Origin of the sequence: Sinorhizobium americanum, from assembly GCF_001651855.1 — a bacterium.
GTDB lineage: Bacteria > Pseudomonadota > Alphaproteobacteria > Rhizobiales > Rhizobiaceae > Sinorhizobium > Sinorhizobium americanum.
In genome coordinates, this window is sequence record NZ_LNQC01000076.1 from 114,353 (window position 1) to 225,694 (window position 111,342).

General features: G+C 62.4%; 107 protein-coding genes and 1 riboswitch (2 of these 108 only partly in view). Of the genes, 46 read left to right on the top strand and 61 right to left on the bottom strand.

Going from position 1 to position 111,342, the window contains the following annotated elements:
- The 3 genes from ATC00_RS24620 to ATC00_RS33080 all read left to right on the top strand — a co-directional run.
- On the top strand, window positions 1-823 hold the 3' portion of the coding sequence (locus tag ATC00_RS24620; RefSeq protein WP_064254768.1) for a hemolysin family protein. The gene continues 506 nt to the left of window position 1, outside the view; the window shows 823 of its 1,329 coding nt (coding positions 507-1,329); the start codon falls outside the window, past its left edge; its stop codon occupies window positions 821-823.
- A 146-nt stretch (window positions 824-969) separates the two neighbouring features.
- Window positions 970-1,158, top strand: coding sequence for a DUF3008 family protein (locus ATC00_RS24625; RefSeq protein WP_037380535.1), 189 nt, complete (start codon window positions 970-972; stop codon window positions 1,156-1,158).
- A 201-nt stretch (window positions 1,159-1,359) separates the two neighbouring features.
- A complete protein-coding gene (locus ATC00_RS33080; protein WP_082912547.1) occupies window positions 1,360-1,518 on the top strand; it encodes a hypothetical protein in 159 nt (52 codons plus the stop codon).
- A 22-nt stretch (window positions 1,519-1,540) separates the two neighbouring features.
- Here ATC00_RS33080 and ATC00_RS24630 read toward each other — a convergent pair whose 3' ends face one another.
- Window positions 1,541-2,062: a sigma-70 family RNA polymerase sigma factor gene (locus ATC00_RS24630; protein WP_037380532.1), complete on the bottom strand. Its 522-nt coding sequence runs from the start codon at window positions 2,060-2,062 to the stop codon at window positions 1,541-1,543.
- Window positions 2,063-2,349: 287 nt separating this feature from the next.
- Between ATC00_RS24630 and ATC00_RS24635 the strand changes: the two genes are divergently transcribed.
- The 4 genes from ATC00_RS24635 to ATC00_RS24650 all read left to right on the top strand — a co-directional run bounded on the left by ATC00_RS24635 (window position 2,350) and on the right by ATC00_RS24650 (window position 4,031).
- Window positions 2,350-2,628 (top strand): DUF1236 domain-containing protein, encoded by a 279-nt coding sequence (locus ATC00_RS24635; RefSeq protein ID WP_064254769.1) that lies wholly within the window; start codon window positions 2,350-2,352, stop codon window positions 2,626-2,628.
- Window positions 2,629-2,697: 69 nt separating this feature from the next.
- Complete coding sequence (locus ATC00_RS24640; protein WP_064254770.1) at window positions 2,698-2,964, top strand: hypothetical protein; 267 nt, start codon at window positions 2,698-2,700, stop codon at window positions 2,962-2,964.
- A gap of 300 nt (window positions 2,965-3,264) precedes the next feature.
- A complete protein-coding gene (locus ATC00_RS24645) occupies window positions 3,265-3,762 on the top strand; it encodes a CBS domain-containing protein (RefSeq protein WP_037380524.1) in 498 nt (165 codons plus the stop codon).
- Window positions 3,750-4,031 carry a DUF982 domain-containing protein gene (locus ATC00_RS24650; protein WP_064254771.1) on the top strand — a complete coding sequence of 94 codons (282 nt, stop codon included), beginning with the start codon at window positions 3,750-3,752 and terminating at the stop codon, window positions 4,029-4,031. The genes ATC00_RS24645 and ATC00_RS24650 overlap by 13 nt, the downstream gene beginning before the upstream one ends.
- A gap of 42 nt (window positions 4,032-4,073) precedes the next feature.
- On the opposite strand, the gene ATC00_RS24655 is transcribed toward ATC00_RS24650, so the two are convergent.
- The 6 genes from ATC00_RS24655 to ATC00_RS24685 form a co-directional block, all read right to left on the bottom strand.
- Complete coding sequence (locus ATC00_RS24655; RefSeq protein WP_037380517.1) at window positions 4,074-4,382, bottom strand: DUF6074 family protein; 309 nt, start codon at window positions 4,380-4,382, stop codon at window positions 4,074-4,076.
- 371 nt (window positions 4,383-4,753) lie between these two features.
- Window positions 4,754-5,536, bottom strand: a complete 783-nt coding sequence (locus ATC00_RS24665; RefSeq protein WP_064254773.1) for an SDR family oxidoreductase — start codon at window positions 5,534-5,536, stop codon at window positions 4,754-4,756.
- Between the two features lie 2 nt (window positions 5,537-5,538).
- Window positions 5,539-5,913 carry a hypothetical protein gene (locus tag ATC00_RS24670; protein WP_064254774.1) on the bottom strand — a complete coding sequence of 125 codons (375 nt, stop codon included), beginning with the start codon at window positions 5,911-5,913 and terminating at the stop codon, window positions 5,539-5,541.
- A 139-nt stretch (window positions 5,914-6,052) separates the two neighbouring features.
- On the bottom strand, window positions 6,053-6,475 hold the full coding sequence (locus ATC00_RS24675) for a low affinity iron permease family protein (RefSeq protein ID WP_064254952.1): 423 nt from the start codon (window positions 6,473-6,475) through the stop codon (window positions 6,053-6,055).
- A gap of 205 nt (window positions 6,476-6,680) precedes the next feature.
- Complete coding sequence (locus ATC00_RS24680) at window positions 6,681-6,974, bottom strand: DUF982 domain-containing protein (RefSeq protein ID WP_037380510.1); 294 nt, start codon at window positions 6,972-6,974, stop codon at window positions 6,681-6,683.
- A gap of 80 nt (window positions 6,975-7,054) precedes the next feature.
- On the bottom strand, window positions 7,055-7,306 hold the full coding sequence (locus tag ATC00_RS24685) for a DUF982 domain-containing protein (protein ID WP_064254775.1): 252 nt from the start codon (window positions 7,304-7,306) through the stop codon (window positions 7,055-7,057).
- Window positions 7,307-7,716: 410 nt separating this feature from the next.
- Here ATC00_RS24685 and ATC00_RS24690 point away from each other — a divergent pair, with 410 nt between their 5' ends.
- Window positions 7,717-8,814, top strand: a complete 1,098-nt coding sequence (locus ATC00_RS24690) for a DUF475 domain-containing protein (protein WP_064254776.1) — start codon at window positions 7,717-7,719, stop codon at window positions 8,812-8,814.
- A 341-nt stretch (window positions 8,815-9,155) separates the two neighbouring features.
- Window positions 9,156-9,500, top strand: coding sequence for a hypothetical protein (locus ATC00_RS24695; protein WP_064254777.1), 345 nt, complete (start codon window positions 9,156-9,158; stop codon window positions 9,498-9,500).
- A 76-nt stretch (window positions 9,501-9,576) separates the two neighbouring features.
- On the opposite strand, the gene ATC00_RS31660 is transcribed toward ATC00_RS24695, so the two are convergent.
- Together ATC00_RS31660 and ATC00_RS33085 are read right to left on the bottom strand one after the other, a co-directional pair.
- Window positions 9,577-9,840: a hypothetical protein gene (locus ATC00_RS31660; protein WP_037380506.1), complete on the bottom strand. Its 264-nt coding sequence runs from the start codon at window positions 9,838-9,840 to the stop codon at window positions 9,577-9,579.
- Between the two features lie 210 nt (window positions 9,841-10,050).
- Window positions 10,051-10,212, bottom strand: coding sequence for a Thivi_2564 family membrane protein (locus tag ATC00_RS33085; protein ID WP_018237148.1), 162 nt, complete (start codon window positions 10,210-10,212; stop codon window positions 10,051-10,053).
- A gap of 296 nt (window positions 10,213-10,508) precedes the next feature.
- Here ATC00_RS33085 and ATC00_RS24705 point away from each other — a divergent pair, with 296 nt between their 5' ends.
- The 6 genes from ATC00_RS24705 to ATC00_RS24730 all read left to right on the top strand — a co-directional run bounded on the left by ATC00_RS24705 (window position 10,509) and on the right by ATC00_RS24730 (window position 17,717).
- Entirely contained in the window at window positions 10,509-11,528 is a 1,020-nt protein-coding gene (locus ATC00_RS24705; protein ID WP_064254953.1) for a LacI family DNA-binding transcriptional regulator, read from the top strand.
- Between the two features lie 97 nt (window positions 11,529-11,625).
- Window positions 11,626-12,858 (top strand): ABC transporter substrate-binding protein, encoded by a 1,233-nt coding sequence (locus tag ATC00_RS24710; RefSeq protein ID WP_064254778.1) that lies wholly within the window; start codon window positions 11,626-11,628, stop codon window positions 12,856-12,858.
- Between the two features lie 64 nt (window positions 12,859-12,922).
- On the top strand, window positions 12,923-13,840 hold the full coding sequence (locus ATC00_RS24715; RefSeq protein ID WP_064254779.1) for a carbohydrate ABC transporter permease: 918 nt from the start codon (window positions 12,923-12,925) through the stop codon (window positions 13,838-13,840).
- The gene (locus tag ATC00_RS24720; protein ID WP_064254780.1) at window positions 13,837-14,700 is read left to right on the top strand and encodes a carbohydrate ABC transporter permease; all 864 of its coding nucleotides are present in this window, start codon (window positions 13,837-13,839) and stop codon (window positions 14,698-14,700) included. Before ATC00_RS24715 ends, ATC00_RS24720 begins: the two co-directional genes overlap by 4 nt.
- Window positions 14,701-14,717: 17 nt before the next feature.
- Complete coding sequence (locus ATC00_RS24725; RefSeq protein ID WP_064254781.1) at window positions 14,718-16,640, top strand: glycoside hydrolase family 127 protein; 1,923 nt, start codon at window positions 14,718-14,720, stop codon at window positions 16,638-16,640.
- Window positions 16,641-17,717 carry an ABC transporter ATP-binding protein gene (locus ATC00_RS24730; RefSeq protein ID WP_064254782.1) on the top strand — a complete coding sequence of 359 codons (1,077 nt, stop codon included), beginning with the start codon at window positions 16,641-16,643 and terminating at the stop codon, window positions 17,715-17,717.
- A gap of 34 nt (window positions 17,718-17,751) precedes the next feature.
- Here ATC00_RS24730 and ATC00_RS24735 read toward each other — a convergent pair whose 3' ends face one another.
- From ATC00_RS24735 to ATC00_RS24745, 3 genes are all read right to left on the bottom strand, one after another.
- The gene (locus ATC00_RS24735; RefSeq protein ID WP_037380487.1) at window positions 17,752-17,967 is read right to left on the bottom strand and encodes a hypothetical protein; all 216 of its coding nucleotides are present in this window, start codon (window positions 17,965-17,967) and stop codon (window positions 17,752-17,754) included.
- 168 nt (window positions 17,968-18,135) lie between these two features.
- Complete coding sequence (locus ATC00_RS24740) at window positions 18,136-19,110, bottom strand: AraC family transcriptional regulator (protein ID WP_064254954.1); 975 nt, start codon at window positions 19,108-19,110, stop codon at window positions 18,136-18,138.
- A 412-nt stretch (window positions 19,111-19,522) separates the two neighbouring features.
- The gene (locus ATC00_RS24745) at window positions 19,523-20,242 is read right to left on the bottom strand and encodes a LuxR C-terminal-related transcriptional regulator (RefSeq protein ID WP_234782420.1); all 720 of its coding nucleotides are present in this window, start codon (window positions 20,240-20,242) and stop codon (window positions 19,523-19,525) included.
- A gap of 919 nt (window positions 20,243-21,161) precedes the next feature.
- Here ATC00_RS24745 and ATC00_RS24750 point away from each other — a divergent pair.
- Together ATC00_RS24750 and ATC00_RS24755 are read left to right on the top strand one after the other, a co-directional pair.
- Window positions 21,162-21,941: a helix-turn-helix transcriptional regulator gene (locus ATC00_RS24750; RefSeq protein ID WP_064254783.1), complete on the top strand. Its 780-nt coding sequence runs from the start codon at window positions 21,162-21,164 to the stop codon at window positions 21,939-21,941.
- Window positions 21,942-22,522: 581 nt separating this feature from the next.
- On the top strand, window positions 22,523-23,299 hold the full coding sequence (locus ATC00_RS24755) for a response regulator transcription factor (RefSeq protein WP_064254784.1): 777 nt from the start codon (window positions 22,523-22,525) through the stop codon (window positions 23,297-23,299).
- A 223-nt stretch (window positions 23,300-23,522) separates the two neighbouring features.
- Here the strand turns inward: ATC00_RS24755 and ATC00_RS24760 are convergent, their stop codons facing one another.
- Window positions 23,523-24,521: a helix-turn-helix transcriptional regulator gene (locus tag ATC00_RS24760; protein ID WP_064254785.1), complete on the bottom strand. Its 999-nt coding sequence runs from the start codon at window positions 24,519-24,521 to the stop codon at window positions 23,523-23,525.
- A gap of 679 nt (window positions 24,522-25,200) precedes the next feature.
- Here ATC00_RS24760 and ATC00_RS24765 point away from each other — a divergent pair.
- Window positions 25,201-26,208: a serine hydrolase domain-containing protein gene (locus ATC00_RS24765; RefSeq protein WP_064254786.1), complete on the top strand. Its 1,008-nt coding sequence runs from the start codon at window positions 25,201-25,203 to the stop codon at window positions 26,206-26,208.
- Between the two features lie 78 nt (window positions 26,209-26,286).
- Here the strand turns inward: ATC00_RS24765 and ATC00_RS24770 are convergent, their stop codons facing one another.
- Window positions 26,287-26,946, bottom strand: coding sequence for a peroxiredoxin (locus ATC00_RS24770; protein WP_064254787.1), 660 nt, complete (start codon window positions 26,944-26,946; stop codon window positions 26,287-26,289).
- A 219-nt stretch (window positions 26,947-27,165) separates the two neighbouring features.
- A riboswitch (TPP riboswitch) is annotated at window positions 27,166-27,268 on the top strand.
- Window positions 27,269-27,324: 56 nt separating this feature from the next.
- Between ATC00_RS24770 and thiD the strand changes: the two genes are divergently transcribed.
- Window positions 27,325-28,143 (top strand): bifunctional hydroxymethylpyrimidine kinase/phosphomethylpyrimidine kinase, encoded by an 819-nt coding sequence (gene thiD, locus ATC00_RS24775; RefSeq protein WP_064254788.1) that lies wholly within the window; start codon window positions 27,325-27,327, stop codon window positions 28,141-28,143.
- Between the two features lie 108 nt (window positions 28,144-28,251).
- Here the strand turns inward: thiD and ATC00_RS24780 are convergent, their stop codons facing one another.
- The 12 genes from ATC00_RS24780 to exoX all read right to left on the bottom strand — a co-directional run bounded on the left by ATC00_RS24780 (window position 28,252) and on the right by exoX (window position 40,275).
- Window positions 28,252-30,615, bottom strand: coding sequence for a polysaccharide biosynthesis tyrosine autokinase (locus ATC00_RS24780; protein WP_064254789.1), 2,364 nt, complete (start codon window positions 30,613-30,615; stop codon window positions 28,252-28,254).
- A gap of 135 nt (window positions 30,616-30,750) precedes the next feature.
- Entirely contained in the window at window positions 30,751-31,656 is a 906-nt protein-coding gene (locus ATC00_RS24785; RefSeq protein ID WP_037380461.1) for a UTP--glucose-1-phosphate uridylyltransferase, read from the bottom strand.
- A gap of 4 nt (window positions 31,657-31,660) precedes the next feature.
- The gene (locus ATC00_RS24790; protein WP_064254790.1) at window positions 31,661-32,707 is read right to left on the bottom strand and encodes a glycosyltransferase family 2 protein; all 1,047 of its coding nucleotides are present in this window, start codon (window positions 32,705-32,707) and stop codon (window positions 31,661-31,663) included.
- Window positions 32,704-33,630, bottom strand: coding sequence for a glycosyltransferase family 2 protein (locus ATC00_RS24795; RefSeq protein WP_064254791.1), 927 nt, complete (start codon window positions 33,628-33,630; stop codon window positions 32,704-32,706). Before ATC00_RS24795 ends, ATC00_RS24790 begins: the two co-directional genes overlap by 4 nt.
- Window positions 33,627-34,622, bottom strand: coding sequence for a glycosyltransferase family 2 protein (locus tag ATC00_RS24800; RefSeq protein WP_064254792.1), 996 nt, complete (start codon window positions 34,620-34,622; stop codon window positions 33,627-33,629). Before ATC00_RS24800 ends, ATC00_RS24795 begins: the two co-directional genes overlap by 4 nt.
- Entirely contained in the window at window positions 34,619-35,830 is a 1,212-nt protein-coding gene (locus ATC00_RS24805; RefSeq protein WP_064254793.1) for a glycosyltransferase family protein, read from the bottom strand. The genes ATC00_RS24800 and ATC00_RS24805 overlap by 4 nt, the downstream gene beginning before the upstream one ends.
- A 109-nt stretch (window positions 35,831-35,939) precedes the next feature.
- The gene (exoK, locus tag ATC00_RS24810; RefSeq protein ID WP_082912548.1) at window positions 35,940-36,734 is read right to left on the bottom strand and encodes an endo-1,3-1,4-beta-glycanase ExoK; all 795 of its coding nucleotides are present in this window, start codon (window positions 36,732-36,734) and stop codon (window positions 35,940-35,942) included.
- A gap of 788 nt (window positions 36,735-37,522) precedes the next feature.
- Window positions 37,523-37,780 (bottom strand): hypothetical protein, encoded by a 258-nt coding sequence (locus tag ATC00_RS24815; RefSeq protein ID WP_064254794.1) that lies wholly within the window; start codon window positions 37,778-37,780, stop codon window positions 37,523-37,525.
- Between the two features lie 39 nt (window positions 37,781-37,819).
- Window positions 37,820-38,305: a thermonuclease family protein gene (locus ATC00_RS24820; protein ID WP_234782418.1), complete on the bottom strand. Its 486-nt coding sequence runs from the start codon at window positions 38,303-38,305 to the stop codon at window positions 37,820-37,822.
- A gap of 243 nt (window positions 38,306-38,548) precedes the next feature.
- Window positions 38,549-38,695 (bottom strand): hypothetical protein, encoded by a 147-nt coding sequence (locus tag ATC00_RS32820; RefSeq protein WP_156878020.1) that lies wholly within the window; start codon window positions 38,693-38,695, stop codon window positions 38,549-38,551.
- A gap of 34 nt (window positions 38,696-38,729) precedes the next feature.
- Window positions 38,730-39,755, bottom strand: coding sequence for a glycosyltransferase family 2 protein (locus ATC00_RS24825; protein ID WP_064254796.1), 1,026 nt, complete (start codon window positions 39,753-39,755; stop codon window positions 38,730-38,732).
- Between the two features lie 229 nt (window positions 39,756-39,984).
- A complete protein-coding gene (gene exoX, locus ATC00_RS24830; protein ID WP_064254797.1) occupies window positions 39,985-40,275 on the bottom strand; it encodes an exopolysaccharide production repressor ExoX in 291 nt (96 codons plus the stop codon).
- 780 nt (window positions 40,276-41,055) lie between these two features.
- Between exoX and exoY the strand changes: the two genes are divergently transcribed.
- Genes exoY through ATC00_RS24850 form a run of 4 tightly spaced genes read left to right on the top strand, consistent with a single transcriptional unit; the run spans window position 41,056 to window position 45,369 of the window.
- Window positions 41,056-41,736 (top strand): exopolysaccharide production protein ExoY, encoded by a 681-nt coding sequence (gene exoY / locus ATC00_RS24835; protein ID WP_064254798.1) that lies wholly within the window; start codon window positions 41,056-41,058, stop codon window positions 41,734-41,736.
- Between the two features lie 54 nt (window positions 41,737-41,790).
- On the top strand, window positions 41,791-43,056 hold the full coding sequence (locus ATC00_RS24840; RefSeq protein WP_064254799.1) for a polysaccharide biosynthesis/export family protein: 1,266 nt from the start codon (window positions 41,791-41,793) through the stop codon (window positions 43,054-43,056).
- Window positions 43,057-43,060: 4 nt separating this feature from the next.
- Window positions 43,061-44,341 carry an O-antigen ligase family protein gene (locus tag ATC00_RS24845; RefSeq protein ID WP_064254800.1) on the top strand — a complete coding sequence of 427 codons (1,281 nt, stop codon included), beginning with the start codon at window positions 43,061-43,063 and terminating at the stop codon, window positions 44,339-44,341.
- A gap of 20 nt (window positions 44,342-44,361) precedes the next feature.
- Entirely contained in the window at window positions 44,362-45,369 is a 1,008-nt protein-coding gene (locus tag ATC00_RS24850) for an acyltransferase family protein (protein ID WP_064254801.1), read from the top strand.
- Window positions 45,370-45,387: 18 nt separating this feature from the next.
- Here ATC00_RS24850 and galE (ATC00_RS24855) read toward each other — a convergent pair whose 3' ends face one another.
- The gene (gene galE, locus ATC00_RS24855) at window positions 45,388-46,368 is read right to left on the bottom strand and encodes a UDP-glucose 4-epimerase GalE (protein ID WP_064254802.1); all 981 of its coding nucleotides are present in this window, start codon (window positions 46,366-46,368) and stop codon (window positions 45,388-45,390) included.
- Window positions 46,369-46,870: 502 nt separating this feature from the next.
- On the opposite strand from galE (ATC00_RS24855), the gene ATC00_RS24860 reads away from it, so the two are divergent.
- Entirely contained in the window at window positions 46,871-48,685 is a 1,815-nt protein-coding gene (locus ATC00_RS24860; protein ID WP_064254803.1) for an ABC transporter ATP-binding protein, read from the top strand.
- A 102-nt stretch (window positions 48,686-48,787) separates the two neighbouring features.
- On the opposite strand, the gene ATC00_RS24865 is transcribed toward ATC00_RS24860, so the two are convergent.
- Window positions 48,788-50,374 carry an ArnT family glycosyltransferase gene (locus tag ATC00_RS24865; protein ID WP_064254804.1) on the bottom strand — a complete coding sequence of 529 codons (1,587 nt, stop codon included), beginning with the start codon at window positions 50,372-50,374 and terminating at the stop codon, window positions 48,788-48,790.
- A 360-nt stretch (window positions 50,375-50,734) separates the two neighbouring features.
- Between ATC00_RS24865 and queC the strand changes: the two genes are divergently transcribed.
- The 3 genes from queC to queE are packed head-to-tail and all read left to right on the top strand — an operon-like array spanning window position 50,735 to window position 52,535.
- Window positions 50,735-51,445 carry a 7-cyano-7-deazaguanine synthase QueC gene (queC, locus tag ATC00_RS24870; RefSeq protein WP_064254805.1) on the top strand — a complete coding sequence of 237 codons (711 nt, stop codon included), beginning with the start codon at window positions 50,735-50,737 and terminating at the stop codon, window positions 51,443-51,445.
- A complete protein-coding gene (queD, locus tag ATC00_RS24875) occupies window positions 51,445-51,801 on the top strand; it encodes a 6-carboxytetrahydropterin synthase QueD (RefSeq protein WP_064254806.1) in 357 nt (118 codons plus the stop codon). Before queC ends, queD begins: the two co-directional genes overlap by 1 nt.
- A complete protein-coding gene (gene queE, locus ATC00_RS24880; RefSeq protein ID WP_064254807.1) occupies window positions 51,798-52,535 on the top strand; it encodes a 7-carboxy-7-deazaguanine synthase QueE in 738 nt (245 codons plus the stop codon). The genes queD and queE overlap by 4 nt, the downstream gene beginning before the upstream one ends.
- A gap of 12 nt (window positions 52,536-52,547) precedes the next feature.
- Here the strand turns inward: queE and ATC00_RS24885 are convergent, their stop codons facing one another.
- Window positions 52,548-54,368 (bottom strand): ABC transporter ATP-binding protein/permease, encoded by a 1,821-nt coding sequence (locus tag ATC00_RS24885; RefSeq protein WP_064254808.1) that lies wholly within the window; start codon window positions 54,366-54,368, stop codon window positions 52,548-52,550.
- 568 nt (window positions 54,369-54,936) lie between these two features.
- Between ATC00_RS24885 and ATC00_RS24890 the strand changes: the two genes are divergently transcribed.
- A complete protein-coding gene (locus tag ATC00_RS24890) occupies window positions 54,937-55,188 on the top strand; it encodes a helix-turn-helix domain-containing protein (protein WP_064254809.1) in 252 nt (83 codons plus the stop codon).
- Between the two features lie 81 nt (window positions 55,189-55,269).
- On the opposite strand, the gene ATC00_RS24895 is transcribed toward ATC00_RS24890, so the two are convergent.
- The 4 genes from ATC00_RS24895 to ATC00_RS24910 all read right to left on the bottom strand — a co-directional run bounded on the left by ATC00_RS24895 (window position 55,270) and on the right by ATC00_RS24910 (window position 59,469).
- Window positions 55,270-56,127 (bottom strand): sigma-70 family RNA polymerase sigma factor, encoded by an 858-nt coding sequence (locus tag ATC00_RS24895; protein ID WP_064254957.1) that lies wholly within the window; start codon window positions 56,125-56,127, stop codon window positions 55,270-55,272.
- Window positions 56,127-56,585, bottom strand: a complete 459-nt coding sequence (locus tag ATC00_RS24900; RefSeq protein WP_064254810.1) for a carboxymuconolactone decarboxylase family protein — start codon at window positions 56,583-56,585, stop codon at window positions 56,127-56,129. Before ATC00_RS24900 ends, ATC00_RS24895 begins: the two co-directional genes overlap by 1 nt.
- 198 nt (window positions 56,586-56,783) lie before the next feature.
- Window positions 56,784-58,733 carry a methyl-accepting chemotaxis protein gene (locus ATC00_RS24905; RefSeq protein ID WP_064254811.1) on the bottom strand — a complete coding sequence of 650 codons (1,950 nt, stop codon included), beginning with the start codon at window positions 58,731-58,733 and terminating at the stop codon, window positions 56,784-56,786.
- A gap of 265 nt (window positions 58,734-58,998) precedes the next feature.
- Window positions 58,999-59,469 carry a cupin domain-containing protein gene (locus tag ATC00_RS24910; RefSeq protein ID WP_064254812.1) on the bottom strand — a complete coding sequence of 157 codons (471 nt, stop codon included), beginning with the start codon at window positions 59,467-59,469 and terminating at the stop codon, window positions 58,999-59,001.
- A gap of 241 nt (window positions 59,470-59,710) precedes the next feature.
- Here ATC00_RS24910 and ATC00_RS24915 point away from each other — a divergent pair, with 241 nt between their 5' ends.
- Window positions 59,711-60,199, top strand: a complete 489-nt coding sequence (locus ATC00_RS24915; RefSeq protein ID WP_037380395.1) for an RrF2 family transcriptional regulator — start codon at window positions 59,711-59,713, stop codon at window positions 60,197-60,199.
- On the opposite strand, the gene ATC00_RS24920 is transcribed toward ATC00_RS24915, so the two are convergent.
- From ATC00_RS24920 to ATC00_RS24935, 4 genes are all read right to left on the bottom strand, one after another.
- Complete coding sequence (locus ATC00_RS24920; protein WP_064254813.1) at window positions 60,182-61,207, bottom strand: mechanosensitive ion channel family protein; 1,026 nt, start codon at window positions 61,205-61,207, stop codon at window positions 60,182-60,184. The two genes, ATC00_RS24915 and ATC00_RS24920, sit on opposite strands and share 18 nt — an antisense overlap.
- A gap of 72 nt (window positions 61,208-61,279) precedes the next feature.
- Window positions 61,280-61,702 (bottom strand): cupin domain-containing protein, encoded by a 423-nt coding sequence (locus ATC00_RS24925; RefSeq protein ID WP_037380390.1) that lies wholly within the window; start codon window positions 61,700-61,702, stop codon window positions 61,280-61,282.
- A 57-nt stretch (window positions 61,703-61,759) separates the two neighbouring features.
- On the bottom strand, window positions 61,760-62,512 hold the full coding sequence (locus tag ATC00_RS24930; protein WP_064254814.1) for an SDR family oxidoreductase: 753 nt from the start codon (window positions 62,510-62,512) through the stop codon (window positions 61,760-61,762).
- Between the two features lie 65 nt (window positions 62,513-62,577).
- Window positions 62,578-63,057: a carboxymuconolactone decarboxylase family protein gene (locus tag ATC00_RS24935; protein WP_064254815.1), complete on the bottom strand. Its 480-nt coding sequence runs from the start codon at window positions 63,055-63,057 to the stop codon at window positions 62,578-62,580.
- Between the two features lie 128 nt (window positions 63,058-63,185).
- Between ATC00_RS24935 and ATC00_RS24940 the strand changes: the two genes are divergently transcribed.
- Complete coding sequence (locus ATC00_RS24940) at window positions 63,186-64,085, top strand: LysR family transcriptional regulator (RefSeq protein ID WP_064254816.1); 900 nt, start codon at window positions 63,186-63,188, stop codon at window positions 64,083-64,085.
- Window positions 64,086-64,220: 135 nt separating this feature from the next.
- Here ATC00_RS24940 and ATC00_RS24945 read toward each other — a convergent pair whose 3' ends face one another.
- The 7 genes from ATC00_RS24945 to ATC00_RS24975 form a co-directional block, all read right to left on the bottom strand.
- Window positions 64,221-65,993, bottom strand: a complete 1,773-nt coding sequence (locus tag ATC00_RS24945; protein ID WP_064254817.1) for an adenylate/guanylate cyclase domain-containing protein — start codon at window positions 65,991-65,993, stop codon at window positions 64,221-64,223.
- A 144-nt stretch (window positions 65,994-66,137) separates the two neighbouring features.
- A complete protein-coding gene (locus ATC00_RS24950; RefSeq protein WP_064254818.1) occupies window positions 66,138-67,217 on the bottom strand; it encodes an ABC transporter ATP-binding protein in 1,080 nt (359 codons plus the stop codon).
- Between the two features lie 20 nt (window positions 67,218-67,237).
- Window positions 67,238-68,311: a Gfo/Idh/MocA family protein gene (locus tag ATC00_RS24955; RefSeq protein WP_064254819.1), complete on the bottom strand. Its 1,074-nt coding sequence runs from the start codon at window positions 68,309-68,311 to the stop codon at window positions 67,238-67,240.
- Window position 68,312: 1 nt separating this feature from the next.
- Window positions 68,313-69,329: a Gfo/Idh/MocA family protein gene (locus ATC00_RS24960; protein WP_064254820.1), complete on the bottom strand. Its 1,017-nt coding sequence runs from the start codon at window positions 69,327-69,329 to the stop codon at window positions 68,313-68,315.
- Window positions 69,330-69,351: 22 nt separating this feature from the next.
- Entirely contained in the window at window positions 69,352-70,239 is an 888-nt protein-coding gene (locus tag ATC00_RS24965) for a carbohydrate ABC transporter permease (RefSeq protein ID WP_037380368.1), read from the bottom strand.
- Window positions 70,232-71,188 (bottom strand): carbohydrate ABC transporter permease, encoded by a 957-nt coding sequence (locus tag ATC00_RS24970; RefSeq protein ID WP_037380364.1) that lies wholly within the window; start codon window positions 71,186-71,188, stop codon window positions 70,232-70,234. Before ATC00_RS24970 ends, ATC00_RS24965 begins: the two co-directional genes overlap by 8 nt.
- A gap of 5 nt (window positions 71,189-71,193) precedes the next feature.
- Entirely contained in the window at window positions 71,194-72,480 is a 1,287-nt protein-coding gene (locus ATC00_RS24975) for an ABC transporter substrate-binding protein (RefSeq protein ID WP_064254821.1), read from the bottom strand.
- Between the two features lie 211 nt (window positions 72,481-72,691).
- Here ATC00_RS24975 and ATC00_RS24980 point away from each other — a divergent pair, with 211 nt between their 5' ends.
- The 9 genes from ATC00_RS24980 (at window position 72,692) to ATC00_RS25020 (ending at window position 81,622) form a co-directional block, all read left to right on the top strand.
- On the top strand, window positions 72,692-73,372 hold the full coding sequence (locus ATC00_RS24980; protein WP_064254822.1) for a TetR family transcriptional regulator: 681 nt from the start codon (window positions 72,692-72,694) through the stop codon (window positions 73,370-73,372).
- A gap of 123 nt (window positions 73,373-73,495) precedes the next feature.
- Window positions 73,496-74,644: a Gfo/Idh/MocA family protein gene (locus ATC00_RS24985; RefSeq protein ID WP_064254823.1), complete on the top strand. Its 1,149-nt coding sequence runs from the start codon at window positions 73,496-73,498 to the stop codon at window positions 74,642-74,644.
- 3 nt (window positions 74,645-74,647) lie between these two features.
- Window positions 74,648-75,811 (top strand): dihydrodipicolinate synthase family protein, encoded by a 1,164-nt coding sequence (locus ATC00_RS24990; RefSeq protein ID WP_064254824.1) that lies wholly within the window; start codon window positions 74,648-74,650, stop codon window positions 75,809-75,811.
- 7 nt (window positions 75,812-75,818) lie between these two features.
- A complete protein-coding gene (locus ATC00_RS24995; RefSeq protein WP_064254825.1) occupies window positions 75,819-77,240 on the top strand; it encodes an enolase-like domain-containing protein in 1,422 nt (473 codons plus the stop codon).
- An 18-nt stretch (window positions 77,241-77,258) separates the two neighbouring features.
- Window positions 77,259-78,083, top strand: coding sequence for a sugar phosphate isomerase/epimerase family protein (locus ATC00_RS25000; protein ID WP_064254826.1), 825 nt, complete (start codon window positions 77,259-77,261; stop codon window positions 78,081-78,083).
- 162 nt (window positions 78,084-78,245) lie between these two features.
- A complete protein-coding gene (locus tag ATC00_RS25005) occupies window positions 78,246-79,550 on the top strand; it encodes a Gfo/Idh/MocA family protein (protein ID WP_082912549.1) in 1,305 nt (434 codons plus the stop codon).
- Window positions 79,551-79,671: 121 nt separating this feature from the next.
- Window positions 79,672-80,445, top strand: a complete 774-nt coding sequence (locus ATC00_RS25010) for an intradiol ring-cleavage dioxygenase (protein WP_064254958.1) — start codon at window positions 79,672-79,674, stop codon at window positions 80,443-80,445.
- Between the two features lie 151 nt (window positions 80,446-80,596).
- Entirely contained in the window at window positions 80,597-81,028 is a 432-nt protein-coding gene (arsC, locus tag ATC00_RS25015; protein WP_064254828.1) for an arsenate reductase (glutaredoxin), read from the top strand.
- Between the two features lie 285 nt (window positions 81,029-81,313).
- Entirely contained in the window at window positions 81,314-81,622 is a 309-nt protein-coding gene (locus ATC00_RS25020; protein ID WP_064254829.1) for a hypothetical protein, read from the top strand.
- 117 nt (window positions 81,623-81,739) lie between these two features.
- On the opposite strand, the gene ATC00_RS25025 is transcribed toward ATC00_RS25020, so the two are convergent.
- The 4 genes from ATC00_RS25025 to ATC00_RS25040 all read right to left on the bottom strand — a co-directional run bounded on the left by ATC00_RS25025 (window position 81,740) and on the right by ATC00_RS25040 (window position 86,656).
- Entirely contained in the window at window positions 81,740-82,681 is a 942-nt protein-coding gene (locus ATC00_RS25025; protein ID WP_064254830.1) for a glycoside hydrolase family 26 protein, read from the bottom strand.
- Window positions 82,682-82,773: 92 nt separating this feature from the next.
- Window positions 82,774-84,630, bottom strand: a complete 1,857-nt coding sequence (locus tag ATC00_RS25030) for a glycosyltransferase family 2 protein (RefSeq protein ID WP_064254831.1) — start codon at window positions 84,628-84,630, stop codon at window positions 82,774-82,776.
- Entirely contained in the window at window positions 84,627-85,613 is a 987-nt protein-coding gene (gene galE / locus ATC00_RS25035) for a UDP-glucose 4-epimerase GalE (protein WP_064254832.1), read from the bottom strand. Before galE (ATC00_RS25035) ends, ATC00_RS25030 begins: the two co-directional genes overlap by 4 nt.
- Entirely contained in the window at window positions 85,613-86,656 is a 1,044-nt protein-coding gene (locus ATC00_RS25040) for a UDP-glucuronic acid decarboxylase family protein (protein ID WP_052035371.1), read from the bottom strand. Before ATC00_RS25040 ends, galE (ATC00_RS25035) begins: the two co-directional genes overlap by 1 nt.
- Window positions 86,657-86,991: 335 nt before the next feature.
- On the opposite strand from ATC00_RS25040, the gene ATC00_RS25045 reads away from it, so the two are divergent.
- On the top strand, window positions 86,992-88,149 hold the full coding sequence (locus ATC00_RS25045; RefSeq protein WP_064254833.1) for a helix-turn-helix transcriptional regulator: 1,158 nt from the start codon (window positions 86,992-86,994) through the stop codon (window positions 88,147-88,149).
- Between the two features lie 267 nt (window positions 88,150-88,416).
- Here ATC00_RS25045 and ATC00_RS25050 read toward each other — a convergent pair whose 3' ends face one another.
- The 6 genes from ATC00_RS25050 to ATC00_RS25075 form a co-directional block, all read right to left on the bottom strand.
- Window positions 88,417-88,755, bottom strand: a complete 339-nt coding sequence (locus ATC00_RS25050; RefSeq protein ID WP_041413956.1) for a slr1659 superfamily regulator — start codon at window positions 88,753-88,755, stop codon at window positions 88,417-88,419.
- A gap of 15 nt (window positions 88,756-88,770) precedes the next feature.
- The gene (locus ATC00_RS25055) at window positions 88,771-89,331 is read right to left on the bottom strand and encodes a slr1658 superfamily regulator (RefSeq protein ID WP_064254834.1); all 561 of its coding nucleotides are present in this window, start codon (window positions 89,329-89,331) and stop codon (window positions 88,771-88,773) included.
- A gap of 4 nt (window positions 89,332-89,335) precedes the next feature.
- A complete protein-coding gene (locus tag ATC00_RS25060; protein ID WP_064254835.1) occupies window positions 89,336-91,690 on the bottom strand; it encodes a SpoIIE family protein phosphatase in 2,355 nt (784 codons plus the stop codon).
- Window positions 91,687-92,859, bottom strand: coding sequence for a class I SAM-dependent methyltransferase (locus ATC00_RS25065; protein ID WP_234782422.1), 1,173 nt, complete (start codon window positions 92,857-92,859; stop codon window positions 91,687-91,689). Before ATC00_RS25065 ends, ATC00_RS25060 begins: the two co-directional genes overlap by 4 nt.
- A gap of 2 nt (window positions 92,860-92,861) precedes the next feature.
- Window positions 92,862-93,380 carry a hypothetical protein gene (locus ATC00_RS25070; protein WP_064254836.1) on the bottom strand — a complete coding sequence of 173 codons (519 nt, stop codon included), beginning with the start codon at window positions 93,378-93,380 and terminating at the stop codon, window positions 92,862-92,864.
- 105 nt (window positions 93,381-93,485) lie between these two features.
- Window positions 93,486-95,180: a putative bifunctional diguanylate cyclase/phosphodiesterase gene (locus ATC00_RS25075; RefSeq protein ID WP_064254837.1), complete on the bottom strand. Its 1,695-nt coding sequence runs from the start codon at window positions 95,178-95,180 to the stop codon at window positions 93,486-93,488.
- Between the two features lie 418 nt (window positions 95,181-95,598).
- On the opposite strand from ATC00_RS25075, the gene ATC00_RS25080 reads away from it, so the two are divergent.
- Complete coding sequence (locus ATC00_RS25080; protein ID WP_064254838.1) at window positions 95,599-96,831, top strand: HlyD family secretion protein; 1,233 nt, start codon at window positions 95,599-95,601, stop codon at window positions 96,829-96,831.
- Window positions 96,813-98,807, top strand: a complete 1,995-nt coding sequence (locus ATC00_RS25085) for a glycosyltransferase (RefSeq protein WP_064254839.1) — start codon at window positions 96,813-96,815, stop codon at window positions 98,805-98,807. The genes ATC00_RS25080 and ATC00_RS25085 overlap by 19 nt, the downstream gene beginning before the upstream one ends.
- Window positions 98,808-98,816: 9 nt before the next feature.
- Here ATC00_RS25085 and ATC00_RS25090 read toward each other — a convergent pair whose 3' ends face one another.
- The gene (locus ATC00_RS25090) at window positions 98,817-99,020 is read right to left on the bottom strand and encodes a hypothetical protein (RefSeq protein WP_064254960.1); all 204 of its coding nucleotides are present in this window, start codon (window positions 99,018-99,020) and stop codon (window positions 98,817-98,819) included.
- 277 nt (window positions 99,021-99,297) lie between these two features.
- Here ATC00_RS25090 and ATC00_RS25095 point away from each other — a divergent pair, with 277 nt between their 5' ends.
- Entirely contained in the window at window positions 99,298-100,347 is a 1,050-nt protein-coding gene (locus tag ATC00_RS25095) for a LacI family DNA-binding transcriptional regulator (RefSeq protein WP_064254840.1), read from the top strand.
- A gap of 3 nt (window positions 100,348-100,350) precedes the next feature.
- Here the strand turns inward: ATC00_RS25095 and ATC00_RS25100 are convergent, their stop codons facing one another.
- From ATC00_RS25100 to ATC00_RS25125, 6 genes are all read right to left on the bottom strand, one after another.
- The gene (locus ATC00_RS25100; protein ID WP_064254841.1) at window positions 100,351-101,409 is read right to left on the bottom strand and encodes a carbohydrate ABC transporter permease; all 1,059 of its coding nucleotides are present in this window, start codon (window positions 101,407-101,409) and stop codon (window positions 100,351-100,353) included.
- 2 nt (window positions 101,410-101,411) lie between these two features.
- Window positions 101,412-102,401 (bottom strand): carbohydrate ABC transporter permease, encoded by a 990-nt coding sequence (locus ATC00_RS25105; protein ID WP_064254842.1) that lies wholly within the window; start codon window positions 102,399-102,401, stop codon window positions 101,412-101,414.
- Between the two features lie 2 nt (window positions 102,402-102,403).
- Window positions 102,404-103,504 (bottom strand): ABC transporter ATP-binding protein, encoded by a 1,101-nt coding sequence (locus tag ATC00_RS25110; protein ID WP_064254961.1) that lies wholly within the window; start codon window positions 103,502-103,504, stop codon window positions 102,404-102,406.
- A 103-nt stretch (window positions 103,505-103,607) separates the two neighbouring features.
- Window positions 103,608-104,942 carry a polygalacturonase PglB gene (gene pglB, locus ATC00_RS25115; protein ID WP_064254843.1) on the bottom strand — a complete coding sequence of 445 codons (1,335 nt, stop codon included), beginning with the start codon at window positions 104,940-104,942 and terminating at the stop codon, window positions 103,608-103,610.
- Window positions 104,936-106,036 carry a beta-galactosidase BglB gene (bglB, locus tag ATC00_RS25120; protein WP_082912553.1) on the bottom strand — a complete coding sequence of 367 codons (1,101 nt, stop codon included), beginning with the start codon at window positions 106,034-106,036 and terminating at the stop codon, window positions 104,936-104,938. Before bglB ends, pglB begins: the two co-directional genes overlap by 7 nt.
- Complete coding sequence (locus ATC00_RS25125) at window positions 106,027-108,564, bottom strand: hypothetical protein (RefSeq protein WP_082912554.1); 2,538 nt, start codon at window positions 108,562-108,564, stop codon at window positions 106,027-106,029. The genes bglB and ATC00_RS25125 overlap by 10 nt, the downstream gene beginning before the upstream one ends.
- A gap of 193 nt (window positions 108,565-108,757) precedes the next feature.
- On the opposite strand from ATC00_RS25125, the gene ATC00_RS25130 reads away from it, so the two are divergent.
- The 3 genes from ATC00_RS25130 to kduD form a co-directional block, all read left to right on the top strand.
- The gene (locus tag ATC00_RS25130; RefSeq protein WP_064254845.1) at window positions 108,758-110,035 is read left to right on the top strand and encodes an ABC transporter substrate-binding protein; all 1,278 of its coding nucleotides are present in this window, start codon (window positions 108,758-108,760) and stop codon (window positions 110,033-110,035) included.
- A 93-nt stretch (window positions 110,036-110,128) separates the two neighbouring features.
- On the top strand, window positions 110,129-110,977 hold the full coding sequence (gene kduI, locus ATC00_RS25135) for a 5-dehydro-4-deoxy-D-glucuronate isomerase (RefSeq protein ID WP_064254846.1): 849 nt from the start codon (window positions 110,129-110,131) through the stop codon (window positions 110,975-110,977).
- Window positions 110,974-111,342, top strand: the beginning of a protein-coding gene (gene kduD, locus ATC00_RS25140) for a 2-dehydro-3-deoxy-D-gluconate 5-dehydrogenase KduD (protein WP_064254847.1). Its footprint extends 393 nt past the window's final position; only the first 369 of its 762 coding nucleotides appear in the window; it begins with the start codon at window positions 110,974-110,976; the stop codon falls past the right edge of the window. Before kduI ends, kduD begins: the two co-directional genes overlap by 4 nt.

Below are 111,342 nucleotides of genomic sequence, written 5' to 3' on the forward strand. Positions count from 1 at the left end.
TGGCAATCTGGTCCTGCGTCTCGCCGGCTTGCGGACGGGAGCAGGCGAGGCTTCGCTGCACTCGCCGGCGGAACTGAAGCTTATCGTTGCGGAGAGCCACGAAGCCGGGCTTCTGGATGTCGCCCAGCAGGAGCTGGTGCAGCGTATCTTCAGCATCGGCGATCGCCGGATCTCCGATTTCATGACGCCGCGCGTCGATGTCGACTGGATCGATGCCGACGATCCAGCGGCCGAAGTGCTCAGGACGATCCGCGACTGTCGGCACGAGCAATTGCTGATCAGCAGGGGCAATATCGACGAGCCGATCGGCATGGTGCTGAAGAAGGACCTGCTCGATCAACTGCTCGACGGCAAGCCGGTCAACCCGTTCGGCGTCATCCGCGAACCGCTGATCCTCCATGAGGCAACGCCGGTTTTCCGCGTTCTCGAGCGCTTCAAGTCGGCGCCCGTCCGTCTCGCGACGATTGTCGATGAATATGGAAGCCTCGAAGGCATCGTCACGCAGACGGACCTCTTGGAGGCGATCGCCGGCGAATTGCCGGATCTGGAGGCGGAGGAGCGGACGGTGATTGAACGCGAGGACGGGTCGCTCCTCATCGACGGAATGATGCCCGCCCATGACGCCTTCGACAGGCTGAAGCTCCGCGACCGGCCGCAGGACGGCGGCTATCACACGATCGCGGGCTTCGCGCTGCACATCCTCGGACACCTGCCCGAGGCCGGCGAATGCTTCGAGTTCGACGGTTGGCGCTTCGAGATCGTCGACATGGACGGCAGGCGGATCGACAAGATCCTGGCGACGAGCCTCAGCGAGCCGCAATAAAACACTCTCCAATCCGGCGCCGTCCGCGGAACATAATCCGATCTCGCCGGTTCCGAGGACCTCGATATGGCCGATGCCCGAGCTGGCCCGGAGCAGAGATCGCCGCGGGTTCGGGCAGAGCGGCCCGGGTGAGCGGAGGAAGAGAAATGCCTGCAAAATCGAAGGCGCAGCAGAAGGCGGCCGGTGCCGCGCTCGCCGCCAAGCGCGGCGACATGAAGAAGAGCGAGCTCAAGGGCGCGTCCAAGAACATGGCGGACTCCATGAGCGAAAAGGAGCTCGAGGAGATGGCGTCGACCAAGCGCAAAGGCAAGAAGGAACACGTGTCGAAGTCTTGAGAACGCGCCCTGGAGGCCGATCTGCTGCCACACTTCTGGCGTCGTGAACCTTCGGCCGGTGACGATCCGGCTACGCCGCTTGCGGCAAAGACGTGCCAAATCAAAGGGATAAGGTTTTCGTGCCAGCTTCGTTTTGGTGATTTACACCAGGAACCGGGGACCATATTTTAGGCTCGGCACCCCGGTGAGAAGGACGGACGAATGAACGAACCAAAAGCCCGTACGGAAGCGGACGCAGACATGGCCGTCGAGGAGCGGATCGCATTCCTGTTGGGCAAGATCGAAAAGGAGCCGGTGCCGCAACGACTGCTTGAACTGGCGCAGCAGTTGCAAGAGGCGCTCAACGCCCGCAGGAAGTGACGGGCACGGGTGTGCATGCCATCTAATTCAGGGGATTTCCGTGCATCTGCACGGTTAATTCGTCGCGGGCGCGGCTTAGCCGACTCTTTATCGTTCCGATCGCGCAATCGCAGATATCGGCTGCCTCTTTATAGCTCATGCCAAAACCTGCAACGAGCACCAGCACTTCGCGGTGCTCGGGAGAAAGACATCCCAAAGCCGTCCGAAGCTCGCCGTTGAGCACAGACCATTCCTGGGAGGGAGCCGTCGGGATCGGCAACTCCGCGCAGTTCGTGCTTCCGGGGCCTTCGCGCGTGCGGATCTTGTATTGGGTGCGGAAAGCGTTGCGCATTATGGTGAACAGCCATGATTTGAGGCTCGTGCCCGGTGCGAACTGGTCGATGCTGCGCAGGGCGCGTAGCAACGTTTCCTGCACGAGATCGTCCGCCTCGAAGGACGCCGACGTGAACGTCCGGGCAAAGGCCCGCAACGCCGGTATCAGGTCCACGACCTGCGCTTCAATCTGCGGTGATGGCTGCGTCGCGTGACCGGCGGTGGCAGGCATATCGACTATCGCCCTTCTGGCCCTGAGTGCTTTTTTGGTGACGCGAAGGAAAATGCCTGTCCGGGGTTTTGGTTCCTAGCAAGGCGGACAATTCACGGCGTTTGGCATCGGAACAACGTCGGCAGCACCCGTCCGCCCGCGCACACCGCTTCTATGCGTCTCTCCTGGTCCGGCACGATGCCCGTTTCAGAGCGCGCGAAAGATTCTCGCCGGAAGGTGTCAAACGGCCTGCGGGAACCAAACGCCGTCGCACCCGGTTAGGTGGGTCTTAAGATAAGGAGAAAACCATGAAGAAGTTTGCCTTGATTTGTGCCGCCCTCTTGCTCCCTGCGTCGGCAATCGCTCAAACGGCCGTAGTGCTCCCGGGTGATGTCAGGACCTATGTCATGGAGCAGCAGACGCCGTCCGTCGTCTATGAGGGGGAGATCGTCGTTGGACAACCTCTGCCCGAAACCGTGGAGATCCATACGATCCCCGATCAGCCGGATTTTGGCTATGCGATCGTTAACGAAAAGCGCGTGGTCATAAATCCCAAGACCCGCGCGGTGGTGGAAGTGGTCCAGTAAGTCCGGATCAGTCGGCATGGCGGAGTGCCGCCATGCCGCCTTTCTCGTCTTTTGCGCAGTGAGGCGACGATGCAGGATGTTGAATTTCAGCTGGCAGCCCACCGGGAAATCCTGATCGCCCTACTCTCGGCCTTAGCGCGCCATGAGGATGTATGGCCGGAGATCAATCGAGTCCTTGACGAAGTCCGGATCGTCCAGGATCACGAGGAAGATCCTGGGATCGTTCCCTCGGAAGCCTTCGCGAGGCAGAATGCCCTGACCGATGAGATCACCGCAATCCTGCGGGCAGCGACGATGCGTGCCGCGCTGGATCCGGACGCGCTGCCACGCAGTTAAACAGCAAAGCCGAGCAAATTTGTAGGGAACCGCACTCGCTGTTGGGGCGTTAACCAAAAGTCCGCGGTTTCGCCGCGAAGGTCCACGTCAACAGAAGGGATTGAATCGTGCGACAACGAGTGAAGAAAATGCGTCCGAGAGTTGCCCGGCCGCCGGAAAATCCAAATCACAGCAAAAAGCCGCCAAGGAACGCATGGCAACCGCAGGTCGCCGTGCCCCATCAGGTCGATTTGCCCCTCAAGAAATCGCCGGATGAGGAGATCGCGGTGCCGGCATCCGTTAATGGCAGGAGCCTCGTAGATGGCCGGCCCTGAAGACAAGCCCCCGATGGATAAGGCGATGCGCGTCCGTGATGTGATGTCACGCCAAGTCTACACCGTCTCACCGACCGATACGGCGCAGTCTGTCGCCCGGCTGATGAAGGAAACGGGAGTGGGCGCATTGCCGGTGGAGGTTCCAGGGGTGGGTACGATCCTTGGGATCGTCACCGATCGCGACATACTCGTCTCGGTCGTCGCCCAGGGGTTGTCGACATCGACGGCGGTGTTCGAGTTCATGACGGTGGCGGCCGAATCCTGCGAGGAAGGAGACAGCATTCTGCTTGCCGCTCAGAAGATGCATGATCTGAGGATACGACAGCTCGTCGTCGTCGATGAAAAGCATCACGCCGCCGGCATCATCGCGCTGGCGGACATCATTCGGGTAAGCCCGGAACTCGGCGGCCTCGTGCGTGACGGCATGTCCCGCCAGCAACCGGAAAAGCAGCAGCTTGAAGGAATGTCGCCATGCCCGGCCTGACGCAGGACCGCCTGTGGAGCGAAGCGGTGATTCTTGAAGGAGAGAACCGCGTTCTTCGGGTGCAAAGCACGCGGGATGCATTGCTCTGCCTCAAGAACCATTGGCCAATGGCGGACGGTGAGGGGAATGCGAGGAGCGAGGCTCTCGCCGCCTGCGATCGGGTGATCGACGGACAGGACGAGCCGGATGTCGCTCGCGGCGCCTTCATCAAAGCGGCCGAGGAGGCCCAGTTCGCCGTCCACAGCTGGACAGGCAATGAAGGCACCTGATCGCGCGTTCCTACTGCGGCGCTGAGGAAAACCTGACGCTGGTCAGGTCCTGCTGTCGGAACGGTTTTGTCCGGCGGCCGGCGGGTCGTAGCGGCGCGCCATCGCGGCTTGTACTTCCGTCTGGAATGCGAGCACCTGGCTGCGGATGTCGTCTTCCCTGAGGCCAAACTGCAATAACTCGTCGGCAAGTTTGCGGCACTCTGTTTTCCAATAGTGCAGAGCGGCGTTTCCGTGAATCCGGTCGAGCTCGCGGGCGCAACGATCGACTTCGCTGCTGCGCGCTTGGAGGGGAAAGGCGACGATGCCGCCGGCCTTGAACATACTTTTCCGTTCGTTCACTTCAGCTTCCATCGAATCACCCTGCACTCGCCTTACGGGAAGCTCTATCGGCAAGTTGGTTAACGATTCCCTTCGCTCGTTCGACGCGGCTTATCCGAAGTCCACGAATTTTTCCCTCACCGGGAACAAATCCCGGCAGTTCCGGTTTAGCCTTCGGAACGCGTGGAACAGTTCCCTCTCCGCAAGCCCCTACGGATCCGCGCGTTCCACATGCGGATGCGGAAAATGGGCCTCGCCACCTGGCGGGGCTTCCTTTTGGCGCGCCCATGTCCGGATCCTGTCCTACGCGTCGCGTTCAAAGGTATTCACGCAGCGCGCTTCAGGTCTTTGTTTTTTGTGCAGGTCGTCATCACAAAACCGCTGCACGCTTTTGGGCACATGCATTAGCGCAGCAGCCCCTGGCCGCCGTCGACCCAGACGGGGCTGCCGGTGATGTGCCGTGCCTCATCCGAGACGAGGAAGCGGATGAGTTCTGCGACGTCTTCGCTGCGCCCGGGCCTGCCGCCAGTAATCGGAACCTGTCCGTCCGGCCACTCCACCGCGATCGCCGTTTCCTGCTCGTGGCGCAGGCTCGTATTCTCGGCAATGCTGGTGTCGATCTCGCCCGGGCAGACGGCGTTGACGCGGATCTGGTGCTTGGCCAGTTCGAGGGCCAGTTGCTGGACCATGGCGACCTGGGCAGCCTTTGTGGCCGTATAGGCGGTGGCGCCCGGCGTGGTGAAGGTTCGCGTCCCGTTTATGGAGGAGACGACCACGATGGCGCCGCCACCATTGCGTTTCAGATGGGGGACTGTCGTGTGCAGAGTGAGAAAGGTGCCTCGCAGGTTGACGGCGATCGTTTGGTCCCATTCGAACGGCTTCAGATCGTCGATCGGCGCCCAGACGCCGTTGATACCGGCATTCGCGACGACTATGTCGAGTCCGCCGAAGGCGGAAACGAGCTCGTCCACCGCCTCGCGCATCGGCGCTTCTTCAGAGACGTCTGCCTCGAGGACCAGCGCTTGTCCGCCTTCGCTGCTGATTTCCCGGGCGACCTCTTCGAGCTCCAGCCGCGTGCGGCCGAGCACGCCCACCTTGGTGCCTCTTCTAGCAAGGAGACGTGCCGTGGCCCTGCCGATGCCGGATCCCGCGCCGGTGACGAGCGCGACAGAGGAGGCGTCGCCCATGGCTAGTGCTTTTTCGCGCGGTCGGTCGGGATCGTCGAAACCGTTACTGAAACGGGATCACTCGCCGGGAAGCTGTCCTCAAGCCCCTCGTCGAGCTGCCGTTCCATCTCGTCGGTATCCTTGTTGTGACGCGCACTGCGGCGCATATTCGTCTGGTCCGCGTGGCCTTCGCCATTCTCAAGGATATCGGTCGCGGTGTTGGCGAGTTCCATCATCACCGCTTTGGCGCGCTCCACCGCATTCATGCGGTTTAGGGTGCGGGACGCGTCGTTGCGCAGGGAGACGGAGACGATCTCACCCCCCTCGCCGACGAACTCAACGGTGAAACCGGCCCTTCCACCCTGTTCCGGGATAACCTGTGTGCCGACGACGTGCATATGCTCATCCTCCTGGTCGCGGACCGGCCGGGGTCGATGATTGATCTCATCGGGCGACCGAGGTCCGGCTGGCGTTTCCTGTGTGCCTCAGGCAAACGACCCCGCATTTATTTTGGTTCCACCGGTCGGGCGACACTGACTACCGGGCTTCCGCCTGCTTCGACCTTCGGCCGGCTGCGCTGGAAATCTTCCTATGCAGCGCTTGATCGTCCTCGCTCGCCGCATGCTTTTTCAAAATTTCGCTGAGACGCTTCAGTTCCCCATCATCAAGTTTTTCAATTCCGATGAAACGGTTCTCGGCCTCGCTCGTCAGAATGAGCTCATCCAGTTTCGCCTGGAGCGCCGTGCCGTCGCGATTCTGCGAATTTTGCAGAACGAAGACCATCAGAAAGGTCACGATCGTCGTGCCGGTGTTGATGATAAGTTGCCATGTCTCGGAAAAATCGAAGAGCGGACCGGTGAAACCCCAAAGCGCCACCGTTGCGACCGCGACCACAAAGGTGACCGGCCTGCCGGAATATTCCGCGACGGTTGTCGAAAATCTGCTGAAGTTATTCGCCATCCGAGAGACCGTTCCTTTCATTGCGATAATCACGGAATTGTCCCGGCCGCGGCCGGCCAATCCGGAAGCGGAAGTCCGCTTCTCGTCGGCTCGCTGTAAATGCCTGAAACCAAAAGAAAGTTCCCGGAGCTCGACGTTGCCTCGGAGGAGCCCGGCGAGATCTCAGGTTCAGGCCAAGGCGGATGAGCCCTTTGCGGGCGGACGGCTATTCACTCGGCGGCCGATACGGCTCGCCGGCGACGTCCACGCCCGCCGCCGTAACAACGGTCAGGAATGCCTCGCGGGAAGCGGCAAGGAAAGCGGCGCGGGCGTCCTCCGGTCTTTTGCGATGCTTCAGCGCCGCGTTGCAGGCGCGCACCGCGCAGCCGTAATAGGCGCCATGCCGGACCGGCCACTCGCTTTGCAGGCATGTTATCGCGTCGAGCGGCCCAATGACGGTGCGGCATTTGCCGTCCAGCATGTTGAGGCTGACGGGCTTCTCCCATGGAATCTCAATCATGGCCGTCCTTTCGCCTCCTGCAGGTTGGGCGCTCCGCTTGGATCGCGAAGGCGGGTTCGCGCGCTCTAGACTATGCGCCACTATTGGCTGCGAATCGATATGTGTGCTTCCTCTGCGGCCTTGATGAAGGCACGACGGGCTTTCTCGGTCGCGATCTTGCCGTCCAGTGCCTGGAGGCAGGTCCGCTTAGCGGCGGCGAGCGCGCGGCCGTCGTGTTGCGGCCATCGCAACAGCAGGCATTCGACAGCCTCCCGTGTGCTTTTTACGGCGCGATAACCGCCCGTTTCGCCGAGCTCCAATTCGACGCTCTTGTCCCACCAGAAACAGTGCATGACGCTTTGCCTCGCCCGCTGGTTTGCCGGTGAAAATCAAACTGATGGAGCCGGCCTTTGGTTCCCGCGCGGCGGCGAAGTCGCCGCAGCAACGGCGCGTATGAACGACGCAAGCAATGCGATGGTGGCTCACTCTTGCGTCTTGACGCCCAGGACGATCTCGCTAAGTAAAGAAACGCTCCCGCTCTCAGACATCGGATCGCGGGAGGAACATTGGTGCCGGGCCCCTCTGGCGAGAGTTATTACGGCGCTCTCGTGATGTCGGTACCGCCAGCAAATCAGCCGGCGGAAAACGCTACCATGAAAACTCGACTCATGCTCCACGCATGTGGCCATTCGGCCGTGCGTTCTTTTCTATGCATCCTCCCGTTTGCAAGCGCGACGAAGTCGCGGGCAGGGGAGGCTCGCCAATGACACAGTCTCGCTCGCAGTCGGCAGCACTTGGCTATTTCAAGTGGGCCTTTCTCACCACGGCCGCCGGTCTCGTTCTCGGCGCTTGGGTCGGTTGGCAATCGACCGGCACCTTGAGCGGCATGATGACGGTCTTCTTCGTCTGTGCCGTCCTCGCTGTTCTCGAAATCTCCCTGTCTTTCGACAACGCCATCGTCAACGCCAACAAGCTCAAGGACATGACGCCCATCTGGCAGCAGCGGTTCCTCACCTGGGGAATCCTGATCGCTGTCTTCGGCATGCGCATCGTCTTTCCGCTGCTGATCGTGGTGATCGCGGCGAATATCGGGCCAATCGACGCGGTCATCCTCGCGGCGGCGCGGCCGGAGGAATATGCCCGCATCATGCATGAGGCACATCTGCCGATCGCCGCTTTCGGCGGAACGTTCCTGATGATGGTCGGCCTCCATTACTTCTTCGACCATGAGAAGGACGTGCACTGGATCGCCTGGATCGAGCGCAAGATGGCCCGCTTCGCGACCATCAGGGGCATCGAAATCGCCTTCGTGCTCGCCCTCATTCTCGGCTTCTCGACCTTGCTCGAGGGGGAAGAGGCGGTCGCCTTCGTGCATGCGGCGGTCTACGGCCTGCTGACATTCCTGGTGGTCGAGATCGTCGGGGGTCTCCTGGATGCCACCGAGCAGACGATGAGCGCCGCCGCACGCGGCGGCTTCGGTGCCTTCCTCTATCTGGAAGTGCTCGACGCCAGCTTCTCCTTCGACGGCGTCATCGGCGCCTTCGCCCTGACGCAGAACCTGTTCATCATCGCCATCGGCCTTGGCATCGGCGCCATGTATGTCCGCTCGATGACGGTGATGCTGGTCGAAAAGGGAACGCTCAGCGAATATCGTTACCTGGAGCATGGCGCCTTCTATGCGATCCTGATCCTCTCCGTGGTGATGTACTTTCAGACGCTGATGCATATCCCCGAGGTCATCACCGGGCTGGGCGGCGCAGGCCTCATCGGCCTTTCGCTCTGGTCGTCGATCCGCCACAACCGGCGCCAGGCACAAGGGGAGGCCTTGGCGGGCGAGCCGGACGGACGGCTTCGCGCCTAGTTCTGAACGCCACTGCTTGAAAATGGGACGGCCCGGCAACCCCATGCCGGGCCGTCTTATTTTGCCCGATCGTTTGCAGTGCCCTAGCCATTTGCATCAGCAGCATCACGAGACGCTTGCCACTGCACAGGCCAAAGGCGGAGCATGCCAGAACCGCCTCCTCATTTTGGGTCTCCCGGAGCGGCGCGGAGCTCACCCGCCATCCATCGAAATGCCGCGCGCGAGATTTCGCTTCACGCCTTTCGTTGCCGGAAAAGGGTCACAGTTTCGGGCGAAGGCCGACCAGGCCGGGGACGCTTCCCGGAGGATTCGTTATCAGGAAACGAGGCGGAGGAACGCACTTGAACGCCAGCCCGAACGATCTTGCGCTGATTGCCGTCATGCGCCGCTATTTTCAGTTGAAGGACGAGGCGAACGCGTTGAAGCAGCGGTTGGAGGCGGCCCGCAGGGATGCCGGCGAAGAAATCACCCGCTTCTATGACCCGCGGCTCAACGCCCACCATGCCGACGATATCCTCGCCTGGCATCGGCTCCGGAAGGAGCAGGAAGAACTGATGAGCCTTGCGGCGCGATGGGGACGGGGCGGCAGCATCGAAGACTACCCTGTCGAAACGGAGGCGCCGGCTAAAACAGAAGCGCCGGCGGAAACCGTTCATATGCTCGGCATCCACGCCCTGACGGACTGACGGACCATTGCAGCAATAGTCTCAGACACTCGCGCCCGCCGGGCGCGAGGTCTTTCACACGAAGGAGCCCGAAGCGCTATTGTGCCGGCGGCGTAGCGGGTGCGGGTGTGGTGGGCGCCGGGGTTGTCGGTTCCGGTGTCGCCGGTGCCGGCGTCGTTGGTGCGGGTTCGGGTGCCGGCGCGGGAGCGGGTTCGGGTGCCGCAGGGGCGGGAGCGGGCTCTGTCGGGGCCGGTGCCGGTGGCGTCTCGGCGGTCTGTTCGGTGCCACCCGGCATCAGAAAGATTACCGCGAGGATGACGATCGCGACCACTATGATACCGATGATCACGTTTCTGTTCATGGAAGAATTCCTCCGATACTGGAGATCCATCCTGGGTTGATGGTCTCGACTCGATTATTGGAGCGGCCAGTCTGCTTTGCAATCAGAGATCAGTGAACACGACCCATAATCACCCTTGAACAGGGTGATTCGCAACCCGACGGCCTGATTTCCGACACGCGCGCCTTTGTCGTGGCTGCCACGGCACGGCCGTCGGTGGGCGCTGAGGCGTTAGAAAACTGCCAGATACCGCAGCAGCGACAGGACGCCGATGATGATCACGATCACCTGGACGATCTGCTTGGTCCGTCCGTCCAGCGGCAGCCGGTTGACGAGGTAGAGCACCAGGATGACCACGAGAAAGGTCACAAGCACACTGATCAGTAAGGACATGTATTTCCGCTCCTGTTGCGTTGCTTACCAAGCTTTACCTATGGGAGTGGAAGCGGAAGGAAAGGCCTGAGCCGCTGGAGCGCAACAGGGCCGCTTTGCGTGCAATAGAGCGTCAGCGCGAAATCCGCGCGCCTCGATCATTCTTTGCGCAAAAAATTTCGAGTGACGTAGGCGGGAATGGACCGAGCGGGACGGATCTCGAAGAAGGCGTTCGTTCTATGAGAAAAGGTTTTCTCATATTGACATCTGTCGTGCGAAAAGGTTTTCTCACTTGCATCTTCGTGAAGGAGGCCGATTTGACGACGCAACGGGCCAGAGGCGGGCGCGTGACGATTCACGATCTGGCGCGGGTGGCCGGCGTCAGCGTCTCGACGGTATCGAAGGCGCTGAACGACAATGGCCGCATGGCCGCAGAGACGCGGGCGCGGATCAAGCGGATGGCCGCTGAAATCGGCTTCCGGCCGAACGCACTGGCGCGCGGGCTGCTCTCCAGCCGGTCGTTCACCATCGGCCTTCTGACCAACGACACCTATGGCCGCTTCACCCTGCCGGTCATGGCCGGCATTTCGGACGCATTGGTCGATCACGGCGTCTCGGTCTTCCTCTGCGCCATCGAGGACGACCCCGCCCTTGGAAAGGTCCATGTCGACGCCATGCTGGACAAGCAGGTGGACGGCATCATCGCGACAGGCAAGCGGATCGACAGGTCTCTCCCGGTCGATCTCGCTGGCCTGCCGGTGCCTGTTGTCTATGCCTTCACCGCCGGAGCCTCGGATAGCGTGACGTTCACCGCCGACGACGCGCAGGGGGCGGCGCTCGCTACGGCCTGGCTCAAGAAGCTCGGTCGCCGCAGGCTCGTGCATATCACCGGGCCCGAGGATTTTGTGTCTGTGCGCGAGCGCGCCTCCGCTTTTGCAAGTGAGGCGGGCGAAGGTGGCTCGGTGCGCTATGGCGTCTGGTCGGAGAGTTGGGGACATCAGGCGGTTGCTGACCTCTGGAGCGCTGGCGGCCCGCTTCCGGACGGCATCTTCTGCGGCAACGACCAGATCGCCCGCGGTGTCGTCGATGCGCTCCGCGAGCGCGGCGTGAAGGTGCCGGAGGATGTCTCCGTCATCGGCTTCGACAATTGGGAAATCCTGGCCGAGCAGACCCGACCGCCGCTGACGACAATCGACATGAACTTGAAGGAACTCGGCAGGGAGGCCGGGTTGATGGTGCTTGCACTCGCCGAGGGACGGCCGGCCGAGCCGGGCTTGCGCAAGCTGCCCTGCAAGCTGGTCGTCCGGCAATCCTGTGGTGGCGCCCAGACCAACTGAATGAGCGCGCCTGAATAGGCCTGGCCGGCCACGTGCGACTGAACGAGGAAGAGGGAGCCTGCATTGAAGCGGCTCCGGTCAAGAGGAGGAATGGAAAGTGTTGAAGAGATTGCTTGCAACGACGCTTGCCTACGGGCTGGGGCTCTCCGTTGCTTCTGCCGAAACGATCAGCATGTGGGTGCGAACCGGCATCGGCGACTCCTTCAAGGAAGTCGTCAAGGCCTACAATGCGGCCGGTGAGGACAAGGTGGAACTGACCGAAGTTCCCTTTTCCGAACTTGTGCAGAAATACGCCACCGCCATCGCCGGCGGCCAGGCGCCGGATGCGCTGTCGCTCGACTTGATCTACACGCCGGCCTTTGCCGCCGCCGGTCAACTCGAGGACCTGAGTGAATGGGCGAAGTCGCTTCCCTATTTCAGTTCGCTCTCGCCGTCGCATGTCAAGCTCGGCACCTATGAGGACAAGATCTACGGCCTTCCGCTTTCGGTCGAGACATCGATCTTCGCCTGGAACAAGGAGCTCTACCGCAAGGCAGGCCTCGATCCGGAAAAAGCGCCGAAAACCTGGGGGGAGATCACCGCCAATGCCGAGAAGATCCGCGCGCTCGGTGGCGATACCTACGGCTTCTACTTCTCCGGCGGCGGCTGCGGCGGCTGCATGATCTTCACCTTCACGCCGCTGGTCTGGGGGGCGGGTGCCGACATTCTCTCCCCCGACAGCAAGAAGGCGACACTCGACACGCCTGAGATGCGCAAGGCCGTCGACATCTATCGCAACCTTGTCGCTAAGGACACGGTGCCCGCCGGTTCCGCCAGCGACAACGGCGTCAATTTCCTGACCTTCACGAATGGCAAGATCGGCCAGCAGAGCATCGGTGCCTTCGCCATCGGCACGCTCGTCACCCAGCATCCGGAGATTGACTTCGGCGTCACGCTGATCCCGGGCGTCGACGGCAAGCCGTCCTCCTTTGCGGGCGGCGACAACTTCGTCGTTACCAAGGGCACGCCGAAGCTCGAGGCGGTCAAGAAATTCCTCGAATTCACCTATTCGATGGAGGGCCAGAAGATCATGGCGAAATACGGCAGCCTGCCGACCCGTGGCGATATCGCCGGTGAGGTTCTCGAAGGCCTCGACCCGCGTCTCAAGGTCGGCATCGAGGCGATCGCAGTCGCAAAGACGCCCTATACGCTGCAGTTCAATGATCTGATCAACTCGTCGAACGGCCCGTGGGCAACTTTCATCAATGCGGCAATCTACGGTGACGATGTGGACGGCGCCTTCTCGAATGCGCAATCCGAGATGCAGTCGATCATCGACGCGGGCCAGTAGCCCCGTACCGCTGGGAGGGTAAGTTGCCCTTCCAGCACCCGCAACCTGGATCGAAGAAACACGCATGACGATGTCGGGCATCGCCTTTCCGTCGCTGCATCACCGCAAGAGGAAGCGGTCCGGCTGGCGTGGACTACTCTATATTGCACCCGCGATGGCGCTGGTGACAGTGTTCTTTGTCCTGCCGGTGCTCTTCACCGTCTGGATGAGCCTGCACAAGTGGCCGCTGCTCGGGAAGCCGGCATGGATCGGTTTCGGCAACTATGTGCGCATGGTGAGCGACGCGCGCTTCATGGCGGCGCTCGGCTTTACCGCGCACTATACGATCATCGTCACCATCGCGATCTTCGCCCTCGCCTTTCCGTTGGCGATGTTCGTCGAGAAGCCGCGGCCGCTGGTCTCCGCCTATCGAACGATCATCTTCCTGCCGGTCGTCGTCGGGCTCGCCTCGGCCTCGCTGCTGTGGGTGTGGCTTGCCAATGTCGACAGCGGTCTCTTCGCCCCGCTCATGCAGCGGCTCGGGCTCACCAATGGCCGCATCAACCTGCTGGCCGATTTCGATACGGCATTCCTGACCATCATCGTCATGGTCGTCTGGAAGATCGCCGGCTTCACCATGATCATCCTGCTCACCGGCCTGCAGGCAATTCCGGCGGAACTGACGGAGGCCGCCCGCATCGACGGCGCCCGACGCTGGCAGCGATTCCGCTATCTGACGCTGCCGCTGATGCGCCGGACCATGGCGCTGGCACTGATCCTGTCGGTCACCGGCTCCATCCTCGCCTTCGACCAGTTCTACATCATGACCAGCGGCGGCCCGCAGAACCGCATGATCTCGGTCGTCTACTACATCTTCAACCAGTCGTTTGTGTCCTTCAACCTGGGCTATGGCGCGGCACTTTCGATCGCGCTGCTCGCCATTCTCGTCACCATCAGCATCTTCCAGCTCTGGCTGCTCAATGTGGGGGATGAGAGGCCATGAGGACGCGCCGGGAAATCCGCGCCCGCAAGGCGCTGCGCGACCGGGTCGCCTTTCATGGGGTCGGCATCGGCACGGCGTTCTTCTTCCTGGCTCCTTTCGGGATCGGCTTCCTGGCATCGTTCCGGCCGAACAGCGAATCCGGTCTGCCGCCGCTGCCGCCATGGCCGCTGTCAGGTATCAGCTTCGATGCCTATCGCATCCTCGACGGCTTCGGCTCTGGCGTCTGGCAGCACACAATGAACTCGCTGGTGGTGTCGCTCGGAACCGTGGTCTTGACCGTCGCGGTCAGCGTGCTTGCCGGCTATGGCTTCTCCCGCTACCGCTTTCCTCTGAAGAATGCGCTTTTCGTCCTGATTATCGCCACGCTGATGATCCCGTTCCAGTCGATCCTGACGCCGCTTTTCATCATCCTGGCGCGCCTCGGCCTCAACAATTCGCTCTTCGGCCTGATGCTCGTCTATGTCACGCTGCAGCTGCCGTTCTCGGTCTTCATGATGCGCAACGCCTTCGACGCGGTGCCGAAGGAAATCGAGGAGGCGGCCCGCATCGATGGCGCGCGCGATCTTCGGCTTCTCGTCCGGGTACTGCTGCCGCTTGTCATGCCCGGCATCGCGACCGTGTCGATCTTCGCCTTCCTCAATGCCTGGAACGAGTTCTTTGCGGCCCTCGTGCTGCTCTCCAGCAACGACAACTATACGCTCCCGGTGCTGATGACGGCCGTCCGCGCCGGCCGCCTCGGAGCGATCAACTGGGGTGCAGTCCAGGCCGGCGTCGCCGTCATGGTGGTGCCGTGCCTCATCGTCTTCCTGCTGCTGCAACGCTACTACATGCGCGGGCTGATGGCCGGCGCGGTCAAATAACGAGAGAAAGGCACATCATGAGCAATAAGGACCGTCAGTTCAGGCCCGTCGCCGTTCCGGATGTCCGGGTTGGAGGATTCTGGGGCAAGTGGCAGGATGCCGTCTGCGACGCCACGGCCGAGATCCTGCTCGACCGTTGCGTCGAGGCGGGCATGCTGCAGGCGCTCGACGTGAGGCGCGCCAACCCGGGGATCGTCATCCCCATCCAGCCTTGGGGCGGAACGACGCAGATGTTCTGGGATAGCGATCTGGCGAAGTCGATCGAAACCATTGCCTATTCCCTCTACCGCAAGCCCAATCCGCAGCTGGAGGCCAGAGCCGACGATATCATCGACATGTATGAACGGCTGCAGGACAAGGACGGCTATGTGAATTCCTGGTTCCAGCGGGTGCAGCCGGACCGACGCTGGACGAACCTGCGCGACCATCACGAACTCTATTGCGCCGGACACCTCATCGAAGCGGCCGTCGCCTATTTCCAGGCGACCGGCAAGCGCAAGCTGCTCGACGTCATGTGCCGCTTTGCCGACTACATGATCGGCAAATTCGGCCACGGCGAGGGGCAGATCGCCGGCTATTGCGGCCACCAGGAGATCGAGCTCGCGCTCGTCAAGCTGGCGCGCGTCACCGGCGAGAAGAAGTATCTCGAGCTTTCGAAGTTCTTCATCGATGAGCGGGGCCAGGAGCCGCACTTCTTCACCGAGGAGGCGATCCGCGACGGCCGTTCGCCGAAGGACTATATCCAGAAGACCTACGAATACAGCCAGTCCCACGAGCCCGTGCGCCGGCAGAAGAAGGTGGTCGGCCACGCGGTCCGCGCCATGTACATGTATTCCGGCATGGCCGATCTCGCCACCGAGTACAGGGACGACACGCTCACAACAGCGCTCGAGACATTGTGGGATGATCTGACGACCAAGCAGATGTATGTCACGGGCGGGATCGGCCCTTCGGCGAAGAACGAAGGCTTCACCGACTATTACGATTTGCCGAACGACACGGCTTATGCCGAGACCTGCGCCTCGGTCGCCCTGGTCTTCTGGGCAAGCCGCATGCTCGGGCGCGGGCCGAACCGGCGCTTCGCCGACATCATGGAACAGGCGCTTTACAATGGCGCGCTCACCGGCCTTTCGCTCACCGGCAAGACCTTCTTCTACGACAACCCGCTGGAAAGCACCGGCAAGCATCATCGCTGGAAATGGCACAATTGCCCCTGCTGCCCGCCCAACATCGCCCGGCTCGTCGCTTCCGTAGGTGCCTATATGTATGGGGTGGCGGCAGACGAGATCGCCGTTCATCTCTATGGGGAAAGCACCGCGCGGCTCGAACTCGGCGGCTCAAATGTCACGTTGCGGCAAGTGACGAACTATCCATGGGACGGCAAGGTCTCGATCCGGCTCGAACTCAAGGAACCGCGCCAATTCGCCCTGTCGTTGCGCATTCCGGAATGGGCGGAGGGCGCCAGCCTGTCGGTTAACGGCGGCCGCATCGACCTCGGTGCCGTGATGCTGGACGGCTATGCCCGCATCGAGCGTGAATGGACCGATGGCGCTGAGGTTTCGCTCGACCTGCCGCTCACGCTTCGTCCGCAATACGCCAATCCGAAGGTGCGGCAGGATGCCGGCCGCGTCGCGCTGATGCGCGGGCCGCTGGTCTATTGTGCCGAGGAGGTCGACAATGGCGGCGATCTCAGCGCCATCGTCGTGCCGGAACACCTGCCTGAAACGAAGACTTCGATCATGAGAGACCTCGAAGATGCAGTCGCCGTGGAACTGCCCGTCGAGCGTGAGGACACCCAGAACTGGGGCGAGGCGCTGTATCGTTCCAAGCCGGCGGCCAGACACGAGGCAAAACTCCGCCTGGTGCCCTACCACCTCTGGGACAATCGCGCGCCCGGCGAGATGCTCGTCTGGCTTCAAGCCGAGAAGCGTGGCGCCTAGATGACCGAACGGGATAGCATCGGCGTGGCACTTAGCGGCGTGCGCAAGAGCTTCGGCGCGCTGCAGGTCGTGCATGGCATCGACCTGACGATCAGGGACGGAGACTTCGTCGTCTTCGTTGGACCGTCGGGCTGCGGAAAATCGACGCTCTTGCGCATGATCGCCGGGCTCGAGGAGGTGACCGACGGGGAAATCGCCATCAAGGGGCGCGACGTGACGGATCTCGATCCGTCGGAGCGCGGCATTGCAATGGTCTTTCAGTCCTATGCGCTTTATCCGCATATGAGTGTGCGGGACAATCTTGCGTTCGGACTGAAGATGGCCCGTACCGAGCGCACCGAAATCGAGCGACGCGTCGGGCAGGCCGCCGAAATCCTCAAGATCGACCATCTGCTCGACCGGCGGCCGGGGCAATTGTCGGGCGGCCAGCGCCAGCGCGTCGCGATCGGCCGGGCGATCGTGCGCAAGCCGGACGTCTTCCTGTTCGACGAGCCGCTTTCCAATCTCGATGCCGAGCTGCGCGTCTCCATGCGTGTCGAGATCGCGCGGCTGCACCGCGAACTCGGCAATACGATGATCTATGTGACGCACGACCAGACCGAGGCGATGACGCTCGCCGACCAGATCGTCATCCTGCGGGACGGCAGGATCGAGCAGACCGGGACGCCGCGCGACGTCTACGAGCATCCCGTCAACGCCTTCGTTGCCGGCTTCATCGGCTCGCCGCGGATGAACCTGCTTGACGCGGAATGGCGAGGCTCGGGAAAAATGCGGCTTGCCGGCTGCGAGATGGATGCCTGCCTGGACGGGCTTCGACCCGGCGAAGGGATCGTCTTCGGCATGCGGCCCGAGCATATGAGGGTGGTTGCCAATGGACCGGATGCGGTGCAGGCGGCCGTGGAATTCACCGAGTATCTTGGTGGCACGCGCTACGTCTACTGCAAGCTCGGCGATGGGCAGAATGTCGTCGTGGAATTGCGGGAAGGCGACGACATCCCGGCGGGATCGGCGGTATGGCTGACGGCGCCGCGCGAGCACCGACGGTATTTCCATGCGAGCGGCGCGCGGATCGGCTGAGCCTTGACGAGCAGGGCGAAGTGCAGGCTTGCCGTCAAAACTGCGCCACGCCGCGATAGTGGCTTGGAATGCCCGCGGCTTCATGGCATTTCGCGAGGCTCTCCAGCCAGCGAGCCAGGTCCTCCGGAATCTCGGCCTGTCCGCCTTCCATCGCCTCGATCCAGGAAAGCTGGCACTGGAGTGCGGATGTCAGGTCGATCGCCGTCCATCGCAAACTGGCGAGACATTCGGCAAAACGTTCGGGCGTCATCTGCAGGTACTTCGTTGCTGGCGCTTCGAGTTGCGCCGCCCTGTTATTGACCGGTCTGCCGTAGTGCGGGGTTCCCTTGGTAACAGGCTGTTGTCGGGCGCCTATCCTGCGGATCGAAGGGCGGTAGCGCTCCTCTTGCCAGACAGCCCGTCCTTATCAGTTTTGCCTTCAGCGCTTTCCGCTTCGCATCGTTTGCGAAGGCAGGACGCCGAAGCGCTTCTTGTAGTCTGCTGCGAAGCGGCCAAGATGGGTGAAGCCCCATTTTAGGGCGATCTCGGCGACGCTTTGGGCCTCATGGGTGTTCATGAGATCCTGGTGGGCGGCGGTCAGCCGCAATTCGTGCAGATAGGCCATGGGGGTGGTCATGCGGAACAGCCGAAATCCCTGCTGCAGCGTGCGCACGCTGACCTTCGCCGCCGCGGCAATTTCAGCCATGGTAATCGGCTCCGCGATATGGGCCTGCATGAAATCGATCGCCCATTTCACATGCCGCGGCGCCGGCAGCGGCGCCGTACTGGCAAGCTGATCCGAGTAGCGATGTGGAACGGCTTCCAGTATGAGATGGGTCACCGCATCGCCGAGCGACGCAAGGGCGAGCGGCGATTGCCGCAGGGGGGCGTCGCCCCGCAGTCCCTGGCACGTGGTTTCGACGAGTTGTGCCAGAGCCAGCCCCGGTCCGGCGGTGAGGTCCATATGCGGGTAGAATTCAAGATTGCCGCTGATTGTCCGCTCCAGCATGTTGATCAGGTGATTGGTAATCTTGCGCTGGTCGATGAACAGAGTGAAATGCCGGCGCGGGCCATATAGCCGAACGCGTTCGCTGCGCGCCCCATCGACGATCGTTCCCTGGCCGGGCCGTGACCAGATTTCCCTGCCACCGGGCTCAAACAGGGCGGCTCCTCGTGTCGGCACGAAGATCAGCAGCTTGTCGCTCGGCGCCTGCCGCTTGCATTCCATTTCGCCTTCATAGGCGCAGCTGCCGAAGGAAATAACCCCGGTCGAATAGAACTCGCAGTCAAACGAAAGAGCTTCGCCGCTCAGCTTCTCGACCTTGATTGGAGAGGCGGGCGTGGACAGGACGGCTGCAAGTTCATCCGGATCGAAGCCGTGAAATGATGTAGCTGCAATAGAAATCCTGTCCACTTCGCTGTTATCCTCCCCTAGCGGAGGCGGGACTGGCCACAAGGCAAAACCGAAATTGAGGCCGTCGGCTGCAGCTGCCGGCGCATCCATTTTCCGCATCCCAGGTCCGTGAACCTACCCCGCTATCCCATTCTCGCGAATGAAGAATCGCACGGCGCTATTCGTCCTTGCGGACGGACGAAAGCTCTACAAAAATATCGGGCGGCCGAGACATCTCGGCGTGATACGGACAGAAACTGCGCGCTGCGGATATTCACGTTTCGGGATGTCCACAAGGCGATCAACTTGCGATCGAACTTGTCCTGCGCCACGTGCTTCGGCGTCGAATAGCCGGCCAGAGTCGGGCGGTCCGGCCTGACTACAAAATGCGCTACGGCTGGCTCTTGTCGCAGAGCCGCAGACGCGATGCCGCTCATTCGCGATTGTCGGAGCCGTTGTCTTTTGTGTTCGTTGGGCCAGGTTCCTGTAGGGGAGGGTGGTCCGGAAACAGATCTTTGATCTTGTAGGCGACCTCGGTCCTGTTGGCCGCCTTGATCTTTTTCATGATGTTGCGGACGTGAACCTTGACCGTGCTTTCCCGCAGGTTGAGTTCGTAAGCGATGACCTTGTTCGCCTTTCCACGCCGCAGGGCCTCCACAACCTCCGCCTGGCGATCGGTGAACAGACCGGCTAGCGGTCGTTCGACGGCACCCTCCGTTTCGAACAGGTGGCGCATCGCGAACACACTGCTTGCGGGAACGAAGATGCCGCCTGCCAGGGAAAGGGAGATAGCCTCGATACAGACATCGACGCTTACCGAGGAAGGAATATAGCCCTTTGCGCCATATTTCAGCGCTTTCACGATCTGTGTCAGGTCGTCCCTGTCGGACAGGACGATCACCGGTACCGGGGCGACCTCCGATGCGAGTGCCGTAATGTCCTGTTCGACTGCCGGATCATCGATCTTCTTGTCGGCGATGTTCAAGAGGATGGCCGACGGCGGCGCACCTTCCTCGCGTTGCAGTCTCCATTCGGCGGAGGACTCGAACGTGACGATGGGATTGCCAGGATGGTCGGCAGCGATGTTTCGCGCAAGGCTGTCGCGCCAGAGCACTCGCCCGTCGATCACGACAAGGTGTCGCTCTTGCGGCAGCCGCGCTTCCGTTTCCCTATCGTGCGATGTTTCGCCAAGGTGCTCGTGAGCAGGCCCGGTTTGGGCCTCCCCGCGGTCGCTCGGGCCTGAAGAGATTGCGGCCGTTTCCCCTCCGTCGCTCGCCAAACGCTCCGTGCGGTCGAGGGATCTGCTTTTTGGGTTAGTTCTTAACGCGCCTACTTCGTTAATCACATTCGCCTCGAAATAATACTAACTAAAATAAAAAACCTTAGCTGCAAAAGTTTGAGGTAATAGCGGAAATGATCGAGAAATATCTTTGTCGTAAGTCTCTGTCATTTGTTCACGTCTGAACAGTGCAGAAAAATGCGTACACGTGAGGCATATAACGAGGAAAGAACGTACGCCTTTTGGCGAAGTTTTTTCTATCCTTAATCCCTTATTTATTGGCATAGTTTGCGCTTAGAGCGCCGTGGCGAGAGGTACAGTTTCAGCTCTTCGAGAAAAGACGCTCCGGACCTTATTTCGTTGCGAAGGCGATTGCAGGTTACTCCTCCGGGTTTCGTCGAGCGGTACATTGTTGGTCTTGGATGACGTCCCTGAACTTCGCGAGTGTTGCCAATTGTCTGCATTCGTGCAGACGGAAGCGATCGATGCGGAACAACTTCTGCGATCTCGCTCGGCAACAGGTTTCAGCGGCGCTCGGCATTCGGCCGCGCCCATATCGCTCGCTAGAGGTTCCTAAGGCTTCACAAGATGGATGCTGTCGCGGTACCGGTCTCGTTCATTTGGATGAAGCCGGCGGGGCAAAGCTTCGCCGATTAATAAACTTTCAATGGATAGGTCACACCTTTTGCTTCGTCGCGACTAGGCGCGCGCTGGGCTAGAGTTCGCGGAAGCGACGTGAATTGCGCAGGTTCGATCGACCAGCAGTTGCCGACCGATGGAGCGGGTGAGGGGTATGGCGTTACGGAACGTGGCTGATCAGGGTAGAGTTGGAGCCGCAGGCTTTGCAGAAGGTAAACGGCGGGCAGAGCCCCGCCGGGTCATTCTGATCGTATCGAGCGTGGGAAGCGTTTCGGAGCGGTTGATCGAGGCGATGGAACGCGAATTTCCATGGGTGCTGGTCGACCAGGTCGACGACGTCAACGCCGCATGCAGATCCTTCCTGCATCCGGTCTCCCTGATCCTTGTCGACATTGGGCTGATGAGAGCACTCGAGGGAGCCTCCAGCCGGCTCTTGCACCTGCATCCGCAAGCTCTTACGGCGATCATCGAACCGCATGGACAGGGCCAGAATTCGTCCTTCGGCGATATTCTGCGCTCGCCGCTCGTCCGGGGCATGCTGCCCATGAACGTCAGGCTTGACGTCTGGCTGTCGGTGATCCGGCTGATGCTCTGCGGCGGCGCCTATTTTCCGCCGGAGTTCATGTTCCAGGCCAGCAAAGGCGCTCACCACTTGCCGTCCGACAATGGCGCCGCCGCGAACGCGCGCGGAGAGGTCGAGGGCGTTGCGGACCTGACAGCCCGCGAACTGCAGATTCTCGAGATGGTTTCGCGCGGGCTGCAGAACAAGATCATCGCGGCTGAAATCCGCCTGTCGGAACATACTGTGAAGATCCATCTGCACAATATCATCACCAAGCTTGGCGCGCACAATCGAACCGAGGCAGCGGCGAGATACCGCAGCTTCCAGGACCGGAAATCATCGGCGCTGAAGGAGTTCCGCTCCACGATCTGAGCGCGTCCGGCAAGCTGGGGCTGCCGGAAAGCTGGTCGCCTGCGGTCACATCATCGGCCGCGCGCCCGATAGCGCCGCGAATACTGCGAAAGATGGATTAGGGACGCCCGGTCAGCCATCGAAGGCGGTAGCCATCCTCTATTTTCTACAATTGTCAAATGCGATCAGGCGTCACCTAATCCGATACTTCGCCTTAGGGTCGGAGCTGGGGCGGTGGCGCTCAATCGCGGAAGGAGAAAGGCTTCCCAACCGCCTAGAAAGGACACGCCTTCATCAACGGGCAACGGGCGAAAAGGGACGGGCAAAGGCGGTAGGTCATCATCGCCCATATTCGGCCGAGGCGCGATGTTCGAGCGGAGGTCCCTTCGTTTTTTGGTGGTGCTCTACTAGACTATTGTGTATTAAACGTTTATTTTTGATGGTTCAGTGTCGCGTTGAAGGTTTGCTCCTGAAGATATGCGCCGAGAGTATTAATTCGAAAGTGGTATTTTTAGTATTTCGAGAAATGTTTACGGAACCAGTCTTTAGGGGTTTGTAGCGTTTGTATATATAGCGGTCGTTTTTAGTTAAGGGGATTTGCAATGGCTACTTTGATTTCGAGATTTGAAAAAATGCCGGCGTTTGCGCAGGAGACGCGCGGTGCGAGCAGCTTCACCCAGCTTGCCAAAGACGAGGAAATGCAGCAGGTGGAGGGGCTCGACAAACGCTGCCTTCTTCTCCTCGACAGCCGTGCGTTGGACCGTGAGTGCTTGGCGAGGACCTTGACCACCCACGGGCTCGGCATGGAAGTCGGCGCCTTCGGTTCCATCGATGAATGGAGAGCGAAACAGAGCAACTGCCCGCCGGTCGGCGCCGTTCTCCTCAACATCGGCGCGCGCAAGGTCGCCGATGTCGCGGCCGAAATCGCTAAACTCGCCTCCGAGTTCCGACCGGTGCCGGTCGTCGTCCTCTCCGATATCGACGATCTCTCCCAGATCCTGCGGGTGCTCGAATGCGGCGCAAGGGGGTATATTCCGACGTCCGTTGGCGTCGAAGTTTGCATCGAAGCGATCGGATTGGCGATCGCGGGCGGAATCTTCCTGCCGGCGAGCAGTGTCCTGGCGGTCCGGCATCTGATCGAGACCGAAAGACCGGAAGCCCCGCCTCTGGCCGGAATGTTCACGCTTCGGCAGGCGGAAGTCGTCCAGGCGCTTCGCAAGGGCAAGGCGAACAAGATCATCGCCTATGAGCTCAATCTTCGCGAAAGCACCGTGAAGGTCCATATCCGCAACATCATGAAAAAGCTGAAGGCGACGAACCGGACCGAGGTGGCATACAAGCTGAATGACCTCTTTACCGGCGAAGCGGGCTATCATTGATCAGACCCGACCTGTTCAGGGGGCCGGCTCGCATGAGCCGGTTCGTTGTGATCGTATGAGAGGCGACGTTACTGCATGTTCCGTTAATCGCCGCCGATTGGGGATAGGAACATGTAGCAACGCAAAGTGGCCGTAGGTCTTTTGACTCGCGGCTGATCGATCGTACACAGCAGCCGCCGTTGAGTGGCCGTGCGATGCGGCGCCGCCGCGGCGCCAGCGGGTTTCAATCGCCCGGCTCCACGTGAAGGGGTAGTCCGTTGCGCGCTTCCGAAGGCGGGCAACCATAGCATTTCCGGTATTCAGTCGCGAAACGACCCATGTGCCTGAAGCCCCATTTGCGGGCGATCTCCGCCACCGAGATCCTTTGATCCGCTTTCAAAAGGTCCCGGTGGGCCGCTTCCATGCGCAGTTGGGTGAGGTAGCTGATCGGCGTCATGCCCTTGAACCGCTTAAAACCCTCCTGCAGGGACCGAACGCCGATGCCGGCCGCCTCCGCGATGTCGGTCATCGACATCGGCCCGGCGAGATTGGCGTGCATGAAATCGACGGCACGCTTGACGTGCCTCGGTGACGGCAGCCACTCGCCCTGGTTCAAGGCGGTGGAGAACCGATGCGGCACCGTATCGACCAGCAGGTTGACGATGCTTCCGGACAGATGGGAAAGCGTTTCGGGCATATTATGCATCGCGCCGTCCGCGCCGAAGCTGGTGGCCATGATCTGCGACAGCTTAAAGATGATCTGGCCCGCCCCGTCTGCGAGGTCGAGTTGGGGGGTGAAGTCGAGCGAGCCGTAGACAGGCCGTTCCAGGGAGCCACGGAGGCGCTGGAAGATCTCTTCCTGGTCGATGACGAAGGAAAGGTGGCTGCGACTTCCCTCGATCTGCAGTTCCGACAGTCTGTTGCCGTCGAGGATTGCTGCCTCGCCCGGCTTGGAAATCAGGCTCTCGCTTCGCCCTACCTGCACGCAGGCTGAGCCGTGCAGGGGCAGCAATATCAGTAGCTTAGGTACCTCATCCTTCTGGCCTATGCTAAGACTGCCGTGGGAAATCACACGGCTGAAGGCGACGCGCCCGGCGGCGGCGAACTCATAACTATAGGAGAGATCCGTCTTCAGCGGTCTTTGCACCCGGACGGGTCCGATGCAGCGCGTTAAAACTTCGGAGAGTTCTTCGGCATCGCTGCCCAGATATGAAAGTTTCATTCCCTGCTTTTGCCCTTGCATCGCCAATTTCCCAAAGAGAAATCAAGACATATTGACCCGGCGCATCCTCCCGTTGCGCCTGGCCGCGTTTCTAGCACCATGTGAGTCCATTGCTGTGACACCTGCGGCGGCGCCGCGAGCGTCTCGTTCGGATTGAACGGACCAAGGCGTGCGAGCAAGGCAAAGTCGCTGCCATCGCCGTCTCGCGCCGGTTTTGTTAGCGTGCGATTATGCAACAAGACGGCGGCTTACAAGTGGCAAGATTGAAAATTCCAGTTCCTTCTTTTCAAGTGACGCTAACGCCTCCCAACTTTGCTCAAATGATGTGCAGAGTGCCGCGGGAAAAGGCAGAGTCCGCTGAGGTTCAATGCTGCTCCCGATGCTTGAACACTACCGTCGGCGCCTCCGCCAGGAACAGTTAAATCGCGGTAATCTTGAGGCATCCTTGAGATCGAACGTGAAGCTCCCCTTTGGCCAAATTAGAAGCCGTCTGCCCGCTGCGGCCGCGCATGCCGGGCGCCATTGACCTTCTAATCGGGCGTTCGGGCAGGTGAGCGGTGAAGAGGTCATTGGCCTGCTTGCCACGCATCGCGCCAAAAACTGGCACGACCGGTGCGGGAGACGGAGCAGCGGATTCACTTCGTCGTGAGTTTTGGGTGAAGGTAATGACTTCGCTGCCGGTTCGCACTAGGTCGAGGCGATGATCAGATCGCTGGCCGTCGTCCTACTGCTCTTCCTGTCGCTTTTCTCCACCGCGGCCGCGGAGTCTCCTGCTGCCCCTGAATTGCTGAAGGGGCTTGCCGATCGGGAAGACCTGAAGCCGCTGAAAACCGTCTTAGTCGCGCGTGACGGTGAGACGATCGCCGAGCAGGGCTATCGCGGCCACTCGCCGGGCGAGTCGACCAATATCAAATCCGCGTCGAAATCGATCATATCGGCCCTGGTCGGGATCGCGATCGACAAGGGCCTCCTCGACGGCCCGGAACAGAAGATCGCGCCGCTGCTGAAGGACGATCTACCCTCGCCGGCGGATCCGCGGATCAATGACATCACCATCGGCAACCTGCTTTCCATGCAGGCCGGACTTGGCCGGTTGTCGGGGCCGAATTACGGCCGTTGGGTATCAAGCAGCAATTGGGTCCGTTTCGCGCTCGCACAGCCTTTCGCGGACGAGCCTGGCGGGCGGATGCTCTATTCGACCGCGTCCACGCACCTGCTTTCGGCGATCCTCACAAAGGTCGGCGGCAAGTCGACGCTCGCGCTCGCGCGCGATTGGCTCGAGCCACTTCAAGGCTTCAGGATCGGTGCCTGGGAACGCGACCCGCAGGGCATCTATCTCGGCGGCAATCAGATGGCGATGAGCGCAAGATCACTGCTCGCTTTCGGCGAACTCTACCGCAAAGGCGGTCGGACGTCCGACGGGCAGCAGATCGTTCCGGCGGACTGGATCGATCTTTCGTGGCAGCCGCATACGAACTCATTTTTCTCCGGCGACGCCTATGGCTATGGCTGGTTCACCCGCCAGATCGGCGGCGAGACCGTCCATTTCGCCTGGGGCTATGGCGGTCAGATGCTCTACATCGTCCCGGCGCTGAAGCTCACCGTCGTCATGACCTCGGAGGAGAGCGGCCCATCGGCGCGCAACGGCTACCGCGACGCGCTGCATGGCGTCCTGGCGGAAATCGTAAGTTCCGTGAAAACGAATTGAGTTGCTGAGAAGTACGGAAGCCGCGAAAGGCAACACGGGCCCTTCGCGGCTGTTGGTCATCACGTGCTACCAGTGGCTTCAGGCTGTCGGCTGCTTGGTCTTCCTGAGATAGGGAAGAACGGTGTCGAAGGAGCCGAAGCGCTGGATGGCGTCCTCATTCGATACGGCGGCCGTGATAATGACATCCTCGCCTTGCTTCCAGTTTGCCGGCGTGGCGACTTGATGCTTGGCGGTGAGCTGGATGGAATCAATCGCCCGCAGGATCTCGTTGAAGTTGCGGCCGGTGGTCATCGGATAGGTGAGGATCAGCTTGATCTTCTTGTCGGGTCCGATGACATAGACGGAGCGCACGGTGGCGTTGTCGGCGGGCGTGCGGCCCTCGGACGTGTCGCCGGCGCCGGCCGGCAGCATGTCGTAGAGCTTGGCCACCTTCAGATCCCGGTCGCCGATCAGCGGATATTCGACGTCGAAGCCGGTCGCGACCTTGATGTCGTTCTTCCATTTGGCGTGGCTGTCGACGGGGTCGACCGAAATGCCGATGATCTTGACGCCGCGCTTGCGGAACTCGCCTTCGATCCCGGCCATGGCACCGAGTTCGGTGGTGCAGACGGGCGTGAAATTCTTCGGATGCGAGAAGAGCACGGCCCAGCCATCGCCGATCCATTCATGGAAATTGACGGGGCCTTGTGTCGTCTCGGCGGTGAAATCGGGGGCAGTGTCGTTGATGCGGAGGCTCATGGCTTGCTCCTTTCGGGTCGGCGGGATGGCCCAAGAATAGCGCAATCAACGGAGTTTTCGAGGACGAAACGCGCCGTCAGGCCGCGTAAGAGAAACAGCTGCAGCGTGGTTTTGCCAGTTCTGAGAAAAATCTTCCATCAGGAAGATGTCGGGTCCGGCCGCAGGAACCGCTGGGAGCCGGCAGCGTTGACACCGCCGCAACGCTGTCGCATAGAATGCCGGTATTCCGAGGGGAGCGCCGAACGGCGCTGAGACGGCGGTGAGCCGGACCCTTGAACCTGATCCGGGTCATGCCGGCGTAGGAACGGAAAGAGGCTGCCCTCCATCACCGTCTTCGCCTTCACCCGGGTATCCGTGATTTCACCGGGAGATCGACCGATGCCGCCTCATACGCCGTTCCCGCCGATCGCGCTCACCATTGCCGGATCGGATTCGGGCGGCGGGGCCGGCATCCAGGCCGATCTCAAGACTTTCTCGGCCCTCGGCGTCTATGGCGCCAGCGTCGTAACGGCGATAACGGCCCAGAATACCAGGGGTGTCACCGCCGTCGAGGACGTCTCTCCGGAGATTGTCACCGCGCAGATCGACGCGGTCTTTTCCGATCTCGATGTGAAGGCGATCAAGATCGGCATGGTCTCGCGCCGGGAAACGATCGCCGCCATCGCCGAAGGCCTGCGCCGCTTCGAGAGGCGCGCGGTCGTCGATCCGGTCATGATCGCAACCTCCGGCGATCCGTTGCTGCAGCCGGACGCCATGGCCGCGCTCATGCATGAGCTTCTGCCCTTGGCCATCGTCGTCACGCCCAATCTGCCGGAGGCAGCACTTCTCACCGGCCGGCCGATCGCAGAAGACGAAGCCGAGATGACCCGCCAGGCCGAGGCGCTCGTGGGGTCTGGCGCGCGCTCGGTGTTGATCAAGGGAGGGCATCGGAAGGGCGGCGACGCCACGGATCTCTTCTTCGACGGCGATCGGCTCGTCCGCTTCCCGGCGAAGCGCATCGAGACACGCAACGATCACGGGACCGGCTGCACGCTTTCGGCCGCCATCGCCGCCGGTCTTGCCAAGGGACAGCCGCTCGCTGAGGCGGTGGGCGCCGCAAAGGCCTATCTGCACGCGGCGCTCTCCGCCGCCGACAGGCTGACGGTGGGCGAGGGCCGGGGACCGGTACACCATTTCCACGCATGGTGGGGGCGCTGAGGCGGACTCCTATTACGTGGGGTTGCCGCCACGCCCCAGCTGCAATTGCAGCAGCTATAGGTGACCCCATTCGGGGGCCGCCTATAGGACCGCGCAGGAGTTCGCCGGTCAGGCGGCCGTGTGCCGGTTCGTGACGCCTTCCTCGATATAGTACTTGCCGTAGCGGTGCCGATATTTCTCCGCACCGCCGAAGTCGCTGTATTTCTCGAGTTCGTCCATGTCGGTCTTGTTGAGGATCACGCCCAGGACCTTCGCATCGATCTGCGGCTCGGAATTGAGCAGGTCCCGAACGAGCCTCGATGGCGTACGGCCCCATTCGACGACGAAGAGCACGCCGTCGGCGAGCGGCGCGAAGGCCTTAGCGTCGACCACCGGAGCGAGGGCGGCGAGATCGACCACGACATAGTCGAAGGAATTGCGGGCATTCTCGATGAGCCCCGCCATCGCCTGGGAGGCGAGCAGTTCGTTGCTCTGATGCCTGCGATCCGCCGCTCCGCCGCCGGCCGGCAGGATCGCGAGCTTCGTGCGCTGGTCCACCTTGATGCCGGCAGGCCAGGTCGCTTCTCCCGTCAGCGTCTCCACCAGCCCCGTGCGCGGAGCCGGCGTGATCATTTGGGTGAGGCCGGGCTTGCGGATGTCTGCGTCAATCAACAGCGTCCGCTTCCCGCTCGAGGCCAGTAGCGCCGCAAAATTGGCCGCGACGATCGACTTGCCCTCGTCCGGAAGGGCCGAGACGATCGCGATGACGCGGCTCTCGTTCCCGGGGAGCATATGGTCGCAGGCGAGCTTGGCATTCCGGAACGTCTCCGCGAAGGCGGAGCGCGGCGCGTCGAGCACGATCCGCGACAGGCGTTGGAATGGCGTGGCACCTTCCGAAGGGTCGTGCGGTTGTCGGTCCGATCCGAACCGGGCCCGCACGAGTTGCGTCGTTTTCTTCGGCCGCGACCCGATCAGCGGAACATAGCCGAGCGATCGGTGGCCGAGCACGGAGCGCACTTCGCCTTCAAGCCGGAATGTCCTTTCGCGGAATTCGAGGAATGCGGCATAGGCGCCTCCGAACATCAATCCGAGTACGGCCGAAAGCGCCAGGGTCATGGTCTTCTTCGGGCTCGACGGCGCCGTCGGGACGCCGGCTTCGGAAATGACCCGCGCCTTGGCGATCGGGAAGGACTGCTGCTGCGTCGCCTGTTCGTAGCGGCCGAGATAGGATTCGTAGAGCGTCTTCAGCGCCGCGGCCTTCTGCTCGAGGACGCGCAACTGCACCAGCGACTTGCTGGCGTCGGAATTCTTGCCGGCGATCCCCTCGATGCTCTTGCGCAGCGAGGCCTCGCGCGAGCGGGCGACTTCGAACTCGTTTTTGTAGCTTGCCGTCAGCTGCTGCAGTTCCTGATAGATCTGCCGGCCGATGTCCTCCTTCTCGGCCCGAAGCGAAACCGCCTGCGGATGGTCCTCGCCGAAATTCTGCGCCACCTCCTGCTCGCGTTTGCCGATGCCGAGATAGCGGGTGCGCAGCTCCCGGATCACCGAATTGTCACCCTCCTTGGGAGAGATGGTGGCATTGTTGACGGCGGCCTCCGGCCCCTGGTCGATGATCGACTTGAACTGCTCGTAGCGCGCCGAGGCGCTGGCCGTGTCGGCCTGCGCGACGATCAGTTGACTGTTGAGATCGGCGAGCTGCTGTTCGGACATCAGTTCGCCGCGCGCCGCGGTCAGGCCATTCTCGCTGCGGAACTGCTCGACCTCCAGGGCGGCCGCCTGCGAGCGCTGCCTGAGATCGTCGAGCCGTTCCTGCAGCCACACCGAGGCTCGTTCGGTCGCTTCGAAATTGGCGTTCAGCTGGTCCGTCAGATAGGCTTCGGCATAGGTCCTGACGATATTTGCGGCAAGCTGCTGATCGCTCGATCGAAAGGAAAGCGCAATCACCGAACTGCGGCCGACGCGTTCCACATAGAGCGACTGCTGCAGAATTGCCGAGGCTTTCAGCCGGCGGCCGTTGCGCGCCGCTTCCTCCGAAACGCCCGGCCCGCCCGAGAAGAGGCCGGTCGCCGTCTTCAGCCAGTCCTTGACGACGGCGGCAGGCGCACGGGGCGGATTGACGATCGTATCGTTCTCCGAAAGGTTGAGCTTGTCGACCACCCGCAGCGCCAGCTCTCCGGACTTCAGGATCTCGACCGCGCTGGCGATCTGCGTATCGAGCATCTGGCTGTTGGTGGGCACCGGTTCTTCCTCGGCATATTTCGACAGGTTGTCGTCGAGGAGGATCTGCGTCAGCGAGGTGTAATAGGGGGTAGCGAACAGCAGATAGGCGGCCCCGAGCAAGATGAAGAGCACGACGAAAGCTGCAACGAGCCTTGCCCGGCGGACGACGACGGCCAGCAGACGGTCGAGATCGATAAAGCCGTCCGATTGTTCTTCGCGGGGCACGATGCTCAAGGGCACACTTCTCTGTTTCATGGGGGCCGTTCTGTTCATCTTTTTCTCCGGTCCTCCTGCATGCTTCCTTCAAAACATGCAGTATTTCAAAGTGCTGCAGCGATCTGTCTGCGTCCCGCAGGACGCGCGGCGCTGTGGTCCCGGCGGCCTTGCGCGGCCGCCGGGAGTTTGGGCTTATGCCGCGCGGATGCGGCTTTCGTGAGACAGGACGATCTCGCGAACGGATTCGAACACGACGTCGCCAATGTCGGCGCGAGCGAGGGCGAAGGCGACATTGGCCTCGATGAAGCCCTGTTTCGAACCACAGTCGAAGGTCCGGCCCTCATAGGGATGGGCATGGAAGGATTGATTTGCCGAGAGATTCAGCATGCCGTCGGTCAGCTGGATCTCGTTGCCGGCGCCGCGTGCCTGATGCGCGAGAATGGAGAAGATCTCCGGCTGCAGGATATAGCGGCCGTTGAGATAGTAATTGGACGGCGCCTGGCCCGCCGGCGGCTTTTCGATCATCTCGGTCACCGAGAAGCCGTGACGCACCGTATTGCCCTTGCCGACGATGCCGTATTTCGAGGCCTCCTCGGGCGCGCATTGCTCGACGGCGACGACATTGCCGCCGACCTCGCGATAGAGATCCATGAGCCCGGCCATGCAGCCGCGTGCACCGAAGGACACCATGTCCGGCAGCAGCAGTGCGAAGGGCTCGTCGCCGATCAGGTCGCGTGCGCACCAGACGGCATGGCCGAGGCCGAGCGGCGCCTGCTGGCGCGTGAAGCTGACCGATCCTGCCGCCGGCAGCATCGCTTCGAGCTCCGAGATCTGCGCATTCTTGCCGGAGCGCGACAGCGACGAGATGAGTTCGGGGGTGTCGTCGAAATGGTCCTCGATCACCTGCTTGTTGCGGCTGGTGACGAAGACGATGTGCTCGATGCCGGCCTGGCGCGCCTCGTCGACGGCGTACTGGACGACTGGGCGGTCGACGATCGTCAACATCTCCTTCGGCACGGCCTTTGTCGCGGGAAGGAATCTCGTTCCGTTCCCGGCAACGGGGATCACTGCTTTCCTGACGGTCCTGATGCGGTCCATTTTGTTATCCTTTGCTTGTGTGAGGATCATTGCCCAGCGGGGATCGTTCAGCCGCCACCGTGATCGGGGCGGGTTGCGGCGCCCGCGCCGCCAGGCGGCGCAATCGCGCGGCGATCGGCATCCTGAGATGCCGAAGCGCTATCGGGTCGGCGAGCGCTGTCTTCAGCGCTCCAGCCAACGATCTCTTTTTCAGGTACTCGACGAAGAGAAGAAACGAGCGCGCCTGGCGAAAGCCGCGCGCACGCTTGCGCTGCATCTTTCGCGACAGCGGGTCGAGCGCGTATCGCTGCAGGAACGCCTCGTCTGCCGCCATCATCGCGTCGATGTGCTCGAGTTTCAGCACGCGGGAAATCGAGCCCTCGCGGATGTGATAGGTGTAACCGGCCGAGGGCTCCACCGCGCAACGGCCGCCGCAGGCAAGCGCGGATGCGAGCAGGATGTAATCCTCGCCGATCCTGAGCGACTCATCGAAGGCAAGGTCATGATCGGCCAGGAAGCGGCGCTCGAACACCGGCTTCATGTAGCCGAAATTGTGCTCGGATCGGAAAATCACATTCGATTCGATAAAGGCTGGCAGCGTCAGTTCCGGCAGTGCTTCGAGATGGGCGTCCTCGAACATCCGGACATTGCTTCCGTCGAGAGACAGCACGTCGAGATTGTCGACAACGATCTGCGCTCCTGCCGCTTCGGCGCGCGTAACCATCCGCGCCAGTCTTGCCGGTCGCACCGTATCGTCCGAATCGAGAACGGCGATCCAGCGGCCGCGTGCCGCCGCCAAGCCGGCATTGCGGGCCCCGCCCGGGCCGCGATTGTGCTCGAGCGCAATGAGCCGGACCCTAGGGTCGTCAATCGCAGTGACGAGAGCAACTGTGTCATCCGAGGAGCAATCGTCGACAACGATCACCTCGACCGTGATGCCGTCCTGGGCAAGGGCGCTGGCGATGGAGCGGGTGATCGTGTCGGCGGAATTATAGGCGGCGACCACGAAGGTGACGTCGGGGATGGGTTCGTTCGTAGGCGTGTGGACAGGAGGGTTGACGGGCGCGGTCATCGGGAGGTCACCTCGGCGGCTCCGTATTGCTCGAGCTCCTTGTGGCCGAGGAGGCCGCTGATCACGCCGGCGTGCAGCACGGCGCGCAGCGCATAGCGATTTCGCCGGATGACTAAGGGCAAAAAGAGAGCCGCGGCGCATGCACAAAAGGCCGCCTTGGAGGCTGCGAGCGCAAGGTTCAGCGGCTGGCCCGCACCGCGCGCCTTTTCCGCCAGCAGCCGTCCGTGCGTTTGGCCGGAACGGAAGCGCCGCTTGGCCAACCACGCAAACGAGGCCCGGCTTACCGGCACCGGCTCATGCACCCAGGCGTCCGCGGCAAAGGCGATCGTTCCGCCGGCCTGGTGCATGCCGGTGAAGAAGTCCGTGTCCTCGCCTCCGCTCCGGCCGAGCGCGAGCTTGAAGCGGCGGCCATGGAGCGAGGGGGCCCTGATTCTGAGCAGCGCGTTGCAGGTATAGCCCGTGCGGATTTCACCCTTCACCCACACCGGCAAAGTCGAGTGGAAGTCGCCCCGGCGCATCCAGGCGGGGGCCGCCGGCGCGTAGTGGGCCCGGACCGGGCCGAGGACCGCGTCCGCGCCGCTCGCCTGCGCCTCTTCCAGGAGGCTGACCAGCCAGTCGCTCGAGGCGGTCTCGTCATCGTCGATGAACGCGAGCAGGTCGCCGGTGCTGTTGTCGAGGCAGGCGTTGCGGGCGATCGAAATGTTCGACGCCGGGCAATGGAGATAGGTGACCTCGAACGGCATTTCCGGCCGCAATTTCTCGACGAGCGCCCGGGCGCTCGGCGTGGAATCGTTGTCGGCGACGATGACGCGAAGCGACGCCCTTGCGGGCACCGTCACTGCTGCGAGCGATCGAAGCGTCGCGGCGAGCTCGGGCCGGCGAAATGTGCAGACGCCGATGTCGATCTGAAGGGGCGCGCTCATTGAGCTACCCGCCGCCGGAAATCAAGGAGTTCCCGCCAGAAGCCGGCGGACCAGGCGAGATGCATGACCATGGCCGACAGCGCCGCCAGCGGCCCGTAGGGGTTGCGCTGGCCGACCGCCATCCAGACGCCATAGCCAAGGCACGCCGCTGCCCAGACGCCGAAGGGTATGATCGCCGCCCAGTTGATGATGGCGAGAAGCGCGCCGAATGCGACGGGCGCGACGCCAAGCGGCAACACCTGCCGAAGGCCGGGCATGGCGCGGTGCTTGAGGATGTTCCTGGCGCGGCCGCGGCCATAGCCGAAATACTGCTTGAACAGCGGCACGATTCGGGTGCGCGGATAGTAGATCATGCTGGTCCTGTCCGTCATCCAGATCCGATAGCCGGCTTTGCCCAAGCGAAAATCCAGTTCGGCATCTTCGTTGTGGCTGAAGGTCTCGTCATAGCCACCAACATCCGTGAAGGCGGCAATGCGCATCAGGGCATGATGGCCGTGCTCGGCCCAGTGGCCGGCGGCACCGGTCCGGTGCTTGGAGCCGCCATTGCCGAGCTTGGAGTTCTGGGCATAGGCCGTCGCTTTCTGGAAGGTACCGAAACCCTCGGTCTGCATGGCGACCACGACCGAGTCGGCTCCGGTTGCAAGCGCTTCCTCGACGAGACGCTCGCAATAATCGTCGGGGTAGCTCGCATGCGCGTCGATGCGGATCAGGTAGTCGAAGCCCGAACCGAGTTCGGCGACGGCCCGGTTGACTGCCGCGCTCTGGATTCGCTTCGGATTGTCGAGGAAGAGGACGCGTGGATCCTCTTCGGAGAGGCGGCGCGCGATCTCGCGCGTGCCGTCGTCACTGCCGCCGTCGGCGATGACGATCTTCGCGTTAATGACGCCAAGCGACGGACGCAGCTTCGCGACAAGCGCTTCGATATGCAGCGCTTCATTGAGGCAAGGGATGACGACGAGGGTCGAGGTCGACGCCGGGCTGTCCGCGGTCATAGCAATCCACTTTCGTTGTGACGGGCTTCCGCAAGGGCAGCGGCCGGAATGATCGTTTGCGTTGCGTCGTGGGTGAGCGTCGCCAGCCGCCGCACAAGCGTCTCGCAGTCCGAGCGGTCAAACACCCAGGTGGCAGGGTGACACCGGCCGATGCGGTCGGCGGCTTCGGAAAACTTGTCCGGCGTCATCGAGCCCAGAAGCGCGGCGAGGGCGTCGGGATTGGCTTCCTCGAGCACGAGACCGATGCCACGCACGGCGAGAAAGCGCGCCGTCTCCGTACCCTTCATCGCGATCGGGACGCGCCTGTGGCGGCATCCTTCATAGAGCCGGTTGGGCAATAGCCAGTTGGAGTTCTGGCCCTCCTCGAAGAAGTCGATCGCCCAGGTGAAGTGGACAGCACCGTAGATCTCCGCGAGGTCCTCCGGATTCCGGTAGGCGCCGTCGAACCGCATGAACGGCTCGTTTTGCACGAAGCCGTCGAAATCCCTGAGTTCCGAATAGGCGGGCCTGCCGCGCAGAACGACTTCGAAGCGTCCTTCCATCCGGCGGGAAAATTCGGCGAGGAGGTGGAGTGACTTGCGGCAGCGCAGCGCTCCGAACCAGCCGATCCTCCAGGGCGCACCGGGCTGCGGATACCGGGCTGGGACGGCCGCCGGCAGCGTGCTCCCGTCGATTTCAAGAACCTTGTTCTCGAGCAGCATCGGCGGCGCCTCGAGGCCCGAAAGGGGGCGGAAATAGTGTTCGATGAAGGCCGGCGAACTGGTGATCAACGAACGGGCGTCTCGGCCGAGGCGCGCCTCGGCGGCGCGGAGCGCCCGCCCGACCATGTCCCTGCGCAGCATCAGCCGGTGGATGTCGAGGCACTCGTAGACGATCGGAACGTCGCCGCCGAAGAGCGTCACGGCGCGTTTGGCGACGGCGAGCATTTCGAGATTGCGGGCGATGATGAGGTCGGGCTTGCGAAGATGGCCGAGCCTGCTTTTCAGCGACAGGCAGGCCGCGGCGACGGCGCCGAGCCGCTGGGCGAAGCGCCCGTCCGCTGTCGTTCCGAGTTCGATTGGCTCGACGCCGCTCGCGGCTGCAAGCGGGTTGGCGCCGCGGCGGAAGCCCGCCAGCGTGACATGAGCGCCACCGGCGAGCAGCGTCAGCGTTCTTCGCCGCACGGCGGGGTCGGCAAGGTCCTGTGCCAAATAGAGTATCTGCAGCATGAAAACATCCGTTTCCCTGCTCAGCCCGGGCCGAGCTTAGTTCAGTTTTTTGTGCACCGCAACAAGTTGTTGCAATTGCTCATTAAATGGTCAGTTGCTCAGATTGCGGTCAATCCAGCCGGCAGGCCACCGACTCGGGGAATTGGCACTTGCCACCAGGGGCCGTGAAGGCGACCCGATCGACCTGGAGCTTTGTCGGCTCCTTATAGGAGAAGGTGCCCATCCAATCGCTGAGCGTCTCCGTTCCCCACAGGCTGAAGAAAATCTTCTGGGCGTTCACCGGTATTTTGGCGGGATCGGTGACCTCGTGGACCAGCTCGCCGTTGATATAGTAGCGTAGCCGGTCCTTCTCCCAGACGAAGGCATAATCGTTGAATCCCTGGTTGGCACCGCCCGGCACATCGGCCAGAAACTCGTTGCCCCCCTTCGCCGATACATACTGGTTGATCTGCACTTTCGCGGTGTTCTTGCCGAGCACCTCGAAATCGATCTCGTCGTGCGGCTTCTTGTCGGTCGGGCCGATATAGGTGAAGAAGGCCGAATTCAGCCCGGAACCGTCCGCCGACTTGATTCTCGCCTCGTAGGTGCCGTAGCCGAAACGCTTGCGCGTCTGGATCTCGCCGCAGGCGAAGTTGCGCTTGCCTTCCTTGCGTTCCTCGAAACCCAGTTCGAGAACTCCATTGACGATCTTCACCTGCTTCTTCGACCAGGTGCAATTCTGGTGCGCGCCGTTGTCCCAGCCGTCCGAGACGTACCAGAGCTTTCTGTCCAGCTTGTCGAAGTCATCGATGAACGAGGTGCCTTTGGCACCGTCCTGCGCGGTGGCGCTGCTCACGTTGCAAGTGAGCGGAAGTGCGGTGACAAGGGCGAGGCACAACAGGCGCCCGTAACGGTCGGATTTCATTGTCTTGCTGCCTTTGCTGCGGATTCGGGTGGGGGCATGGGAGCCCGAGCGAGGCTCGACTGAGGGTTGTGGAAAGGGCGCGCAAGCGCGCCACCCCGAAGCAGCACATCGCGCGCGAGGTCACTCTGCGTCGGGACATAAGCGCCCATACTCGCGATATCGGTCACTCCTCTCGGGCGGCGCCTCATGGCGCCGTTTCAACGAAGCAGACTTAAGCTCACGGCGAACAAACTAGGGCATTTGCAAAGAGAAAATATGGCAGTGCAGCAGAAAACCGAACGAAGCTATGCTGCAGCGCACCCCAGCGGCGAAGTTTTCGCGACCGGGCCGGCATCGGCCTGACGACGTCATCCCGGCTAAATCCCTGTTTCGCCGCATGTTGCGAAAACTGTGCCCCGCAAAATTTGGGGGCAATCGCGGGTTGTGTGGTGCGGCTGTGAATTTCGCTGGAGAGACGCGATTTTTCCGGCGCCGAACTGCGCTTTTGACGGTCGCCGAGGGGAAATACGGCAAGGATGAGGCGGGCGTTGCCCCCGCGCCTTCCGCGGCGCCAGGTTAATCGATTCGCATCTTTGAGGAGTTGCGCCCGCCACCGGCGCCATCCCGCCGCGGCTTGCAATGCAAGACATCCCCTAAAATGTTACTGGTAAATCGCCGCGCCCAAGACAATAGTGTGTCCATACTTTAGTGCTTTCAGTACCAAAGCAAGCCCGCCGCGCAATCGGCGGGTTTTTTACGGAGTAGGGGGAGCCGCTCTCGGCCCGGATGCAGCAATCAATGCGAGCGGACTACTCGTTCCTGCGCTTGGCCGAGATGGTATCGCGATCGCCCCCTCGGAGAGGCTTCTTCATGTCGTCAAGTTCCGCCTGACGCTCGGCCGCGACAATCGGTTCACTTGATTTCAGCGAAGATTTCAGGATCGCCGCCAGCAGGCCGACGGGGCCCAGCACACATCCGATCAGCAACCAAAGAAGACTATGTCCGCCCCTGACCGCGGCGACGACCGCGGTCGCGATGGCGCAGAAAATCCAGAACTCGACGATCATCGACTCTCACTTGACACCTGCCGAGGAAGAACCCTCAGCTTACTCTTCCGCTACGTGGTTGGAGCCTTCTGCCCTGGCTTGCCCGCGCCACATGCCGGCTCCGACGGATCGTGCCATTTCCTGTGCGGCGGCGTACAGTCCCTTGTCGTGATTTTCTTCACGGCTGACGGCATGGCCGGATTCAACCAGCCACTGGTTGACGTCCTTGCCGTCCGCTCGGAAGCATGCGCCGATATAGCGACCGTAGCGGTCGCGGCCGGCGAACCTGCAGCGGGTGGGGCGGGATGCCGACAGAAACGCCTCAAGGGCCAGCGCCGCTTTCTTGCCGCACTGATAGTCCGCCCCTGTTTCGTCGCGGCAAAACTGCCAATCCTCGGGTGCATCCACTCCGTAAAGCTGGATGCGCTCGCCTCCAATTTTGATGGTATCGCCATCGATCACGAAAGCGTCGCCGCGGAGCGGGCCGGCCGCGGCGCACGCGCCCGGCGTGGTCAGCAGGGCAAGCGCGATCGTCGCCGTTCGCATAGGAGAGCACGGGGAAGCCGACCGTGCGCGTGGCCGCTTTTCTTCAGCGAGGGTTCTTACGGCGATCCGACTGCCGATCATGCGTCCATCCAGCCCCTGTTGTGGCGCTGAATCTAGCTCAAGCAGCTTGCCGTTCGCATCCTTGAAAAACTAGGGGCCTGGTTCGAGACCAGTGGATATCTGCCCTTCGCCCCTGAAGGGGCGCCAGCCCCTTCAGTAACACCGCATCCTCGCAAGACTGCGTCAGAAGACGAACATGTAGAGCAGGACGATGACGATCAGGGGAACACCCATCAGCCAGAGAACGATGCCTTTCATTTCGCTATCCCGGTAGTTGTTGACCATGCCGGGGTAACGCTGCGCGGGGAAAAGCGTTCCTGCTGGCGCCATGGGGCTACAGGCTTGTTTGGTCGTCGGGCCGCGTCTATTCCGCTCGCTCCAGCGCAAAGGCGTCGAGCAGGTAGCGGACATCACCGGATCCGCCGAGCGCCATCGGGGCTGCGGACCGGGAGCGCCGCAGGTGTTCGGTCTTGTCGGCGGCGATTCCGCCGACGATCGCCGGGAGGGCGCCGGGGTTTGCCAGCGCATAGGCAAACGCCGCCGCGGTCCCTTTATTGCGCTTGATGTCGAGGAAATGCCGCAGCTCGTATCGGTCGCGGATATGGCGCTCGTGCCGCCGCAGCGCCGCGGTGGCTTCGCGGCTCAGACGGGCCTCGGCGAGGATGGCGCGGTCGGCCTCGTAGAGGCGCCGCAGGTCGACCGTTCGGTGGCTGCCGCTCAAGGAATCGGCGCGCACGACCGCCGCATAGCCGCAGCTATGGATGATCTTGTAGCGCGCACCGCGCGCGAGCGCCCTAGCATAGAAGTCGAAATCCTCGCCGAGGCGCAGGGTCTCGTTATAGCGAAGGTCGAATTGGTCCAGGAACGAACGCCGCATCAGCGGCTTCAGGAAACCGATTTCGCCACGCCGCACGCCGCGGCGCGATATGTTGCCTTCGACGAAGCCGACCAGGTCGAGCAGGCGAGGTCTCGGCGCGAAGCGGTCGATCCTGCGCGCCGCGCCGATTGCCTGCGCCGCGTCGATGAAGGCGATGTTGTCGGCGATGAAATCCCAGCCGTCCTGCGCGAGCAACTGGCGCATCCGCCCGGGGAAGAAGAAATCGTCCGCATCCAGTATGCCCACGAGCGGCGATTCGGAAATGGCAATCGCATGGTTGCGGGCCGCGGCGGGTCCGCGGTTCTCGTCGAAGCGGACCACGTTCAGACGTCCGCTGCCGTCGTCGGCGGCGCGCGCCACGGCGGCGGTATTATCGGTCGACCCGTCGTCAATGACGACGACTTCCGCGACTTCCGGCTCTGCGAGCGCCGAAAGGATGGCCTGGGCGATCGTCTCGGCGGCGTTCTTGGCGGCAATGATAATGCAGACATTCGTCGGCGCGGCTGCGTTCATACGGGCCTCCAGCGGGTCTCGGATGGGTCTTGTTGCGGTCCGGGCTCGTTGCCTTCGACTGGACGATTCGAGGTAAGAACACGCAGCAATTCGGTGCGCTAAAGGACCTTCTGCGCCGGGGAGGGCAGAGGGCCCTGGAGCGGGCAAGAGGGAACATGCATGGCGATCATGTCGCAAACGCGTCAAAGGGCAAGATTTTTTCGCACGTGCGAAGGAGCCCGGAAAGCGGTCAGGAATTAAAGTGGCCGGGACGGTTCAGCCGGCGCAGGGGAACCTTGGTCACCTGCTTTTCGTCACTTGTCGGATCCGCCGGCAGCTTGCCGGGAGACGACTTTCGGCGCTCGCGCGCCTCCTTCCACACCATGAAAAGCACCGCGAGAAAATACCCGACCTGTATCAGAACGGCACAGAGCAACGTCTGGATGGCCGTCGTGGCGAGCGATCCGGTTAGAAAATACGTTGCTATGGCAAACGCCGCCAGCGCGCCGAACATGCTCATGACGAAGCGTGGTGCGAACATTGCCTACCCCGCTTTCCGATTTGCTCGTGGAACCGTCATTGCACTCCCGCCCTCGCTCCTTTTTCCCACTATATTAGCGGTCGCTTTTCTCTTCAACCTGCAAAATGCAACTTTGTCGCTACAGTTCTTATCCTGAAAAGCTTTCCGTCATCTTTAGGTAGACCGAGCAATTAGAATGGGTCCGAGGGTTAAACGACACAATCACTGATATGTTCGACGGATTTAGGGGATTATTTTTCCGCGAAGTGCAGCGGTCGAAAATGACTCGCTGCCACGGCCCCTAAATTCACAGGGGAAAATGCGAACTCATTCTGTTTGTTGTAATTTTTGTCTCTGCCGCAGCCATTTTCCGCGATCAACTTTTGTTACAGCCAGCAGGGCCTTGGCTGGAGAATATGTGCAGCGCAATAAAATGATGCAATGCAACAATCACTGCCAAAAGTCGGACTTTTTAAATCTTCACGCCGGAAAGCCGTCGTCGCCGCCAGTGAAAAATTGATGCGTCAAATACAATACTTTAGCCATCGCAAATAATGAACGCGCGCCGATGTTTGAATGGGGCGAGGACGAACGCAACTATTTTAGCGCTGAACTCCAAACCGTATACTTAAAATTTTGTAATAGTCTCTGACCGGCACGCCCGCTAAACACCCTCGTGGCGGTGTGCGCTGCCGCTGCCATCATTCCGCCTTCAAAAATCAAATTCTCACCATACACTCGCGCTAGATGACGCTCCGTCCCTCGGGACCGACAATCGCCAACGTAAATGGAGTCACCTCTATGAAGTCCGCGACTCGCTCGGCCAGTACGGCTTTTTTTATTCCCCAGGAGACCGGTGCGATCCGGCCGATCGGCGGAATATCAAAGCGAAGCTTCGACATTCTCATTGCCATCGTGGCACTAATCGCCCTCAGTCCGCTTTTCCTGCTCGTCATGACGCTGGTAAAGCTCTCCGATGGCGGCAGCATTTTTTACGGCCACCGCCGCATCGGCCACAACGGCCAGACCTTCAAGTGCCTCAAGTTCCGCACGATGATGGAAAACGGCGATCGGGTGCTGCAGGAATTCCTCAAGTCGAATCCTGCCGCCTACGAAGAGTGGCGCACGACCCGCAAGCTGCAGTACGATCCGCGCGTTACCGTCGTCGGAAGCGTCCTTCGCAAGCTCAGCCTCGATGAACTCCCGCAGCTCATCAACATCATTCGTGGTGAAATGAGCATCGTCGGCCCGCGTCCGGTGGTCGAAGACGAACTGGAGCTCTACGACGCTGCCGCTGAGTTCTATCTGCGCTCGCGTCCGGGCCTGACCGGCCTCTGGCAGATCAGCGGTCGTAACGATGTGTCCTATGCCACCCGGGTGGCCTTCGATACCCATTATGTCCAGAACTGGTCGCTCCTTGCCGACCTCGTCATCGTCTTCAAGACCATCCCCGCTGTCTGCCTCTCCCGCGGCAGCTACTGAAATCTTGGCGTCGGCTCGCGACTGAGCGCAACGTCAAGCAACGGGAAATCCCAGATGCAATCGATCAGAGTTCCAGGGGTGCCAGCCGGCTCCCGCAAGCTTTTCCATTTCGCCCGCGTCGCGCTCTGCGCGGCACTTGTCTTGTCTGGTGCGGGCATGGCTCGGGCGGACGATTATCGCCTCGGCGTCATGGACAAGTTGCGGATTCGCGTTGCCGAATGGCAGACCGCCGAGGGCGCGGTCCGGGATTGGTCGGCTGTCGGCGGAGAATACACGGTCGGAGCCTCCGGCAACGTGTCGCTGCCTTTTGTCGGCGACCTGCCTGCCTCCGGCCGCACGACCACGGAACTCGCTGAAGAGATCGGCATCAAGATGCAAAAGCTCTTCGGGCTTCGTGACCGGCCGTCAGCCTCGGTCGAGATGGCGCAATACCGTCCGGTCTATCTCTACGGTGAGGTCGAGACGCCAGGCGAATATCCCTATGCCCCCAATCTCACCGTACTCAAGGCAATCAGCCTTGGCGGCGGACTGCGCCGGGGCCCGACCGGCCAGCGCTTTGCACGCGATTATATCGCTGCGAACGGCGATTCGTCCGTCCAGGTGGCGGAGCGCAACCGCCTGCTCATTCGCCGAGCCCGCCTTCAGGCGGAAATCGCCAAGCACGACAAGATCACGTTGCCGGAGGAGCTCAAGAACGTCCCCGGTGTCGACAAGCTGCTCGAAAGCGAGACGGCTCTGATGGTGTCGCGCGACAAGCGGCAGGAACGTCAGCTCGACGCCCTGGCTGATCTCAAATCGCTGCTGCAGAGCGAGATCGACTCGCTGGCGAAGAAATCCGAAACGCAGCAGCGTCAGTTCGAGCTCGCCACCGAGGACCTGGACAAGGTCGACAGCCTTGCCGAGAAGGGCCTGGCGCTCAGCCAGCGCAAGCTCTCGCTCGAGCAGCGGGTGGCGGACGTCCAGTCGCAACTTCTCGACATCGACACGACCTCGCTGAAGGCCAAGCAGGACGTCAGCAAGGCGACGCAGGACGAATCCAACCTGCGCAACGACTGGGATGCGCAACTCGCCCAGGAGCTGCAAAATACCGAAGCCGAACTCGACACGCTGACGCTGAAGCTCGGCACCAGCCGCGACCTGATGACCGAGGCGCTCATGCAGTCGGCCGAGGCGGCACAATTGGACGAGCAGGCTGCAAACATCACCTATTCGATCATTCGCGAAGAGGACGGGAAGTCGAAGGAGATCGCGGCGACCGAAACGACGCCGGTGCTTCCGGGCGACGTAATCAAGGTCAATGCCGCCGTGGCAATGCGGTGAATGCATGCGGATTCGCAAGGCGAGCCTCATAGATCCTGAAGCGAATGGGCTTTACGGCACCGCAGCCGTGGCTCTTTCGCTGTTCGTCTTCGCCTATTCGACCCGTTTCGGGCCGATTTCCATCCTCGCCTATTACGGTCTGTGGCTGCCGCTCGTTCTCGTCGACTACCGCAAGGTCCTCGGCAATTACGGCAGGTTCGTGTGGATTTTCGCCTTCGTGGTCCTTGCCTGTCTTTCGACGTTCTGGTCGGCCGCGCCCGGCGTGACGGCGCGAGCCGGGATTCAATATGTGAGCCACATCGTCTGCGCGCTCATCGCCATGCGGGTCATCGACATCCGCACACTCACCCGCGGCGCCATTGCGGGCGTCGCCATCGTGCTCGTCTATTCGCTGCTCTTCGGCGTCTACCACTACGACCCGCTCGACGGCACCTACAGCTTCGTCGGCGCATTCGCTTCCAAGAACCAGTTGGGCTTCTATGCCTCGCTCGGCATCTACTTCGCCTTCATGGCCGTCGCCGTTCTTGGCGAGCGGGGCGTCTGGTGGGCCGCTGCCGGGGGCGCAGGCGTAATCTCCGCTTATGCGCTGTTCGCCTCCCAATCGGCGACGTCGGTGCTGACGACAGTCGCGATCCTCGGACTTTGCGTCGGCATGCGCGCGATCACGGCGCTCAGGCCCGCGAGCCGGAAGGGGCTCTTTATCGGCGTGGCGGTTTTCGGCAGTGTCGCCGCGGTTGCACTGATCTATGCCGGTGCCATCGATCTCGTCCTCGGCGCATTCGGCAAGGATTCGACGCTCACCGGCCGCACCTATCTGTGGCAGCAAGGAATAGAAGCGGCGCAGGCGTCGCCGATCTTCGGCATCGGCTATCAGGCCTATTGGGTCCAGGGATTTTCCGAGGCGGAGCGTCTGTGGGAAGAGTTCTACATCACCGCCCGCTCCGGCTTCCACTTTCACAACACCTATATCGAGGCCGCCGTCGAAACCGGATTGGTCGGCCTGCTGCTGTTGACGATGCTGCTGCTCACGGCGGTGTTCGGGCAATTGAAGCGTCTGCTGTCCGAGGACCGTGACGCGGAGGCCATGGTGCTGTTCGGCATCGCCATGCTCCTTCTCATCCGCTCCTTCGTCGAGATCGACATCATGAACCCGTACCATGTCGGATCCTTCCTGCTTTACCTTACCGCAGGGAAATTGACGATCGCCCGCCGCCGCCAGGCGGTGACCTGGCTTTGGCCGGGCGACGGGCACGCGCCGGCCTATCGGCCGCGGCCCACTATGTGACATTACGGTCAGAGGGGACGATGGGGACGATCCGGGCGATTCAGTATCTTCGGGCGGCGGCGGCGCTCGCAGTCGTGATCTTTCACGCCGCCGAGAAGACCGGCCACGATTTTACGATCGGAGCGGCCGGTGTGGACGTCTTCTTCGTCATCAGCGGCTTCATCATGTGGGTCATCTGCGACCGGCGGCCGGTGACCCCCGCGAAATTCATCGCCGATCGCCTCCGCCGCATCGTCCCGGTCTACTGGTTTGCGACGGCCGTCATGATTTCCGGCGCGCTGGCAGGGCTGTTTCCCAACTTGGTGCTGACCCTCGACCACGTCCTGGCCTCGCTGGTCTTCATTCCAGTCCGCTCGCCGAGCAGCGGCGAGATCTGGCCGGTGCTCGTCCAGGGCTGGACGCTGAATTTCGAGATGCTCTTTTACGCCGTGTTCGCGGCATCCCTGCTGCTGCCGCGCCATTTGCGCCTCCCGGCCATCACCGGCCTCTTCATGGCGCTGGTCGCGGTCGGGTTGGTTGCTCGCAGTGAAAATGCTCTCTTGCTGACCTATACGCGACCGATCATCCTCGAATTCGTCGCGGGCATGATCCTCGGAGAGTTCTGGCTCCGGGGGAAGGTTCCCGGGGCGACGATCGGTTCTTCGTTGATCGCCTGCTCGCTCGGCGGCTTCGCCCTGATCGGAGGCCTCCATCTTCCCTTCGACGAACGCACGACCGGGCCGCTCGCCGTCCTCCTCGTTCTCGGAGCGCTGTCGCTCGAGGCAAGCGGACGGGTGCCGATGCTGAACCTGCCGGCCCTGCTCGGCAATGCTTCCTATTCGATCTACCTCTGGCACGCCTTCGCGATCTCGGTCGTCGCCAAGGCCGGCGGTATATTGGGCCTGCCCGCGGCGATCTCGATGGGCCTGGCGATCGTAGCGGGGACGCTGGCCGGAATCGCAGCTTATGCGTTTCTCGAGCGCCCGCTCGTGCAACAGGGACGGACGTCGCCGTCGACCGTCGGCCTTACCGGGCCTGCCGCCCAGTAGGCCGAGCCTGCCTGTTGCTCAGCCGTTTCGGCGCGAATGCCAGTTCCAGGCGGATTCGGTGATTGCCGCCAGGTCGTATTGCGGCTCCCAGCCGAGCACTTGCCGTGCCTTGTCGTTGTTGGCGACGAGCGTCGTCGAGTCGCCCTCGCGGCGGCCGACATAGCTGACATTGAACGGTCGCCTGGAGACCTTTTCGATCGCCCCGAGCAACTCTTTCACGGTTGTCCCCGTGCCGGTGCCCAGATTGAGCTCGACGCTGTCGCCGCCCTCGAGCAGGTAATCGACGGCTCGCACATGCGCATCGGCGAGGTCGAGAACATGGATATAGTCGCGCACGCAGGTGCCGTCGCGCGTCTCATAATCGGTTCCGAAGACCTTGAACCCTTCGCGCCGGCCAAGCGCCGCGTCGATCGCCAGCGGAATCGCATGCGTCTCCGGTTCGTGCCATTCGCCGATGCGGCCCTCGAAATCGGCGCCGGCGGCGTTGAAATAACGCAGGATGACGGAGCGCAGGCCCTTGTAGAGGCCGTAGTCCTTGAGCGCCTGCTCGCAGACCCACTTGGTCCGGCCATAGGGGTTGATTGGCGCCTGCTTGTGCGTTTCGTCCATCGGCACGCTGTCGGGCAGACCGTAGGTGGCGCAGGTGGACGAGAAGACAAAAGCCTCGATGCCGGCGGCAAGCGTCGCCGACAACAGGGTCAGCGTTCCGATGACATTATTGTCGTAGAAGGCGACCGGATCCTTGACCGACTCGCCGACCTCGATCATCGCCGCGAAATGCAGGACCGCCCGCGGCCGATGGCGGGACAGCACTTCGTCAAGGCGCCGCCGATCGCGAATGTCGCCCTTCTCCAGAACGCCCCAGCGGACAAATTCTTCATGACCGTTGGAAAGATTGTCGTAGACGACCGGGTGGTAGCCCTTTTCGGCCAGTCGGAGGCAGGTGTGGGAGCCGATATAGCCGGCACCGCCGACGACGAGGATGTTGTTGTTCTTCACGGGCAACCTCAGGAAGTGACTTTCAGAAACCGGGATGGAGCGTCATTGGCTTTCGCAACCAATAGCGGCGATTTTTCAACACAATATGTAAGTTCTGCAAAAGATGGCACTCTAAACAATGGCGAAGGCTGCTGCGCTTCGCAGGCGTCTGCGAAGGCATAAGCGACTGTGGCAGACATGCAGCACTTCGCTATCGCTCGCGGCGAGCACAATATTCGCGCTTGGCTCTATTCACGTATTCAACTATAAGCAGTCCTCCGGCAATCAGAACAGGGAGGTTACGATGACAGCCTATTGCTTCTCCCTTTGGGGCGGTCCACGATCCTGACTTCGTGAACGGGAGCGCTTGCGCTTCCTGACTGCTGACGGATCCCGCACCGTCTGGCCCCCTCCTTTTTCGGAGACGGCGCCGTTTCATCAATGCCGCACGCGCATTCGTTCCGGGCGGCATTCCCTTGCTGATCAGATATCGGGGCCGGTGCGCTGCCACCGGGCAAATCCTATGGCGTTCACTCGTTTTGCGGCGCGCGATCGTGCCTTCCGCAATGTTTTTCGCTTTTCCTGGGCGCACTGGAAGAAACAGCCGATGCGGTTTGCCGGCATCCTTGGCACAGTGCTCCTTGCCACGCTTGCCGATGTGCTGACGCCGCTCTATGCCGGCCGTCTGGTGGATGCGATCGTCTCGGGCGCGGCGAGCGATGCAATCGCTTGGAATGCCGCGCTCTCGGCCTTCCTGATCATGCTCGCCCTTTCGCTCGGCGCCATTGTCTTCAAGCACGCCGCCATCATGATCATCGTCAGCCTGACGCTGAGAATGATGTCCGACATCGCGGCTGCTGCGTTCCACCACATTCAGCGCTTCTCCAGCGAATGGCACGCCAACAGCTTCGCCGGCTCGACCGTGCGCAAGGTGACGCGTGGTATGTGGGCGATGGACCTCTTCAACGACACGCTGCTCGTCGCGCTGTTTCCCTCGGTCGTGATGCTCATCGGCTCGACGGCGCTGATGGCCTGGCACTGGCCGATCATGGGCGCGATCGTCGGCCTTGGGTCCGTCCTCTTCATAGCGGTCACGGTCCTGTTGTCGCTCGGCTATGTGGCGCCGATGGCAAGCCTCGCCAACAGCTGGGACACGCGGCTTGGCGGTGCGCTCGCCGATGCGGTGAGCTGCAACGCCGTCGTCAAGGGATTCGGCGCGGAGAAGCGCGAAGAGGCCCGCTTGGCGAAGGTGCTCCGGAAGTGGGAGAACCGCACCCGGCGCACCTGGTCGCGCGCGACGCTGAACGGCACGGCGCAAGGCGCCATGCTGCTCCTGGTCCGCGCAGCAATCATCGGTTCTGCCTTGATGCTCTGGGCGAAGGGGGAGGCGAGCGCCGGCGACATCACCTTCGTGCTCACCTCCTTTTTCATCCTGCAGGGCTATCTGCGGGAGATCGGCATGGATATCCGGCACCTGCAGCGCTCGGTCAACGACATGGAGGAACTCGTCGCAATCCATGCGCAGCCGCTCGGCGTCGAAGATCGTTCGGGAGCACGGCCGATCCAGATCACCGACGGCAAGATCGAGTTCCGCAACGTGACCTTTCATTACGGAGCCCACCGGGCGCCGCTCTATGACGGATTCTCGGTCACGATCCGCGCCGGTGAGCGCGTCGGCCTCGTCGGACATTCCGGCTCGGGCAAGACGACCTTCGTCAAACTCATCCAGCGGCTGCATGACGTGAAATCGGGCCAGGTTCTGATCGACGGGCAGGACATCGCCGGCAGCATGCAGGCGTCGCTCCGCCAGCAGATCGCCATCGTCCAGCAGGAGCCGATCCTGTTCCACCGCTCGCTTGCCGAGAACATCGCCTACGGGCGGCCCGGCGCGACGCAGCACGAGATCGAGGAGGCCGCGCGTCTGGCGAGCGCGCACGACTTCATCTGCGGGCTGCCGAAAGGCTATGCAACGATGGTCGGCGAGCGGGGCGTCAAGCTTTCCGGCGGCGAGCGCCAGCGGGTTGCCATCGCCCGGGCCTTCCTGGCGGATGCGCCGATCCTGATCCTGGACGAAGCGACGTCGAGTCTCGATTCCGAATCCGAGGTGTTGATCCAGAAAGCCATGGAACGGCTGATGACCGGCCGCACGACGCTGGTGATCGCCCATCGGCTATCGACCGTCAGAGCACTCGATCGCCTGCTGGTGTTCGATCGCGGCCGCATCTCCGAGGAGGGCGATCACGACACGCTCATCCGCCTCAAGGGCGGCATCTACCGGAGCCTCTTCGAAAGACAGGCGCTGGAACTGACGAAGGGGCTCGTGCTCAGCGATGGCTGAGCGGGGGCGTCGCAACCGTGCCGCCGGTCGGGCAAGGGACATTTTCTTGCCCGGCCAACATCGCGAACTCGCGGCTGCCGTTCGGCTCGAAACCGGAGCATATCAATTTGCCGCGGCGTCGACGCGGGGCGCCAGGCGGTAGATCAGCATCGTGTCGTCGTCGACGACGCGTTCGGCGGTTCTGTCGAGGTGGGCAATCAGCGCTTTGTTATATTCGATGAGCTTGCGCCGCTGCATGTCGCGCGCGTTCTTGGTGACCCCGAACCAAGTGGCGTTCTGAGCGCGCAGCGCCTCGAGCGTCGGGATCGCGTCCTCATCCGCGAGCAGCATCGACCAGTCGTTTTCGCCGCCGCCCGGCGGGAAAACCCAGCCGCGGCGACGGCTGTAATAGATCGCCACCGGATCGCCGATCGTGGGGGTGGCGGTGACAACGAGATCGCCGGGTTGGCTGAGTTCGCTGAGCCGCGCGCCGAGCTTATGGCCGGAATCCGCATAGGGCGTCTTCATGAGCGTGAGCCCGGGTATGCTGCCGCCGATGATGATGACGGCTGTGATCGCCACCAGGCGCAGCGCGCGCGACCGGGTACCCACCGCCTGGTCGCCGCCTATAGTGCTCAACAGAATCAGCCCGCGCCCGGCAAGGGCGGCCATCGGCACGTTGAAGATGTGAAAGTTCCAGGGATTGGTCTTGATCTCGCGCGCGGCGAAGAAATAGACGAGCGCTGCGCCGGCGAGCCAGACATGGAAGAACCAGGGCGCGCGGCCGGGTGCCGTTTCAGGTGTCGTCGGCGGTGCGGCCAAGAGCGCGATGCCCGCAACAATCATCACGGGCAGGGTGAAGAGCCAGTTGCTGGCAATCTTCCAGGTGGCGGGAATGTAGAACCCTTCGCTGACGAACTTGGCAACCCCATCGCTCCAGAGATAACCGCTGCCGGCGATGTGATAGGGTGGATAGTTGGTGCCGAGATAGTGGGCCCAGCGGTAGTAGCCGAGAATGAGCGCTCCGGCGATGAGCGCGACAGGTAGAATTTGCAGGATGCGGTGAAGACTGAGCTTGCCTCTGCGCTGCAGGATGAGAAATGTCGCATAGGTCATCGGCACTACGGCCGCGATACCCGGCAGCTTGGCAAGCACGCCGATGGTGGTGATCAGCCCTGCCGCAAGGAGCAGCGGGATGCGGTCGTTCTGCAGATAGGCCACATAGAGCCAGGCGCCGGTTGTCACCAGCGACAACATCGCCGGATCGGGCAGGAAAGAGCGGTCGATCATCACGGCGCCGGGCATGATCGCTAGCAGGAAGGCGCCGGCATGCGCATGGGCGGTGCCCCAGATGCGTTCGATCAGCCGGTGCAGGGCGAAGACGCCCCAGACTCCGAAGGCGATGGCGACGAGCCGCCCGAACATCTCGTCCCAACCGAGAACGGCATAGAGCAGGGCGGTGATATAGGAGATCACCTGGAGCTCGCGGCCCTGGTAGGCGGGCCCCGGCCCGGTCCAACTCACCTCCGGAAAGAAGATGTTCCAGCTACGCAGGAAGAAATTGTCGGCCATCATCGCCGTGCTGGCTTCGCGCCAACTGAAGGCGTCGACCAGTGGCTGCTGCACGTCATGCAAACGGAACAGGGCCGCCAGCACCAGAATCGCGCCAAGAACCACGCCATTGCTGGGCCTGAGACCGAAACCAGACATATACCTTCACCGGCCGAACGATGCGAAACTCTGTATGCAACAGGGATCTTTGCGTGCCTCGCCGACTTGGAGCGGCAGCCTCTGTGTCCACAGTCGCGCACACTATAGCCAAGCAATCTCTGATTGTCGCCAGGGTAGAGCAGAACAAATTGCCCTGGGGCCGTGTCCTGGACCTTGTGTCACTGCACTCATGGTGGTCGTGAATTTCGCTAAAGCGGTAACACGCTTCGTGTCTTCCTCCTGCTGCACGCAGCAGCAGAAGAAGAAGAAGAAGACCTTTCATTTGGACATAAAAGGCTCTAAAAGCCGGCAGGTAACTCCCCGGTCGCAGCCTACCCGGTCAAAACAAGGACACCTGTCATGAAAACCATCGTAATCTGCTCCGGCGGATTGGATTCCGTTTCGCTTGCGCACAGGATCGCGGCGGAGCACGAACTGTTCGGCCTCCTGTCGTTTGACTACGGCCAGCGGCACCGCAAGGAACTGGACTTCGCCGCCGCCTGCGCCAGGCGCCTCGGCGTGCCGCACCAGATCATCGACATTCGCGAGATCGGCCGTCATCTGACCGGTTCGGCGCTGACCGACGACGTCGAGGTGCCGGACGGCCACTATGCGGAAGAAACGATGAAGACCACGGTCGTGCCGAACCGCAACGCCATCATGCTGGCGATTGCTTTCGGCGTCGCGGCCGCCCGCAAGGCCGATGCGGTGGCGGCCGCCGTGCACGGCGGCGACCACTTCATCTATCCGGACTGTCGGCCGGGCTTCATCGATGCCTTCCAGACGATGCAGAACCATGCGCTGGACGGATACGCGGACATCACGCTCTATACTCCGTATGTGAATGTCTCGAAGGCCGACATCGTCGCGGACGGGGCGAAGCACGGCACGCCCTTTGCCGAGACCTGGTCCTGCTACAAGGGCGGTGCGCGCCATTGCGGCCGCTGCGGGACCTGCGTCGAGCGGCGCGAAGCCTTCCATCTCGCCGGCGTCGCCGATCCGACCGATTACGAGGATCGGGATTTCTGGGTCGCGGCCACGCGCGCCTTCGCTGCCGAGGAGGTGCGATGATGTTTCGCATCACCAAGGAGTTCCACTTCTCCGCCTCGCACCAGTTGACAAGCCTGCCGCCCGAGCACCAATGCGCAAGGCTGCACGGGCACAACTATGTCGTCGAAGTGGAGCTTTCGGCCGAAATGTTGAACGAGCACGGCTTCGTGCGCGACTATCACGAGCTTGCTCCGCTCAAGCATTATATCGACGAGGCCTTCGATCACCGCCATCTGAACGACGTGCTCGGGCACGACCGGGTGACGGCGGAGTGTCTGGCACAGCATTTCTATGAGTGGTGCAAGGCGCGGCTTCCGGAGACAAGCGCGGTGCGCGTCAGCGAGACGGCGAAGACTTGGGCGGAATACCGGCCATGACTGGCATGCGACCCGCCGAGATTCGCGTCAGCGAGATCTTCGGCCCGACCATTCAGGGCGAAGGCGCACTGACCGGCCTGCCGACGGTGTTCGTGCGGACCGGCGGCTGTGACTACCGCTGTTCCTGGTGCGACAGTCTGCACGCCGTCGACAGCGCCTATCGCGACGAGTGGCGGGCATTGACGGTCGAGGAGGTCTGGAGCGAGGTCACCCGGCTCTCCGGAGGGGTGCCGGTGATGGTGTCGCTTTCCGGAGGCAATCCGGCCATCCAGCCGCTCGGCGAGCTGATCGCCCGCGGTCACCGGGAAGGCTATCGTTTCGCTCTCGAGACGCAGGGTTCGGTTGCCCGCGACTGGTTCGCCGATCTTGACATGCTGGTGTTGAGCCCGAAGCCGCCTTCGAGCGGCATGGAGACGGAGTGGGACGATTTCGACGCCTGCCTCCGCTCGTCCAGGGGCAAGCCCCAGACCGCACTTAAGATCGTCGTCTTCGACGACGCCGATTACGCTTATGCGCGGGCGGCGGCGGCGCGCCATCCGCAATTGCCGGTCTATCTGCAGCCGGGCAACCACACGCCGCCACCTCCGGATGACGACGATGCGCCGATCGACATCGATGGCGTGATGGAGCGGATGCGCTGGCTGGTCGACAGGGTGATCGCCGACAAATGGTTCGAGGTGCGCGTGCTGCCGCAGCTGCATGTGCTGATCTGGGGCAATCGGCGCGGCGTTTAAAGCGCGTCGCCTTCAAGGCGCGCCCTGTGTTGCCAATTCCTTCTCGGGCACGCCCTCTGCGAAGCGCACCGGCTTCAATGCCGGGCCTTCGGCATCCTTGACGAGATGGATGACGCGGGAAAACAGCGCGCCATTGCGCGGCGTGCGGCCGATCTTGATGACCGCCGTTTCCCTGAGGTCGGTTTCGAAGATCGATAGCGCGCGCTTCAGCGCGTCGCTGTCCATCGTCTCCAGTGCTTCATCGATGATCACCCAGCGCGGCCGTTGCAGGAGTATCCGGGCAAAAGCCAGGAGGCGCTGGTCGTCGTCGCTGAGCTCGCGCTCCCACCGGGCTTCCTGGTCGAGCGATGCCGCCAGGTGGTCGAGGCCGACTTTCGTCAGCGCGGCGACGATCTCCGAATCGGCAAAGCCGTTGGAGTGAGGATAGGCGAGGGCATTGCGCAGCCGACCCCGCGGGAAATAGGGCGCGCGTGGGATGAAGGCGACGGAATCGTCGACGGGCAAACCGACGCGTCCGCCGCCCCAGGGCCAGAGACCGGCGAGGGCACGGAAGAGCAATGTCTTGCCGGCGCGTGGATCGCCGCTGATGATGACGCGCTGGCCGGCGCCGATCTCGATATGGGGCTCGGCGAGCCTCGTCCGGCCCGACGGGGAAACCACTTCGAGATTGTCGAAGGTCAGGCTGGCTCTGTCGTTCTCGACGAATTCTATCCGCTTTTCCCGGTCGTGCAGCGTGTCCGCCACGATGAGCGCGCGCCGGAATGCGGCAACCCGCAGCAGTGTCGCGCGCCAGTCGGCGATCGCACCGATATTGGCCACGAACCATTTGAGCGAAGAGTGCACCTGGTTGAAGGCGCCGACGGCCATCATCAGACCGCCGAAGCTGATATTTCCCGCGAAATAGACGGGTGCGGCGATCAGGATCGGTGCGACGACCGTCACCCAGCCATAGCCGTCCTGCACCCAGGCAAGATTGATCTGGGCGCGATAAATGTTGCGCACGGATCCGAGCACGGAGGAAAGATCGAGTTCCAGACGTCTGCGTTCTCCGTCTTCACCGCCCGCCAGCGAGATGGCGTCGATATGCTCGTTGACATGCATCATCGAGAATCGCAGATCCGCCTCACGCGCATAGCGCTCGCCGTTCAGGCCGACGAGCGGCCGCGCGACCAGCCAGCTCACGCAGGAGGCTGAGCCGGCGTAGAGGATCGCCGCCCAAACCATATAGCCGGGGATCTCCAGTGATCTGTCGCCGATCTGGAAGGCGAATCCGGCTGAGAGCGACCAGAGTACGCCGACGAAAGAGGCGAGCAGGATCGACGATTGCACGAGGCCGAAACCGAGATCGGTGGTCAGATCGGCGAGGTGGCCCGCATCCTCCTGCATCCTCTGGTCCGGATTGACGCCAATCGCGCCGCCATTCGCAAGCCGAAAGGCACGGCGCGGCCGCATCCACTGACCGATCAGATCCAATGTCAGTCCTTCACGCAGTTTCAACCGCACCATCTGGTTGAGCCATTGTTGGGTGACATTGAATATCAAGAGAACGCCGGCGATGACGACGAACAGCAGGAGCTGATAGAAAAAGGCGTTGAGATCGCGCCGCTCGATCGAGTCGAAGAATGGTCGGTACCAGCGGTTGAGAATGATCTGACCGATCGCGGTGACGATGATGACAGCGAGGCTGCCAGTGGTCAGCCACAGGATCGGCTTCAGAAGCGGCGAGGCGACGAAGGCACGCCGCATCATGTCGAACTGCTGCCAGATGCTGCTGCCCTCGGGTGGTGCGGCCGGCGATCGGGGCGCGGTCTTCTTGCCGGTCGGTTTCTTCATCGTCAGTTCCTCCCTTCGAAGGGCACAGCCTGTCGGGCCTATCCCGACGGTCGGTACACCGCGCTCATCGGCAAGCACGACGCATCAACAGACGGTTCAGGGTTTTTGCGATCTCGGTCGGTCCTGCAGGAGATGCAGGCTCGCGGCGATACCGAATCAACGAGGTCGATGCCCCGCTCCAGGACCTGCGGCAATTGCTCGTCCTGTAAAAGTCGGAACGGTCGGAGACTGCCGTTGCTATGCCCGCATTCGGGGGCGGGCGGCAGCCCGTTCAAGGCAAATATACGACTGAATATCCGTAAGTGCTGAAATGCAGCCAAATCAGTAACAACCATGTCGCCAGTGTACGGGGAACCGGCCCCCATTGAAACAGGTTTTGATATCAATTGGGGATGCGCATGGCCGCTGCCGTGATCGCCTTAAGAGCGCAATCGTAGCGGTGCCGCTCATTTCGGCTTGTTCATGTTACAACATTGACATAAAACGTTACCGCTTGTCCCAAGGCGCGTGTCGCCCGCCCTCAACCGCGAATTCGAAAAGAATTTAATGCCTAGAGAAGGAGACATTTATGTCCATTTCACCCTCCAGCATTGGCCACAAGCACGCCTCTGCCATAATGGGCGGCGATATCGCCGCTCGCGTCCGGGCTGCTCGTGAAGCCGTTGGCTACAGTATCGAGGATCTCGCCGTCACCTGTGGTCTCGCCAACGCTGAAATAGGCGAGATTGAAAGCGGCATGGACAATAGTCCGGCCAAACTAAAGCGAATCGCCATAGCTCTTCAGGTGCCGATTTCGGACTTCCTGCCCGGCGAAATCTGATTGAACGACCGGCCGGCGACATGCGTCGGCCGGGTCGCCTCCATCCCCCTTTCGTCTTCCGCTATCACCCATCGCCTCCGGCTAGTGCAGGTGCCGTAGCTTGTCGGGGTTGCGCACCACGTAGATCGCGGCGACTTTTCCGTCCTCGATTTCAAGCGCGGTCGTCTGGAGTTCGCCATCGGCTTCCAGCGTAACGAAGCCCGGCAGACCATTGACGAAGCCGGCCCGAACGAGTTTCGAGCCGTTCTTCCGGAACAATCCCGCCAGATATTCGTGCACCTTCATGACCGCATCATACCCGATGATTGGCCTAATGGCCGCCGGCCGCTTGCCGCCGCCGTCCGAATGGACGCTGACATCGGTCGCGAGCATGGCGCCGAGCGCCTTCATGTCGCCGCTGCGCGATGCGTCGAAGAATGCCTTCGCTAGCTCGAGGCCGCGTTCCCTCTCGACCCGAAAGCGCGGCCGCGCCTCGCGGACATGGGTGCGCGCGCGGGCGGCGAGTTGCCGGCAGGCGGCCGGATCGCGCTTTATGGTCGTCGCGACCTCCTCGAAAGCCAGTCCGAACACGTCATGCAGCAGAAAGGCGGCGCGCTCGAGCGGCGAGAGGCGCTCCAGCGCCAGCATCAGCGGCAAGGTGACGTCCTCCTCTTCCTCCTCTTCCACGACAGGATCGGGGAGCCAGGGCCCCACATAGGTCTCGCGCCGGCGCCGGGCCGATTTCAGCTGATCGAGGCAGAGCCGCGTCACGGTGCGGCGCAGGAACGCCTCTGGCTCCCTGACCGCGGCGCGGTCGGCCCCCATCCAACGGATGAAGGCCTCCTGCAGGACGTCCTCGGCATCGGCAACGGAGCCCAGCATCCGATAGGCGACGCGCATCAGCTTCGGACGCAGCGGGTCGAAACCCGCCGCTGCATCTTCTTGCCCGGTGACGGCCATCAGGCGACCGCCTTCGCAGCGGCCGGATCGACCCATAGGCCGAAGCCGACCGCGAGGCGATTCCAGCCGTTGATGACATTGACCATCAGCGTGAGCTTCACCTGTTCCTCCTGCGTGAAATGAGCCTGCAGGGTCTGGTAGGCGTTTTCATGGGCATGTCCTTCCGACAGCCGCGTCAGCGCCTCGGTCCAGCCGAGCGCGGCCCGTTCGCGATCGGTATAGCACGGGGCCTCGCGCCAGGCCGACAGCAGATAGATGCGCTGCTCGGTCTCGCCCTTCGCGCGCGCCTCCACCGTGTGCATGTTGATGCAGTTGGCGCAGGCATTGATCTGCGATGCACGGATCTTCACGAGTTCGATCAGGCTCGGCTCGAGGCTCGAAGCGACGGCGATCGAGGTGCTCATCCAGTTTTTCATGAGGGCGGGGGCGGCGGCGAAAGGATCAAGTTTGGCAGTCATGGTGGCTTCCTCTTGTTGGTTACGACACCATGACGAGACGGGACCCTGCGCATGTGACATGCACGCCGACTTTTTATCTCCCGATAGCGGCCCTGGACGTCAAGATGCGCGAAGGCCATGGGATCGCTCGAATCCGATGGCCTTCGGAGCTGGTACGAAAGGAGCGCTTATTTTCCGGCGGCTGCCGTCCGCCGGCCGTCAAAACTCCTCCCAGTCCTCCGCCGTGGCTACGGCCGTCGCCTTGCCGCCAAAGGCGCCGGCGATCTTCCGGCCGAGGGCGCGGGCGGGAGACGCGACCGGCTTGCTGTCCGGTGTTGCCGCGTGGGCTGTCTGCCCGGGTGCCGATAGCTGGGCGGCGGCGTCGAGCCGGAATTGGCCAACGAGGTCGCGCAGTTTCGACGCTTCCTGCGCCAGCGAGACGGCAGCGGCGCTCGATTGCTCCACCATCGCCGCATTCTGCTGCGTCGTTTGGTCCATCTGGTTGACGGCGGTATTGATTTCGGCAAGCCCGGTCGACTGTTCCTTGGCTGAGATCGCGATCGCCTCCATATGGGTGTTGATCTCGACGATGAAGCCGCCGATCATCTTCAATGCCTCGCCCGTGTCGCGCACCAGCTTGACGCCGCTACCGACATCGGCGGAGGAGTTCTGGATCAGGCCCTTGATCTCCTTGGCGGCCTGGGCCGAGCGTTGGGCGAGCTCGCGGACTTCCTGGGCGACGACCGCGAAGCCCTTGCCGGCCTCGCCGGCCCGGGCCGCTTCGACGCCGGCATTCAGCGCCAGGAGGTTGGTCTGGAAGGCGATCTCATCGATCACCCCGATGATGTTGGAGATCTGCTGCGAGCTCTCCTCGATCTTCTTCATCGCCCCTTCCGCCTGGGAAACGACCTCGGCCGAATGCACCGCCGAGTGGTTGGCCCGGCTGGCGACGGTACGGGCTTCCTCGGTACGCTTGGTCGAGTTGCCGACATTCGCCGTGATCTGGTCGAGGGCCGCGGCGGTTTCTTCCAGCGAGGCTGCCTGCTGCTCGGTGCGCTTGGAAAGATCGTTCGCGCCCGACGAAATCTCCCTCGTGCCATTATCCATGCTTTGCACCGAGACGGCGACGGCATTGATGGTGCGGCTCAGTTGATCGACAGTCGCGTTGAAATCGGCGCGAAGCGGTTCGTATTCGGCCGCGAAAGCCGCATTGATCCGGCAGGCGAGGTCGCCGTGGGCGAGCCGCTTCAATGCGTCGCCAAGTGTCGACGTCGCAACGCGCAATTGCTCCGCCTCGCGGGCGATCCGCTCCTGCTCCGCCTGACGGTTGCGCTCGGCCGCAGCCCGCATCTCCTCGGACTGGCCCTCCAGTTCGCGAGCCTTGAGGCCATTGTCCTTGAACACCTGAACGGCCGCGGCCATCTTGCCGATCTCGTCGCGGCGGTCGGTTCCCGCGACGTCAACGTCGAGATTGCCGCCAGCGAGAACCGCCATCAGGTCGCGAAGGGCGTTGATCGGTTTCACGATCCACGAGCTTACAGCAAAATAGGAGGCGGCAAGGACAAGGGCGAGTCCACCGAACAGGATCAGGAGCGTATTGTTGCTGGTCGATGTCGAAACGATCGTAAGGTCGTCACGTGCCTTGAGCGCGGCCTGTTCCAAAGTCCGGGTCTCGGCGACGATTTTCTCGGCCAGTTGCGGGAAGCCGGGTTGGCATTCGGTCGCGAATGTCTTGACCGCCGACATCGTTTCCATGGCATTCGTCGTTTTCGATCCTTGATCGAGGGCTCGCGCGCACTGCTTTTCAAGAATGTCCAGACCAGCCTGCTTGAATTCCGGAATATGTTTGTTCTCGGGACTTGCCTGCGCGGCGACGTCCATCAGTTCCGAGAAAGTCTGCTTGGCCGCGGCCAGTTCGGAGTTGGCTTGCTCGACCGCCTTGGGATCGGCCAGCATGATGCTGTCGGCAATCGCCGCCCGTGCTCGCTGCAAGGCCCGGCCCGCTGAGGCCATGTTTTGCGCCGCGCGAACCTGCTCGACGAGCAAACTCGAATAGCCGGCATCGATCTTCATGATTTGTATAGAGGCGTAGAAGCCGGTGCCTAACGAAAACAAACCGAAGGCGCCGAGGATGACCAGCATCTTGAGAATAATCGACCAATTTTTCATTGCCTTGTCCTGAGCACGAATGAGAGAGGTTGGAGAGAGGCCCCTCAAATCATTCGAGCGGCAGGAGTCGCTCGAGGCTGCCTGAGGCAGCATTGGCGCCACGTCGCTGAATCAAGAGGTTGCGAAGATTAATGAAGCTTCACAGCTTTACCGAGAAGGCAACGAAATCCTCGCGAACTGGATAGGAATGCGGAAATCGGATAGACGCCCTGCCTTGCCCCGCCGCTTGCAGTGGCGGGGCAATGTCTCCGGGCGCTCGGGCGGCTCACTGCGATTTCTGCGGGTCGTCCGCCGGATTGACATACTTGATGCCCCATGGACCGTTGGTGGTAATCTGCACCACGGTCTCTTCGTCGAAATAGGCGAAATGGGCCATGTTGGGCGGCAAGGCGAAGAAGCTGCCTGACGGCAACGCCTTGGCGGTGCTCCGATCGGCCGTTTCGCCCATTCCTAGATTAATCGTCCCGGATATGACGGTGACCACTTCGTCCGCCGGATGCGTATGCGGTGCGACCACATAGCCGGACGGGGCCTTCAGCCGGAGGGCGAACAAGCCTTCCTTGCTGGGATCGCCGAACAGGACTGCAATTTCTGCTCCGGCGGGCAATATCTTTGGCGCCGGGGCCCACTTGACATCACCGGGAGCGATCATTGTGTGCGCATCCTCTGCCGAGGCAAAGGTGACGATCCCGAAGAATACGGGCAATCCGACTGCACATATCGATGCGATTTTCATGATGGACCTCCCTCTGGCGCGGCCGCCTCGGCCGGGTGCTGGGGCAGCCTCGCGCAACGCTTGAGGGTAAGCCCGCAGGCACCCTCCCGGCAAGCGTTCCCGATCATCGAAGAACCTTGCGCAAACGCCAGTCCGTTGCATAACCTGTAGTAAGCGGCAGGCGTTGTGTTTACAGAGATGGCAAATAGGGATATCGTTTATCCGTAATAGCTGTCGATCAGCATCGACCCGGTAATTCTCGATGATCCTGAAAAGCCAAGTGGAATGGGCTCTGCATTGTTGCGCCATTCTCGCCGGCCTGCCCAAGGGCCGCTATCTGTCGACCAAGGCACTTGCCGAATTCCATGGGGTCCCGAAGGAATACCTGTCCAAGGCGCTGCAGAGCCTGTCGCAGGCCGGGCTTGTGCATACGACGCTCGGACCCTCGGGCGGCTACCGTCTGGCCAGGACACCGGACGAGCTGACGTTCCTTGATATCGTCGAGGCGGTGGAGGGCAAGGCACGCACCTTCGTCTGCAACAATATCCGCGCCAACAACCCGTGCCGCCCGCAAGGCTATTGCGAAAGCGCCCCTTGTGCGGTGGCGCGCGTGATGTGGGAGGCCGACGAAGCATGGCGGGAAAAGCTCCGAAGCGTGCAACTGTCGGATCTCATCGACACCTTGGCTAAGGAGGTTCCGGCGGAGCTTTGGAAAAAAAGCTTCGAGTGGGTTCTAGAGCGTGCCGGTTGAGCGCGAACCCATGACGGCCTGCGGTTCTTTGTCCGGCGAAGTGAGCGCGTACAGATAACTCTGGGGCGGCAGGGCGAAGGAGAGGCCGCTTTCCTTGCAGTGACGATCGACCTGATCGATGACTTCGTTCCTCGCCGCCGTTCGGTTGGCCGGACCTGCCACGCGAAACAGCAGCTCCGCCTCGATCGCCACGGCGTCGATCGCCTTGAGACCGACGCTGGGCGGCGGGTCCTGGACGATCCGCTCACAGCCTTCGAGCGCGGTTCGCAGCACCTCCTCGACAAAGTGCGGCACATGCGTTGCCGCGATACGGACGGATACGAAGATCTGATGCGTCTCGTCCGGGCGGCTGAGGTTGGTCAATCCAACCTTCGCCAGAACGCTGTTCGGCAGGACGATGACATTGTTTGCGAGCGTGAGCAAATGCGTGGAACGCCAATTGTTTTCGACGACACGCCCTTCGGTTCCGTCGTCGAGCTGGATCCAGTCGCCAATGGCGAAGGGCCGGCCAAGCGTCAGTGCGACGCCGGAGAACAGGTCGCCAAGCGTATTCTGCAGGGCAAGGCCCAGGATAATGGCAACCACGCCGGAGGTTGCTGTCAGCGTGCCGATCGGTGCACCGAAGACGAAGCCCATGATGGACAGCGCCACACCCAGATAGACGATGCCGATGATCAGGTCCTGGAACAGACGCGCTTCCCGCGGCCTGCGGTCGAGCACGATGTAGATGCGCACGAATCCGATGGTCGCCCAGGCGAGATGCGTCCACCAGAGAACTCTTGCAGACGTCGCCAGGAATGCAGCGAGCCCGTTCAGATGTGCCTCGTCCACCCGGTGCGGCTGGATCCCGCTGAAGCCGAGTATGGCGGTCATGGCGGTGAAGAACAGAATCTGGACGATCAATCGCGCGGTCGGGCGCCCGCGCCCCTGCAGATGCCACACGACAATGCCGGCACTCCCAAGCAGATTGATCAGCAGGAACGGCAGAGAAAGAGGATCGGCGAACATGGCGGGCCCACTTGCAAGAATGTCCGGATCAGAAGTGGGGCCGGATGCGGCCGCATCCGGCCCCGCTTCAAGTCATTTCCCGGTCGGGAAGGTCAACTCCTTCTGAGCGGTATCGACGACGAAGACCGCCAGCAGTTTGGCCGGTTTCGTCTCGCTGCCGTTTGCGCTCACGTCGTGACGGTCGCCGGGCATCTCGGAAAAACTCTCACCCGCTTGATAGACCTTGGCCGGTCCGCCATTCACCTGGCTGCGGATGGATCCTTCGAGAACCGTTGCGTAGATGAAGGCGGAGCTCGGATGGGTGTGAGCTTCGGAAAACCCGCCGGGACCATATTCGACCAGAACGCCCCTGATGCTCTTGCCCGGAACGTTCGGCAATTGATGCTCATAGACGAGCGTAACCTTGTTGGCCTTTCCGGCGGGTGTGTCGTGGGCCGCGGCAGATCCGGAAATCAATGCCGTGGCTGTCACGGCGGCGACGATTGACTTCATCATCTCAAGACTCCTGCATGGGGTGGCAGTGCGCCGTGGGGCACGGCGCACCGGCGCCGGTCATTTCCGCGCCGAGGTTGCGAACCACTGCTCGAAATTGATCCGGCCAAGACGCGGATTGTTGTCGGAAACGAGCGAGCCGTCCTCCAGTCGGGCTCCGAAGTAGCGTGCTTCGGGATCCGGCGTGACCTTGCGGGCGTCGCCACTTGCCTTGAGATAGCGACCGACGAGGTCGCTCAGCCGCGACCGCTCTGGGCCGGCAATCTCAATCGTGCCGTTGACTGGCCGCGCAAGGGCAACGTCCGCCATGGCATCGGCGACGTCGTCGGAGGCGATCGGTTGCACATAGGCTGGCGACAGATGCACCGTGTCGCCGACGGTGCCGGACTGGGCGATGCCGCCGAGGAACTCCATGAACTGGGTCGAGTGAACGATCGTGTAGGGAATGCCTGAACCCTTGATCAGCCGTTCCTGAGCAAGTTTGGCGCGAAAATAGCCGCTCTCCTGCAGGCGTTCGGTACCGACGACCGAAAGCGCGATATGGTGCTTGACCCCGGCCGCCTTTTCCGCCGCAAGCAGATTGCGGCCGGACGTCTCGAAGAAATCCATCACCGCCTCGTCCTCGAAAGACGGCGAGTTGGCGAGGTCGATCACCACGTCGGTGCCGGCAAGCGCCTCGGCCAGTCCTTCGCCGGTAATGGTGTTGACGCCCGTGTTTGGAGAGGCGGCGATCACCTCATGACCCTGCTTGCGCAGGCGATCGACTGTCTTCGAACCGATGAGGCCGGTTCCCCCGATGACGACGATTTTCATAAAAACACCTCCGTTGCGGCAGCATTCGCGCCGCGTTGCTAGACGGGTCAGCGAAGGGCACAGAGTTAGTTCAGGCCGGCCTTGTCGAGACCGTAGAGCTTGTCGGCGGAACCGGGCACGTTCTTGAAGGAGATGCTGGCGCGATTCCATGCGTTGATGACCATGATCGAGAACGTCAGGTCCGAGATTTCCTTCTCTGAAAGCTGGGCGCGCACCCGCTCATAGAGTTCGTCGGGGATGCCGCCTTCGGGCAGCCTCGTTACGGCTTCGGTCCAGGCAAGTGCGGCGCGCTCGCGCGGGATGAAAAGATTCGACTCCCGCCAGATTGCAATGTGGTAAAGACGCAACTCGCTTTCGCCGTGGATTTTAGCTTCCTTCACATGCATGTCGAGGCAAAATCCGCAGCCGTTTATCTGCGATGCGCGGATATTGACGAGATCGCGGATCGTCTGATCGATGACGCTGTCTTTCAGGGCCATGCTGAGTTCCGAGAGCTTCTTGAAAAGCTCCGGCGATTGCTGGGCGTAGTTCAGGCGCTGGGTCATTGTTTTCTCCTCTATTAAGGATATCTGATATCCTTATGGATGAAGGATATCCTTAATAGCTGGACAGTAAAGTCCTTGCCCCCTAAGTTGCCGACATAAGGCTTATGCGGGAAAGTATGGGGACGAGGATGGACATCGTATCCGCACTTAGAACCTTCCTCCGGGTCGCCGAGACCGGCTCGTTTTCCGCAGCCGCGGTCGATCTTAATCTGACGCAGCCGGCCGTCTCCCGACAGGTGTCGGCACTGGAAGCGCATTTGAACACCCGCCTTCTGCACCGCACGACAAGTGCAGTCGCCCTAACGGCCGAAGGCGAGCAGATCATTCCGATGGCGCTCAGGGTGGTCGAGGCGGTGGATGCGCTCGGCGACACCACCGGTGCCGACGGAATAATGGTTTCGGGAAAGGTACGGCTCACACTACCCGCGCCGCTCGGGCTTTATGTGAGCGACCGCCTCGCGACCCTTATTGCCGGCCATCCGGGGCTTGCCGTCGAAATAATCTTCCGAGAGGAGCCGTCGGATCTGGTCGGGGAAGGAATTGATCTCGAGGTGCGCCTGGGGCCGGTTGCGGACAACAGCCTGGTGTGCCGCCGGATCGGCTGGACGACTGCCTTCCTCGTCGCCGCGCCCTCCTACCTGAAAGGCCGAACGGCACCGCAAACGCCAGGCGATCTCACTGCCCATGAATGCATCTGCTACCGCCGGGCCGGCGACGGTCGTACCTGGTCGTTTTCCAACGGGGCGGACGAGATTGCCGCACGGATTGCACCCCGGTTGATTGCCAACAATGCGGTGGCCGTCCATCGCGCGACGCTGGCCGGCAGCGGCCTGGCGGTACTCTCCCATATCCTCGCTTGCCCGGACATCGAGGCGGGCAGGTTGGTGAATGTGATGCCGGACTTCCCGCCGACTCGTCTGCCGATCAATGTCGTCTATCCATCGCGCCGAAACATGCCGCTGCGCGTCAGGACCGTCCTCGACTTCCTGATCGAGGCCGTCCGCGAGGATCCTTTGATGGCGTCCTGATTGGCCGCGTGAAAGACGATGCGGGCCTACATCGCCCTGCCGTCCAGGCCGAAGGCGTGACAGGGGAGGCCAAAATGAACGGTGAGAGTGGTGCGCCCCAGGTTTTCGGTCTTCGAGACCGGCTGCGACGGGGCTCTATTGCGCCGCGATGTCGTTCGCTGCCGGCAGGTCATCGTTCGCGCCCGCTTTGACAAGCCCTTCGCGAATGTGCTGCGTGTCGGCTTTCTGAGCGTAGTGCAAGGTGGCGAGGAAGGATTCGAGGCCAAACTCGGGGGCGAGCGCCTGGACCTTTTTCATGTGCGCAGACGCGGCAATGTCGTCGCCGAGCCAGCCGTAGCAGGCAGCAACGAAAGCGTGCTGCACGTGGTCCATCGCCGAAAGGTGCATGAATGCCTCGATTGCTTCGCCATATTGGCGGGCGGCGAAAAACGCCTTTCCGAGGTGACTCCAGAACCGTTCCGGATGATGGGGATTGAGCCGCATTGCCTTGCGGATCCACTCGACCCCTTCTTCCGGTCGGCCGAGCCACGTCAGGAGCTCGCCCTGCTGGACCACCACAAGATCGTAGTTGGGATTGAGCGAAAGGGCACGCTCTTGGTGATAGCGGGCCGTCGTCAGTTCGTTGTTGTTGACGTTGACGGCAGCGAGAATGCGGTGCACATCGGCGTCGTTATCGTCGAGCGCCAGCGCTCGTTCGAGCTCGGCCACGATTTCGGCCCAGGTCGCCTCCTTGTCCTCGCACCAGCCATACACCCAGGCCTGTCCGAGAATGCAGGCCCGCCACGCGTGGGCATGCGCATAGCCGGGATCGAGCGTGAGTGCCCTGTCTATCAGAGCCTGGGCCTGCCGATTGTCCGCGGCGGTGCTCCTGTGATGGAGCACCTTGGCCGTGAGCGCACATTCGTAGGCGGCCATGTTCGCCGGCTTCGTGCGGGCGAGCTGGTCGCGTTGGGCCGCCTCGACACGCCCGGGGAGAGTCGCTGAGATCGCCGCCGTCACCTCGTCTTGAATCGCGAAAATATCGTCCAGCCTTCGGTCGTATTTGTCGGCCCAGACATGGGCATCGTTGATCGCGTCGATGAGCTGGACCGTCACGCGCACCCTGTCGCCGATCTTCCGGACGCTGCCTTCGACCATATATTGGGCCCCCAGTTTCTCGGCCACCTCCCGAGCGTTCACGGGCTGATTCTTGTAGACGAAACTCGAGTTGCGCGAGATGACGAAAAGCTCGTGACGGCGGGAGAGCTCGGTGATGATGTCCTCTGTCAAGCCGTCGGCGAAAAATTCCTGCTCGGGGTCGCCGCTCATATTGTCGAAGGGCAGCACGACGATCGCGGGCTTTGAGACCGCTCGCTTCGTACCCTTCTCGTCCGGCGGGGCCGGCAGGACGGAGCCCTCGATGCCGACTCGAAAGAGATGCACGGGACGGCTGATGTTCTTCAGCGTCTTCTCGCCCAGGTCCTCGAGAGAGACCTCGAGGCGGTCGGCAATCTGCGTCGCCACCGCAGCGGTGACGCAGATGCCACCCACGTCGGCGAGCTGTTCGATGCGGGCGGCGATGTTGACGCCATCGCCGAAGACGTCGTCGTCGTCGAAAATAACATCGCCGAGATTGATGCCGATCCTGAATTCGATCCGCCGATCCTGTGTCACGTCCGAATTGCGCCGCTTCATGCGCTGCTGGATTTCCACGGCGCATTTCACGGCGTCGGTCACGCTCTGGAATTCGACGAGCATGCCATCGCCCGTCGTCTTGATGATCCGGCCCTCGTTCTTGGCGATGGCGGGGTCGATCAACTCGATACGGTGCGTCCTGAGGCGGGCGATCGTTCCTGCTTCGTCGGCTTCCATCAGCCGACTATAGCCTGCCATATCGGCCGCCAGGATTGCGGCTAGTCTCTGTTTCATCGAGTTGCCACCGATCGCTGCTCGGGGTGATTCTAGCGCAGCCCGGTGCGATCGACTACCTTGAATTAGCGCCTTCTTAAGGTGCCCCATCGAAGAGCGGATTTCGACCCTTTTGCTGTATCGAGTAGTTGTATTGACTGACGCCTACATCGCCCTGCCGTCCGAGCCGAAGACGTGGCAGCGGGCGGGATCGAAATAGACCGAAAGATTGGCACCTCGCTCCACCTTCTGCTGGCCTTCGAGGGCGATGGTCAGCTGCTGGCTGTCGGGGGTGATGCCGTAGAGCATCGTCTCGCCGCCGAGATTTTCGACAAGCTCGACATTGACGGCTGCTAGCGCAATGCCGCTGTCGCGGGCGGAAAGGTGCTCGGGGCGAATGCCGAAGGTGACCTCTTGGCCGTGCGCCGCCCCATTGAGGCGGCGCGGCAGGCGGATCGTGCCGCCACAGACTTCGATTGCCGTTTCGTTTTCGCTGGCCGCACCGATCCGCGCCTTCAGGAAGTTCATTTTCGGGCTGCCGATGAAGCCGGCGACGAAGCGGTTGACCGGATTATTGTAGAGATCGAGCGGCGCGCCGACCTGCTCAATGCGGCCGGAATTCAGGACGACGATCTTGTCGGCCATGGTCATCGCTTCCACCTGGTCGTGGGTCACATAGATCATCGTGTTGCCGAGGTCGCGGTGAAGCCGGGAGATCTCGACGCGCATCTGGACGCGCAGTTCCGCGTCGAGGTTGGAAAGCGGCTCGTCGAAGAGAAAGATGCGCGGCTCGCGGACGATCGCCCGGCCGATGGCGACGCGCTGTCGCTGGCCACCGGAAAGCGCTTTCGGTTTGCGGTCAAGGAGCTTCTCGATCTGCAGGATCTCGGCGGCCCGCCGCACCTTCGGCTCGATATCGGCCTTCCTGTAGCCCGCCGTCTCGAGGCCGAAGGCAAGGTTCTTGTAGACCGACATATGCGGGTAGAGCGCATAGGACTGGAACACCATGGCGATACCGCGTTTGGCCGGCGCCACCTCGTTCATCCGGTCGTTGTCGAGCATCAGCGTGCCGCCGGAAATCTCCTCGAGCCCGGCGATCATCCGAAGCAAGGTGGACTTGCCGCAGCCGGACGGACCGACGAAGACGGCGAATTCGCCGGGATCGATGGTGAGGTCGATGCCGTGGATCACGTCGAGCGCGCCATAGCGTTTCTCGACCTTCTGAAGAACGACGCTGGTTGCCATTTCCAATTCCTCCCCTGCGCCTATCGCGTATTGGCGCGCCAATCGGCGTATTTCGGGCTCTCCGGTCCGATCGGCAGTGAAATCTCCCGCCCGGTATCCGCCGACTGATAGATCGCCGTCACCAGTTCCAGCGCCCGCCGGGCATCCTTCGTCGTCACCGGCAGCGGGGCCGCGCCGTTCAAATGGGCGTGGAAATGCGCCATCTGGGTGGTGAAGCGCGGCGACACCGGCTGCCAGTTGCCGATCACCTCGTCGATCTGAGATTGGACCGCCTCATTGGCGGCGATGATCTTCCAGGGGTCCTTGCCCGGCGTATAGGGTTCATGGCTGCTCTCGAAGGTGACGTTCTCGAAATGCAGCCGGAGCCGGCTGATCTGCTCCTGCGATCCGAGCGTGCAGGCGAGCGACACGAAGGCGCCGTTCTGCATCAGCAGGCTCGCCGAGGCGCAATCCTCGACCTCGATGTCGTTGACGCGGGTCGCGACGCGGCCGAATACCTTGGAGACCGGACCGAGGAGATGCAGCAGCATGTCATGCAGATGCAGCGCATGGGTGACCAGCACACCGCCAAGCTCGGTTGCCCATTTGCCGCGCCAGGGGACCGAATAATATTCGGGCTTGCGCAGCCAGAACGTCTCGACCGACCCGACATAGGGCTTGCCGGCAATGCCCGCCTCGATGATCCGCTTCGCCTTCTCAATGCCGTCGCCATAGCGATACTGGAAGATCGGCATCAGCACCCCCCGGGCGCGCTTTTCCGCTTCGATGATCTTGTCGACGCCGGCGAGCGAGCCGGTCAGCGGTTTCTCGCAGATGACGTGCTTGCCGGCGGCAAGCGCCGCGATCACCTGCTCAAGGTGAATGCCGGGCGGCGTGCAGATGTCGATGATGTCGATTGTTTCGTCGGTAAGCACGTCCTCGAAGGAGGTGGTGCGGCTCGCGATGCCGAATTCGTTGCCGAATTCGTTGAGGCGCTCTTCGTTGAGATCGCAGATGGCCTGGACGCGGAACTTGTCCGGATGCGGCAGGTAGCCCTCGATCATGTGCAATCGGCCGATGCCGCAGCCGATGATGGCGACTGTCTTTACGCTCATGTCAGTTCGTTTCCCGGTTCTGTTCTGCGATCGCCTGGGCGCGAAGCGCAAGTTCCATGGCCTTGAAGCAGCGCTGCTGCGGCATGGCGGTTTCGGTTCGGTCGCGGATGTCGTTGAGCAGCTGGCGGCCGAAGGGCAGGTCGACGGCCGAGCAGTCGATGTGCTCGACGCCGTTGCGATCGGCGAGGAAGAGGTGGTTTGCCCCTACGCGGCCGGCAAGATCGACCGTTTTGCGCACTTCGATCGTTCCGGTCGTGCCGACGATGAACAGCCGGCCGTCGCCCCAGGTCGGCATGCCGTCCGGGGTCAGCCAGTTCACATGGATCATGCCGGTGGCCGCGCCCGTCGATAGATGGATATTGCCGGAATCCTGCAGCTCCGGCTTGTCGGGAACGCTTCTGTTGTCGACGTTGGCCGAAAGGATGGCCGCGTCGTCGGCGCCGGTGAAGAACAGGAATTGTTCGCACTGATGCGAGGCGATGTCGGTAAGGATGCCGCCATAGTGCGACCGGCGGAAGAACCAGTCCGGCCGCGTATCGCGACGCAGCCGGTGCGGGCCGAGGCCGACGAGGTGCACGACATCGCCGATCGCGCCGGCGGCGACAAGCTCGCCGGCCCTGACCGTTGCCGGACTTTCGAAATGCTCCGAATAGAGGATCGAGTAAATCCGTCCGGTCTCCGCCTGGACGCGGCGCACCTTGGCGAGCTGGTCGAGGCTAGTCATGCCCGGCTTGTCGGTCAGCACGTCCTTGCCGTACTGCATGGCGCGGATTGCGAGTTCCGCCCGATCGGCCGAGACTGCGGCCGAAGTGATGAGACCGATGCTGTCATCCTCGAGGATCTCGTCGAGCGATGCAATGCGCGGTGCATCCTTGTAGATGCCCGCGAATTCCGCCGCCAGCGCATCGTCCGGCTCGTGGAAGCCGACGAGGCGGGCGCCGGCGCGGACGAGGCAATTCACCTGACCGTAGATATGGTTGTGGTTGAGGCCGACGGCCGCGAAACGCAATTCGGTCATGATGGTCTTTGATCTCCGTCGGTCAGCGTTTCATGCCGGTGGTGGCGATGCCTTCGATCAGCAGGCGCTGGAAGAACAGGAAGAAGAAGAACACCGGCACCAGCGACAGCGTCGACATGGCGAAGAGGCCGCCCCAGTCGGAGGTGCTGCTCGAGTCGACGAAGGTTCTTAAGCCCAGCTGGATCGTGTAGGTGTTCATGTCGTTCAGGTAGATCAGCGGCCCGAAGAAATCGTCCCAGGTCCAGATGAAGGAGAAGATCGCGGCGGTCGCCAGCACGGGGAGCGACAGCGGCAGCATGATCTTCCAGTAGATGCGCCAGGGGCCGCAGCCGTCCATCATCGCCGCCTCGTCGAGCTCGCGCGGAATGCCGCGGAAGAACTGCACCATCAGGAAGATGAAGAAGGCGTCGCTCGCCAGGAACTTCGGCACGACCAGCGGCAGGATGGTGTTGACCCAGCCGAGATCGAGGAACAGTACGTATTGAGGGATGAGGGTGACGTGATAGGGGATCATCATCGTCCCGAGCATCATCGCGAACCAGAAATTGCGGCCGGCAAACCGCAGCCGTGCGAAGGCGTAGGCCGCGAGCGAGCAGGCGACGACATTGCCGACGACCGTTAGAACGGCGATCACCACCGAATTCCAGGTGAACCGTCCGAAGCTGACGTCGAGCCCGAACCAGCCGCGGACATAGGAGGCAAAATCCACCGACGAGGGCCAGAGCGTCGCCGAGGAGAAGATCTCGTCCTCCGGCCGGATCGATGCCGAGACCATCCAGAGCAGCGGATAGAGCATGGCGATGGAGGCAGCGATCAGTCCGGCATGGATGAGCACGGATCCGAGCGGGCTCCGGCGGCCGGCCGGCGGAGGGGGCGGCGCGGTGATCGAGCTCATGGTCGCGTCAGTCATCGTAGTGCACCCAGTAGCGAGAGGTGAGGAACGAGAAGGCCGTGAACAGGCCGATGATCAGCACGAGGATCCAGGCGAGCGCCGAGGCATAGCCCATGCGGAAGTTCCCGAAGGCCTCCTGATAGAGATAGAGGGTGTAGAACAGCGTCGAGTTGATCGGCCCGCCGGTGCCGCCGGAGATGATGAAGGCGGGGGTGAAGGCCTTGAAGGCCTCGATCGTCTGCACCACGGCATTGAAGAAGATCACCGGCGTCAAGAGCGGCAGGGTGATCTTGTAGAACTGCCGGAACTTCGAAGCCCCGTCGAGACTTGCCGCCTCGTACATGTCGGTCGGGATTTGCCGCAGGCCTGCGAGGAAGATGATCATCGGCGAACCGAACTGCCAGACGCTCAGCACGACCAGCGTCCAGATCGAATAGTCCGGATGCGAGATCCAGCTTGGGCCTTCGATGCCGAACTGGGCGAGCAGGCTGTTGATCAGTCCGTCGCCGGCAAAGAGCTGCCGCCAGAGCACGGCGATCGCCACGCTGCCGCCGAGCAGCGACGGCAGGTAGAAGATGGCGCGATAGACGGTGAGACCTTTGACGCCGCGGTCGAGAAGGATGGCGACGAACAATGCGAAGGCCAGCTTGAAGGGGACCGACAACACCACATAGAGGAACGTCACCTTCAGCGAGGCGGCGAACTTCGGGTCGGCCGTGGCGATGCGGACGTAATTGGCCGTCCCGACCCACTCCGGAGAGCGGATCAGGTCGAAACTGGTGAAGGAGAGATAGAGCGAGGCGACGGCAGGCCCGAGCGTCAGCCCGAAGAAGCCGACGAGCCACGGCAACAGGAACATGTAGCCGGCGCCATGGTTTGTCCAGACGGCGGCGAAGCGGCCCTGTGCGGCGGGGCGCCCTCTGGCGCCCGCACCGACGGCTACGGCGGAATCCTGCACGGCAGCCATAGCCCTTACCCTCGCGACAGGATCTGCGTGACCTCGTTCACCAGCGTCTCGCCGCCCTGCTTCACATCGAGTTGGCCGAAGCCCACCTGTTCGGCGACGGTGCGGAGCGCCAGCTCAGCCTCGCCGGCGCCGGAAGGCGGCGGCGGCGGCAGGGCGCCGGCCAGCGGGCCGAGACCCGAGACGTAGTCGAGTGCGGCGCGGCCGAGCTCGTCGAGCGTCGGTGCCAGGCCCTCGCGGACGGCCTTCGATTCCGGCACGCCGCGCTCGACGCCGAGGACCTCGGCGGCCTTGGGGTTCGTGACGAAGAAGTTGACATATTTGGCGCCGAGCTCCGGGTCCTTGGTCTGTGCCGAGACCGAGAAGAACATCGACGGCTTGCGGTAGTGGCCGCCTTTCGCGTCCTTGCCGATCAGCGGGTGGTTCCTGAGCGTCAGCTTGTCCTTGTTGATGCCCTGATAGGCGACCAATTGGTTGGAGTGGGCGTAGGATGTCGCCGACTTTCCGAGCGACAGCGGGCTCGTCTCGGGATTGAATTGATCGAGCGCCTGGATATCCGGCGGCACGCAGGCCTTCGCCTCGCGCATCGCCGCCCACATGGCGAACCATTCGGCCGCGTCGTTGGCGTCATAGGCGATCTTGCCGTCGGCGGTGAACAGCGCCTTGCCGCGCTGGCGCAGCCAGTTTTCGAGGAGCGGCTCGACGCCGCTGCCGTCCGCCAGGCCGAAAAAGCCCTTGCGCTTGCCGGCCTTGGTGATCTCGGCGCCGATCTTCGCCATGTCGTCCCAGGTGGTGGACGGCGTCGGCAGCTCGATGCCGGCTTCCTGGAAGGCGACCGTATTGACCAGCATCGTTGCCGAATTGGCCCCGAGGCTGATGCCGTAGAGTTTGCCGTCGACGCTGCCGCCCTCGATCTGCACCTCGTCGAAATCCTCGACCTTCAGCACCGAGCCGAGATAATCGTTGAGGGGTGCCAGCGCGCCGCGGCGGGCATATTCGACGATATAGCGATAGTCCATCTGGATGATATCCGGCGCGTTGCGGCCGGCGACCTGGGTCGCAAGCCGGGGCCAGTAATCGCTCCAGCCGAGGAATTCGCCGTTGATGGCGACGCCCGGGTTCTGTTCCTGAAAGAGCTGGTTGACCTTGTTGGTGCGATCGGCGCGGGCCTGCGAGCCCCACCACAGCATTCTGAGCCGCGCTTCCTGAGAAAGCGCGCTTGATGCCAGCATGGAATATGAAAGAAGTGCCGCCCCTCCGGCGAGCACGTTGCGTCTGGTCATGCGCATTGTCATCGGTTCCTCCTCCCTCAGGAACGCCTCACAACGTTCCGTTCCCTGGTTTCGTTACGCCGTCCTCTTGCAACAAATAACTAATTGGTTACAAACTATGGACAAGCAATGAGCCTGTCAAGCAGTTGTGTGCGAAGGTATCATTATCTTGTAATATGTTTTTACAATGTCGCACCGATCGCCACGGCTGGCAAGAGGTGCCGGAGGTGGCGGAATGGACAAGGGTCAGGCGCAAGGGAAGGCGAAAAAGGCAGGCAATGGCGGACGGGCGGAGCGGGCCGGAAGTCGCGACCCGGAGCGCACGCGCGCCTCGATCCTCGCCGCCGCGACGGTGGAGTTCGCCGAGAATGGCATCGGCGGCGCCCGGGTCGATGCGATCGCCGAGCGGGCCGGCACCAACAAGCGCATGCTCTATCACTATTTCGGCGACAAGGAGCAACTCTACCTTGCCGTTCTGGAAGAGGCTTATATCGGCATTCGCACGGCCGAAAGATCGTTGAACTTGAGCGACTTGGCACCGGAGCAGGGGGTGGCGGAGCTTGCCATGTTCACCTGGAAATACTTCCGGGAGCACCCGGAATTCCTGAGCCTGCTCGGGACCGAGAACCTGCACGGGGCTCGCTGGCTGCGCCAGTCGACGCGGCTCAAGGAACTGCATTCGCACTTCATCGACAAGCTTGCCGAACTGCTCGACCGCGGCAAGGCGAAGGGTCTGTTCCGCGTCGATGCCGATCCCTTGAACGTCTATCTGACCATCGCCGCACTCGGCTATTTCTATCTCTCCAACCGACACACGCTCACGACGATTTTCGACCGCGACCTCATGGACGAGTCCAATCTCGAGGACTGGAGACGTCACATCGTCCAGGTGACTCTCGCCTCCATTCGCCGCTGAATCGCAGTCCTGTCGTTTTTAATGTTGACAACTGGGATTTCTCTCTGTCACAAAGTAACTGTTTAGTTACTGGCTTTGGGAGGGCTGGTCCACTCCCACGAGACCTGTCAGGGAGGAAGCCGCATGCCACGTTTGGGAATAATTCTGCACGGTGTCACGGGCCGGATGGGCTACAACCAGCACCTCGTGCGCTCGATACTGGCCATTCGCGATCAGGGCGGCATTGCGCTCAAATCCGGCGAGCGGCTGGAGGTCGATCCGATCATCGTCGGGCGCAACCGCGACAAGATGGAGCAACTGGCAAAGCGCCACAACATCGCCCGCTGGTCGACCGACCTCGACGCGGCGCTATCGGATCCGAACGACCAGATCTTCTTCGATGCCGGCACGACGCTGATGCGCGCCGAGCTGATCGGCAGGGCGCTCGATGCCGGCAAACATGTCTATTGCGAGAAGCCGATCTCCGATGATCTGAAAATCGCCGTCAAGCTGGCCCGGAAGGCGCGCGCTTCCGGACTGAAGCACGGGGTGGTGCAGGATAAATTATTCCTGCCCGGCCTGCGCAAGCTGGCGCTGCTCAAGGAGTCGGGCTTCTTCGGCAAGATTCTCTCGGTGCGCGGGGAGTTCGGCTACTGGGTGTTCGAGGGCGACTGGGGCGTGCCGGCCCAGCGGCCCTCCTGGAACTACCGCAAGAACGACGGCGGCGGCATCATTCTCGATATGCTCTGCCATTGGCGCTATGTGCTCGACAATCTCTTCGGCGAGGTCAAGGCCGTATCATGCCTTGGCGCCACCCACATCCCGAACCGCGTCGACGAGCAGGGCCGGACCTATGATTGCGATACGGACGATGCGGCCTATGCCACCTTCGAGCTCGAGGGCGGAGTGATCGCGCAGATCAACTCCTCCTGGGCCGTGCGTGTGCGCCGCGACGATCTCGTCACCTTCCAGGTCGACGGGACGCACGGTTCGGCCGTCGCCGGTCTGACAAAATGCTGGACCCAGCACCGCGTCAACACGCCGAAGCCGGTCTGGAACCCGGATCAGCCGCAGACCATCGATTTCTACAGGACCTGGGACGAGGTGCCCGACACGCAGATCTTCGACAACGGCTTCAAGGCGCAGTGGGAAATGTTCCTGCGCCACGTCGCCGAGGACGCCCCGTGGCCCTACGGGCTCGAGGCCGGCGCCAAGGGCGTGCAACTCGCCGAGATGGGACTGAAGTCCTGGGAAGAGCGCCGCTGGCTCGACGTTCCGGAATTGGAGTTCTAAGCCATGGCGAGCATCGATCTTCCCCTTGAGGGCAGGCTTGTCCGCTACGAGCTCACCGGCCGGTCGGTTCCGTTGAGGAAGCGGGAGGCGGCCGCTTTCCCACGCGTCGCCTTCGCGGCGGCGCATGTTGTCGCCGATCCGCTCGCCGACAACGATCCGTGGCTTAAACCCGCGATCGATTGGGAGCGGACGCTCGCCTTCCGCCACCGGCTCTGGGACCTCGGCCTCGGGGTCGCCGAAGCGATGGACACGGCCCAGCGCGGCATGGGACTTGGCTGGCCGGAGGCCCGCGAGCTCATCCGCCGGGCGCTTGCAGAAGCGCGCGATCGCCCGGGTGCGCTGATTGCATGCGGTGCCGGCACAGACCATCTGGCGCCGGGCCCGGAGGTGACGATCGACGCCATCCTCGAGGCCTATGAGAGCCAGATCGAGACGATCGAAGCCGAAGGCGGACGGATCATCCTGATGGCGAGCCGGGCGCTCGCCGCGGCCGCCAGGAGCCCGGACGACTATGTCCGCGTCTATGACCGGGTGCTCTCGCAGGTGAAGCAGCCGGTGATCATCCATTGGCTCGGCGAGATGTTCGACCCGGCGCTTCAAGGCTATTGGGGCAATGCCGACCACATGGAGGCGATGAAGACCTGCCTCAAGGTCATCGAGGCGCATGCCGCAAAGGTCGACGGCATCAAGATCTCGCTGCTTTCCAAGGAGAAGGAGATCGCCATGCGCCGGCAATTGCCAAAGGGCGTGCGCATGTATACCGGCGACGACTTCAACTATGCCGAACTGATCGCCGGCGACGAACAGGGCCATTCCGACGCGCTGCTCGGCATCTTTGACGCGATCGCGCCGGTGGCTTCGGCGGCGCTGGAGGCGCTCGGCGAGGGGCGGAACGGCGCGTTCTTCGAACTGCTCGAGCCGACCGTGCCGCTGTCGCGGCATATCTTCAAGGCGCCGACGCGCTTCTACAAGACCGGCGTCGTCTTCCTCGCCTATCTCAACGGCTTGCAGGATCATTTCGCGATGATCGGCGGCCAGCAGAGCGCCCGGTCGCTGGCTCATCTCTCCGAACTGTTCCGACTGGCGGACAGGGCAGGCGCGCTCGCCAATCCGGAACTGGCGGTCGCGCGCATGAAGCGCGTGCTTGCCGTTCACGGCATCGACTGAGGCGGCCATGAGCGAAGCTCCTCGCATCAGGCTCGTCGAGGCGGAGGTCTTCGAGCGGCCCGTCGACTTCCGCTTTCCCTTCCGCTTCGGGGCGGCGCGTGTCGATAACGCGCCGCAGGTTTTCGTTCGGGTGCGGATCGAGGATGAACGCGGCCGCTCGGGCACCGGCTGGTCGGCCGAAATGATGATGCCGAGATGGTTCGACAAGAATCCGGAATTGTCGCCCGGAGACAATGTCGAGCAGCTCCGCATCTCGCTTCGCCTGGCGATCGGCGGGTTGCGGTCGCTGAAGGCTGATACGGCATTCGGCTTGCATACCGCCGCGGAGGCGGACCATCACCGGAATGCGGCGCGGCGCGGCCTGCCGGCGTTGGTCGCCTCTTACGGGCTGGCGCTTGTTGACCGCGCCATCATCGATGCAATGTGCCGCATGAACGGCGTCAGCGCCGCAGAGGCAGTCACGCGCAATCTGCTCGGGATATCCGACGCCACCGCGCCCGATCTCGCCGGCTTCGATCTCGCCCGCTTCCTGTCGCGCATGGCGCCTTCGCCGACGCTGGCCGTCCGCCACACGATCGGCCTTGCGGATGTCTTGCGTGCGGTCGACCTGGAGCCGGGGCAGCGGCTCGATGACGGACTGCCGCAGACGCTGGACGAGGTGATCGCCGCCTATCGCCACCGATGGTTCAAGATCAAGGTTTCCGGCCGTCCCGCCGAAGATTGCGAGCGTCTCGTCGCGATCGCCGCGGTGCTCGATCGCATTGACGAAACCTATCGGGTGACGCTCGACGGCAATGAGCAGTTCGAAAGCGGCGCAGTGGTCGCCGACCTTCTCGACCGGATCGAGAAGGAGCCGCGCCTGCAAGGATTGCGGGCATCCGTGCTGTTCTTCGAGCAGCCGATCGCGCGCGCCGAGGCGCTGTCGAAACCGGTTGTGACGCTTGCCGAGCGCTTGCCGCTCGAGATCGACGAGTCCGATGGCGATGTCGGGTCCTTTTTGCGTGCCCGCGAGCTCGGCTATTCCGGCATTTCGTCAAAATCCTGCAAAGGCTTTTATCGCTCGCTGATCAATCGCGCCCGCGTCGAGAAATGGAATGGCGATGCCGGGAACAGCCGGTACTTCATGTCCGCCGAGGACCTGACGACGCAGGCCGGTCTTGGCCTTCAACAGGATCTCGTGCTGGCAGCGCTCATCGGCGCCGGGCATATCGAGCGCAACGGCCATCACTATGTCGACGGCATGGGGCGAGCGCCGGAGGCGGAGCAGGCCGCCTATCTTGCGGCCCATGGCGAGCTTTACGAAAGCGCCGCCGGACCGGCGCGTCTCGCCATCCGAAACGGCGAAATCACCTTTGCATCCGTCTTGCGGGCGGCCGGCCTCGGCTCCTCGGTCGAGCCGGACTGGGCGTCGATGGCGGTGGGTTCATGAGAAACGGGAGGAGAACACATGCAGGTCGAGGGTCTTTCGATCAATCTGGCGACGATCCGCGAACAATGCGGCTTTGCCGAGGCCGTGGATGTTTGCCTGAAGCACGGCATCACCGCGATTGCGCCGTGGCGCGATCAGGTGGCGGCGATCGGTCTCGATGAAGCCGCCCGGATCGTCCATTCGAACGGCTTGAAGCTGACGGGCCTCTGCCGCGGCGGCTTCTTTCCGGCGGCGGATGCCCTGGGCCGCGAAAAGGCGCTCGACGACAACAGGCGCGCGATCGACGAGGCGGCGGCGCTCGGTGCGGACTGCCTCGTCCTCGTCGTCGGCGGCCTTCCCGACGGATCGAAGGACATTGATCGGGCGCGCCGCATGGTCGAGGAGGGCATCGCCGCCGTCCTGCCGCATGCACGCGCGGCGCAAGTGCCGCTGGCGATCGAACCGCTCCACCCGATGTATGCGGCCGACCGGGCCTGCGTGAACACACTCGGCCAGGCGCTCGACATCTGCGAGGCGCTGGGCGCGGGCGTCGGTGTCGCGATCGACGTCTACCATGTCTGGTGGGATCCGGATCTCGCCAAGCAGATCGCCCGGGCGGGCCGGATGAAGGCGATCCTCGCACATCACATCTGCGACTGGCTGGTGCCGACGAAGGACATGCTCACCGATCGCGGCATGATGGGTGACGGCGTCATCGACCTCAAGGGAATCCGCGGCATGATCGAGGCGGCGGGCTTCCTTGGAGCCCAGGAGGTCGAAATCTTCTCCGCCGACAACTGGTGGAAGCGTCCGGCCGAGGAGGTGATCGCCACCTGCGTCGAACGCTTCCGAAGCTGCTGCTGAGAAGGGCGAACTCGGATATGCGTCTTACAAGCAGGAGGCGGATTTCCGGGTTTCTTGGTTGACTTTCGCTGATAACGGCCCGCTAGCATGTATTCTAAATTTACATGTTGTTCTTCCTGCCGCCGGTCGCGCGGCGCCACTCCAGACAGGATTGCGTGAGAGATGATGGATGACAAACGTCGTTTTGCGCTGGTCGGCACCGGCAATCGTGGCACCACCATGTGGGGGAGGGATCTTCTCGCCGGCTGGCGCGGTTTCGTCGATCTCGTCGCCATAGCCGATACCAATGCGCTGCGGGCGGAGCGTGCCCGCACGATGATCGCCAGCAATGCGCCGATCTATGGCAATGTCGACGCTATGCTGACTGAGACGCGGCCGGACCTGGTGATCGTCTGCACCCCGGACGACACCCATGACGACATCGTCGTCAAGGCGCTCGAATCCGGCGCCGACGTCATCACCGAGAAGCCGATGGCGACGACCGTCGAAAAGATCCGCCGCATTCTCGATGCGGAGGAGCGCACCGGGCAGCGTGTGGATGTCTCCTTCAACTACCGCTTCGCGCCGACGGCGGCGCGCATCAAGGAACTCATCAATGCTGACGAAATCGGCCGCGTCACCTCGGTCGACTTCCACTGGTATCTCGACACCCGCCACGGCGCCGACTATTTCCGCCGCTGGCATGCCTATGCGGACCGCTCCGGCAGCCTCTTCGTCCACAAGGCGACGCATCACTTCGACCTTTTGAACTGGTATCTCGACAGCGAGCCGGACACGGTCAGCGCCTTTGCCGAGTTGCAGATGTACGGCCGCAAGGGGCCGTTCCGCGGCCCGCGCTGCAAGCTCTGTCCGCACAAGAAAAGCTGCGACTTCTATCTCGATATCGGCGCCGATCCGTTCCTCGACGCACTCTACGAGCAGCCGTCGGAAATCGACGGCTATTTCCGCGACGGCTGCGTCTTCCGCGAGGATATCGACATTCCGGACACGATGGTCGCCAATATTCGCTACCACAACGACGTCCATGTCTCCTATTCGCTGAACACCTTCCAGCCGATCGAGGGCCACCACATCGCCTTCAACGGAACGAAGGGACGGATCGAACTGCGCCAATACGAGGATCAGCCCTGGGAGACGCCGCCCGAGGACGTCATCCTGCTCGTCCGCAATTTCCCGAAGGGTCAGCCGCCCGTCGAGCGCATCAAAGTGCCGCATTCCTCGGGCGGCCACTATGGTGGCGACGACCGCATGCGCAATATGATCTTCAAGCCCGGCATCGCCGACCCGCTCGGACAGCGAGCCGGCGCCCGGGCGGGGGCGCTATCGGTTCTCTGCGGTATCGCCGCGCTGGAAAGCTCGCGCAGCGGGACACAGGTACGGCTGGCCGATCTTATGCCGGATCTCTTCGAGGAGCGGTCCGTTGCGCGGTTCGCGGCGCAATCCTCGGCCTCCGCCGGACGCCGATAACGTCGGACTGGAGAGCTTCCGCTTCGTTTCGTCATTACAAAAGCGTAACTTCGCTCCGAGACCGGATTACGCTATCGGTCGGCTCGCACCTCGACCTCGTAAACGGAGCGCTCCGATGCCGATGAAACGAAGAACGATCATTCTCGGCGGCGGCGCCCTTGTTGCGGGATCCGGGATCGCCTTCATGGCCCGCAGCCGCGGCGGGGAGCCGATCTCCCTCCAGAGTTTTGATTGGAAGGCGTCGGACTTCCGGGCGGGCGGCACGGCGGGGATCAATGGTGTCTTGCCGGAGCCGATCTTCCGGGCCGAGCCGCAATGCATCGCGACGCTCGCCCAGACGCTCGGCCCCTGCCACACAAACGACGTGCCGATCCGCAGCGACGTCACCGAGGGCGTGACGGGATTGCCGACCCGCATCAGCCTTCGCCTTGCCGAGGCGTCGACCTGCAAGCCTGTCGAGGGAGCGGATGTCGAGATATGGCATGCGGATGCGCGCGGCGTCTATTCGGGCGAGGCGGCGACGATGTGCAATGCCGACGATGCCGAGGCCAGAGCCACCAGCTTCCTGCGCGGCCGGCAGGTCAGCGATGCCAATGGCGTCGTCAGCTTCCTCACCGTTTATCCCGGCTGGTATCCGAGCCGTGCCGTCCATATTCATCTGCGCATTCTGCTCGGCGACCGCGAATTGCTCGTCAGCCAGCTTCTCTTCGACGACGCCTTGAGCGATCTCGTCTATCAGGGGCATCCGGACTATGCGGCGCGGCCGGTGCGCGCCACCATGAACGGCGGTGATACGGTGTTCGCCTCGAGCGATGCCGCTCGGTTCATCTTCGATTTCGAGAAGCTCGATACCGGCGTGCTGCAGGCAAGCTATACGATCGGCGTTGCGGCCTGATCCCGCTGCTTCACCCGCTGAAAGAAGCCCGCGAGCCAAGCTCGGCGAGATCGGGGCGACTGGAACGCTTTTGATCCTTGCTTTGTGCCTGTCGTTGTCCCAAAACCGCTGCACAGTTTGGCGACAAGCATTCGAAAAGGACCTGACGTCGATGAACGATCCCGTCGATATTGTCATCTACCACAATCCAGCCTGCGGCACCTCGCGCAACACGCTCGCGATGATCCGCAACGCCGGCATCGAACCGCAGGTGATCGAATATCTGAAGACGCCGCCAAGCCGTGCGGAACTTCAGCAGCTGATCGCACGCATGGGCATTTCGACGCGGGAGCTGTTGCGGGAGAAGGGGACACCCTATGCCGAGCTCGGCCTTTCGGATACGAGCCTGACCGACGACCAGCTTCTCGATGCGATGCTCGCGCATCCGATCCTGATCAACCGGCCGATCGTCGTTTCGCCGCTCGGGGTAAAACTGTGCCGTCCGTCGGAGACGGTGCTGGATATCCTGCCCCAAGAACAGCAGGGCGCCTTCGCGAAGGAGGACGGCGAAAAGGTCGTCGATGCGAGCGGCCGCCGCGTCTAAAGCGCGCCGCGTTCAAGCGTACTCACGCGACGCGCCTAGGTCATGGTTTCTGTGCATGTCGCATCCCAAACCGCCGCAACTTTTGGGCGACATGCAGGAGAGTAGGGTGCTCACATGCATTCGTGCCGCCCCTCTATCTCTTTCTTCTTGCCGCATTTCTGCGAAGCGGGAGAGGGCGAGTCGCCCGTTTCTCGCGCAATCGCTCAAGTTGTAAGTATTTTCTGCACGGCGACTTAAAGCCTCGCCGGTACGGTGCTCCCATCAGATCGGAGGGGAGTTCGAGCCGTGAAAGTGCAGGGGAAGATTTCGTCCAGGACATTCGGCAGCTGCGGGAAGTTGGTTCGTTACGCGCTTGCCGTGCTCGTGGCCGCGACGCTCACCGGGTGCTCGACCACTGCGGACCAAAGCATCAAGACCGCCTCGCTGACGAAAGAGGTCGGCTATGCCGTGCCGGCCAAGAAGACTGCCAGGATCAAGCCTGTTATCACAACCCAGCGGGCGGTCAAGGTTGTGCGCACCACCTATCTCGGCCGCGCCCCCTATATCTGCACGCCGAGCGGGTTCGGCAGAACGTCAAGCTGCTTCTTGAGATAGGGGCGGAGTTGCGCGCCGAGGCCGGGGGCTCATCTGCGGAGCCGGATTTTGCGCCGGCTCGGGAATGCGCAACTCCTACTGCATGTCTCCGGTGAGACGCGGACATGCAGATTCTAATCAATTGGATGTCTCTCGAACGACGCGCCAGTCCGGCCGGCCATAACCGTCCGGCCAGTCATAGATTTCACGATCGTTGAAGTAGACGACGGCGGTGAGCGCGGGGAATTCGGTGTGGCGCTTTGCCACGTTTTCGGCCCAGCCGTTGACATAGGAGGCATCGCCTTCATAGCCGAGTTCGGCAACGATGATCGGCTTGCCGTAGGTCTTGACGCGCTCGTAGCCCGGCGCCAGTCGCTCGACGAATGTCTGATCGCGGCCGGTCTTGTCCTGATCGTATTTCTGATAGCCGAAGACCGAGAGGCCGATGACGTCGACGACGTCGTCACCGGGATAGAAGGCCTCGAGCCCCTCGTTGCCTTTGGGCGACCACATGAACTTCGCATCTTTCAGATGCTCGCGGCAGACCTTGACTATCCGGCGAAAGGCGGCGGCGAATTCCGTGCCCTGCCAGTGCGCCCAGGAGAACTGGTTGTCCGTCTCGTCCATTTCCTGGCCCCAGCGGATGATGAGCGGGCTTTTCAGCATGGCAGCCGTTGAGCAGACCGCAGCCATGTTCTGGTCTCGCTCCCCGCCGAGAATGCTTCTGAGCAGCCCCTGCGACGACAGGCGCCATTTGGGCGACCAGGACCAGGGCTCGATGGTGATCATCAGCGTACGTCCGCGCGCGTGGGCGTATTCATCGGCTATGTTCAAGGTTGTGAGATCGACGTCTTCCCAGGGCAGGAAGAGGTGTTCAATCCTGGAAGCCGACTGCTCCTCGAAGTCTCCATGCGGATCATAGGCACCGAAGGTGATCGAGTCTTGGGTGAGGATCGGCCGCTTGTCTATTGTTTCGGCTGCATTTCCGGCACGACCGCTGGGGGAGCTCGCCGCCAGCACGGCCCCTGAGAGCATGAGGCTGGCAAGGGCGAAGCCGATTGTCCTTGATGTCCTGTTCATCCTGTCGCTCCATCTGCGGTCTGTTTCATGGTCCTGGTTCGACGAGCCTTGTGAGGTCGAGCCGAACCGGCGAAGTCGAATTCGTCCTGTCATTACCTGTCCTCCGCATGCGGCTGATCGCCCGGGAGAAAGATCCACCGAGGTCGGAACACGGTCTTGCGCGAGGTCGCTCCGCCCGCACCCGCCACCGAGTAGCGTTCCTCGAAAAGGCGAAGGTGATCCGATCCCCAGGAGAGCGCCTCGAGGCTGTCCTTGCCGTGCTCGGCGGTTGCGATGCCGGGCAGGATGACGAGCGACAAGAGGCCGGCCGCCATCGCCGGACGATAGAAGCGCCGTGCCGAGGCGATCCTGTTTTCCCGCCCATGGCGGAGGACGATGACGATCAGGAGCAGGCTGTAGATCGCCGCATTCATGATCGCCAGCAGGTAAAAACCCTTGGCCTCGCCGACATCCCCGATGCACAGCACCGGAAGGACCGCCGCGAGCGAGAGGACGCCATAGGGTGCGAGAACACGCAGCGGTAGCGGGTCGACTTCCGACGTTCCCTTCGGGGTGACGCGGAAATCGACGAAGGATCCCGTGAGCCAGTCGCGAACGGCAGCCAGCGTGCCGGCCAGCGCCCAGGGCCAGCGGGCAAAGAGGAAGAGCATGCATTCCCAGCTCAGGATCTTCGCGTCGAAGGGCCGGAACGTTCCGGTTGCCCGCCAGCGATGGGCCATCAGGATCAGGACGATCGAAAGCGGTGCGAAATGCGCTAGGAAATCGGGGTAGGTGACGGCGATGAGGCTTTCGCCGCGGGCAAGCGCGATGACCGGCATCGCGAACATAAGCGCCATGAAGAACGCAAAGAGCGGATACCAGAGTTGCGAGAACAGGAACTGGAACTTGAGCCGCAGCGGCAGCTTGCCAACGAGGCGCGGGGAATACTGCAGGAGCAGCATGACCAGGCTGCGCGACCACTGGAACTCCTGGGTGACCAGATCGGCGAAGGTGCGCGGCCCATCGCCGTGGGCGATCGCCTCGAGCGCATGCACGCCGCGCCAGCCGGCCGCATTCATCATCAGCGTCGTCGAATGGTCTTCGGCAAGCTCGGGGCCGAGGCCGCCGATCTGCTTGAGGGCGGCGGTGCGGACGGCGTAGTGCGAGCCGATGCAGAGCGGCGCCAAGCCGCCATTATAGCCGGCCTGCAGCGCCCCGTGCATGCTCGCCTCCGCATGGAGCCTGCCGCGCGCCGCCCAGCTTTCGGCGGCGTTCCTGTCGCAGATGCTCGGCGCCGAAACGTAGCCCACTTTCGGGTCGGCGAAGGGACGCAACATTTCGAAAAGGTAGCCGGGTTCCGGAACATGGTCGGCATCGAGCTGGGCGACGAAGTCGTAGCGGCCGTAGCCGTAATGATCGTAAAAAAAAGTGAGATTGCCCTCCTTGCAGCGCGTGCGCCGCGGCCAGGCGGTGCGGTGGTAGTCGGCGCGGTCCTTGCGAGTCGAGACGAACACGCCTTGCCTTCGGCACCAGTCGAGTGTTTCTGGCGAAGGGTCCTCGTCGGCAAGCCAGGTGTCGTGCGGCACATCCTGGGCAAGCATTGCCCTGAGAGTCTCGGCCACAACGGCAAAGGGTTCGGAGGGCGCTTTGGTGACGACCATGGCGACGCGGCTTTCGGCCGGCAGCCGCAGCCGGCCGTTCGGCTTCCTCGCGCGATAGAAAATCGCGATGAAGTAGCCCGGCAGAAGGGTGATCCAGGCGAGGGTCGCCGTCGCCATGAGGCTCCCAACGATGTCCCAGTGGTGGCGCGGCTCCAGCCACCAGGCCCACAGATAGGCGAGCGCGGCAAGCCACATCGCCGCCCCGAGAAGGTATTCGGCCCGGCGATATCCGGTCAGCACTGGCACGAGCAGTGGTTCGTCGACCGTGTCCTCAGCGGCCATGCCGCCAGTCTTGACGTGGCGGGTCATTGACGCGCCTCGAGTCCGAAGAACGGGGCGGCGGTCCGCACAATGGTCTTTAGGTCGGAATAGCGCGGCGAGAAGCCCAGCACTTCGCGGGCGAGCTTCGAATCGGCGTAGAGAACCGGCGGATCGCCGGCCCGACGGGGACGGATCGCCACCGGCACGTTTTTTCCGGTAACCTCGCCGATCGCGCTCAGCACTTCCCGGACCGAGAAGCCGCGGCCGGATCCGAGATTGACGGCGAGGCTCCTGCCGCCCCCGGCAAGATGCCGATAGGCGAGCACATGCGCCCGGGCGAGGTCGGCGACGTGGATGTAGTCGCGCACGCAGGTCCCGTCGGTCGTCTCGTAATCATCACCGAAGACCTCGAGCTGGCCGATTCGGCCGGCCGCCGCCATCAGCGCCCTCGGTATGAGATGCGTCTCCGGATCGTGCCACTCGCCGAGATCGCCTTCCGGATCGGCGCCGCAGGCGTTGAAATAGCGCAGCGCCACGTAGGAGAGGCCAAAGGCGCCAGCGTAGTCCGACAGCATGTGCTCGGCGATAAGCTTCGTCCGGCCATAGGGATTGATCGGTCGCTGCGGCGTCGCCTCGTCGATCGGCAGCACGGCCGGCACGCCATAGGTGGCGCAACTCGACGAGAAGATCAGGTTGCCAAGCCCCGTCCGCCGGCAGGCGTCGAGCAGCGACAAGGTTCCGCAGACATTGTTGTGGTAGTATTTCGCCGGATCGGCGACAGATTCGCCGACATAGGCGGAAGCGGCGAAATGGATCACCGCATCGGGCGCATAGCGCTCGATAACCTCGATGAGATGGGCCGAGTCGAGGATATCTCCCTCGATGAACGGTCCCCAGCGCACCGACGAGCGGTTGCCGGTCGTCAGATTGTCATAGGTGACGGGCTCGAAACCCTCAAGCCGAAGCAGCTTCGCCGTATGGCTGCCGATATAGCCGGCGCCGCCGGTTACGAGGATGCGGGGGATATCCATCAGGCAACCTCCATGAGTTCGTTCGCCTGGGCGAGAAGTGCATCGAAATGGCTGATCGTGTGAACGAGGCCCGCTGCAAGTTCCACCTTGGGGCGCCAGCCGAGTTCCCGTTCGGCAAGCGAAATATCCGGCCGGCGTTGGCGGGGGTCGTCGACCGGCAAGGGTCGGTGGACGATCTTCGACCGCGAGCCGGTAAGTTCGATCACCTGTTCGGCGAGCGCGGCGATCGTGAATTCGGTGGGATTGCCGAAATTGATCGGACCGGTGAGCGATGTCGGCGAGGCCATCATGCGAATGAAGCCGTCGATCAGATCGTCAACGAAACAGAAGGAGCGGGTCTGCGAGCCATCGCCGAAGATCGTTATGTCTTCGCCCTTGAGTGCCTGGACGATGAAGTTCGACACGACGCGGCCGTCATCCGGGCGCATCCGCGGACCATAGGTGTTGAAGATGCGGACCACCTTGATCTCGACCTGACGGGTTTTGTGGAAGTCAAAGAATAGGGTTTCGGCGCAGCGCTTACCTTCGTCGTAACAGGAGCGCGGGCCGAAGGGATTGACGTTGCCCCAGTAGCCCTCCACCTGGGGGTGAACTTGCGGATCGCCATAGACTTCCGATGTCGAGGCCTGAAGGATGCGCGCGCCGTTGCGGGCCGCAAGCTCGAGCATGTTGAGGCTGCCGAGCACGCAGGTCTTCGTCGTATGGATGGGATCGGCCTGATAGTGCGGCGGCGAGGCCGGGCAGGCAAGATTGTAGATTTCGTCGACTTCAACATCGATCGGCTCGATGATGTCGTGGTCGACGAGACTGAAACCGTTGAAGCGCGTCAGAGATTCGATGTTCCGGCGCAAACCGGTCGAGAAATTGTCGGCGCAGATTACCTCGTGCCCTGCCTCGAGAAGCAGTTCGCAAAGATGTGACCCGAGGAAACCTGCGCCGCCAGTTACCAGAATCCGTCGCCGGATAGCCGGACTACGCAATACTTTATCCTGTTCGTCAAATTTATCTGAATTTCCACTGATTACATTTTCAAAATATTCCATACGTGTCCCCAAAAACCAATAAACTAACTTTTATAATAATTTCACTCGGACAGTATGATTTGGTAATTTAAATTATATACAAGCAATATGGTTTCACCGCTTTTACTCAATACTTAGCGATGACTATGAATGTATGATTACAACCGCTCGGGGCGATTGTCATTATCCTGCAATCCCGATAGTTATCGGGCCGTGCATTTCTACTAAAAATGGCGTAGAACTGGGTTCTGCTAAGTGCTGGGTGGGCCCTGCACGACGCCATACGACGATGCGGCCGTGTAGGTAACTACCCTCAAGACGTGTAATCGCCTGCATTCGAGGGCGGGAGAGTCTGTATGCGTGATCGTCCCACGGGGCCGGGCTCGGAAGAGGATGAAGCTGTGGCGCCTGCAACGCAGCCGCAGCCGGAACGCCGCCGTTGGCCGCGCGACGCTCCCATTGAAGCGTTGCGCTCCGCAGCGTCGCCGGCATTGACGCCTCTGCATTTCTCGACTCGAAACCTGCGACCGGACGAGCAGTTTCAGGCCTGGCGAGCCCACATGGCGCCCTTGGTCGAGGTCAAATTGCCGGACAATATTCCGCCCGAGGACGGGTTTGTCGCGGAACAGACCGCATGGCATTGCGGCAATCTGCTCATCGTCCAACAGCGCGCGCCGGGGCACAGCTACCTCCGCCCGCAGGCGATGTTGCGCGCCAGCCCGATCGACCACTGGTATGTGGAACTGCTTCGCAGCGGCATGACCTGGACGGAGGTTGACCGCCGCGTTGCCGAGAACGGGCCCGGCAGGCTGGTGTTCCGCTCGCTCGGCTACCCGTTCCGCGGCCGGACGACGGCGGCGGAATCCGTTCTTCTCTTCATGCCCTACGAGCTATTCGCCGACGATGCCGCCGTGTTCGGCGAAACCAACAATCTGGTCTTGTCGGGCAACCTCGCCGATCTGTTGATCAACTACATCAACGGCATCGAGCCGCGCCTCGATCGCTTGACGGCGGAGGAGATACCGCGGATCGTCCACACGGTGCACGACATGGTCGTCGCCTGCGTCGCTTCGTCGGCGAGACCCGATGCCGGCGGGTTGCAGACCAACAAGGGAATGATGGAGCGGGCCCACCGCTATATTCATCTCAACCTGCACTCCGCCGAGCTTACGCCGGATGCAATTGCCCGGGCGATCGGCGTCTCGCGCACCCGGCTCTACCAACTCTTCGAAGCGAGCGGCGGCGTTCTCAACTATATCCGCAGGCGCCGGCTGCAGCAGGCGCATGCGGCGCTCAGCGACCCTGCCGACAGCCGGCCGATCGCCGAGATTGCCGAAGCCGCCGGTTTCGACGTCGCCGCCAATTTCACCCGCGCCTTCAGTCACGAATTCGGGGTGAGCCCGCGGGAAATCAGAAAGGCCGCGGCGACCGAGCGCCCAGTCGCGCCGGCTGCTCCGGCCGGGCGACACCGTGGATCGACGATCGGCGACTGGCTGAAGGCGCTCGGCAATTAGAGCATTTAGCAGCCAGGTGGGATCACCTGACATCGCGCAAATGGGGCAAACAAGCAGACAGAGCCGGGCGCGAACTTTAGCGCATCGGCCCGAAAATCGGGATCGATTCTCGGAAAGCACGATGCGTAGATACAAAGTGTTACAGCGTCCTTTGCGCGTCTGAAGAGACGGGCGGCGCTGTAGTGAGCGCATGCGGCTCTAACGGGATGTCAGAGCGGTGCGTTCGCGCTGGTCCGATTGGGCGTGATGCGATTGTGCTGCCCGGTTTCAGCCGAGCCGGAGGTCAATGCCGGGGTGTAATTTCTTGAGGTTCGGCAGCGACTTCGACTGCCAGGGAAACTCCGAACTTCCGCGCACGGTGAACTGGATGTTCGGCCGCTTGCGCGCCTCGATCGTCAGCTTGGCAAGCAGGTTGATGCCGGACGAGTTAAGAAACTGCAAGCCGGTGACGTCGACCGTCAGGCGGTCCGGCTCGGCCTCGAGAATGCTCATCACCAAGGAATATATAGGGGCATAGGCCTCCGTGCTCGGCAGCCGCATGGTGCCGTCGAAGTATATGTCCTTGCCCTCCGACCAAACGCGATACTCTTCTTCCTTGATTTCCATTTTTTTCGTTGCCCATCAATTCGAGGGTTCGGGGACTGTAATCGATGCATAGGTCTCCAGCGGGATACGGCTCTCCTTCTCGCCGGATCCGAAGACCCAGGCGAAATGAGCGCCATAATCGCTCATGAGCGTCAGAAGGCCAAGGCCCGAGCCGCTGGGGCTATCCCCCGATGCATTCTCTTCAATCCGTTTGATCAGAAGCTCGCCTGGATCTCCCATGGTGATCTCGGACAGCAGATGCTGAAAGCGCTGCGCCGTGTCCTTGTCGACGAAATTGGAGACCTTGGCGCGAAAGGCATTGGAGGCGACCGCGGCCTCGACGACGATTTCTCCCGCGGCCCGGAACTTCACCGCGTTCTCGATGAGCTCGTTCGTCAAATAGCCGACATTGTGGCGCACTTCCTTGTAGAGGTTGCGGGATGTCCGATAGCGCAAGGCGACGAATTCGGCGACGAAATCCGAAGTCATAGCGCAGTGCTTCCAGCTCAAGTCGAGCGGGCCTTCGAACAGGCGAAGCGTTGTCACGTTTTCGCCCGTACCGATGGCGAGGTCTGCCATTCCATATAAGGTCGTCATCCGCTTACCTGTGTCTCATCACTACGACTGTTATATCATCGTGGATCTTCTGTGTGCCGATGTGCGCCATCAGATCCTCGATAATTCCCGCTTTGACTTCCTCGGCGCTCTGGCCGTGGCGGCGACGCGCGCTTTCGCAAAGCCGCTCGATGCCGAAGAGCTCTCCGTCGAGCCCCTCCGCCTCGGTCACGCCGTCGGTGTGGAGAATGACCATGTCGCCCTTGGAAAAGGCGATCTCCTGCGTCGCCACGAAGGGAGAGATGTCGGGCTCGAGGCCGATCGGCAGGCCAAGATCGAGCGTGTCGATGCGCTCGACGCTGCCCGCGCCCCGCACGACGATGAGTTCCTCATGCTGGCCCGAGAGCATCAGGCTCTTGCCATCATAGTCCAGGAAGGCAAGCGAAAGGTGCTTGTTGGCGTTGGTCCTGACGATGTTCTTGTAGAGGGCGCGGTTCACACGGTTGAGGAATTGCGACGGGTCCATGTCGCCGGCCTCCTGCAAGGCCCGCGCCACTGATTGAACCATCAGCATCAGCACGCCGCTTTCCAGGCCGTGGCCGGTCACGTCGCCGATGCCGATCTTCAGCCGCTCTCCGTCCCTCAGCACGTCATAATAGTCGCCGCCCACTTCGTCGGCGGGGCGCATATAGGCGGCAATCTCCAGGTCCGAAATCTCCTCGAGCTCACCAGCCCGCGGCAGGACCATCAACTGGATGCGGCGGGCGACATCGAGTTCGGCGCTCAAGCGAACGTTCTCGCTCCGCAACTGCTCGTTCAGAGCCGAGATCTGCAGGTTCGCCTCTTCGATTTCCTTCGTCCGGTCCTCGACGAGCTGTTCCAGGTTCTCGGTGTGATAGCTGATCTGCTCGGCCATGCGGTTGAAGGCGGCACCCGCTTCGCCGACCTCGTCGCGCGTCGGAATATCGACGCGGACGGAATAGTCCTTGGTCTGGATGCGCCGGGCCGCATCGGCGAGCGCGCTGATGCCGCCGGTGATGCGCTTCGATATGGCGAACACCGCCGAAGTGACGAAGAGCAGCGACACCAACAGGGCCAGAACCTGATAGATCAAGATCCTGTTGGTCGCTTCGGTGATGCCGGCCTGGGCGGCGAAGAGCGAGGCGTAGATCTCCCGCTCGGGCACGACAATGCCAAGCAGCATGGATTCGCGCCGGACGGGGCCGGAAACCCAGAGGTTGGTCGGCTGCAGTTGTTTCAGGACGACGAGATAGGGCACCTTCTCGCCGTTCTCGTCGAGCAGGACGTGCTGCAACAGGCCATCCTGGTTCAGCGGCAGCTTCGCGATCGCGGCTTGGGCGCTGTTGCGCAGCGACCGATCGAGACCCGTCACCCCCTGGCCGCTGGTGTCGCTCGACGACTGAAGGCCGATCACCTTTTCGCCGACGGGGTTGATGGCCACGACATTGCCGTCAGACATGGTGAGAAAGCCGAAACCATTGTCGGCGACCCGAACGTTCTCAACGATTTCCGCCAATTGGTCGAGGGTGATATCGGCGCCGGCGGCACCCGCGACCTGGTCGCGACCGCGCGACCACAGCGGCTGGAAGAAGCTGACGATCAGCTTTCCGGTGATCGCATCCGTATAGGGCGCCGTCTGGGTGATGTCGCTGTTCACCGGACGCGATGCGGGATTCTGCGCCCATTGCTCCCACGATTCGTAGAGGCCCGGGAAGAAAAACGGCCAGAACTCGGCATGGTTATGGCCCGGATACAGCCGGTCAAAGGTCTGGGCCTGTTCCGTATAGGGAGCCGTGCGGAAGATTGGCCGCTCCTTCGGGCCGATATAATACATCTGCAGCTTCGATTGACCGTTGGCCAATAGGCTCGGAGCGACCAGGTCGAGGACGGCGCTGTTTTCGATATCGGTCTGCACCTCAGGCAGAGGAACGTGGTTGGCGTCGAGCAGATATCCCCAGACGCTGACGACCGATAGCGGCCCCGGCAGGTTCTGCGCCCATCCGCCCTTCGCATCATAGGTGACGGTCACGGCGCCGGGGGCGCCGCGCGACATCGCTTCGCCGATCTGCGACTTTCTGACGGGGCGGTCGATCTGCGCCTGTAGCACGCCGGCGAGCGTGCCGACGTCGGAATGAACCTGGTTGAGAAGCAGGTTGACACGCGCGGCGGTTGTTTCCGCGTAGGAGCGTATATAGTCCTGGTTGGCCTTCTCTAGCCCCTGGCCGACCTCGGTCGTGGCGTCGCGCGACAGGCGCTGCACGTTGAAGAGGGCCAGCCCCCCGGTGACGAGCAGGTCGAACAGCACCGCGCCGCCGACCACGAGGATGAACTTGGCGCGGAACGAACGCAAACCGAAGCGGGTGATCTTGAACTGGTTCATAGCGGCTTGCGCCCGGATGCTGCCCAGATCGGCCAGCCAGCGTAGCCCTTGGGATGGAGGGCCGCAAAGATATGGTCGCGGAAGCCCTGGCGGAAGCGCTTGATGAACTCCGGAGGATCACCGCGCTTCACGGCCATCTCGCCGGCATAGACGTTCTCCCAAGCGGTGATGATGTCGGCAAAGTCCTGCGGGTCGCCGTCCTGATTGGTGACCATGAAGGACTCGACGAGAATGTCGTCGAAGCCCGCATCGGCGAGATAGCGGCGGCTCTTCGGTCCGAGCTCTACATCCATCTCGAAATGGGCGAACAGCCTGGCGACCTCGTTATAGGTCCACTGGATGCTCTGCGCCCGGGGTTCGCCGAGGCAGTGCGAATTCTTTTCGTTGGTGATGTAGACGCGGCCGCCCGGCTTGCAAATCCGGTAGAGCTCCTTCAGCAGGAGGTCGGGTTGGTTGAAGATCTGCAGCGAATGTCGACAGGTCACCAGGTCGAACTGATTGTCTTCGAGCAGCATTTCGGAGGCGTCGCCATAGGAGTACTCGATATCCGAGATGCCGAAGTTCGACGCCACATCGCGGGCATAGGCAAGGCTCGCCTTCGAATGGTCGAGCGCCACGATGCGTGCCGGCTGGAACTCCTTGCGCACTAGCACCGCGAAGTCGCCGATACCGCAGCAGATGTCGGCCATGGTGATCCCCGGGCGCATGCCGTGTCGCGGCAGGATCTTGCGCTCGTGGCGCCACGTCATCTTGGTTTGCGTGCGCAGGATCGGAATGAAGCTGGTGTCCTCGACGAAGGCCTGGCCCGGATAGAATTTTGAATCATAAACCTCGACCGTGATCTGCGGTTCGATCTTGCCGAGGTGGCGGAACATGCGTTCGGTCCAGCCGACAACGCTCGAGGTGACGACGACAAAGCGGATGTCCGAGCGCGTGCGGCAGGCGTCCAGAACCACGCGCGAAAAGGCGTGGAAGGCCGTGTTGTTCATCTGCGCGAGGCGCTTCACATTGATGTAGAGGACGCCGCGGGCCTCTTCGATGGCGTTCCTGAACATCGATATGCTGTGGGCGATCTCGTCCACGGAGCGCGGACGGACGACACCGGCAAAGGAGAACTCCTGGCTGTTGGCGTCGAATTCTGCCTGGAAGGGCGCTGCAAGCATTGCCATACTCAACTGACAATTCCTTCAAGGGGGAGATCCACAACGATGGTGATCGACGGCGGGTCCTGTTCCTCGAGACGAATCTCGGCATCGAAATTGATCGCCAGGTCCAGGAGGACCACCTCCCGGCTCGGTGCGAGGTCGGTTGAAAGTGCATCCAGATAACGGGCGTATGCGTCGTTTCCGTGGGTTCTGGCGACGGCCTCGCGGAAGAACTGCCGCTGGCCGGCCGGGCACGGAAAGGAGATTTTCACACGCTCTTTAGGGCCGTGCCGATAGACGGCGCAGCCGATGCGGCCCTCCGGCGAGCCGCCGCGAAACGACACCTCCAGGAGTTCGTTGAGCGCGGAGGAGAAAAAGTTCGAGTGTCGCAGCGGGTCGGTCCGGTTGTGACTGATCATCCTCGCCATGTAGGTCGACAACTGATCGCAATGGTGCCAATCGGATAGAAAGGTCCCCATCTCCATCTCGAACTGGAGCAGGGGCTCGAACTTCGGTTCCGCTGGCTGCCTGTGGGCTGCGTTCATGCTGCTTTCTCCGACTGCATGAGCGAATCCTGATTCGCCCACTCTCCCATGACTATATCGGACGGGCGCCGATCGCCAGAATACTCCAGGTTGCGTCGAGCCCCATCAGGTCCTGAGAGCGCCTGCCAGGGGTATCGCCCCCGACTTGCGCAGGAAATCGCCGATGGCTGCTGCCGGAAGCGGGAAGCCGAGGAAATAGCCCTGCAGCCGGTCGCAGCCCTCCTTCTGAAGCCAGGCGGCCTGGCCTTCCGTTTCCACGCCTTCGGCCGTCACGTCCATGCCAAGGCCGTGGGCGAGCGCGATGATCGACCGGACGATCGTCTGGCTCTTCTCATCGTGCTCAAGATCCTTGATGAAATACTGATCGATCTTGATCGTGTCGAAGGGGAAGTTCTTCAGATAGCTCAGCGAGGAGTAGTAGGTGCCGAAATCATCGAGAGAAATCTGAACGCCAAGCAGACTCAAGGTGTTGAGCGTATCGAGATTGTTGATGGTGCGCTCGAGCAGCACCGACTCGGTGATTTCCAGTTCGAGGCGGTCGGCGCGGATTCCGGTCAGATCGAGGATCTGGGCGACGCGATCGGTGAGGCCCTCGTGGAGGAATTCCGCCGGCGACAGGTTGACCGCGACGGTGAAATAGGATGGCCAGGTCATGGCGGCCCGGCAGGCCTGCTCCAGCATCCACTGGCCGATCTCGCTCATCAGGCCATCGGCTTCCGCCATTGGAATGAAGACGCTCGGCGGGATGATGCCGACCAGCGGATGCCGCCACCGCAAAAGCGCCTCGAAGCCGACGACTGAGGCGCGCGGCTTCACGAAAGGCTGGAATTCGATGAAGAATTGCCCCTCCTGGAGGGCAGTCCGCAGACTGCGACGCAGCATTTCGCGCTGCTCGAGCACGATCAGCATCGATCGTGTGAATGTCCTTGCCCGCCCGCGACCATCCTTCTTCGCCGCATAGAGCGCGATGTCGGCCGCTTTCATCAGCTGTTCGATTTCGTTTCCGTCCGCTGGGGCGATGGCGATGCCGACGCTTGCTCCGACGAACAGGCTGATGCCGTCGACGGCGAACGGATCCTTGAAAGCGTTGACGATCGCTTCGGCGAGGCGCTCGGCCTCCCTCGGCTGCTCCAGTTTCCACTGAATGACGGCGAACTCGTCGCCGGCCAGCCGGTAGGCAAGCTCTCGCTCACCGAGCACGCCCTTGATCCGTTCTGCCGCCATCTTGAGAACCGTGTCGCCAGCGCCGTGCCCGAGCGTGTCGTTGATCGGTTTGAAGTCGTCGAGATCGATCTGCATGAGCGCCAGCTTCGCGCCGGTCGGCACCGGCAGGGCGGCGCGCAGCTGATCGCTGAACTGCCGGCGGTTGGGCAATCCGGTCAGAACGTCATGGGTCGCCTGGTGGAGCAGGAGTGCGCGGTCGCTTTCGCTCTGGCTGGATGTCTCACGGCAGGTGGTGTCGCTTTTCGCTTCCGAGACACCGATGCCGCGGTCTGTGCGAAAGACGACCAGGGTGCGGTGGACGCGGCCTTTGGCATCGGTGATCTCGATGCTACGCGGAATTCCATTTGCCACGACGAAATCGACCGCGGCCTTGGGCCGCGGCGCCAGCAGCTCGGGGTAGACATGCCACAGGGTTGCCTCGACCAGCGAGTCGACCGAGGAGGCGTTGCGTTGCGGCATCGAGCAATCGATGAGATGGAAGCTCTCGTCGTAGAAGGAGATGAGCTCGTCGGTATGGGCTAGGAAGTCGCTCTCGATGGAAGATGAGGCAGACTTCGTCGCATCCGCGTCAGGCATACTGGCCTCCGATCCCTTTCCACTGCGCTCGCGTGAATGGTGCCGCTCTAGTGGCCGGCGATGATCTTGCCTTGACCGAACGCAATCCTGTCACTCGATGCAACCCTTCGTTCAGAAATTATCGCGGCCATTTTCCTGGTCAATGCCGCGCGCGCGTCGAGCAACCGTTTTCTGAACGTACTTGCGCCAGAGACACCGTTCGAAAAGCCAGGGGTCATGCGACGTTAAACATTGGTTTTTTTATGTTCTCCCTGCCAAAACCTGCAATTTTTAGGGTTGTTCAACGCTGAATGACACTAAATTCTGACGTGCAGCATGGACGGAATCGTGCAGGCGAGGTGTGCCTAAGGCAACCGATGGACCGTTCCGGCTGCGTCAGCGTGGAAACCCGGTCCTGATATGAATAAGGGCGGCCAAGGTGATCCTGAACCATCGTGTTACGCGTATTTCGGTCGGCATTCTACTCCTGGCCGTCGCCATTGCCGTTCTGCTGCCGGACCTGACCGGCTATACCAGCCTCGACGGCACGGTCAACGCCCGCTTCGCGATCATCAACTCGCCTATCGATGGCGAGATTTCCAAGCCGCCGCCGCGAATCGGCACGCCCGTGACAGAAGGCGAAACCCTTGCGGTCATTCGCAACGATCGCGTTAACCGCGCGATTCTTGCCTCGCTTCGCGCCGAGCATGGCACGGCCGTCGAGCGCGTCGCGGCGCTGCGCCGTGAGCGCGACGAACTCGCCCTGCTGCGCGACGAGCTTGGCCAGCGTATGGGTGTCTTTCAGAGTGCGACGATTGCCAGCCTTGAGCGCGAGCTAGCAATTCTGCAGAAGCGCGTTGAGGTATCGCGTGCTCAGGACGTGGTGGCGAAAGTCGACCTCGATCGTCGCCAGGAGCTGGAATCGAAGGGGATCTTCACGCGCAAGATGGTGGAGGCGGCCGAGGCAGCCGGCGCCGCAACGGGGGGCGAGGTCGAGATCAGCAACCTGACTGTCGACTTGCTTCAGCAACGCCTCGAAGCTGTGCGACAGGGCATTTTCGTGATGGGAGACGGCCAGAACGACGTGCCTTATTCCAGGCAGCGTCAGGACGAGGTGATCGTTCGCATCAACGATCTCGATACCCGCATTGCCGAAAATGAGACGCGGGCCAGTCAGGCGGCGCAGCAGCTGACTGAGGAGGAGAAGCGCGTCCGCAGCCTTGAGTCGGCCACGATTCCTTCGCCGTTCGGCGGCGTCGTCTGGAGCAGGAACGTTGTCAGCGGTTCCAACGTCGTTCTGAACAATGAAATGATGCGCATCCTCGACTGCCGCGAATTGTTCGTCGATATTCTCGTCCCCGAGGTCGACTACGATGAGATCTATCCCGGCCGCGAAGCTGAGGTCCGCTTGTTCGGTCGCGGAGACGTCTTCAAAGGCAAGGTACAGGCCGTCAAGGGCAGTTCCGCGGTTGTCGAAAAAGACTCGCTCGCCGCCAACGAGCCGGAAACCGAAGAGCGCAGTGCACGAATCCGCGTCGCGCTGGCGCCGTCTGCGCTCAACGCCGACTTTGCCAATTTTTGCCAGGTGGGACGAACGGCGCAGGTGCGCTTTTCCAAACGCAACATCCGTCTGACGCGGTGGTTTGAAAGCCTGTGGTTCAATCTCTTCTAGCACTCGCGCCGACCTTGCTGGTCATCGCCTTCTTCCTGCTCGGACCATCCAATTGGTCGCGTCATCAAAGCTGGGCGCGGGCGACTACCTGTGCGTTCGTCGCGGCCGTGGCACTACGCTACATAGTCTGGCGTTTCACCGAAACGGTTCTCCCCTATCCGAATGACGGCGCCAATTTCTATTGGGTCTGGTTCGTGTTCATCGTCGAGCTGCTCGCCTTTTCCGAGGTCGTGCTGTTCCTCATCCTGATGAGTCGCTATATCGACCGCAGCGTCGAGGTGGATGAGCTTGCGCGGTCGTTCTTCGCGCGGCCGGAGAGCGAGTTGCCAAGCGTCGACATCTTCATTCCCACCTACAACGAACCGCTCGACGTGCTGGAACGAACGATCGTCGGCGCGCTGGCGCTTGACTATCCGAAAGACAAGCTCGCGGTCTATGTGCTCGACGACGGGCGGCGCGATTGGCTCAGGACCTTTTGCGAGGGGCGCGGCGCCATTCACGTGACACGCACCGACAACGCTCATGCCAAGGCCGGCAACATGAACAATGGCTTGCGGGTCAGCTCCGGAGACTTCATTGCCGTCTTTGACGCGGACTTCGTCCCCTATCGCCGTTTTCTGCGCCGGACCTTGCCGTTCTTTTTGGACGAGACCATCGGCATCGTGCAGACGCCGCAGCATTTCTTCAACGTCGATCCGGTACAATCGAACCTCGGTCTCGAAAATATATGGCCGGATGAACAGCGGCTGTTCTTCGATGAGATTGCGCCGAGCCGGGACGGCTGGGACGTGAGTTTCTGCTGTGGTTCCTGCTCGATCGCGCGTCGCACGGCGGTCGATATGATCGGCGGCTTCCCGACCGAGTCGATCACCGAAGATCTGCTGACGACGCTCTCGATGCTCAACAAGGGCTACAAGACCCGCTACCTGAACGAACGGCTGTCGATGGGCCTGGCGGCTGAGAACCTCACCGGCTACTTCGTCCAGCGCGAACGCTGGTGCCAGGGCGGAATCCAGACGCTCTACCTGCATAACGGTCCCTTGCGCGGGCCGGGCCTCTCGCTCTTCCAGCGCATCATGTTCCTGCCGATGTCCTGGCTGGTGCAATATCTGGTCCGTTTCGCCGTGCTTCTCGTCCCGATCGTCTATCTCTGGTCCGGCGCCCTGCCGCTCTATTTCACCAATGTTGCCGACTATGTTTCGAACCAGATACCGCTGCTGACCGCCTATTTCCTGCTGATGCTCTGGCTGGCGCCGACCCGCTACCTGCCGCTGGTCTCCACCGCCGTCGGCACGTTCGCCACCTTTCGCATGCTGCCGACGGTGCTTTCGAGTCTGGTGCGGCCGTTCGGCAAGCCCTTCAAGGTGACCCCGAAGGGCAGCGGCAACGAGGCAAACCAGTTCGATGCCTATACCTTTACCTGGATCGCAGCCTTCATCGTCGTCACGGCGGCAGGGCTACTGATCAACATCGTTCCGGAGACGGCGCATATCGAGGGGTCCTTCTCGACAATCGCAGCGCTCTGGTCGGGCCTCAACGTCGTGGTCCTCGTCATTGCCTCGCTAATTTGCTTCGAGAAGCCGCGCCGTCTTCTCCAGGCGTTCAAGCTCGATGAGGCCGCGGATGTCGACGGCAGCGCCGGGCGCCTGGTGAGCCTTTCGCTCGATAAGGCAGTTGTAGCGGTTCCCACCGAAACAAGGTTCAAGTCGACCCGCGTTACGTTGAACCTTGAAGGTTTCGCGCCGCTTCAGGCGGAGCTCAAACAGGTGACCCAGCGGCGCGGCGACATCAGCCGTTCCGGTGACCAGCGGCGCTATTACCTGCATCTCCACTTCGATCTGCGTGGCTTCGAGCGCGACAAGATGATCATCAAGCTCTATACCGGCAACTATTCCCAGGAGGTACCGGATATCGACAAGGTGGCAATTTCCGTAAACCTGATGCTGCGCGCCTTCGGCCGAACGCGCACCGCTTAGGCACAGGACCTAGCTCGCCCCCGTGCCACGGCGCTGCTGCCCTTTGTCCAACTCCAGTGAAAGCTGCAGGCCGTGCTTGAGCGTGGGCAGCGGGAGCCCCAACTGGATCCGTCCGAATGCCTGTCTTCGCCGCTCCTGATCACGCTCCCGCTGGCGGCGGACCGCGGCAACCGCCGCCATTGCGCGCTCGATGACTTCTTCCGCATGGGTCATGGAAGCCTCCGGTTTGTTCATGATATGTTCTCATTTGCGGATGGGCGTGTCAAGCTTTCCGGGAGTTTCGCTCAAGTCCGACGTCGTTGCGGGAAGATAACGTCGATAAAACATCGGCGATGCCTCGGGGACTTGGCAGCGGATCCCTTTGAACGTCAAGGCTTTAAGGCTTGCGGAATGGCGCGCTCGTATGGTTTGAGTGGGATGCACTGGCTGCCCGCGGCGCCCTGCGTCGGGGACCGTGCCCAGCACCGCAGCAGCGGAACGGGATCGGATCGTGGAACGGAAAACCAATCTCAAGGACGTGGCGCGCGAGGCGGGGGTGTCCCTCAGCACGGCCTCGCACGCGCTGAACGGCACGGCGCCGCTGACCGTCGAGGTGCGCGAACGGGTGCTCGAATCCGCGCGCAGGCTCGGCTATCTCGAGAGCCGGCGAAAAAAGGCGACGATCGCCACCGTGCGCGTCGTCCTGCTCGCCCTGACGAGCGACGCGGCGCCGCAGAGCGACCTCAACATGGTGAGCTGGACGATCCTCAACGGTGTGCGGCGCGAATGCGAGCGGCGCGGAATCCGCATCGTCCCCTTCGTCAGCACCAGCACCCGCCTCGATTCCGCCGAGGTGCGCACCGCGGCCGAGGAGGAGAATGTCGACGGCATCCTGGTGCTCAACGACGACAGGCCGGAGCTCATCCGGGCGCTTTCGACGCTCGCCAAGCCGATGGTGATCCTCAATGGCGAGGATCCCACGATGCTGGTCGATACCGTGACGGTCGAAAATCGTTTCGGCGCGCGGCTCGGTACCGAGCATCTGCTCTCTCTCGGCCACCGCCGCATCCTGCACCTGACATGGCAGGGGCGCACGACAATCCGGCGGCGCTACGACGGCTATGTCGATGCGCATCTGGTGGCCGGCCTGCCCGCCCCCGAGAACATGGTCGTGGTCGCCGAGAGCTACGAGCCGCGCCATGGCGAGCAGGTGATTCGCGCTCTCCTGAAAGCGGATGGCAAGCTCAGGGGCGCCACGGCGATCTTCTGCGCGGCCGACAACCTGGCGCTCGGCTGTCTCGATGCGCTTGCCGAGGCGGGCATCCGCGTGCCGGAGGATATGTCGGTGCTCGGTTTCGACGACATTGTGCCGGGCGAGTTCAGCGCGCCGCCGCTCAGCACCATCCAGATGCCGGCCGACCGGCTGGGCGCCGCCGCTCTTTTCCTGCTTGAGCAAAGGCTGATCGCCAACGATGCGTTGCGCCCGGCGCACCGGCTCGAGCTCGGTTGCCGGCTGATCCTGAGGGGCAGCATCGCTGCGCCCCCGAGATCGGCGAAATAGTCCCTATTTCATGCCGGTTCCGGCGATGCCGGTGGTGATATAGCGCTGCAGGAAGAGGAACACCAGCGTCACCGGGATGAGGCTCAGGAAGGTCATGGCGAGGATATAGTGCCATTGTACCGAGAACTCGCCCTGGAAGGCGTTGAGCCCGACCTGGAGCGTGAAGTTCTCGCGGCTGCTCAAGACGATCAGGGGCCAGAGGAAGTCATTCCAGCGCCAGAGCACCGAGAAAATCGCCAGAACCGCGAGCGCCGGGGCGGTCAGCGGCAGGACGATGCGCCAGAAGATGCGGAACTCGCTTGCCGCATCGACGCGGGCCGCTTCGATCAGCTCGTCCGGAATCGTCAGCATGTACTGCCTGAGCAGAAACACGCCGGTCGGCGAGGCGACCGTGGGGATGATGACCCCCCAGAGATTGTCGACGAGGCCGACGCCGACGATGACGAGATAAGCGGGCACCATCACCACCGTGAGCGGGATCATCAGCGTCGAGATGATCAAGACGAAGATCGCCTTGTCGCCGCGGAAGCGATATTTCGAGAGCGCGAAGGCGGCGAGCGCATTGACGATCAGCGTCAGCAGCGTCGCGACGAAGGTGACGAAGACCGAATTCTTGAGGAAGGTCAGGAAGCTGAAGCGGGTCAGCGGATCCGTGTAGTTCTGCGTCGCGACCGTCAGCCGCTGTACCGGCGAAATGGTCCTGGTGTCGACGCTGACAGGTTTACCGGGATTGGCAGGATCGACCATCTGCGCCTTGAGCCCGATGCGGCGGACCATCGCCATTTCCCGGGTCTCGCCGTCGACCGTCACGTTCCAGAGGCTCAAGGGCTTGTCGAAGCCCTGAACCTCAACCTGTATGGCGGTGCGCGGCAGCAGCGTCGGCGGAAAGCGAGTGATCTCCGCCTCGGGCTTGAGCGACGACATGCCGGCCCAGAGCACCGGCACGAGCACGGCGAGTGTCCCGCCGATCAGCCACAGCCAGGAAAGGATGTCGGTGATGTCGATCCGGCCGGCGCGCCGGGTGCGGGTGAAAAAGCCGATGGCACTGACATTGCCGGACATGATCAGGACTCCACCTTCTTGCCGAGGCGCAGCTGCACCAGGGTAAGGACCAGAAGCACCAGCCCCATGAGGACGGAGGCAGCCGAGGCGAGGCCGTAGAGCCTCAGGTCGCCGGCAAACGCCATCTGGTAGATGTATTGGACGATGAACGTGTTCGCCGTGCCCGGGCCGCCGCCATTGGTCAGCACCCAGGCCTCGTCGAAGATCTGTACCGAGCGGATCATCAGGAGGATCAGCACGACGAGCAGGTTCGGGCCGAGGAGCGGCAGCGTGATGCGGAACAGGGTGCGCGACGGCGTGGCGGCGTCGATTGCCGCCGCCTCATAGAGATCCTTGGGGATCGCCTGGAGGCCGGCGAGCAGGATCAGCGTATAGAAGCCCATGTGGAACCAGACCGAGACGACGACGACGAAGAAGCGCGACCAGCCGACGTCGAGGAGGAAGATTTCCGGCGGTACGCCCAGCATCTGCAGGAAGGCGTTGAGCAGCCCGTTGCGATCCAGGAACCACTTCCAGATCAGCCCGATGACCACGGGCGACAAGAGAACTGGATAGAAGAACATCGCCCGGAAGAAGCCGCGCGCCGCTATCGCGCGGTTGAGGATCAGTGCGGTGACGAGGGCGACCAGAAGGGTGGCGGCGACATTGAAGCCGACGAACCAGAGCGTGTTCCAGATCGCCGTCCAGAAAAGCGATTCCTCGCAGCTTCCCGGCACGAGATAGCTGTCGCAGGCGAGCAGCTTGCGGAAATTGTCGAGGCCGACGAAAGGTCGGTTGGAAATCAGCAGATCGGCGCCGCCGGTGAAGGCGTAGCCGATGGCGATCGCAATCGGTAGGAAGGTGAAGATGCCGAAGAGCACCAGGTTCGGCGCGAGGAAGAGATAGGGCATCCGCCCCTTGCCGATCACGCGCTCGATGGCGTTGATCGGCGCCTCGAAGAGCGCCATGACGAGGTCGAGTGCGCGGTCGGCGAGTCCTGCTGCTCTCGCCATGGTCAGGCCCTCCCGCTGACGCGGCCGAGCGCGAGCTCGCTTGCCGGATCGAAGACATGCAGTCGGTCGTCCTGCGGCGTGATCTTCAGGATGGCGCCCGGCGCGGGCGCGAAATGCCCGTACCGATGGACGATAACCTGCGCAGACTGCCCCTGAAGATTGCCGTAGACGTAGGTCTCCGTCCCGAGGCTCTCGTGATATTGCACCTCGAAGGGCAGGCCTTCGCTGTCGGAAAGCGCGAAATGCGCCGGCCGGACGCCGGCAAGGACTTCCTGTCCAGCGGTGACCTTGGCGGGATCGACGTCGCTCCGGAGCAGGGTGGGATAGCCGACGTCGACGAGGACGCTGCGATCGTCGCCGATCACGACCCGGCCCTTCAAAATATTCATGCGCGGCGAGCCGAGGAAGCCGGCGACGAAGAGATTGCGCGGATGATCGAAGAGCTCGAGCGGCGATCCCACCTGTTCGATGCGGCCGGCCCGAAGCACGACGATCTTGTCGGCCATGGTCATCGCCTCGACCTGGTCGTGGGTGACATAGATCATCGTCGTCTGCATCTCGCGATGCAGCTTGGTGATCTCGGCGCGCGTCTGGACGCGAAGCGCCGCATCGAGATTGGAGAGCGGCTCGTCGAAGAGGAAGATGTCCGGGTCGCGCACGATCGCCCGGCCGATCGCGACGCGCTGGCGCTGGCCGCCGGAAAGCTGCTTCGGCCTGCGGTCGAGATAGGGCTCGATCGCCAGCATGCGGGCGGCTTCCGTGATCCGCGCGTCGATCTCGGCCCGCTTGAATTTCAGGTTCTCGAGGCCGAAAGCGAGATTCTTGCGCACGCTCATATGCGGATAGAGGGCGTAGGACTGGAAGACCATGGCGATCTTCCGTTCGGCCGGCGAGAGCGCCCCGACATCGCGGCCGCCGATGGCGATCGCGCCGGAGGTGACGTCCTCGAGGCCGGCGATGATGCGCAGCAGGGTCGACTTGCCGCAGCCCGACGGGCCGACGAAGACGACGAATTCGCCATCGTCGATCTGAAGGTTCACGTCGTGCAGGACGTGAACGGTGCCGAACGCTTTGTTGAGGTTCGTAAGCTTGAGATCTCCCATCGCCTGCTCCCGGTAGATCACCATGCTTCGGGTCGCTTCGCCCGAAAATCATGGACTTGATCGAGTCTGATAAATTGGAGCGGGATGCGGGCATCCCACTCGGTCAATGCTTCTCTTCGACGATAGTCCTTGCACTCCAGCCTTCCGGCAGGCGCATCGGACGCTTCACCGCCACGTCCTCCGTGACCAGCCCCTCGACGCCTTTCACAAAGATCGCCGGCATACCGCCCGGGTAGTCGAGAAGCCCGACGATCCGGCCGTCGTTGCCGCGCGTCCAGGCGTTGGCTCGCCCCGCCGCCTCGGCGCACGGGGCGATGTCCGCAAAGGTCGGCCGCAGATCGTAGTGCAGGCCGGTGCCGAGCCGTCCGGGCTGCTGCGCAAGCGTGATCCGGTTGAGCTCGACGTTGCTGATGCCGGCAGTAGAGGTGGAGACGAGGTTGATCGCCCCCTCCATGCGGCCGCTGATTTCCTCGACGAGAAGGTTTTCCACCGCACCCGCCCGGCGCTCCGGGCGCCGGTCGACCACGGTCACCGTCAGGGCTTCGCCCGAACCCCAGAAGCCGTCGGGGGTTTCGTGGCAATCGACCTCGATCCGCGAGAAGCGGATGTTTCGCATCTGGCCGCCGTCGCGCGAGAACAGGCCGAGGCCGCGATTGGACTCACTGACGTTGCAATCCTCGAAGGCGATATCGCTGAAGTCGCCGAAGGACTCTGTCCCGAGTTTCAGCGCGCAGCTCAGACTTGAGACGGTGCAGCGGCGTACAGTGATGTTCTCGCAGGCCCCGATCGCCTTGCCGTCCGGCCCCGCACTCGTCTTCAGGCAGATGCCGTCGTCAGCGGTCGAAATGGTGCAATCCTCGATCAGCACGCGGCGGCAGGCATCGAGGACCATGCCGTCGGTGTTCGGCAGCCGCCGGTCGTTGGTGATCGTGACGCCGCGGATGACGACGTCCTCGCAATCGGCAAGGTGAAGGGTCCACATCGGCGAGCCGGTAACGTGGAAACCGTCGAGCCCGACGCCCCGGCATCCCTCGAAGACGACCACGCGGGGCCGGAATTCCGCCGGAATGAAGGTGCCGACATCGGGGTCGTCGCCGGTGATGAAATGCTCGCCGCCGGCCTCGATCCGGCCCGGGCCGGTGATCCGTACATTCTCGGAGTTCCGCGCGACGATCATGCCCCTGTCGGATTTTTCGGCGATGACCCGAACGGTCGTACCGCGGTAGGCCTCGTAATCGGGAATAGCGCGCAGCAGGGCGCCTTCGGTCAGATGCAGTTCGACGCCGCTCTTCAGGAGCAGCCCGCCCGCCACGTGTTCGCCGGCGAGCAGCGACACGCGGCCGCCGCCGCGGCCCGAGACCTGGTCGATCGCCGTCTGGATCTCGGCGGTCGCATCACGGCCGGTCGCGCCAATGCTGAGCTGCTTCGGCGTCACGATTTGGTATCCTCCTCGAGAAGCACATCGATCAATAACAGCATGGTCAGCGCTTGGCCGTAGGGGGTCGGCAGGTTGGGGATGCGCCGGTAGAAGTCGAGGTCGTGGCCCATTGGTGTGCCATCCGAGACGCCCTGGACGACGCCTTCCGCATCGATCTGGCCGAGCACCGCCATCAGGGCACGATCGGCGTGAACGCGGTCTTCCTGCCTCAGGATGCCGGCTTCTATGCCGCGCAGGATGCCATAGGCGATGCCAGCGGTGGCGGAGGTCTCGACGGGCGAGGTCGGGTCGTTGACCAGCGTGTGGAACATGCCATCATCGCGCTGATGGCGCTTCAAAGCACGGACCTGGCTGGCGAGCACGTTCGAGAGGAAGCGCTTGTCGCTCGGGTTGAGCGAGGGCACGAGCTCGAAAAGCTCGGGGATCGCCACCGTGATCCAGGCATTGCCGCGCGCCCAGAAGGCCTTGGCGAAGTTGTGGCGGCCGTTGAAGGTCCAGCCGTGATACCAGAGGCCGGTGATCGGGTCGGAGAGATAACGCGTGTGGACCATGAACTGGTAGACCGCCTCGTCGATCCAGTCGCGGCGATCGCAGATGACGCCGGCGCGGGCGAGAAACAGGCAAGCCATGAACAGCGTGTCGTCCCAGAGCTCGCCGTCGTTCAGCCGCTCCTTGACGACGTGCTGGAAGCCGCCATCCTCGGTCTTCGGCAGGCTATGCACGAGCCAGTCGGCCCAGTCCTCGACGAGGGCGCGGAAATCGGGCCGGTCGACATGCTCGGTCAGGATGACGAGCGGCAACATCGGCGCCGAACTGTTGATCTGGCGCGGCGGCAGGCCGCGTTCAATCTGCCAGGCATACCAGCCGACGAGGTCGTCGATCGCCTTGCGATCACTGGTGGCGATGGCGCGACGCAGGAAGCCGTAGAGACCGACGCCGACCTCCCAATCCCACTCGTCGAACTGGATGCCGCCGGCATGATCCGCGCCGACAAGGCCCTCCTTGATGCCCTTCAGCCGGCTGAAGGCGGCCGCGACCTTGTCGACCTTGGTCTTGAGCGTCGCTCGCTCGATGTTGATCTCATTCATCCGCATGGTCCATTCATGAAATAGAAGAGACGGTCCGCGCGACCGGCGGGACCGGCATGGTCGAAGGTGATCTCGGGCTGCGGCTGCTCATGGCCGAAGGTCAGGGGCTCCCCGCCGAGCGAGAAGGCGCCGTCATGGGAAAGCCGCAGCGCCGGCCGATCCGGAGGTGCGACCGAAAGCAGGCGTCGATCGGCGTCGAAGGTCACCCCGGTCGCGTGAATTCGCTCGCGGAAACGCTCGAAATCGCTGATGCCGCCGCAGCCGATGGCGGCGACCCAGCCGCAGAGGCGACCCTCGGAGCGGAGCTCCCGGCCGGCCGTAGCGCCCTTGGTGACCATGGTGAGGCCGTTGGTGGCGCAAAGGGCGGCGAAGCCGGCCCCCGAGCGGACGATCAGCCAGTTGTCCTCGGTGAGGATCTCGTCGAAACCGTCCCGTCCGAGATAGGCGTGGGTCCAGCCGTTGCGATGATCCTGCGTGTCGAAGATCATCAGCGCCAGATCGCGGTGCTGGGCGACGCGCGGAAGAATGCCGCTGCCTGCCCAATAGGAGGGCCGTTGCGTGCCCCAGGGATCGTCCTCGCCCGGGTGGTTCACCCAGAGCCGCGCCATCGGATGACCGGCAAGGCGAATGTCCATGACGTGCTGCTGGTGGCCCTTCCGGCCGGTCTTGTGGTCGACGACCGTCGATAGCTGCGCCGCCTCGTTCTTGAAGAGAACGAGCTTGCCGAAATCGAGCCCCTGCGCGTAACGTGCCTCGATGGCACGGCCGGGCTCGAGCCGCGCCAGTCGGTCGAGATGGGCGGGCGGGAAATAATCCGAGCAGCAGAACATCGGCAGCGAGGCGACGCCGCCGTTCAGCCAGCCCTCGCCGAAGGCGACGGCGGCGAAGGGCGCAAGCTCGGTCAGCGGTCCGGCGCGCAGTTCCTTGTCGTAGGCGCGCCCCTGCGAGCCCGCCGGCACGCCGGCAAGCGTGTGTAGCGCGATCATTTCGAAGATCAGGTCGAGCTGACGCCGGGCGCGGCCCGCAAGCTCGGGCTCGGCCCAGTGCTCGAGCGCCAAAAGGCCGATGAAATCGATCGGATAGTAGGCGGCCGAGTTCCATTCCGCCAGCCCATGCGCCTCGACGCTGTCGAACCAGCGATGAAGGCGTGCCTTGGCGAGCGCCGCCTGCTCACGTCCGCTCCGCCCCGAGGCCGCGAAGACGGCGTCTGGCAGGAAGTCTCCGGCGAGCAGTTGGCTCGCATGGAAGCAAAGCACGTGATTCTCGCTCCAGAACCACATGACGTCATTGCCGGGTTCGTCGACCCAGTAACGGTAACCCAGCACCGATGCCCGGATTCTCTCGACCGTCTCCGGGCCAAGCCGCTCGCCATAGGCGCGGACGAGCCAGAGCAGCGGCACCAGGACGAAATCGGAGCAATCCTCGCGCCGGTCGATCGATTGCAGGGTCACCGCGATGAGGCGGTCGATCGTTGCCCTGTCGTCGCTGCCGACGGCGACCATGGCAAGCGCCCGGCCGATGCGTTCCGCGCCTTGAGCGGCACTGAAATCGAGTGCCGCCCGCTTTCGCTCGGCGATGGTTTCAGCCGTCGCGGCAGGCGAAAGCCGGCCGAGGAAGGCGGCGTCGATGACCCGGGTGACGGTGCCGGCGCCGGATCCGATCGTCAGCCGCACGCCGTGATAGCCGTCCGGAATGCCGAGAGTTTCGGAGATGGTGAGGCGAATCTCCCTGGCGCCGAGCGTTGCCGCCGCCCGAGCCAGAACGGCCCGATCATGGCCGTGGCTGTAGACCTCGACGAACACCGGCAGGTCGACTTCGGGCGCAGCGTCGAAGACGAGTTCGAGCGCCGAGTCGACGAAGACGTCGCGGCTCGGCCGGACGTCGCGCACGAGAGCGGCAAGGCGGTTGACCTCGTCGCTGTCGAGAGGGACCGGTAGAACGACGGTCAGCGGCGTCTCGTCCAGCAGCTCCAACTCGAAGAACCAGATCGTGTCCCTTTCGGCGAGATCCTCCGTGTGAAGCAGGATCTCGTTGTCGCCCGGTTGAAGCGCGAGGGTCACCTCGGAGGTGCTTTCGACATTCCGCCTAAATGGTTCGAAGCGCACCTGCTCGACGCCGTTCACCCAGATGCGCACGCCGCCGCAGGTCCCCAGTCGCAGGTGAAGTGGGCGCGGAGCATCGGTCCGGAAGGTGCCCTTCAGCCAGCGGCGGATATGGGTCGGAACATGCCAGAAGCCGGTGAATTCGACACGGCGGTTCGAGCCCGGCAGGTTCAGATGCGCCGGCCAGTCGCGTTCCGGTTCGATCGCCCGGCCGACCATCTCGGCCCAGAACGCCTTGCGGCAGGGCAGGTCGCCGACATCGACGAATCCGTTGATGAAGCGGTAGTTGACGCGGTCTTCCGCCGGCGCCGCGGTGCCGGGGAAGTCTTTGCTGATCAGCTCGGAGACGATCCAGGCGGTGATCGTCTCGCCCTTTTGGACCTCGTAGGTCGGGTCGAGAGACGGTGCTTGCGTGGCGGAATTGTCGTTCATAGACCGCCTCCCGTCGATCATATGAAAAGATTTTCACAAGTGGCGTTCCGGCCGATAAGGCTTCGCGCCTGCGATACGGTGGCAAAGAAACAGCTTGACCTTTGCGCTGTCAAGTCGCAAAAAGGTGAAAATCGAATTTGGCAGAGGAGTTCCGGTTCGATTTCGTGAAAATGTTTTCATAGGGAGGATGAGCATGTCGAAGCTTCTTTCGGGCGCCAGCGCCCTTGTCATCGCCGGTTTCGTCGGCGCGGTCTCGGCCCAGGCCGAAACCAAGACGATCACATTCCTGTTTACCGATGACGACCAGGGCTATGTCGAGCGCATGGCCGAGCTCAGCAAGGAATTCGAGAGCACCCATCCGGACGTGAAGGTCAATTTCGTTTCGTCCGGCTACGATGCCGTCGCCAAGCAGCTGCCGGTGCAGCTTGCGGTCGGCGAGGGGCCTGACCTCGCCAAGATCACCGATTGGCAGCTCGCGCCGTACTATCTGGACATGCGCCCTTACATGAAGGACCCGGAGACCTACGCCAAGCTCCACGGCGCAAGCCTCGAGCAGCTTCGCCTGCCGAACATCAACGAGCCGAATTCCATCAACGGCTATGTGGCGTCGCAGACGCTGAACCTGCCCTTCGTCAACAAGACGCTGTTCGAGCAGGCCGGCGAGCCCCTGCCGGGACCGAAGGCGACGCTCAAGGAGATCGTCGAAGCCTCGGCGCGGGTCGCGAAGGCAACGGGCGTGCAGGTTCCCTTTACCATGGACCGCTCCGGCCACCGCTTCTCCGGTGCCGCCTTCTCCTATGGTTCGACCTATGTGAAGGACGGCAAGTTCAGCTTCCCGGACGAAGCTGCCAAGAAATACATCGCCGACGTCTATTCGTGGACCGAGAACGGCAGTTTCCCCAAGGAAATGTGGGGCGCGGCCGGCGGATCGCAGTACAAGAACATGGGTGACGAGTTCGTCAACGGCAATGTCGTGACCTATCTGGCCGGCAACTGGATGGTCAACCCGTTCCAGACGAAGATTGGCGACGCCTTCGATTGGACGGCGATCAATGCGCCCTGCGGCGAGGCCGGGTGCTACGCCATGCCGGGCGCGACGGCGATCGTCGGCTTCAAACGCACCAAGCACCCGGAAGCGGTGGCCGAGTTCATCGAATTCCTCGGCTCCGAGAAGATTCAGCGGGAGATCGCCGAGAACTACGTGATCCTCACCGGCGCCGACATCAAGGACCCGCAATACAAGCTTTCGAGCGAGAACGCCAAGTCCGCCATGGCGGTCTTCCTCGACAACAAGAAGAACGTGCCGCAGGCGGCACGCGACTTCGAGCGCCAGAAGGGCGGATCGGCGCTCTATCAGCAGATCGTGCAGCGTATGAGCCAACTGATCGTCGGCGAATTGTCACTCGATGAGACCTACAAGGTGCTGGAGGACGACGTGCGCAAGATCAACGAAGCGCGCGCCACCCAGTAAGCGCCACTCCCATAAGCCTCCCAGGCTGGACGGCGTGCCCTCTCAGTGGGCGCGTCGTCCCTCGCGCTCGAAGCAAAAACGAAGAGGAACGCTATGCAGTCGTCGATAACTGTTCGCCACGCAGTTCACTACTCTCAGTCGGAAGCCATGACCGGGAGCGAGTTGCGGCAGAACTTCCTGATCGAGGAACTGTTTACGCCCGGGCGCGCGACCGCGGTCTACACGCATTACGACCGGCTGCTCCTCATCGGCGCGATGCCGGACAAGGAGGCAATCGGCCTCGGCGAGGACATGGCGCGCGTCGTCGGTGGCGAATTCCTTCTTGAACGACGCGAATTGGGGCTGATCAATATCGGCGGTCCGGGGATCGTGCGAGCGGACAACGCCGTTTTCGAGATCGGCTTTCAGGACGCGCTCTATCTCGGCATGGGGACCCGGAATGTCTCTTTCGAAAGCGCCGATCCTTCGACGCCCGCCAAGTTCTATATCAACAGCGCTCCCGCCCATGCCGCCTTTCCGGCCCGGCATATCCGCAAGTCGGAAGCGATCGAACTCCATCTCGGCGACGGCAAGACCTCGAACAAGCGAACGCTCTTCCAATATATCCATCCGGATGTCGTGCCGAGCTGCCAATTGCTGATGGGCATGACGCGTCTCGAGCCGGGCAGCGTCTGGAACACCATGCCGGCGCATACGCATGACCGGCGCATGGAGGCCTATCTCTATTTCGAGGTGCCCCAGGATGCCTTCGTGGTTCATCTCATGGGGCGCCCGGAAGCGACGGGTCATCTGATCGTCAGAAACGAACAGGCGGTCGTCTCGCCGCCCTGGTCCGTCCATTGCGGCGCCGGGACCTCGGCCTATGCCTTCATCTGGAGCATGGCCGGCGACAACAAGTCGTTCAAGGATATGGATTTCGTGCCGATGGGTGATATCCGATGACCACCGGCCCCTTCGACCTCTCCGGAAAGCGGGCGCTGGTCACCGGCGCGCGCACCGGATTGGGGCAGGGCCTCGCTCTGGCGCTTGCTTCGGCCGGCGCCGACATCATCGGACTGGGATCGCAGGCGATGCCCGAGACCCGCGGCAGGGTCGAAGCGCTCGGGCGGCAGTTCAACGAGGTCGTCTACGATCTCAAAGACCCGAGCGGAATAGCGGAGATGTTCGCCGGCCTCGTCGCAGGTGGCGCGACGGTCGACATCCTGGTCAACAATGCCGGGCAGATACGCCGGTCCGACTTCATCGATTTCACCGAAGAGGACTGGGACGACGTCCTGAACATCAACCTGAAGAGCGCCTTCGTCCTC

What these genes read in the sequence shown, in the direction of transcription:
- queE (WP_064254807.1), top strand. Translation starts at nt 51,798, where the DNA reads ATGACTGGCATGCGACCCGCCGAGATTCGCGTCAGCGAGATCTTCGGC.
- ATC00_RS24940 (WP_064254816.1), top strand. Translation starts at nt 63,186, where the DNA reads ATGGACATCGTATCCGCACTTAGAACCTTCCTCCGGGTCGCCGAGACC.
- ATC00_RS24860 (WP_064254803.1), top strand. Translation starts at nt 46,871, where the DNA reads ATGGCGTTCACTCGTTTTGCGGCGCGCGATCGTGCCTTCCGCAATGTT.
- ATC00_RS24690 (WP_064254776.1), top strand. Translation starts at nt 7,717, where the DNA reads ATGACACAGTCTCGCTCGCAGTCGGCAGCACTTGGCTATTTCAAGTGG.
- ATC00_RS25070 (WP_064254836.1), bottom strand. Translation starts at nt 93,380, where the DNA reads ATGAACGCAGCCCACAGGCAGCCAGCGGAACCGAAGTTCGAGCCCCTG.
- ATC00_RS24760 (WP_064254785.1), bottom strand. Translation starts at nt 24,521, where the DNA reads ATGCAAGGGCAAAAGCAGGGAATGAAACTTTCATATCTGGGCAGCGAT.
- ATC00_RS24645 (WP_037380524.1), top strand. Translation starts at nt 3,265, where the DNA reads ATGGCCGGCCCTGAAGACAAGCCCCCGATGGATAAGGCGATGCGCGTC.
- ATC00_RS25005 (WP_082912549.1), top strand. Translation starts at nt 78,246, where the DNA reads ATGATGGATGACAAACGTCGTTTTGCGCTGGTCGGCACCGGCAATCGT.
- ATC00_RS24975 (WP_064254821.1), bottom strand. Translation starts at nt 72,480, where the DNA reads ATGACAATGCGCATGACCAGACGCAACGTGCTCGCCGGAGGGGCGGCA.
- ATC00_RS24730 (WP_064254782.1), top strand. Translation starts at nt 16,641, where the DNA reads ATGACCGAACGGGATAGCATCGGCGTGGCACTTAGCGGCGTGCGCAAG.
- thiD (WP_064254788.1), top strand. Translation starts at nt 27,325, where the DNA reads ATGCCGCCTCATACGCCGTTCCCGCCGATCGCGCTCACCATTGCCGGA.
- ATC00_RS24675 (WP_064254952.1), bottom strand. Translation starts at nt 6,475, where the DNA reads ATGGCGAATAACTTCAGCAGATTTTCGACAACCGTCGCGGAATATTCC.
- ATC00_RS24650 (WP_064254771.1), top strand. Translation starts at nt 3,750, where the DNA reads ATGCCCGGCCTGACGCAGGACCGCCTGTGGAGCGAAGCGGTGATTCTT.
- galE (WP_064254832.1), bottom strand. Translation starts at nt 85,613, where the DNA reads ATGGATATCCCCCGCATCCTCGTAACCGGCGGCGCCGGCTATATCGGC.
- ATC00_RS24915 (WP_037380395.1), top strand. Translation starts at nt 59,711, where the DNA reads ATGATCCTGAAAAGCCAAGTGGAATGGGCTCTGCATTGTTGCGCCATT.
- ATC00_RS33080 (WP_082912547.1), top strand. Translation starts at nt 1,360, where the DNA reads ATGAACGAACCAAAAGCCCGTACGGAAGCGGACGCAGACATGGCCGTC.
- ATC00_RS24785 (WP_037380461.1), bottom strand. Translation starts at nt 31,656, where the DNA reads ATGGACCGCATCAGGACCGTCAGGAAAGCAGTGATCCCCGTTGCCGGG.
- ATC00_RS24725 (WP_064254781.1), top strand. Translation starts at nt 14,718, where the DNA reads ATGAGCAATAAGGACCGTCAGTTCAGGCCCGTCGCCGTTCCGGATGTC.
- ATC00_RS25075 (WP_064254837.1), bottom strand. Translation starts at nt 95,180, where the DNA reads ATGCCTGACGCGGATGCGACGAAGTCTGCCTCATCTTCCATCGAGAGC.
- ATC00_RS24770 (WP_064254787.1), bottom strand. Translation starts at nt 26,946, where the DNA reads ATGAGCCTCCGCATCAACGACACTGCCCCCGATTTCACCGCCGAGACG.
- ATC00_RS24820 (WP_234782418.1), bottom strand. Translation starts at nt 38,305, where the DNA reads ATGCGAACGGCGACGATCGCGCTTGCCCTGCTGACCACGCCGGGCGCG.
- ATC00_RS24965 (WP_037380368.1), bottom strand. Translation starts at nt 70,239, where the DNA reads ATGACTGACGCGACCATGAGCTCGATCACCGCGCCGCCCCCTCCGCCG.
- queD (WP_064254806.1), top strand. Translation starts at nt 51,445, where the DNA reads ATGTTTCGCATCACCAAGGAGTTCCACTTCTCCGCCTCGCACCAGTTG.
- ATC00_RS25010 (WP_064254958.1), top strand. Translation starts at nt 79,672, where the DNA reads ATGAAACGAAGAACGATCATTCTCGGCGGCGGCGCCCTTGTTGCGGGA.
- kduI (WP_064254846.1), top strand. Translation starts at nt 110,129, where the DNA reads ATGCAGTCGTCGATAACTGTTCGCCACGCAGTTCACTACTCTCAGTCG.
- ATC00_RS25130 (WP_064254845.1), top strand. Translation starts at nt 108,758, where the DNA reads ATGTCGAAGCTTCTTTCGGGCGCCAGCGCCCTTGTCATCGCCGGTTTC.
- queC (WP_064254805.1), top strand. Translation starts at nt 50,735, where the DNA reads ATGAAAACCATCGTAATCTGCTCCGGCGGATTGGATTCCGTTTCGCTT.
- ATC00_RS24960 (WP_064254820.1), bottom strand. Translation starts at nt 69,329, where the DNA reads ATGACCGAATTGCGTTTCGCGGCCGTCGGCCTCAACCACAACCATATC.
- ATC00_RS24885 (WP_064254808.1), bottom strand. Translation starts at nt 54,368, where the DNA reads ATGAAGAAACCGACCGGCAAGAAGACCGCGCCCCGATCGCCGGCCGCA.
- ATC00_RS24640 (WP_064254770.1), top strand. Translation starts at nt 2,698, where the DNA reads ATGCAGGATGTTGAATTTCAGCTGGCAGCCCACCGGGAAATCCTGATC.
- ATC00_RS25040 (WP_052035371.1), bottom strand. Translation starts at nt 86,656, where the DNA reads ATGGAATATTTTGAAAATGTAATCAGTGGAAATTCAGATAAATTTGAC.
- ATC00_RS31660 (WP_037380506.1), bottom strand. Translation starts at nt 9,840, where the DNA reads ATGAACAGAAACGTGATCATCGGTATCATAGTGGTCGCGATCGTCATC.
- ATC00_RS24845 (WP_064254800.1), top strand. Translation starts at nt 43,061, where the DNA reads ATGCGGATTCGCAAGGCGAGCCTCATAGATCCTGAAGCGAATGGGCTT.
- ATC00_RS25025 (WP_064254830.1), bottom strand. Translation starts at nt 82,681, where the DNA reads ATGAACAGGACATCAAGGACAATCGGCTTCGCCCTTGCCAGCCTCATG.
- ATC00_RS24715 (WP_064254779.1), top strand. Translation starts at nt 12,923, where the DNA reads ATGACGATGTCGGGCATCGCCTTTCCGTCGCTGCATCACCGCAAGAGG.
- ATC00_RS24865 (WP_064254804.1), bottom strand. Translation starts at nt 50,374, where the DNA reads ATGTCTGGTTTCGGTCTCAGGCCCAGCAATGGCGTGGTTCTTGGCGCG.
- ATC00_RS24720 (WP_064254780.1), top strand. Translation starts at nt 13,837, where the DNA reads ATGAGGACGCGCCGGGAAATCCGCGCCCGCAAGGCGCTGCGCGACCGG.
- ATC00_RS24970 (WP_037380364.1), bottom strand. Translation starts at nt 71,188, where the DNA reads ATGGCTGCCGTGCAGGATTCCGCCGTAGCCGTCGGTGCGGGCGCCAGA.
- ATC00_RS24755 (WP_064254784.1), top strand. Translation starts at nt 22,523, where the DNA reads ATGGCTACTTTGATTTCGAGATTTGAAAAAATGCCGGCGTTTGCGCAG.
- ATC00_RS25090 (WP_064254960.1), bottom strand. Translation starts at nt 99,020, where the DNA reads ATGACCCATGCGGAAGAAGTCATCGAGCGCGCAATGGCGGCGGTTGCC.
- exoX (WP_064254797.1), bottom strand. Translation starts at nt 40,275, where the DNA reads ATGTTCGCACCACGCTTCGTCATGAGCATGTTCGGCGCGCTGGCGGCG.
- ATC00_RS24920 (WP_064254813.1), bottom strand. Translation starts at nt 61,207, where the DNA reads ATGTTCGCCGATCCTCTTTCTCTGCCGTTCCTGCTGATCAATCTGCTT.
- ATC00_RS25060 (WP_064254835.1), bottom strand. Translation starts at nt 91,690, where the DNA reads ATGAACCAGTTCAAGATCACCCGCTTCGGTTTGCGTTCGTTCCGCGCC.
- ATC00_RS25105 (WP_064254842.1), bottom strand. Translation starts at nt 102,401, where the DNA reads ATGGCGAGAGCAGCAGGACTCGCCGACCGCGCACTCGACCTCGTCATG.
- ATC00_RS32820 (WP_156878020.1), bottom strand. Translation starts at nt 38,695, where the DNA reads ATGGCGCCAGCAGGAACGCTTTTCCCCGCGCAGCGTTACCCCGGCATG.
- ATC00_RS24805 (WP_064254793.1), bottom strand. Translation starts at nt 35,830, where the DNA reads ATGCTGCAGATACTCTATTTGGCACAGGACCTTGCCGACCCCGCCGTG.
- ATC00_RS24750 (WP_064254783.1), top strand. Translation starts at nt 21,162, where the DNA reads ATGGCGTTACGGAACGTGGCTGATCAGGGTAGAGTTGGAGCCGCAGGC.
- ATC00_RS25030 (WP_064254831.1), bottom strand. Translation starts at nt 84,630, where the DNA reads ATGACCCGCCACGTCAAGACTGGCGGCATGGCCGCTGAGGACACGGTC.
- ATC00_RS24795 (WP_064254791.1), bottom strand. Translation starts at nt 33,630, where the DNA reads ATGAGCGCGCCCCTTCAGATCGACATCGGCGTCTGCACATTTCGCCGG.
- bglB (WP_082912553.1), bottom strand. Translation starts at nt 106,036, where the DNA reads ATGCGGATGAATGAGATCAACATCGAGCGAGCGACGCTCAAGACCAAG.
- ATC00_RS24955 (WP_064254819.1), bottom strand. Translation starts at nt 68,311, where the DNA reads ATGAGCGTAAAGACAGTCGCCATCATCGGCTGCGGCATCGGCCGATTG.
- ATC00_RS25125 (WP_082912554.1), bottom strand. Translation starts at nt 108,564, where the DNA reads ATGAACGACAATTCCGCCACGCAAGCACCGTCTCTCGACCCGACCTAC.
- exoK (WP_082912548.1), bottom strand. Translation starts at nt 36,734, where the DNA reads ATGAAATCCGACCGTTACGGGCGCCTGTTGTGCCTCGCCCTTGTCACC.
- ATC00_RS24985 (WP_064254823.1), top strand. Translation starts at nt 73,496, where the DNA reads ATGCCACGTTTGGGAATAATTCTGCACGGTGTCACGGGCCGGATGGGC.
- ATC00_RS24815 (WP_064254794.1), bottom strand. Translation starts at nt 37,780, where the DNA reads ATGATCGTCGAGTTCTGGATTTTCTGCGCCATCGCGACCGCGGTCGTC.
- ATC00_RS25000 (WP_064254826.1), top strand. Translation starts at nt 77,259, where the DNA reads ATGCAGGTCGAGGGTCTTTCGATCAATCTGGCGACGATCCGCGAACAA.
- ATC00_RS24825 (WP_064254796.1), bottom strand. Translation starts at nt 39,755, where the DNA reads ATGAACGCAGCCGCGCCGACGAATGTCTGCATTATCATTGCCGCCAAG.
- ATC00_RS24840 (WP_064254799.1), top strand. Translation starts at nt 41,791, where the DNA reads ATGCAATCGATCAGAGTTCCAGGGGTGCCAGCCGGCTCCCGCAAGCTT.
- ATC00_RS25100 (WP_064254841.1), bottom strand. Translation starts at nt 101,409, where the DNA reads ATGTCCGGCAATGTCAGTGCCATCGGCTTTTTCACCCGCACCCGGCGC.
- ATC00_RS24765 (WP_064254786.1), top strand. Translation starts at nt 25,201, where the DNA reads ATGATCAGATCGCTGGCCGTCGTCCTACTGCTCTTCCTGTCGCTTTTC.
- ATC00_RS25045 (WP_064254833.1), top strand. Translation starts at nt 86,992, where the DNA reads ATGCGTGATCGTCCCACGGGGCCGGGCTCGGAAGAGGATGAAGCTGTG.
- ATC00_RS24800 (WP_064254792.1), bottom strand. Translation starts at nt 34,622, where the DNA reads ATGACCGCGGACAGCCCGGCGTCGACCTCGACCCTCGTCGTCATCCCT.
- ATC00_RS24945 (WP_064254817.1), bottom strand. Translation starts at nt 65,993, where the DNA reads ATGAAACAGAGACTAGCCGCAATCCTGGCGGCCGATATGGCAGGCTAT.
- ATC00_RS24910 (WP_064254812.1), bottom strand. Translation starts at nt 59,469, where the DNA reads ATGAAAATCGCATCGATATGTGCAGTCGGATTGCCCGTATTCTTCGGG.
- ATC00_RS24670 (WP_064254774.1), bottom strand. Translation starts at nt 5,913, where the DNA reads ATGCACGTCGTCGGCACACAGGTTATCCCGGAACAGGGTGGAAGGGCC.
- ATC00_RS24790 (WP_064254790.1), bottom strand. Translation starts at nt 32,707, where the DNA reads ATGACCGCGCCCGTCAACCCTCCTGTCCACACGCCTACGAACGAACCC.
- ATC00_RS24680 (WP_037380510.1), bottom strand. Translation starts at nt 6,974, where the DNA reads ATGATTGAGATTCCATGGGAGAAGCCCGTCAGCCTCAACATGCTGGAC.
- ATC00_RS24950 (WP_064254818.1), bottom strand. Translation starts at nt 67,217, where the DNA reads ATGGCAACCAGCGTCGTTCTTCAGAAGGTCGAGAAACGCTATGGCGCG.
- ATC00_RS25050 (WP_041413956.1), bottom strand. Translation starts at nt 88,755, where the DNA reads ATGGAAATCAAGGAAGAAGAGTATCGCGTTTGGTCGGAGGGCAAGGAC.
- ATC00_RS24995 (WP_064254825.1), top strand. Translation starts at nt 75,819, where the DNA reads ATGAGCGAAGCTCCTCGCATCAGGCTCGTCGAGGCGGAGGTCTTCGAG.
- ATC00_RS24890 (WP_064254809.1), top strand. Translation starts at nt 54,937, where the DNA reads ATGTCCATTTCACCCTCCAGCATTGGCCACAAGCACGCCTCTGCCATA.
- exoY (WP_064254798.1), top strand. Translation starts at nt 41,056, where the DNA reads ATGAAGTCCGCGACTCGCTCGGCCAGTACGGCTTTTTTTATTCCCCAG.
- ATC00_RS24635 (WP_064254769.1), top strand. Translation starts at nt 2,350, where the DNA reads ATGAAGAAGTTTGCCTTGATTTGTGCCGCCCTCTTGCTCCCTGCGTCG.
- ATC00_RS24850 (WP_064254801.1), top strand. Translation starts at nt 44,362, where the DNA reads ATGGGGACGATCCGGGCGATTCAGTATCTTCGGGCGGCGGCGGCGCTC.
- ATC00_RS24625 (WP_037380535.1), top strand. Translation starts at nt 970, where the DNA reads ATGCCTGCAAAATCGAAGGCGCAGCAGAAGGCGGCCGGTGCCGCGCTC.
- ATC00_RS25065 (WP_234782422.1), bottom strand. Translation starts at nt 92,859, where the DNA reads ATGGCAATGCTTGCAGCGCCCTTCCAGGCAGAATTCGACGCCAACAGC.
- ATC00_RS24905 (WP_064254811.1), bottom strand. Translation starts at nt 58,733, where the DNA reads ATGAAAAATTGGTCGATTATTCTCAAGATGCTGGTCATCCTCGGCGCC.
- ATC00_RS24895 (WP_064254957.1), bottom strand. Translation starts at nt 56,127, where the DNA reads ATGGCCGTCACCGGGCAAGAAGATGCAGCGGCGGGTTTCGACCCGCTG.
- arsC (WP_064254828.1), top strand. Translation starts at nt 80,597, where the DNA reads ATGAACGATCCCGTCGATATTGTCATCTACCACAATCCAGCCTGCGGC.
- ATC00_RS24900 (WP_064254810.1), bottom strand. Translation starts at nt 56,585, where the DNA reads ATGACTGCCAAACTTGATCCTTTCGCCGCCGCCCCCGCCCTCATGAAA.
- ATC00_RS24735 (WP_037380487.1), bottom strand. Translation starts at nt 17,967, where the DNA reads ATGACGCCCGAACGTTTTGCCGAATGTCTCGCCAGTTTGCGATGGACG.
- ATC00_RS33085 (WP_018237148.1), bottom strand. Translation starts at nt 10,212, where the DNA reads ATGTCCTTACTGATCAGTGTGCTTGTGACCTTTCTCGTGGTCATCCTG.
- ATC00_RS24980 (WP_064254822.1), top strand. Translation starts at nt 72,692, where the DNA reads ATGGACAAGGGTCAGGCGCAAGGGAAGGCGAAAAAGGCAGGCAATGGC.
- ATC00_RS24780 (WP_064254789.1), bottom strand. Translation starts at nt 30,615, where the DNA reads ATGAACAGAACGGCCCCCATGAAACAGAGAAGTGTGCCCTTGAGCATC.
- ATC00_RS24990 (WP_064254824.1), top strand. Translation starts at nt 74,648, where the DNA reads ATGGCGAGCATCGATCTTCCCCTTGAGGGCAGGCTTGTCCGCTACGAG.
- ATC00_RS24665 (WP_064254773.1), bottom strand. Translation starts at nt 5,536, where the DNA reads ATGGGCGACGCCTCCTCTGTCGCGCTCGTCACCGGCGCGGGATCCGGC.
- ATC00_RS24925 (WP_037380390.1), bottom strand. Translation starts at nt 61,702, where the DNA reads ATGATGAAGTCAATCGTCGCCGCCGTGACAGCCACGGCATTGATTTCC.
- ATC00_RS25055 (WP_064254834.1), bottom strand. Translation starts at nt 89,331, where the DNA reads ATGACGACCTTATATGGAATGGCAGACCTCGCCATCGGTACGGGCGAA.
- ATC00_RS24630 (WP_037380532.1), bottom strand. Translation starts at nt 2,062, where the DNA reads ATGCCTGCCACCGCCGGTCACGCGACGCAGCCATCACCGCAGATTGAA.
- ATC00_RS24930 (WP_064254814.1), bottom strand. Translation starts at nt 62,512, where the DNA reads ATGAAAATCGTCGTCATCGGGGGAACCGGCCTCATCGGTTCGAAGACA.
- ATC00_RS24655 (WP_037380517.1), bottom strand. Translation starts at nt 4,382, where the DNA reads ATGGAAGCTGAAGTGAACGAACGGAAAAGTATGTTCAAGGCCGGCGGC.
- ATC00_RS25110 (WP_064254961.1), bottom strand. Translation starts at nt 103,504, where the DNA reads ATGGGAGATCTCAAGCTTACGAACCTCAACAAAGCGTTCGGCACCGTT.
- ATC00_RS24935 (WP_064254815.1), bottom strand. Translation starts at nt 63,057, where the DNA reads ATGACCCAGCGCCTGAACTACGCCCAGCAATCGCCGGAGCTTTTCAAG.
- ATC00_RS24685 (WP_064254775.1), bottom strand. Translation starts at nt 7,306, where the DNA reads ATGCACTGTTTCTGGTGGGACAAGAGCGTCGAATTGGAGCTCGGCGAA.